This window comes from uncultured Boseongicola sp. (genome assembly GCF_937988555.1).
Classification (GTDB): domain Bacteria; phylum Pseudomonadota; class Alphaproteobacteria; order Rhodobacterales; family Rhodobacteraceae; genus Boseongicola.
Genome location: NZ_CALJXO010000200.1, coordinates 1 through 84,457, shown reverse-complemented (window position 1 = coordinate 84,457; position 84,457 = coordinate 1). Strand labels below are relative to the sequence as shown.

Genomic DNA, 84,457 nt, shown 5'->3' with positions numbered 1-84,457 from the left:
CCCTTGACTGTGCGGGGTCTTGCCAACTGCGGCGGCGGTGATGCGGGGGGCAATTAAGACGCGGCGTGATTTTGTTGTCGCGCGAGCGGACGGGTTGTGGCCTCTGCTGGAGCGGTTGACTGTTTCCATCCACCGGCGCCGGTGGGTGATCATTGTTGGTGGGGGATGTTGTCCACACACCCTGACCGTCGGCGAGAGAAAATTGCGTTGATCCTTGGTGCCGATGCGATGGTGCGGATGTCCGAGGATATTGGATTTTAGAAGTTTTACAGTGGTGTGCGGGACGACAATGCGCGCTCGACGGCCTTGTGCGCAGAGCATGCGGTGGTGCGCACTGATTATATGGCACTTGTCGGGATTGATCCGACTGTTGTGTCCGCAGGACGAATGAGCCAGTTGCGCTGCCTTGCGGCCCGGCAGGCAGCGTGCTTTTGTACCTTAGAGCATATCCGTGGCGTGAGAGGGCTTAATGGAACCGGACGAACGTGAAGCATCGCCGATCCCGGAGATTGGGCAGGTGACTTTTGCAGAGCTTTGGTCCTCGCTGAAGGCGGGACTTTGGGATTTCCGGCGGGCTCCGGGGTATGGATTGGCGTTTAGCGCGTTTTACGTTTTAGTGGGCGTCGGGCTTGTCTGGATTGGGGCGGGGACATTCCTGTGGACGCTGGCTTTTGCTTTGGGTTTCCCTTTGGTCGCGCCATTTGCTGCTGTCGGGCTTTACGAGGTGAGCCGCCGTATTGAAGCAGGCGAGCCGCTGGAACAATCGGAAATCGTGGGTGTGGTCTGGCGCGAACGCACGCGCCAGTTGCCCTGGATCGGGGTTATTCTGACGCTGATTTTCCTGTTTTGGAGCTTTTTCGCCCATATGACGTTCGCGATGTTCTTTGGGTTGTCGGCGCTGACGAATGTGAGCAGTTCTTATGAGATTTATTTCACCTCCAATGGCATCGCGATGATGGTCATGCAGGCTTTGGTGGGGGCTGGCGTGGCGTTCTTTGTCTACGGGATTGCGGTGATGTCCTTGCCGTTATTGGTGGACAAGGAAGTCGATTTTGTGACCGCGATGCTGATTAGCCTTAAGACAGTTGCCAGAAACAAGGCGGTGCTTGGCGCCTGGGCGGTGCTGATAGCGGTACTATTATTTGTGGCGATGTTGCCCGCGTTTTTGGGGTTGTTTGTGGCGTTGCCGGTCTTGGGTCATGCAACATGGCATCTGTATCGGCGGGCGCTATATCACCCGGTGTGATGGTGCATAGCGCACGAAAAAGGCCCGCACGATTAAAGCGCGGGCCTTTTGTTTGCCTGTAGAATCAGGAGATTAGCTTTTGGTGTCAGGCGAAGACGCAGAGGGCGTCGGAGCCGTTGCAGGCTTCGTCGACATGCCGGCCTTAGCACCGGCTAGCGGGTCTTCTTGACGCTGAACCGATCCCTCAAAATGAGCGCCGGATTCAATCGCGATGGTTTTGTGGATGATGTCGCCTTCGACACGTGCAGTAGAGGTCAGGCGCACCTTCAATCCGCGCACTTTCCCGACAACACGGCCGTTGACCACAACGTCATCCGCAATGCATTCGCCGTTTACCGTGGCGCCTTCGCCGACGGTTAAAAGGTGAGCGCGAATATCTCCTTCAACTTTACCTTCGATCTGGATGTCACCGGTGGTCTTAATGTCACCGGTGATGTTCAGATCAGCCGAAAGGACCGACGCAGGGGGCTTCGCCTTGGGGGTCGATGAGGTGAAGTCTGTTCCGGATTTTGGTTGATTCATATCGGAGGCCTTTTTCTCAGTATCCGCCGGCGCGTCCGTTTTGGGGCCCGGCTCGTTTATTTTGCTTTTAGAAAACATCTCTTGCTGCCTTGATGTATTTCAACGGGTTGGTGGCTTTACCGCCGACGCGCACTTCATAATGAAGATGGGTGCCCGTCGACCGTCCGGTATTTCCCATATCACCGATACGCTCGCCGCGCGAGACCCTTTGGCCAACTTGTACGCGGATTTTTGACAAATGGGCGTAGCGGGTCTCGAATCCGAAGTCGTGGCGGATTTTGATCAGATTGCCATATCCGCCCTGACGACCAGCATGCACGATCGTTCCATCCGCGGTTGCGTGTATTGGTGTGCCGCGCGATCCGGCCCAGTCGTGGCCTTCGTGCGTGCGGCCCCAACGCGGGCCAAAGCCGCTGGTGCTACGATAGCTGCCGCGCACAGGAAAGCCGAAAGGAAGCTTCTCGGCGGCGATGCGATAAAGGTTCAATTCGTCCAGGCGCCCAAGAACTTCGTTTGCGCGCGAGGTTATTGGATCAATCTCGGCGTCGCCTGACGTGGAGACGCGGATAGGCGTTAGCGGTCCGCCCTGGCCTGAATAGGTGCGACGAACTTGTTCGAGAATACTGTCGGTGGGCAGTCCGACGGCTGAGAACATATTGTCGATCGGGGTCAGCGATGTTTCAACGGCGTCTTCGATCTGGCTGAAGATGCGCTCATTGCGCTCGTCTCCGAGGCGCGCGTCCAGCGCGACGCGGTCAAGCGCGCTTTCGGCTTCTGCGACGTACAATTGCATTTCGTCACGCTCGACTGCGATATCGCCAAGAGCGACGGACAGAAAATCAAGCGTGGTCTCAAGATCGCTCATCCGGGTCACTTCCGGGCTTGCAGCCTCAGTTTCAGCGATACGTGCGATCAGCGTTTCGTTTTTGGAACGTTCGAAGTCTCTTTCGTTCATCGCGTCGCGTAACGTGGTTTGAATGACGTCGATGCCGGTGGCGAATTCCTTAGCGCGTTCTTCCGACCTTAAAAGCCGCGACTGCATCGCTGAAACCTCGGCAAGAGCGACGGCAAACCGTGCCTGCGCATCGGAGGCTTCGGTTGCGCGCGTGTCGCGTTCAGAGGCAAGAGTGTTCAGCCGGCCCTCGTAAACAGCCTGATCGCGCAGTGCCTGTTCGCGCAGGTCGCCAGCGCCAAGACTTTGCATCAAGAGAATGGCCGAGGAAATAATCGTCCAACCCACCAAAAGGGCCGAGCCTGTCAGGCCTACGAATTGGGTCGTAGGCGAAAGGCGAATGAAGCGGGTTTCTGTATCCGAACGCAGGAAAAGCCTTTGTTCGGGGAATGCGCGTTCGAGAGACGCATGAATTTTTTTCGCGAAGCTTTGGATCACTCTGCCTGTCCCGTCATCGTTGTCCCAATGCGGCATCATTCCCCCGAAGACTGCCAACTCCATGGTGTTAACGGCTGTGGAAAACTCTGGCAACCACGCTGACCCGTGTGGGCCTAAGAGGTCGTTTTAATTGATGAATTCGGCAGAATATCGCCGACTTTCAGGCTTCGTTGGTTAACGGCCAGTAAAAATCGGGAGGGATGCCAGCCTCGGCACGCTTTTCTTCGTTGAACGGTGGCTTAAGGGTTGAGTGGAAATAGCGCCGGACAAGGGCATGAAATTCGGGTTTGGGATCAAGGCCGTCTCGCCCGCATAGGAAGTGAAACCACTTCGAGCCGTAAGCCACATGCGCGACCTCTTCGCTATAGATCGTTTCAAGGGCGGCCACTGCGTCGTCTGCTTGGGCTTTGCGGAAAACCTCGATCATGCCGGGCGTCACATCAAGCCCGCGCGCCTCCAGCACCATGGGGACGACCGCAAGGCGTCCCATAAGATCGCCGGCGGTGTCCTCTGCTGCGCGCCACATGCCCGCGTGTGCCGGGAGTGCGCCGTAATGGCTGCCAAGTGCTTCAAGACAGTCAGACATTAGATTGAAATGTTTAGATTCTTCGTCTGCGGCTTTGACCCAATCGTCATAGAATCCGGGCGGCATGGAGACGTCCGTGAACCGTGCGATAAGATCCCAGTGCAAATCAACGGCGTTGAGTTCGATGTGCGCCACGGCGTGAAGAAGGGCAATCCGACCGTCAGGGGAGCCGGGTTTGCGTCGCGGTACATCGCGCGGCGACACCAGTTCGGGTCGTTCAGGGCGCGCGGGAAAGGCAGGGGGAGCTGCGTGCCCCACAGCGATATCGTCGCCCGCGCCACGCGCAGCAACCCATCGGGCTGCATTTGCGCGGCTGATCGCTGTTTTTTCGCGGCCATTGGCGGTGGTTAGGACCTCGACCGCCATTTCTGCAAGCGTTGCCATGCTGAATAGTCCCTTAAGGCCTGTCGCCCTTTGGCTATCCGCGAAGACAGTCAAGGGCGAGGGAGTTTAGCTTTCTTGTGCGGCCGCCAGAACGGTGTCGACATGTCCAGGGACTTTTACTTTGCGCCATTCACGCACCACCGTTCCCGCTCCGTCAATCAGATAGGTCGCGCGCTCGACCCCCATGTATTTCTTGCCGTACATCTGCTTTTCGACCCAGGTGCCATAGGTTTCGCAGACGTCACCATCGGCGTCCGAGGCAAGGATCACATCAAGGTCGTGCTTGGCAATGAATTTGTCATGCTTTGCGGCGGAGTCTTTGGAAATGCCGACCACAACGGCGCCGGCAGCTTTGAACGCGGCCTTTGCTTCGGTGAAGCCAATCGCTTCTTTGGTGCATCCGCTGGTGTCGTCCTTCGGATAAAAATACAGAACAACTTTTGAGGGGCGTAACGCAGACAGGGTAACGTCTCCGCCACCATTGCGTGGGAGCGTGAAATCAGGGGCGGTTTTTCCTTCAAGCGACATGGGGCAGTCCTTTTTCAGAAGTTTCACAAGATGCGTCACGAATGCCTGTTGGGTTTTAGCGCGGATCGGCAGAGAATACAGAGCGCGAGGCAGGAAAAAGATAGAAAAGACGTCTATGACCAGGGAACCAAAGTCGGAAGTTAAGTCTCAGCCCGAGGCAGACACCCCCAAGCCTGGGCGTCGCACTCGGACGCGGGCGGAGCGCCGTGTTGCGCGCGCCAAGCGGCATGGGCGGCTTGGCAGGGGGCTTATCTCGACGGTTGTTCTGGCAAGTTTTGTCTTGTTTCTGGGTGGGCTGATTTTGTCGGATCGCGCGGTACCTTTGCCGGATAGCATACGGGACCGGATTGCAGTATCGGTGTCGGAACGGCTGCCTGACGGAGCGGTAAAAATCGGCGCCGTGGCCGTCACTTTGGGGCGCGATCTGGCGCCAAGGGTGCGGCTGTCGAATGTGTCGATCGGCGATACGGGCGGGGGCGGTGTTGCGGTTTTGAACGGTGTGTCGGCGCGGTTGTCGCCAAGCGGGCTTTTGCGCGGACGATTTGCGGCAGAGCATGTGGTGCTGAACGGGGCGCAGGTCACGTTGCGGCGCGCAGCTGATGGAACCTTTGCTTTTGGTTCTGCAGGTGGCGTGCCGCGGGAAACGCAAAGCCTTCCGGATATTTTGAGCGCGCTTGATGCGGCTTTGACCGAAGGCCCGCTTGCGTCCATTCAGGATGTGTCTGCCGAGCGCGTGGTGTTCGCGCTTGAGGATGCGCGGACCGGGCGCATATGGCAGGCCACGAATGCGTCGTTGCAACTGCGGCGTTCGACCAGCGGGCTGACACTGTCGGTGTCGTCGGATGTCTTCAACGGGACGGATGACGTTGCTGAAGTGCAGTTGTCATTTTCCTTCGATGACGCCACGCGCGATATCGCGTTGGGAATGCGGTTGGTCGATGTGGCTGCGGCCGACATTGCGGTGCAGTCGCCGGCCCTGTCATGGCTTGGCGTGCTGGATGCGCCGATATCGGGCGCGGTACGGGCTGAATATGACGGGGGGGAAGGGCTGGCGCGGCTGTCGGGCACTCTGGACATCGCTGACGGGGCATTGAGCCCTGCGGGGGGGGCGGACCCAATCGGATTTGATGTCGCGCGTGCGTATTTCGAGTTTGATCCTGCCCTTCAACGTATTGATTTTACCGAAGTTGCGGTGAAATCCGAAACGTTTGAGGCAACGGCCACGGGGCATACCTACCTGACAGAAGTCACCGATGGCTGGCCGGACGCATTTATAGGGCAGTTTCTCATTTCAGAATTTGCCTTGGACCGGGCGGACGTTTTCGAAGCGCCGGTGGCGGTGCAGGACGTTAGGGCGGATTTACGGCTTCGGCTTGATCCGTTCACTGTCGAATTGGCGCAGATTGCGCTTTCTAACGACGATGCACCGATCCGTGGGCGTGGGGTCGTCTCGGCGGGGGCTGACGGGTGGTCGCTTTCGCTGGATGCCGCCACGCAGCGTATCGCGACCACAACAGTAATGGAGTTTTGGCCGCTAATCGAGGCTCCGGTGACGCGCGGATGGCTGAATTCCAACGTCAAAGCGGGGCTACTTGAGGACGTCAATGTCGCCCTGCGAAAGTCCCCCGGCGAGAAGCTTGATATGGGGCTGACCTTCGATTTTACACAAGGTGAGGTGCAGTTTCTGCGCGATATGCCCCGGATCATGGGGGCGACGGGCCGGGGCGTCATCCACGATGATGTCTTTAATTTGCTGATGACCGGTGGCGGAGTGATGGCTGGGACTGGCGATTTCGTTGATATCGCGGGCTCGACGTTTCGGGTGCCGGACACCGAACAAAGACCTGCAATGGGCGAGTTTGAGATACGCGCGCGCGGAACTATTCCGGCGCTGCTTTCGGTAACGAATAATCGACCTTTGCGCCTTATGGAAAGGGCTGAGCGCGGGATTGATCTGGCGCAAGGTATTGGTGAAGTGACGGCGCGGGTCACGCTTCCTTTGAAGGATGGAATTGACGCCGAGGACGTCACCTATCAGGTAACGGGGCAGCTCAGTGACGTCCGTTCGGAAGTTATCGTGCCAGGGCGCGTGCTGACGTCGCGCGGGATGGCGCTTTCGGCTTCTGTTGAGGAAGTGCGGATTGCCGGTCCGGCTGACCTTGACGGCGTTTCGCTGACCGCAGATTGGCGTCAGCCGCTGGGCGATGGTGCGCGTGCCGAAGGAAGCCGTATTACCGGGCGCGTCACGCTTGGACCGGATGCCATTCAGGCGTTTGGTTTGCCACTGCCCGGCGATCTGATCAGCGGCTCTACCCGTGCGGACTATGTGCTTGAGGTAAAACCAGATGTGGCACCGCTGTTATCGGTGGCATCTGACCTTAAAGGTTTAGGGATGCGAATCGCGGCGCTAAACTGGTCGAAGGAGCCGGGCAGTCCGGCAGGGTTGGAGTTGGTAGCGCGGCTTGGCGACGTTCCCGATGTGCAAAGCCTAGAGATTTCGGCGCCCGGTCTGGCGTTGGACGGGCGATTGTCTTTGACGGCGGACGGTGGGCTTGAGGCTGCGGTTTTTGATCAAGTGCGGGTTGGGGGATGGCTTGATGCGCGCGCGCGGATAACGCCACGAGGTGCGGGGCTGTCGCCTGCGATTTCAATTGAGGGCGGGACGCTTGATTTCCGCAAGTTCCCGCGCGCTGCCGTGTCAGAAAGCGGCGGGGACCGTACGCCGATTTCCGTATCCCTTGACAGCTTCGTTTTGTCCGACAGCATCACGTTCGCGCCTTTGACCGGTGAGGTTGATGCAGGGCAAGCCGGGCTTTCGGGCACGTTCGAAGCCCGGCTCAATGGCCAGACCACGGTGCGAGGCACGCTGGCGCCTGCCAATGGGGGGACGGCAATCCGGCTTCAGGCCAGTGATGCGGGCGGCGTCGTGCGGTCGACCGGGCTGACGAAAAACGCCATGGGCGGCACGCTTGATCTTGTGCTGACACCGGACACAACGGCTGCGCCCGGCACACTGCGTGGCGAGTTTCTGATCGAAGACATCCGTATTCAGAATGCACCGGTGATGGCTGCTTTGTTGGACACCATCAGCCTTGTGGGCTTGATAGATCAGCTTTCGGGGCAGGGTATTCGCTTTGCCACTGTGGACGGCCGTTTCAGGTTGACACCGGACGCGCTTGTTTTGGAAGAGGCGGCGGCGATTGGCGTGTCGCTTGGCATCTCGGCAGCAGGACTTTATGACCTCGATGCCAAGGAGATTGATTTGCAGGGCGTGGTGTCGCCGCTGTATTTTCTGAATGCGGTCGGATCGGTCGTTAGTCGTCGCGGTGAAGGTCTGTTTGGCTTCAATTACCGCGTGAGCGGCCCTGCAAATGCGCCAACCGTCGGGGTTAATCCATTGTCGATCCTGACGCCGGGTCTGTTTCGCGAAATTTTCCGCCGCCCGCCGCCAACGAATTGAGTACCATGAAACTTTCTGATTTTGATTTTGATCTTCCCGAGGGGTTGATTGCAACGCGCCCGGCGCGCCCGCGGTCGTCGTCACGTCTCTTGGTGGCGGGCCCGGTGGCGATCGACGAGGCGCAGGCACTTGATTTGCCGTCGTTTCTACGGCCTGGCGACCGGTTAATCGTGAACGACACAAAAGTGATCCCGGCGCGGCTTTCGGGCATGCGGGTGCGTGACGGCGAGGCGGGCGTGACGCAAGCACGGATTGAGGCGACGCTTCTGGATCCTCTTGCTGATGGGAACTGGATGGCCCTGCTGAAGCCTTTGCGGAAAGTCCGCGATGGCGAGGTGATCCGGTTTTCCGACATTTTGACAGCGGAAGTGATGGGGCGTGCCGAGGGGACAGCGGCGCTGCGTTTCAACCTTACCGGCGATGATTTTGATGCCGCTTTGAATGCGGCGGGTGCGATGCCTTTGCCGCCTTATATCGAGGCGCTGCGCAAGTCCGATGCGCAGGACAAAGAGGACTACCAGACGATCTGGGCGCGCGCGACAGGGGCGGTTGCTGCCCCGACCGCCTCGCTGCATTTTGATGACGCCTTAATGGCGGCGTTGACGGCGCACGGGGTCGAGATCACTTACATCACGCTGCATGTGGGGGCGGGCACGTTCTTGCCGGTGAAAGTCGACGACATCAGTGACCACAAGATGCATGCCGAGCGAGGCACGGTGACCGCGCAAGCTGCCGAAGCTATGAACGCAACACGCGCTGGCGGTGGGCGGATTATTCCGGTCGGCACAACGGCGCTGCGACTGATCGAAACCGCCGCGGCGCCGGACGGGACAATCTCGGCGTGGGAGGGGGCGACGGATATTTTCATCACGCCCGGATTCCGTTTCAAGATTACGGATGCTTTGATGACCAATTTTCATCTGCCAAAATCAACACTGATGATGCTTGTTTCGGCGTTCATGGGGTCTGAACGTATTCGCGAGATTTATACTCATGCGATTTTGCGTGAATTCCGCTTCTTTTCCTATGGTGATGCGTCACTTTTGCTGCCAAAGGGCTGAAAGCGACCGGGGTCAAGTCGTAGGCAAGCGTGTCCGCTATCAACGCGGGCGCTAAGGCGGTTGAAAGGGCAACGGAGACTAACCATGCTCAAGGTTCTCGGCAGTACATGGGCACTTCTTCTCGGAATTCTTCTTTTGATGGTCGGAAACGGTCTTCAGGGCTCCCTTATTGGTATTCGAGGGTCGATTGAGAATTTCTCGACGATAGAGCTGTCAGTCATAACCTCTGCGTACTTTGCGGGCTTCCTGATCGGATCACGGATGGCGCCCGAGATGATCCGTCGCGTGGGGCACGTCCGCGTTTTTGCCGCTTTGGCCTCGTTTATTTCTGCCGTTTTGATCCTTTACCCGACAATCACAGACCCCTGGGCCTGGATCGCATTGCGCGTGGTCTTTGGGTTCTCGTTTTCGGGCGTGTATGTGACAGCGGAAAGCTGGCTGAACAATTCGGCGACCAACGAGACGCGCGGTCAGTCTTTGTCACTATATGTCATGGCGCAGATGCTTGGGATTGTGGCCAGTCAGGCGCTGTTGAACGTGGCGGACCCGGCCGGGTTTATCCTGTTCGTGATCCCGTCGGTTCTTGTTTCTTTATCGTTCGCGCCGATCCTTTTGTCTGCTGCCAAATCACCAACTTTTGAAACAACAAAACCGATGACGCTGAGGCAGATCTATGAGTTCTCACCGCTTGGCTGCGTTGGCATGTTTTTGCTGGGCGCGATTTTTGCAGCCCAATTTGGCATGGCGTCAGTTTACGGCACGCGAGCAGGGTTTAGTGTTGCCGAGATCTCGATTTTCGTCTCGGCAATCTTTATCGGCGGCATGGTGTTTCAGTACCCGTTTGGCTGGCTATCGGATCGGATGGATCGGCGCGTGATGATTCTCGCGGCCGCACTGGGCGGCGGGTCGGCGGGCATATTGGGGCTGGTCTTTGGAAGCAGTTTTGAAGTCGTGCTGTTTGCAGCCTTCATTATGGGTGGGATGTCCAACCCGCTTTATGCCCTGCTGATCGCCTATACGAACGACTATCTTCAGGTGGAGGATATGGCCGCCGCAGCCGGTGGTCTGATTTTCATTAATGGCCTGGGCGCTATCATGGGCCCAATGATCACGGGTTGGATGCTGACCAGGTTTGGACCTGGCGGGTTCTGGGTCTACCTCAGCTTTTTCATGTTTGCGATGGCGGCGTTTGTGGCCTGGCGGATGACACAACGCGCGTCGGTCTACAGCGAGGAAGCCGAAGGCTATGATGCGGTAAGCTACGCGCCGATGATGCCGACAGGAACCATGGTAGCGGCTGAAGCGGCACAGGATTACTATGCTGAAAATGTCGAAAATGACGACGAAGAAGAACCAAATGAGGACGACCCCCTTGATCGATCATGATCTTTCGTTAACGATTCGATTACGGGGAAGTGAAACTTGGTGGAGTGAAGTGTGGCATTATGACGAACCCTGAGGACATTCTGGCCTTTTGGCTGGACGAACAAGGCCCGGAAGGCTGGTATGCTGGTGGGTCCGAGCTTGATCAAGAAATGCGAGACCGTTTCGAATGTGTGTACAATCGTGCTTGCGAGGGCGCATTGTCCTTGTGGCTTACACATGCGACCGGGACTTTGGCGTATATTATCCTTCTGGATCAATTTTCGCGGAACATGTTTCGCGACACGCCAAAGGCATTCGCTTCAGACGGTCTGGCGAGAGCAGCAGCAAAAGCGTCTATTTCGCGCGGATGGGACCTGAAGATTGACGAACCCGCGCGGCAGTTCTTTTATATGCCTCTGGTTCATGCCGAGTGCCTGAGCGATCAGGACCGCGCCGTGCGTCTTATCATGACGCGGATGCCAGAGACCGGCGGCATAAACCTTCTTCATGCCAAAGCACACCGCGAAGTTGTCCGCAAGTTCGGCCGTTTCCCCAACCGGAACGCGGCTTTGTCGCGTCTTACGCCGGAAGCCGAAGCGGTCTTCCTTGAGCAGGGCGGCTATGGGGCGACGGTTGAGGCAATGAAAGCGGCAGAGGCGGCCTGAACACTATTTTGGTTGCCTAGAGCATTGCGCCCAACGGGTAGCGGGGCTTCCCCCGAAGCATCGTCGTTAGGGTGACAAGGCATTCCGAATGTGGCAAATAGTTTAACGTAGAACAATATCGCCGCAGGAGGAAACCAATGGCTGCTAAAACTTTTGACGTGGTGGTGATCGGGGCAGGTCCCGGTGGATATGTCGCCGCGATCCGTGCCAGCCAACTGGGCCTGAAGGTGGCGATCGTTGAACGCGAGCACATGGGCGGGATTTGCCTGAACTGGGGCTGCATCCCAACCAAAGCGATGCTTCGGTCGTCCGAAGTTTTTCACCTGATGCATCGTGCCAAAGAATTCGGCCTGAAGGTCGAAGGGATTGAGTACGATCTGGATGCTGTGGTGAAGCGCTCACGCGGTGTGGCCAAGCAGTTGAACGGTGGCGTCGTGCATCTGATGAAGAAAAACAAGGTCGAGGTCTTTATGGGTGCGGCAACCCTGCCTTCCAAAGGCAAGGTTTCGGTCAAGACGGACAAAGGCGTCGAAGAGTTGCAGTCGAAAAGCATCATCCTTGCGACCGGCGCGCGTGCGCGCGAATTGCCTGGACTTGAGGCGGACGGTGATCTTGTCTGGACGTACAAGCATGCTTTGCAGCCACCACGGATGCCCAAAAAGCTTCTGGTCATCGGGTCGGGTGCCATCGGAATTGAATTCGCGAGTTTTTACAACACGCTTGGGGCGGACACAACTGTGGTTGAAGTCATGGATCGCGTTCTGCCGGTGGAAGATGCCGAAATATCCGCATTTGCGAAGAAGTCGTTCTTGAAGCAGGGCATGAAAATCATGGAGAAATCCATGGTCAAGCAGCTTGATCGCGACAAGGGCAAGGTCACAGCGCATATCGAAGCGAATGGCAAAATTGAGAAGATGGACTTTGACGCCGTGATTTCTGCGGTGGGCATCGTCGGCAATGTCGAAGGGCTCGGGCTGGAGGAACTGGGCGTCAAAATTGATCGCACCCATGTTGTGACAGATGAATTCTGTCGAACAGGCGTTGACGGGCTTTACGCGATTGGCGACATCGCGGGCGCGCCTTGGCTGGCGCACAAGGCGAGCCACGAAGGTACGATGGTTGCAGAGTTGATCGCGGGCAAAAACAAAGTCCATCCGGTTAAGCCAGAATCGATTGCAGGGTGTACTTATTGTCATCCGCAGGTGGCCTCGGTTGGGTACACCGAAGCGAAAGCGAAAGAGCTTGGGTATAAAATCAAAGTTGGTCGTTTCCCTTTCATCGGCAATGGCAAGGCGATCGCTTTGGGCGAAACCGAGGGCATGGTTAAGACTGTGTTTGACGAGAAAACCGGAGAGCTTCTTGGTGCACATATGATCGGCGCGGAAGTGACCGAATTGATCCAAGGTTATGTTGTGGGGCGTCAGTTGGAGACGACTGAAGAAGATTTGATGAATACAGTCTTCCCGCATCCAACATTGTCAGAGATGATGCATGAAAGTGTGCTTGATGCTTATGATCGCGTCATTCACATTTGATCGCCACGACACGTAACGCGTTGATATGCCGGCTCCTACTTGGGGCCGGCATTTTGCTTTATCTTGGCGCGTTTGCGATCACGATCATTGGGTCGCAAGGGTTGTTCAACGTTGCTCCTGACGGGATGGCAGTGGTTTGGCCATTATTTCTTGGTTTGCCGTGGAGCATTTACCTGTCGGTTCTGACGACCTTTGGGGGGCAGTTTTAATCGGTCAGATCGGAGCAGCACTGGTCCTACTTTTGGATCTAAATATCTTGTGGCGTTTGTGTCGGAGGCCGCGGGATAACGCTTGACGCTTCGGGCGAGTCTGCGACAAGCGTCTCCATGCGAACAGACTGGCGCTTGATCGGACTTCTCTTTCTTACGGGGCTGTTTGCCGCCGCGCAGTTCGCAAAAATTTCTTTGACATTGGTTGATTTGGGACGCATCTACCCGGGCGCGGCTTTGCCGTTTGCGGTGTCGGCGCTTTCCGTTGCGGGCATCCTTTTTGGTGTCGCTGCGGGCATGATCGTTGCACAATTTGGGGCGCGTCGCGTTTTGTTGGTCGCACTTGCAAGTGCATCGGTGATTTCGCTCTCTCAATCAGTTTTACCGTCTTTTCAAATATTTATGGGTTTGCGAATTGTCGAAGGGTTCAGCCATCTGGCCATTGTCGTCGCAGCTCCGACGTTGATGGCAGCGGTTTCGACGCCTCGTGATGTATCCGTGGCCATGGGGCTTTGGGGGACGTTCTTTGGCGTAGGCTTTGCAGGCGCCGCGGCCGTGATCCCGCTTTTAGCGGGCCCATCACAGTCATATATCGTACACGGAGCGTTCGGGCTGGTATTGATGGGTGCCCTTTGGCCGTTGTCACCGCGCGGTCTGGCGCGGGGCGTTTGGGAGGGAAACGTTCTGGCGCGCCACGTCGCGATTTACGGATCGCCAAGGATGGTTGCGCCCGCGCTTGGGTTCTTATGGCACACAATTATGTTCCTAGGATTGCTCACATTTTTACCTAAAGTTTTGGGGGCATGGACGGGGCCGGTCCTACCTTTGGTCGCGTTGATTGGCACCTTTGGAGCAGGATGGCTGGCACGTTGGTATGCACCGAAGTCGATCCTTCTGATGGGGTTTTCGCTGACATCTGTCGGGTTCTTAATGGTATTGATCGCCCCCGAACCTGCGCGGATTTGGATCGTCATGGCGCTTTTCGTGATCGTTGGTCTTGTTCCCGGGGCGTCGTTTGCCAACGTTCCGGCGCTGAATAAGGACCCGGCGGATCAAGCGCGCGCAAACGGCGCGATTGCCCAACTTGGCAACATCGGAACGGCCGCCTCTACGCCTCTTTTTGCCGCCGTATTGATGTTTGGATTTAATGGACTTGCGGTGGCGGCAATTGTCATTTCGGCCGTTGGATGCGGGTTGGTTTGGCTTATCCACAGAAAGATCGAGAAATCCGCGTGACGGACGGCTGATGTTCTTGTATTGTTCCGTTTACGCCATTGAGATTTGCGGACGGGCCGCTATCTCTCTGTTCAATGGCGAGAGGTGACGTGATGGCCGACTTGAAGAACATCGAAGTGCGCGGTGCGCGCGAGCACAATCTGAAAAATATCGATGTGGATATCCCACGCGATAAGCTTGTGGTGATCACAGGGCTATCGGGATCGGGAAAGTCTTCATTGGCTTTCGATACGATCTACGCTGAAGGGCAGCGCCGGTATGTCGAAAGCCTTTCGGCTTATGCGCGACAGTTCCTCGATATGATGCAAAAGCCCGACGTTGATCATATCTCAGGGCTTTCTCCGGCCATTTCGATTGAACAGAAGACGACATCGAAGAATCCCCGTTCCACGGTCGGTACCGTCACGGAGATCTATGACTATATGCGCCTTTTATTTGCGCGTGCGGGTACTCCTTTTTCGCCTGCAACCGGTTTGCCGATTGAGGCACAGCAGGTTCAGGACATGGTCGACCGCGTTATGACGATGGAGGAAGGGACGCGGGCGTTTTTGCTGGCCCCCATCGTACGCGATCGCAAGGGGGAGTATCGCAAAGAATTCTTAGAACTTCGTAAACACGGCTTTCAACGCGTAAAAGTTGACGGACAATTCTACGAACTGGACGAACCACCGACGCTTGATAAGAAGTTCCGCCACGATATTGATGTGGTTGTTGACCGTCTTGTTGTGCGCGAGGGGTTGGAAACACGGCTGGCCGATTCGTTCCGCACAGCACTTGATCTGGCAGATGGTATCGCAATTCTAGAGACGGCCGTCGGCGATGAAGAAGAGCCCGAGCGGTTTACCTTTTCTGAAAACTTTGCCTGCCCGGTCAGTGGCTTCACAATCCCCGAGATCGAACCGCGACTGTTTTCGTTCAATGCGCCATTTGGGGCCTGTCAATCATGTGACGGCCTTGGTGTAGAGCTGTTTTTCGACGAACGGCTAGTGGTCCCTGACCAGAATCTAAAAATCTATGATGGGGCGCTTGCGCCTTGGCGCAAAGGAAAGTCTCCGTACTTTTTGCAGACAATTGAATCAATTGCGAAGCATTTCGAATTCGACAAGAACACCAAATGGAAAGATTTGCCTGAGAAAGTGCAGCAGGTTTTCCTGTATGGCTCGGGCAAGGAGGAGATAAAGTTCCGTTACGACGAAGGCGGGCGGGTGTATCAGGTGTTGCGGCCGTTTGAAGGCGTCATTCCGAATATGGAAAGACGCTACCGAGAGACTGATTCGAATTGGATTCGTGAGGAGTTTGAGCGCTTTCAGAACAATCGCTCGTGCGGAGCCTGCGGTGGCTTTCGACTGCGCCCCGAGGCTTTGGCGGTCAAGATCGGCGGACTGCATGTGGGTGAGATCGTGCGGATGTCGATCCGCGAGGCGCTCGCCTGGATAGAGGCCGCGCCGGAAACGATGAGCGCGCAGAAAAACGAGATTGCGCGTGCGATTTTGAAGGAGATCAGGGAACGGCTTGGGTTCCTCAACAACGTCGGCTTGGAGTATCTGACATTGGCGCGAAATGCCGGGACTCTGTCGGGTGGCGAAAGTCAGCGGATACGCCTTGCCAGTCAGATCGGGTCGGGATTAACCGGCGTACTTTATGTGCTCGACGAGCCCTCGATTGGTCTGCATCAGCGAGACAACGACCGGTTGCTTTTGACGCTGAAAAACTTGCGTGACCAAGGCAATACAGTGATCGTAGTTGAGCATGATGAGGAAGCGATCCGCGAGGCGGATTACGTTTTTGATATCGGTCCGGGCGCCGGAGTGCATGGCGGTGAGGTGGTTGCGCACGGTACGCCCGCGAAGATCATCGCCAATAAGAAGAGTGTGACTGGCGACTACTTGTCAGGACGGCGGAAAATTCCAGTGCCAAATGAGCGGCGCAAAGGAAACAATAAAACGCTGAAAGTAGTGAAGGCGACCGGCAACAATCTTAAGGACATTACCGCGGAATTCCCGCTTGGAAAGTTCGTTTGTGTGACAGGGGTTTCGGGAGGCGGAAAGTCAACTTTGACGATTGAGACTTTGTTCAAGACGGCGTCGATGCGGCTGAATGGCGCGCGACAGACGCCGGCACCTTGCGAGACGATTAAGGGCTTGGAACATCTCGATAAAGTCATCGATATTGACCAGCGCCCCATTGGGCGCACACCGCGCTCGAACCCCGCGACATATACTGGTGCGTTCACACCAATTCGCGACTGGTTTGCTGGACTGCCGGAATCGAAGACGCGTGGATACAAGCCTGGGCGGTTCTCGTTCAACGTGAAGGGCGGACGCTGTGAGGCCTGTCAGGGCGACGGGGTGATCAAGATCGAGATGCACTTCTTGCCGGATGTGTATGTAACCTGTGAAACCTGCAAGGGCGCGAGGTACAATCGCGAGACCTTGGAAATCCGGTTTAAGGGCAAGTCGATTGCCGATGTTTTGGACATGACGGTTGAAGACGCGCAAACCTTTTTCAGGGCGGTGCCATCGATTCGAGAGAAAATGGACGCGCTTATGCGAGTTGGGCTTGGGTATATCAAGGTTGGACAGCAGGCAACGACCCTGTCGGGTGGTGAAGCGCAGAGGGTGAAGCTATCAAAGGAGCTGTCGAAGCGCTCGACCGGCCGAACGCTTTATATTTTGGATGAGCCGACGACGGGTCTGCATTTTGAAGACGTGCGTAAGCTCCTGGAAGTGCTTCATGAATTGGTGGATCAGGGAAATTCCGTCGTGGTGATTGAGCACAATCTGGATGTGATCAAGACGGCGGATTGGATCATTGATATTGGGCCGGAAGGCGGCGATGGCGGCGGTGAGATTGTCGCTGTTGGCACGCCTGAGACGGTAGCATTGGAAGCGCGATCGCATACCGGGCACTATCTGGCGGGGATGTTGGGTGTCGCGCGCGTGGCTGCGGAGTGATGGCGCGACGCATTGCGGCGTGTTTGGAAGTTCTCGCAGATTGACGGGAGGAAATTGACTAATGGGCTGGATTGCTTAGCCTAGAATTAGGTCCGCGATGCGGATGAGATCTATTACTTCTTTTGTATGGCGGTCGACTTTTATTAGACTTCCGCCAATCCGGACGTAGTCGGACGACGAACTGCGGGGCAGGCGATAGCGATCATCGCCACGGCGCAATACGGTTCCGTTATTCGTGTCGACGACAACGTATTCGCGGCCTTCGAAGATGACGCGGTCTCCTTCGCGCAGCACGATGTAGTCTGCGTCCTCAATCCGGTCGCCGATGTCGTAGCCGCGATCTTCGGCTGTGACGCCTTTTTTGGCGAGACCAGGTGGCACACAGGCGGGTGCTTTCTTTGCGAGGCCGGGTGGGCAGTTCTTCGCGCCTTTTCCGGCGGCAATCAGATCAGTTGGTGCTGCGAGAAGGGCCAGTGCGGTCAGGGCAAGGATGGCGATGTGCTTCATTGTGCGTCTCCGGGCTTTCCAAATAGCTATCAAGTGGTTTGGGCGGAAATATGGCAGAGGGTCAGGCGTCGAGTTCGAGCCAAACCGGTACGTGATCTGATGGTTTTTCACGGCCCCGGACGGCGTTTTCAATCCAGCATTCTTTAAGCAGATCAGCGGCTTGTGGCGTCAGGAGGTGGTGGTCGATGCGAATGCCATCGTTGCGGTTCCACGCGCCTGCCTGATAGTCCCAAAAGGAGTAGTGACCTGGGCCTTGGGTGCGCGTACGAAAGGCCTCGGTGAAGCCGAGATTGAGGATTTCACGGTAGGCCGCACGGGTTTCGGGGCGGGCCAGGGCGTCGGTTTGCCAGACTTGCGGGTTGGCGGCGTCTTCATCTTGCGGAATGACGTTGTAGTCGCCACACATAACGCCAGGTTCTTCTGTGTTTAGAAGGGCTTGCGCGCGGGTCTTCAGGCGCTTCATCCAGGCGAGTTTGTAGTCATATTTCGGGCCAGGATTTGGATTGCCGTTGGGTAGGTAGAGACCACAGACGCGAACTGGTTTCTTGTCGCCAACGACAGTTGCTTCGATCCAGCGGGCTTGTTCGTCTGTGTCGTCGCCAGGTAGGCCCCTTTGGACGTCTTCTAGGGGCAAGCGAGATAGAATTGCCACGCCATTGAATGATTTTTGCCCATGTGTTTCAACAGTATAGCCCATGTCTTCGAAATATTCGCAAGGGAAGTTCTCGTCGATGGATTTAATTTCCTGCAGGAAAACGACGTCTGGTTTCTGGTCGTTCAACCAGTCCGTCAAAGCGCTGATGCGGGCCTTGATGCCGTTGATATTGAAGGTCGCTATGCGCATGGAATGTCCCCCGGTTGAGTAGGTTTTGGGCCATGTTCGAGGGGCGTTCAAGGGACTATCGGTAATCCTTCGGTACAACGTCGGTGCGGGCGTTCGGGCGGTTTGATGTCTCTTAAGACATTCTGGACCTCCGGTGGAGGCATTTTTTAAAGGGTGAAGCTTTGAGGGAGTGGCGCGCCGGGCTCTGAGGGAAAACAAAGAGGTCCGGCGCGCCTGAGGGAAAAGGTTCAAGCTTTGGTTTCGCAAGGGCGGTGGTTCAGGCCGTTGATCCCAATTGAGAAACAATATGCATTATTACTGGCCATTAATCACGGCAAGAATGGGGCAGGTTTGAGGTGATTTCAGGTGCAGGCCCCGCCGACAGGTGAAGAACGGGCGGGCGGGGCTTGGCTGGAGTTCGAAAAGTTGAGGCTTATGCCCTGGGCGAGGCTTCAGCTTCTGCGGTCGCATCCGCGGGAAATGCCTCGATCCTGAGGCCGGGGATGAACATGCCTTCGATGTCGGCGGCTTTTCTGAGCCAAGCGTGATCGGCCACAAGCGCGACTTTGCCAATTTCAGAAATGCTTGCGAAGAGACGTGGCAGGTAGCCAAGCTCTACGGCGATGGCTTGCAGCGCCGGGAATTCAACTTGCCGATTTTGTAGAGGAAGTCGCTTTTGTCGGCAGCTTCAACAAGGGCGAGGGAGACCATCCTTCATTTCGATCTCGCCGACTTTGCGGCTGATATTGAGGCGAACAAAGCCGCCTGCGTGATGAGTTATCTTAAACATGGGCCTTTCTTTCTATCAGAAGTCAGGCTCCGGGAGTGGGCTTCACATCGAAAAGCTGACGCCACAGCCACAACTGGACGAGGCATTTGGGTTTTCGATGGTGAAGCGGGCGCCGATCAGTTCTTCGGAGAAATCAATCACAGCATTGGAGAGAAACGGCAGGGACACTTCGTCGACCACGACTTTTTGGCCGACGCCTTCGAGGATGAGGTCCCCGTCGGCGGGCTCGTCTAGGTCGATGTTGTATTGAAAGCCCGAGCAGCCGCCACCTTCGACGGCAATGCGCAAGGCTTTGGGAGCTTTGTCGTTGTTATTAATCTCGGCGAGGCGCTCAAAGGCACGGGGCGTCACGCGGGGCGGAATATTGAGGTCCATAGGTTTGTCTCGGTTTCTTCCTGAGTTCATATGTGAATATAAGGGGTTTAACAGAGGCGAACAAGACGCAGGCAGAATATGCGAGCGCCATATGCATCAAACCCCGAGGACAGTCGGGGTCGGCTCTTTGGTGAAGAAGAGAGTACTTTCCGGTCGTGTTTCCAGCGTGACCGGGACCGGATCATCCATGCCAGCGCGTTTCGGCGGCTTAAACACAAGACCCAGGTGTTCATCGAGCACGAGGGGGACTATTTCCGCACGCGCCTTACCCATTCGATCGAAGTGGCGCAAGTGGCGCGCACGATTGCCGGCGCTTTGGGGTTAAACGAAGAGCTTACCGAAGCGGTCGCTTTGGCCCATGATCTGGGCCACACGCCATTTGGGCATACCGGCGAGGATGCTTTGGGCGTGTTGATGGCGCCGTATGGTGGGTTTGATCACAACGCGCAGGCTATTCGGATCGTCACGCATCTTGAGCGGCATTATGCGGATTTTGACGGATTGAACCTTACGTGGGAGACGCTTGAGGGGATTGCCAAGCACAACGGGCCGGTTTTGGGCGATGTGCCTTGGGCTTTGGCGGCATGTCAGGCCGAGGTTGATCTTGAACTGGGCACCTATGCGAGTGCCGAGGCGCAGGTGGCGGCAATTTCGGATGATGTTGCGTATAACCATCATGATTTGCACGACGGTTTGCGCGCAGAGTTGTTTTCGACCGATGAGCTTGCAGAGTTACCGATTTTGGCTGGGTGCTTTGAGCGCGTGGATAGTTTGTATCCTAGTTTGAACTATTACCGGCGGCGACACGAGGCTTTGCGGAGGTTTTTCGGAGTTTTGGTCGAAGATGTGATTGCGGTAGCGCGTCAGTCTTTATTGGAAATTGGGCCGAGATCAGCGGATGACATTCGCCGGGCGGGATTTCAGATTATTCGGTTTTCGCCTGAGGTTTTCGCTGACCTGAAGGTGATCCGGCAGTTTCTTTTCGAGCGAATGTACCGCGCGCCGACCGTGGTCGAGATGCGGCGCGAGGTGACCAAGGTTGTGGAAGAGCTGTTTCCGTTCTTTATGGAGAATCCCGACCAGCTTCCAAAGCAGTGGAGGAAGGACGTTGAGCAGGCGTCGGGGGAAGTTGAGTTGGCGCGTCTTGTGTCCGACTATATCGCGGGCATGACGGACCGGTTTGCAATCCAATGTCATGAGAAGTTCGTTGACAGCGCTTAGCAACGGTTCCTTAAGGTTGCTTGGCTAGGCCGCGTGGCGTTATTTGAGGACGCGCTGACATGTGCAAGCCCGAACAAATTATTCCGACATGGGTTGAACATCACGGATTTCAAATCCCGCGCCATCTTGCGTGGCGCACCGGGCGGATTGACCGGTTTCGCGAGGTATCTGACGAGCACTTCGCAAACGGCGCCTCAGTTTCGGTTTGTGGATTTTGATGTGGCGGACAGGCAGCACAATCCGGGCGGAGGGTATCGATACGTATGAATTCCTCTTTGACGATCGCTTGCAGGACCTGACTTTCCTCTATTCGGTGTTTACCCACATGTTTTCGGGCGATGCAGCACGGTATTTGTCAGAGTTCTCGCCTGTGATGCGGCCCGGCGGCTGTGTCCTGGCGTCAACGTTCATCATGGATCGGGGGCTTATTTCGTATTTGCAATCCAATGGCGGCGAAGGGCGTCGTGCGCTGACATTCCCGCATGAGGTGGAAGAGGGGGTATTCCACAATGATGCCAATTTGGTTTCGGGGCCGACAGCATATTCGCTTGATCGGATTGGGGCCATGGTTAGGTCTGCGAGTCTGGTGCCGGAGCGGTTTGTGCGTGGCCGTTGGCGCAAAGACGGCGAGTTCGATGTAAACGTGCATGATCTCGTGATCTTGCGCAAACCTGCGTTTTAGCGCGCGTGGGTCACAGTTTGAGACGCAGGAAAACGAGGTACGGCGCAAATTCTTCGGGATTGGTATTTTCGGGGTAGCGGTCGATGTAGTCGAACCCATGCTTTTCGTAAATCGCAAGCATGGCGCGGTTGCCTTTGATTGTATCGGCATAAAGCCATTTTAGGCCCATGCGACGAGCCTCGGCGATGCGGTCTTCAAAAAGGGTGCGCCCAAGGCCGGTGCCACGAGCCGCGTCGCGCACGAACATGCGCTTCATTTCAGCCGCATCATCCCGAATGCGTTTGAGACTTCCGCAGCCCAGTAGGGTGTTGGAAACATCGTAGGCCAAAAGAAACCGGTGGTGCGGTGGCAAAAGAGTGCCTGGGTCGTTGAGCGTGTCGTCGGCCATATCACCGGCATCAAGTTCTGGGCCGCCAAGAGCCTCAAAACGGGGCAATATATCAGTATAATAGTCGAAAAGCAGTTTGCGAACGGCGGCGCGGTCGTGGATGGTTTCGACAAATTCTAATCTGTGTGTCATGGATGGAAGGTGTAGCCGTCGGATGTCGGTGTCAATCAGCGTGCTGGCGTTGACGCGGGTCCTGACGGTGGTAAACCGCTCGCAACTTCCCAAGGGCATTAACAATGAACATTTTCGCTGAAATTCGCACATCTTTGATCGAAACACTGGATGCTATGGTGGCCGACGGAGAGCTTCCTTCAGGGCTGTCGTGGGGCAATGTGGCGGTGGAGCCTCCGCGCGATGCAGCGCACGGCGATATGGCGACGAACGCGGCGATGGTTTTGGCCAAGGGCGCTGGAAAAACGCCGCGGGTGATCGCCGACAGCTTGGCGAAGCGACTAACGTCTGATCCGCGAATTGCGGTGGTCGAAATTGCCGGGCCGGGGTTCTTGAATCTGCGGCTGCATCCGGATGTCTGGCATGACGTGGTCGCAGAGGCGATTGATTCTGGAACGACCTTTGGGCATTCCGGCATGGGTGCGGGCGTTAAGATTAACGTGGAATATGTGTCGGCGAACCCCACGGGGCCTTTGCATGTGGGTCACACACGGGGCGCGGTGTTTGGGGATGCACTGGCGTCTTTGCTGGCGTTTGCAGGCTATGACGTGACGCGGGAATACTACATAAATGACGGCGGCGCACAGGTGGATGTGCTGGCACGATCGGCGTTTGAGCGGTACCGCGAAGCGCATGGGCTTTCGCCTGAAATTGCCGAAGGCTTGTATCCGGGCGATTATCTGGTGCCGGTCGGCGAGGCGTTGAAGGCCAAATTTGGGGATCAGTTTCTGGATAAATCGGAGGATGTTTGGCTGGCGCCAGTTCGGGAATTTGCCACTGAGGCGATGATGGAATTGATCCGAGCAGATTTGGCGTCGCTTGGTGTTAAGATGGATCACTTCTTTAGCGAAAAGTCGCTTTATGGCTCGGGGATGATTGAAAAGGCGATTGCTGATCTGGATGGTAAGGGGCTGATCTACAAAGGTACTTTGGAGCCGCCCAAGGGCAAAATGCCTGAGGACTGGGAGCCGCGCGAGCAGACGTTGTTCCGTTCAACGGCGCATGGCGATGACGTTGACCGCCCGATTATGAAGTCGGACGGTGCCTGGACCTATTTTGCACCAGACATTGCATATCACTGGGACAAGATTGATCGTGGCTTTGACGAGTTGATCGACGTCTTTGGCGCCGATCACGGTGGCTATGTGAAGCGGATGAATGCGGCTGTATCCGCGCTTTCGGATGGTCGCGTTCCGTTGGATGTGAAGCTGACGCAGCTTGTTAAGCTTTATAAAGACGGTGAGCCGTTCAAGATGTCTAAACGCGCCGGAACGTTCGTGACATTGCGCGATGTGGTCGAACAGGTCGGGCCGGATGTGGCGCGGTTTGTGATGCTCACTCGGAAGAATGACGCGCCGCTTGATTTTGATTTCGCCAAGGCCATTGAGCAGTCAAAAGACAACCCGGTTTTCTATGTGCAATACGCGCATGCGCGGATCCGGTCTGTAATGCGCAAGGCGGAAGAAATGGGGCTTGAGTTTTCTGACAACACCAAGTTGGAAGACGAGGCCGAATTTCGGGTGGCGCAGAAAATTGCAGAGTGGCCACGACTGGTCGAGATCGCCGCGCGCAATCACGAGCCGCATCGGGTGGCCTTTTACCTCTATGAACTCTCGCAGGAATTCCACGCTTTGTGGAACCGCGGCAATGACAAGCCTCAGCTACGGTTCCTTCATGAAGGCGATAGTGCTGCGACAGCGGCGAAAATCGCCCTACCTCGCGCCGTAGCCGTTGTTATTTCAACAGGATTGGGTATTCTGGGTGTGACTCCGGTCGAAGAGATGCGCTGACAAACGCGTTTCGGATCAGAAAAAAAGCGTGTGTCGCCTTCCAGCCAATGGCAAGAGGCACATCAACTGAACCGAAAACGTTAATAACAAAGCGTGCCACGGCCAAAGTCGAGAGCAGTTCAAGCACGTCGGACCAACCGGCGGCTATAGTGAGGCAAAGATAATGGCGGCTATCAATTTCAATGATATGGGCGACCGTGATGACGGTTCGCTGGCGACGGCAATAAATTGGGCGGGTGCTTTCCTGTCGGTTTTGTTGATTGCAGGTCTTGCGACCTGGGGCTGGAAGCTTTGGCAACGCGATGTCACTGGCATTCCGGTCGTGCGTGCCTTGGAGGGTCCGATGCGGATCACTCCGGCGGATCCCGGTGGTTTGGCGAACAACTATCAGGGGCTTGCGGTGAACCGCATTGCAGAAGAGCGCGCGACTGAACTGACGGATCGGGTCGTTTTGGCTCCGGCACCGGCAACGCTTAACGAAGATGAAGATTTGGCGATGGTCGATCTGGCGCCGATGGTGGAACTTGAGGCTTTATCTGTGATGGAAGACGCGCCTGCCTCAGAATTGAGCGAGACGGTTTCGAACGGAAATGGTGTTGCAATTGTTGCGCTTGAAAACACGCCGTCTGCAACGGATATGGCTGTGGCCGCTGCTTTGGCGGACGTCGGGGCATTGGTTGCAGCGCAGCCTGTAAGCCTTGTTTTAGCGGGGCCGGGTGTGCCGGCAGCGACGCCGCGACCTTTGGTGCGTCCAGAAGGACGACGGGTGGCGTCCCTTCCGGTTACCAACGATGTGACAGAGGCAATTGACCCAGGTTCGATCCCGCTGGGCACGCGGTTGGTGCAGCTTGGTGCCTATGGTAGCGAAGACGTGGCACGCGCCGAGTGGGCCAATGCGATTGCGAATTTCGGCGACTATATGGTTGGCAAGGAGCGCATCGTGCAGCAGGCGGAAACGGGGGGCCGGATATTCTGGCGGCTTCGCGCACTTGGGTTTGCGGACCTGTCTGAAGCGCGCCGGTTCTGTGCTGTGTTGGTTTCTGACGGGGCGAATTGTATCCCCGTCGTGCAGGAATAACGTGCGCCGGGGCGCGTTTACTTTCGCGCCCCTTGGGCCTGTTCTGACCCCCTATGAGGCAGCTCTTTTTCGCGAGGGTGACCCTTGGGGGTTCATCATTTTTCAACGCAACTGTGAGAACCCGGAGCAACTTCGTCGTCTCACGGGCGATTTGCGCATGGCTGTTGGCTGGCACGCGCCGGTTCTTATTGATCAGGAGGGCGGGCGTGTTCAGAGAATGCGTGCGCCACACTGGAGCGAGTGGATGCCTCCTCTGGATCAAGTTGAGGCGTTTGAGGATCGGGGTAAGGCCGCGCGCGCAATGTATCTGCGTGGTGTCTTGATTGGCGTCGAATTGGTCGCGCATGGGGTCGATGTGAATTGTGCGCCCTCGTGCGATATTGCCTATGCGGACACCCATCCGTTTTTACGCAACCGCTGTTACGGGACAGACGCCGAGACGGTAACTTCGATGGCGCGGGCTTGCGGCGAAGGGCACATGGATGCGGGGTGTCTGACGGTTTTGAAGCATGCGCCGGGGCATGGGCGCGCGGTCGTCGACAGCCACAAGAATTTACCTAGGATTGATGTGGATTTGGCCGAGCTTGAGGAGACGGATTTCGCGCCGTTTCGCGCATTGGCGGATTTCGGGATGGCGATGACGGCGCATATTGTCGTGCCCCAGATCGACCCGAACGTGCCGGTTACGCAGTCGCCGGCCGGGGTTGCGTATTTGCGCGACCGACTTGGGCTTACCGGGCTTTTGATGAGCGATGATATCTCGATGAACGCCTTGGCGGGCGATGTCGTAACCAGAGGCGAGGCGGCGCTGGCGGCCGGGTGTGATCTGGTGCTGCATTGCAATGGGGATGCGCGTGAGATGGGATCGATTGCGCAGAGCTTAGGCAAGATGAGCCTAGAGGCGGCAAAACGCGCAGATGTAGCGTTAGCGGCGCGCCGAACCACAAGGGATATTGACATTGTCGCCCTTGAGGCTGAGTTTGATGCCCTGATCCAAGGAGCTTGAGATGCCGGATGGCGACGCCGATTTTGATGATGTAGAAGCCCGCCTTGCTGCGGAAGCCCTGATCGTTGACGTCGACGGGTATGAGGGGCCTTTGGACCTTTTGTTGACGCTAAGTCGGACACAAAAAGTCGACCTTCGAAAAATCTCTGTGCTGGCGCTGGCTGAGCAATATCTGGCGTTCATTTATCAAGCCAAGTCGCTTCGGATTGAATTGGCGGCGGATTATCTGGTGATGGCGGCTTGGTTAGCGTTTCTGAAGTCACGGTTGTTGTTGCCACCTGATCCGACTGACGAGGGGCCTTCGGGCGAGGAATTAGCGGCGCATCTGGCGTTCCAATTGGAGCGATTGTCTGCAATGCGCGAGGCGGCTGCAAAGTTAATGGCGCGCGACCAGAAGGGCCGTGATTTTTTTGTGCGCGGCGTGCCCGAGGATGTGATGCGGGTGCGCAAAGTGCGCTATACCGCGACGCTTTTGGATCTGATGCAGGGCTATGCGCGGATCCGGACGAAGGATGAATTCCGCCCCTATTCGATGGACCGCAAGCATGTGATGACGCTTGAACAGGCGTTAGAGCGGATGCGCGGACTTATCGGGTTTGCGGGCGAATGGACGGATTTGCTTTCGTGGTTGCCGGAGGGCTGGGAAACCGACCCAGCGCGGCGAAGATCCGCGACCGCTTCGCATTTTGCTGCATCGCTTGAGCTGGCCAAGGCGGGGGCCATTCAGATCCGGCAGTCCGATACGTTTGCACCAATACAGATCAGGGCGATGGCGCGTGGCTGACGAAACCGACCGCGTGACCGCCGCGAGCCTTTTCGAAGCACCGCCGTTGGCCGAGCAAGAGCGGATGGTTGAAGCGATTTTGTTCGCGACGGCCGAGCCCGTCACTATTTCCGAACTGAACGCGCGGATGCCGCACGGCGCGGATGGGGAGCAAGCCATTGAAATGCTGTCGAAACGCTACGAAGGGCGTGGGGTTTCAGTGGTAAAGGTCGGCGAGGCATTTGCGATGCGCACTGCACCTGACCTTGGGTTTTTGATGCGCAAAGAATCGGTTGAGACGCGAAAACTTAGCCGTGCGGCGATCGAAACTTTAGCGATTATTTCTTATCATCAGCCTGTGACACGGGCCGAGATTGAAGAGATCAGGGGCGTGTCAGTGTCTCGTGGGACAGTGGATCAGCTTTTGGAATTGGAGTGGATTCGTTTTGGACGGCGGCGGATGACACCGGGGCGTCCTGTGACCTATGTGGTGACGCAGGGTTTTCTGGATCATTTCGGATTGGAAAGCGCGCGCGATCTGCCGGGTGTGAAGGAACTAAGGGCTGCAGGGCTCTTGGAGAGCCGACCGCCTCCGGGCGAGCCATTGGAGGGCGAAGACGAAGAGCATGATGAAAATCAGGCTGAGATGTTTGAGGACGAGGACTGAACGCCATTAATTTCGAACGGGTTTTGTGGATGGTGATGCGACGGGTCTTGCTTAAGGGAGCGAGCAAGGTAATGCGTTCCAGGGCTGCTAAACCGACGCCGGGCGCTTGATGAGAGTCGCGCGTTGTATCGGGTGATCTTTTGAATCCGCGCGTGTGGTTTTCAAATCTTTGTAAAAAGGTGACGCGTCATGGCGTGCGGAAGTGCTTCGAAAGTTTGAGGCCCTGTCCCTGATAATTTGATTTGATCTCGCGACCGTAGAGGGTTTGCGGGATTTCCGTCATTTTTTCGTAGACGAGGCGCCCGACGATCTGGCCGTGTTCGAGGACAAATGGGGCTTCATGGCAGCGGACCTCAAGCACGCCGCGTGAGCCTGCGCCGCCTGCTTCGGCCCAGCCAAATCCGGGGTCGAAAAAGCCTGCATAATGGACGCGAAATTCGCCAACCATCGCGATGTAGGGGGCCATTTCGGCAGCGTGGTCAGGGGGGATGACGATCGCTTCGCGGCTGACGAGAATGTAGAAGGCGCCTGGGTCAAGGATGATCCAGCCGGTGTCTGTGCGCACCTCTTCCCAGTAGTCCGCAGGGGCGTAGTGAGCGAGTTTTGATAGGTCTATGACGCCTGCGTGGGGTTTGGCGCGGTAGCCGACGAGGGTTCCTGTTTCGGGTTTGAGGTCGACCGAGAAACCCAACCCCCCAGAGATCACTGCGTCACCGGAGACGATGGGTGATTTTGCATGAAGGGCTCGTAAGTCGTTGTCATTTAATACGGTTTGCCCACGGCGGAAGATGATTTGGTTCAGCATCTGGCCGGTTTTCGCGATTACCGAGAAACTTTGCGGGCATACTTCGACATAGAGCGCGCCGTCGTAGCCATCTGGGATGCGGTCAAACTCATGACCGAAATCGGTGATGATACGGGTCAGAAGATCGAGACGGCCAATGGAAGATTTGGCACTTGCCGCACCGGTTGTGCCCTTCGGCAGACTGAGGCGTTCGAGGAGGGGGACGACGTAGACGCAGCCTTTTTCCAGTACGGCTCCGGCGGCGAGGTCAATTTCGTGCATGGTGAAATCGGTAAGGCGGTCGGCAACGGTGCGGTCTTTTCCGGTAAGGAAGGACGCACGAACGCGATAGGCGCGATGTCCGAGGCGCAAATCAAGCGAGGCGGGCTGAACTTGTCCGTCTTTGAAGGGGAGCGACGCGGCGATGGTACCGCTGTCGATCATCGCTCTGATTTCGCTGTCGGTGAGAACACCCTGTTTCATCGTGCCTCAGGTCTTTAAAACGCCCGCCTCAGATGGCGGGCGATTGAAATTTGGTCGGGCTAGCAGGACTCGAACCTGCGACCTTCCGTCCCCCAGACGGACGCGCTACCAGGCTGCGCCATAGCCCGACGGTTGAGGTTCTGACCGAAAAGCGCGATGGCTGCAAGGGTCGATCTGTCTGGATTTGGCACCCTCCGGCTGCATGGATCAGCTTTGGGCGTTGCGAAGTGCTATCAGGCGATCTCGGGCGGCTTTGAGCGTGGAATGGTGTGCAGCGAGGTGCGCTGTTGGCATGACCGCGAGGCGGGCCGCGATGCCGGGGGCGTCAGAGAAAGCGGGATCGTCGTCGCCCGGATCGGTTTCAGGCACGTTGGGCGTCGCCGGGATTTGCGGCGGTGAGGGGGCAGGTGGTTCGATGGCTGTGGGCTGTGTCGGAGCGGCTTCCGGCGCGGGCCTGCTGCGCGACGGCACGAAGGTTGGCATGAGAATTTCTTCGTCGGCGTCTTGTTTTTGTGCGCCTGAGAATATGTCGAGTTGTTCGACGTCCTCTTCATCATCCGCGGGCTCTGATTCCGCCTCGGTTTCCGGTTCTTCTTTGTAGGTTTGACGCACTGACAGGGCGGGACTTGTAGGCGTCGCGGCGTGTTCGACAACGGTGTCGTCTGACGTATCCTGAAGGTCTGTATCCAGCGATTGTGAGAATGAAGAGACATGCTTAACGCCATGTTCACGCAGCAGTTTCTGGACGCCACGGATCGTCATGCCCTGATCGTGCAGCAGCGCTTTCACGCCGCCGATCAGGCGCATGTCCGAGGGTCGATAGTACCGTCGTCCGCCTGCGCGCTTCACCGGTTTGATTTGCGCAAACCGGCTTTCCCAAAATCGCAGAACATGGGTCGGGATATCGAGCCACTCGGCCACTTCCGAGATTGTGCGGAAGGCGTCGGGCGATTTTTCCATGAAGTGGGGTTAGCTCTTGTTGCCGGCCGCGACACGATCTTTCATCAGGTGCGACGGACGGAATGTCAGAACGCGACGCGGATGGATCGGGACTTCTTGGCCAGTTTTTGGATTACGACCGACGCGAGCCGCTTTGTCGCGGACCGAGAACGTGCCGAAGGATGAAATCTTCACCTGGTCACCGGATGCCAGTGCATCGGACATGTGCGCGAGAACGCCTTCTACAAGCTGAGCAGATTCGTTGCGGCTGAGACCGACCTCGCGAAACACTGCTTCGCTGAGATCCATGCGTGTCAAAGTCTTTTCGCTCATCCTATCCCCCGTGAGATTTGTTCACGAGGAGAATGGGCGCGATGAATTTCCGAGTCAATATCAAGGCCTTGAGAAAAAGGCTTAAAGGACAATTACCAGCGGAGAACCACCGCTCCCCATGCCAATCCGCCACCAATTGCTTCGGTCACGATGAGGTTGCCGGGTTTGATCTGGCCGCGCTCGACGCCAACGGACAGGGCCAAGGGAATCGATGCAGCCGACGTATTGCCGTGATCTTGCACGGTGAGCACGACGCGATCGAGACCAACACCCATCTTCTGTGCAGTTGATTTGATGATCCGTAAATTGGCCTGGTGCGGGACGATCCAATCGATGTCGTCGCTGCCAAGATTTACTTTGGCCAAAGCAGTGTGTGCGGTTGAGGCGAGTTTCTCGACCGCGTGGCGGAATACCTCTTTTCCCTGCATTTTCAAGTGGCCGGTGGACTGGGTTGAAACCCCGCCGTCGACGTAGAGGATGTCTTTGTGGCGGCCGTCTGAGTTCAGGTCGGTGGCGAGAATGCCGCGGTCGGCATTGGTGCCGTCGCCTTCGACGGCCTCAAGAATGAGCGCGCCGGCGCCGTCGCCGAAAAGCACGCTGGTGGTGCGATCGGACCAGTCCATGATGCGACTGAAGGTTTCTGCGCCAATGACGATGACACGATTTACCTGGCCTGAGACGATCAGGGCATTGGCGGTGGCAAGCGCGAAAACGAAGCCCGCGCAAACGGCCTGAACGTCAAAGGCGAAGCCAGTGGTCATGCCAAGTTTGGCCTGAACCATGGTTGCCGCAGATGGGAATGTCAGGTCAGCGGTAGAAGTGGCCACGATGATTGCGTCGATGTCGGAGGCTTTGATGCCTGCCATGTGGAGAGCGTTTTGGGCCGCTTTTGTTGCCATGTCGGACGTGGTTTCGTCGTTGGCAGCGAAGTGGCGACGCTCGATGCCTGAGCGCGAGCGGATCCACTCGTCAGAAGTGTCGATTGTCGCTTCAAATTCGCTGTTTGGCACAACCCTCTTGGGGAGATAGTGCCCGACGCCTTGGACCTGAGCGCGTATTGTCATGCGTTTTGCTCGTTTTTTTCTGGCATCCCGTCGTCATCGTGACTCGGCTGTCCTGTGGATGCAACCCGCGCTGCAAGGCGGTCTGTAAAGCCGCTTTCGGCAAGGCGGAAGGCAAGTTTGATCGCAGAAGAGACCCCGGTCGCATCGGCCGAGCCGTGGGATTTGACCACGGTGCCGTTTAGGCCAAGGAACACGCCGCCGTTGACGCGACGCGGGTCGATGCGTTTTGTCAGGCGTTTCAGGGACCCAAGCGCGAGGAGGGCTGCAAATTTGCTGAGCAGGGTGGCGTTAAAGGCCTCGCGCAATAACTCGCGGATGAGACTTGCGGTGCCTTCGCCGGTTTTGAGGGCCACGTTACCTGTGAAGCCGTCCGTGACGATGACGTCCACGCGGTTTGACGGGATGTCGCCGCCTTCGACGAAGCCAACGAATTCAAGTTCCGCGGCGGGGGCCATTTCCGCAATCAGGTCGTGGGCAGATTTGATCTCGGCGCGGCCTTTGTGTTCTTCGGTGCCGACGTTCAAGAGGCCGATGCGGGGACGGTCGATGCCCAAACCGTTTCGCGCGTAAGAGCCACCCATAAGAGCATATTGCAAAAGGTCTCTTTCGTCTGCGCGGATGTCAGCGCCCACATCGAGCATGATGTTAAAGCCGCCTGTGTTGCGCGACGGCCAAAGGCAGGCGATGGCGGGTCGGTCTACACCCGGAATTTTACGCAGGCGTAGCATTGAGACGGCCATGAGCGCGCCAGTGTTGCCGCAAGATACGACGGCCTGCGCCTCGCCGTTTTTCACGGCGTCAACGGCGGACCACATAGAGGTGTTCTTGCCGTTGCGCATCACATGGGCCGGTTTGGCGTCCATGGTGACGACCTCTGCGGTGTCGCGGATTTCGCAGCGATCGGTGAGACCGGCTTTTTCGACCAGAGGGGCGATCTCGGCCGCGCGTCCATGCACGATAAACCCGATGTCAGGGTTTTTCTCGGCGCTTTTGGCAATGCCAGAAACGACGGCGGGCGGCCCTTGGTCTCCGCCCATCGCATCTACAGAGATGATTGTGCGCTTACGCGCCCCGTGAGTGCTTTGATCGAACGTTGTCGTCATCGCGTGGGGCGCACCCGCACGAGCGGCTTACGCCGCGTCGTCGTCGAGGTCGAGTTCGTCGGCCTGAGCAACAACTTCGCGTTCAGCGTAATGGCCACAAGCGCCACACACGTGGTGGGGACGCTTCAGCTCTCCGCAGTTTGCACACTCGGCCGGGTTACCGGGTACGAGAGAATCGTGTGCACGGCGCATGTTGCGGCGAGACTTGGTGATCTTACTCTTAGGGACAGCCATGTCACATCCTAAAGTTATTTGGGGCCACGCGCCCCCGGTGTTTCAGCGGTTGAAGCGGTCATACGCAACTGCGCGTCCGGTGTCCAACCCAATCATTTGAGCGAGGCCGAGAACATACTGCGATTCCGTTGAAACGCAAGGGTCATTTCACGCGTCATCGGCGCCATTGTTTTTGAGCTTTTCCTGCAACGATTTCAGGGCGGCGAAGGGTTTGACATCGTCGTCGGTCATTGGGGTCTGGCCGGGCTCTGTTACGACGATTTCAACGGCGTCGGCATCTTTCACACGGGGCCATGCGGGCATGGCGAGCGCTACGGATTCTTCCATGACCAAAGCGAGATCGAGATATTGGGGCAGAGGCTCGACTGTGTCGTCCACAAGCATTTCGGCTTCTGCTTCGTCCGTGTGCTCGGTCAAATCGGCGAGGTAGCGGCGGACAATTTCTTCGTCGATGCGGGTGGTGATAGGATCAAGGGTCACGACGCAAGACTGCACAACAGTTGCGCCAAGGAGTGCGTGAAGCTCCCAGTCGGCTTTACCGGTTGGGATGAGGTAGCCCTTGAACGTCAGCTTTTTGACGCCAGAGATGCCGAGGCGGTTGGCGATCCCTTTTCGCTCGGTGGCGTTGGGCACGAGGTCAAAATCGGTTTTTCGCTTCAGGTCGCTGAGGCGCGGGTGGTTGGTCTCCATCGGGTCACTCCTTGATCCGGTGCCGTTCTCTGGGTATGCCGACTAGGCGGCTGTAGGCCGGTTGACAAGAGGTGGGGCGCGGTGAGGCTTTTTTTAAGGATACTGTCTCGGGGTGTGGTTGCGGGCGCTTTGATTGTGCTTGCGGCGGCGTGCGCGCGACTTGACGACCGGCATGGCTATGTTCCGGAGCCGTCAACTTTGAGCGGCGTGGTTGTCGGGCGTGACACCAAGGAGACCATTGGGTCGACGCTTGGCCAGCCCGGAACGCGCGGTATCGTCGACGATCTTGGTTGGTACTATGTGCGTTCCGACTATGAGAGGTTCTTATGGCGCGCGCCGGTCGAGGTGGATCGTCAGGTGGTTGCCATTACGTTTGATGACGCAGGTGTGGTCCAGAATATCGAGCGCTTTGGCTTGGAGGAGGGACAGGTCGTTGCCCTGTCCCGGCGTGTTACGGACGCCAATACGCAAGGCATCAGCTTGCTAAGGCAGCTGTTTGGGAACTTGGGAGCCTTTGATGCCTCGACGTTCTTTGACGAGAATTAAGTCTCGTCGTCGTTTGACGGTTCAAAGTCGAGCGACACTCCGTTGATGCAATAGCGCAAGCCCGTTGGGGCCGGGCCGTCTGGGAAGACATGGCCGAGGTGACCTTCGCAGCGATTGCAGTGAACTTCCGTGCGGCGCATGAAGAAGCCGTTGTCGACGCTTTCGGCGACCACTTCGTCGTCTACCGGTTTGTAAAACGATGGCCACCCGGTGCCGCTGTCGAATTTGTGTGACTGATCGAACAAGGGCGCGCCGCAGCCCTTGCACATGAAGGTTCCGGGGGCTTTGGGGAAGGCGTCGTTTGAGAAGGCGCGTTCAGTGCCGTGCTTGCGCAGGACTTTGAATTCCAGATCGTCGAGTTGCCCGCGCCATTCAGCGTCTGTTTTCGTGACTTTCTCCATGTGTATCCCCTTCACGGATTGTGTGGCAGTGTTGTCTGGAACTTTATCTAGGGGCGATAGTCGGTTGAACCAACTGATGGCACAAAAAAGCGCACTTCGCGAGACTGCACAAGCGCGCTACCCGGCCCGGTTTCGCGCTCGGCTGGCAAGTTGTGCGGGCGAAATTGAAGCCGCACAGGCGTTACGTGCACGGGTCTTTCGAGCGGATCGCGGTGATGCGCCGGATGTGGACCGGTTTGATGATTTGTGTCGCCATATGTTGATTGAGCGCGCCTCGGACGGCGCTTTGGCGGCGACGTTTCGACTTTTTTCGTTGGCCTCAGGCGCGGAAATCGGCCGTAGTTATTCGGCGCAGTATTATGCGCTTGAGGCTTTAGAGGGTTACGCAGCGCCGATGGTCGAGCTGGGGCGGTTTTGCGTGGTTCCAGAATTGAGCGATCCTGACGTTTTGCGTGTGGCCTGGGGGGCCTTAGCGCGGGTTGTGGACGAGGACAGCGTTGAGATGTTGTTTGGTTGCTCGTCGTTTCAGGGCACCGAGGTTTGCAATTATTCGGATGCCTTTGCGATGTTGCGGGACCGGCATTTGGCGCCGCGACGGTGGCGGCCGCGTGTGAAAGCGCCGGATGTGTTTCGCTTTGCAGGCGCGTTACGAAGCGAGCCCGACCGGGCCAAGGCTTTGAAAACAATGCCGCCTTTGCTTCGCTCATATCTGACAATGGGGGGCTGGGTCAGTGATCACGCGGTGGTGGATCGCGATTTGAATACGCTGCATGTGTTCACGGGGCTCGAGATTTCAGCGATCCCTCCGGCGCGCGCCCGCGCTATTCGTGCGGCGGCGGGATAACACAGGGCGTTGACGGCGCTTTGAGGGCCGGGTAGCCCGCCTGCATGGCACGTAACCCTCTTTTACAATTGTCCGAGATTTCCCTGACCTTTGGTGGCGATCCGGTATTCGACAACATGTCTTTGACCGTTCAGCCGGGGGACCGTTTGGCTTTGGTTGGCCGCAACGGCTCGGGCAAATCCACCTTGATGAAGGTCATGGCCGGACTGGCAGAAACGGACCGCGGCACGCGCGTTGTGTCGCCCGGCAATTCGGTTGGCTACATGGCGCAGGAGCCGGAAATGCGCGGCTGTGCGACGCTTGGCGATTATGCGCTTCGCGATATGGATGCGTCTGAACTATGGCGGGTTGAGGCGGTGGCAGAGAAGCTGAAGTTTGACCCGGATACGGCTGTTGATGCGGCATCCGGCGGCGAGCGGCGGCGGGCGGCTTTGGCGAAATTGATCGCCGAAGCGCCGGATTTGATGTGTTTGGACGAGCCGACGAACCACCTCGATATCGAGGCGATCTCTTGGCTGGAGACGCATTTGTCCAGCACCAAGTCGGCGTTTATTGTGATCTCGCACGACCGGGCATTTTTACGCGCTTTGACGCGGGCCACGTTGTGGATTGATCGCGGTGAAGTGCGGCGTCAGGAACAAGGCTTTGCAGCCTTTGAGGCGTGGCGCGACAAGACCTGGGAAGAAGAAGATATCGCGCGCCATAAGCTGAACCGGAAGATCAAGTCTGAGGCGCGTTGGGCGGTTGAAGGCATTTCAGCGCGGCGTAAACGCAACCAAGGACGCGTGCGTGCGTTGCAGGAACTGCGTGCCGACCGGTCGTCTCAGATTATGCGGCAAGGCACGGCGGCGATGGAGCTTGAGGCGGGTCCGAAGTCGGGCAAACGTGTTATCGAGGCCAAGGGCATATCGCTTGAGCTTGGCGGCAAGCGGATCGTTGAGGATTTTTCGCTGCGGGTGGCGCGTGGGGATCGGATTGCGTTTGTGGGGCCGAACGGGGTCGGCAAGACCTCTTTAATTGAGGTTTTGACCGGACAGAAGGCGCCCGATGAGGGCACGGTAATTTTGGGGACCGGTATCGAGATGGCAGTGTTTGATCAGCGGCGCGAGGCGCTTGATCCCGATGCGACGCTTTGGGAGAACCTTATTGGGGACCGTGAGATGCGTGTTTCGGGGCGCGCCGATCAGGTCATGGTGCGCGGTACGCCAAAGCACGTGGTCGGATATCTGAAGGAATTTTTGTTCGATGAGGCGCAGGCGCGCGCACCGGTTCGGTCCTTGTCGGGTGGTGAGAAGGCGCGGCTGTTGCTTGCGCGGATAATGGCAAAGCCGTCGAATGTATTGGTGTTGGACGAGCCGACGAACGACCTTGATATTGAAACACTCGATTTGTTGCAGGAAATTCTTGGCGATTATGACGGGACTGTTCTTCTGGTGAGCCACGATCGGGATTTTCTGGACCGTGTCGCAACAACGACTGTTGCGATGGAGGGTGCAGGACGCGTTGTGGTGCATGCGGGCGGCTGGTCAGACTATGCGCCGAAACGCGCATTGATCGAGGCTTCGGTTGCCGCTGGTGCCGTAAGGGCGGGCAAAACTGGTGCTAAAGTGAAGCCTGCATCTGCCGGATTGAGCTTTACGCAAAAGCATCGATTGGAAGAATTGCCGGGCGAAATAGAGCGCCTTCAGGCAGAGATTGCAAAGCTTGAGGGTCTACTGTCGGACGCAGAATTGTTCACGCAGGACCCGGTGAAGTTTGCCAAAGCAAGCGACGCATTGATCGAGCGGCACGCCAAGTTGGGCGAGGCGGAAGACGAATGGATGATGCTTGAAGAAAAGGCGGGCGGATAGTTAGTCCGGGCTTTTTCCGCTTTTGGCTGGCGGGTCAGGTCAGGGCATAGGCACCAAGACACATGCCAAGTGCGACGGTAAACAGAAATATGGACTGGATCATCGGATACTCCGAAATACTGTTAAAACAATAAGCAACTTGAATTAAATGCTTGTTGAAAGTGGCCAAAGCAAGGAATGCGGCGCAAAGATTGCTGGACGGTGCGTTTCCGATTTGGAAACTTAGGGAGGTAATTTTATGGGGTACTATTATACCTAATTTATAGAGCGCTGTTTTTGTTGATTTTTATTGATTTTATGGGTGTTGACTGTGCGCAGGAAACCGTTAGAAACCGCTCATCCAATTCAACCCCTGAAGGGTAGACACGATGAAGACATTTTCCGCAACACCGGCGGAGATCGATAAAAAGTGGATCCTGATCGACGCTGAAGGCGTTGTTCTGGGTCGTCTTGCCTCGATCATCGCTATGCGCCTACGTGGTAAACACAAGGCGACGTTCACACCGCACATGGATATGGGCGACAATGTGATCGTAATAAACGCCGATAAAATTCAGCTGACGGGTAAAAAGCGCGACAAGCCGAATTACTGGCACACCGGTTATCCGGGCGGCATCAAATCCCGCACCACTGGTCAGATCCTTGAAGGCAAGCATCCTGAGCGCGTTGTCACACAGGCCGTTAAGCGGATGTTGCCTGGCAACAAACTGAGCCGCCAAGTGATGACCAACCTTCGCGTTTATGCAGGTACCGAGCACCCGCATGAAGCGCAGTCACCTGATGTTCTGGACGTTAAGTCCATGAACAGCAAGAATACGCGGAGCTAAGTCCATGGCAGAAGATATCAAAACGCTGGACGACCTGAAGGACGTTGTGGCTGAGGGCGCTGTTGAAGCACCTGAAGCTTTTGTCGAGACCCTCGTGAAATACGAGCAGGTACGCGACGAACTGGGCCGTTCCTATGCAACCGGCAAGCGGAAAGATGCGGTTGCCCGCGTCTGGATCAAGCCGGGTTCGGGTAAAGTGGTGGTGAACGGGCGCGAGATGGCTGTTTATTTTGCACGGCCTGTTTTGCAGATGATCCTGCGCCAGCCATTCACTGTGGCCGGTGTCGACGGTCAGTTCGACGTGATGGCGACCGTCAAGGGTGGTGGTCTTTCGGGTCAGGCTGGTGCAGTTAAGCACGGAATTTCAAAAGCGCTTCAGCTTTATGATCCGACGCTTAGAGCCGCTCTGAAAGCCGCTGGCTTCCTGACACGCGACAGCCGCGTTGTTGAGCGTAAGAAGTACGGTAAGGCGAAAGCCCGTAAGAGCTTCCAGTTCTCTAAGCGTTAAGCTTTGCGACATACGATTTGGAAAGGCCGTCTCAGTGAGGCGGCCTTTTTGTTGGTGGCAGTTTATGCGCGCCTGAGAACGATCAGGCCCGCGCCGACGATCATGAGTATCCCCACTAGAGTGATTGCGCCCCAAAACCCAAGGACACTCCAAAGGGGAAGCGTTGGTGACTGCCTGCTGCCTAGTATAAAGGGGAATTGGCTACAGAGCGCATCCGAGGGGGGAGGCAAACAATCAACAACAGTCCACTGGTCGCAAACGCGCTGAGTGTCATCGTCAAATTATAGGAAAACGCTAGAGACCGGGGTCGAGATGTCTTGGAATTTCACGCGTGTGAGCATGTGCCCGCAGGCGTAAAAGGCCGCGCCGACAATCGACAGAAGTCCCTAGGGCGAAAAGGAATTTGTGCCGGGGCGCAAAAGAACAAGGACGCCGACAAAACCTATGCTGACGCCGAGCCAGCCGCGCGGTCCGACAGGTTCGCCGAAAATCGCGCTGAAAGCAGAGTCATGAAAATTGGAGCAAGGTAGATTCCAGCCCCGCTGTTGCGGGGCTGATAAAGGGGAGGGCGGCATAATATCCAAAGAGCCAGGTCGTGGTGCACAGGCTGCGAAGCAATGCCCAGCGATCAAACGTTCCGGCCAAGGGCTGCGCCCTTTTGAGCGTGAACCACGTATAGAACGCGAGGAACGGAGCGGAAAATAGCCCGCGCAGAGCAAAGAGCTGCCGTAGCGGCATAACGCCGTCGAACCATTTGAAGATGACCTCCTGAACCGAGATCAGGAACGCCGCCGAGAGTATCAGAAAGACGCCTAGAGCGGTTTTCGTGGGTCGTGCCGATTTGAAGCGTCATTTTGCAATTCTGGTCTGGGTTCAAACCCGAGAGTGCGCCTGTTTACCCGTGCAGTATGGGTAATCGTCCGCGGGCAGGCCAACGTTTTGCGAGGCTTCGCGGCGCATTTCCCTTGATGATCATTTGTCTTGATCGATCAGCCCCAGTCCACGCAAATAGATACCGATGCCGCTTTCGAGGAGATCTTCGGGCGGGAAAGGCGATTTTGTGCCGGGGGAGCCGCGCGCGAACAGTTCGACGACGCCGTGGCTCATGGCCCAGATATGGGCGGACACCATTTGCTTGGGCGGGCGTTTGTCTTCAGGGATGTGCTCTGCCAGACGGTCGGCGGCTTTTTCAAGCACCGCGAAAGAGCGCGCGGCGATGGCGGCCAGTTCTGGGGTTCGATTGATCGAGATGCCGCTTTCAAACATCGACACGTAATGGACGGGGTGGCGGCGAGCGAAGGCGAGATAGGCGCGGCCCGTGGCCTCGAACGAGGCGAGGTCCGAGGGTTGTCCGGTCTCGTAGGCGTATTCCATGAGGTCGGCGAAGATCTCGTAGCCTTGCTGGGCGCACTCGGCGATGAGGTCTTCGCGCCCTTCAAAGTGGCGGTAGACGGCGGCAGGTGTCACGCCAGCCTGTTTGGCGGCCTCAGAAAGGGTGAAGCCGGTCGGCCCCTTCGCTTCGATCAATTCAAGCGCGGCATCGACCAAAGCCTGGCGCAGATTGCCGTGATGGTAGCCGCGTTTAGGCATTCCAGATGTCCGGACCGCCACAGATTTTGGCGTCTGGGGTCTTGATTTTGCCTTTGCCTGTGTAGCTTAGGTTGTGGAGGACGGCTTGGATCGCGGCCAGACGCGCACGTTTTTTGTCGTCCGAGCGCACGATGGTCCATGGCGCGTGGTCAGTGTGGGATCGGTCGAAAGTTTCTGAGATGGCCGAGGAATAGGCATCCCAACGCTTTAAGCCTTCGACGTCGATCCAGCTGAGCTTCCATTGTTTTAAAGGATCTTTTTCGCGTTTGAGGAAGCGGCGGAGTTGCTCGGCACGGCCGACGTTGAGCCAGATTTTCTTTAGAACAATGCCTTCCTCGACAAGCATTTTCTCAAAATCAGTGACTTGCGCGAAGAATTTTCCGCGCTGATCCGGAGTGCAGAAATCAAACACATGCTCGACGACGGCCCGGTTGTACCACGAGCGGTCAAAGAGGACGATTTCTCCTGCAGTGGGCAGGTGGTCGATATAGCGTTGAAAATACCACTCGCCGGCTTCGCGGTCCGAGGGTTTGGAGAGCGCCACGGTGCGCGCAACGCGAGGATTAAGGTTCTCTCGGAAGCGTTTGATTGTGCCGCCTTTTCCTGCAGCATCGCGGCCTTCGAAAACGATGACGACGCGTTTGCCGGTCTCTTTGACATCATTTTGAAAGCGCACCAGGTCGAGTTGTAGTTTCTCAACTGCATCTTCGTAGTCGGCTTTGTCCATCTCTTTTTCGTAGGGGAAACTGTTTGACAAGATGTCTTTTTTGCCCGCGTCCTGAATGGCCGCACGCACCCACTTCGGGGCTTCGTTTTCAAAGAATGCGCTGATTGCGCCATCAAAGGGTAGTGACATGTTATCCGCCTTTACTTTGGTTGTACGTAAGCAGGCGAAGCGCTTAGCGCAATCCGGCACGGCTTGCCGCGCGATCTATTGCGGCGGTGACGTCATCTGGCACCACGTGATGTGGCATGTGGCCGAGGCCCCGAAGGGGGGTGAAATGGACGTCTTCCAACGTGTTTTCCAGCGGTTCTGCGTGGATCGAGGCATAGACCGTGACGTCGGAGGTGCCGTGGACGATTTCAACAGGCGTGGTGATTTCGGCGTAGCGCTTTGATTGCTCCACGATAAAGGGTCGCAGCGTGTTCACTTGTTGGTTCGAAGCACGCAGGGAATTGGTGCGCATTGCAAGCGGGATCCCGGCGTTTTTGTAGTAGGTATCCGGGGCTTTTTGAGGTGTGAAGGTGTTGTTGGCCGCGTTCTGTGCGTAGGCGGTAGTGACAAATGCCGAGGCAAGCGGGGCAACGATAGCGCTGCCGAGTTTGGAGCCAAGCAAACGGTAGGTCACATTGACGTCGCCGGGCCAGGGGAGCGTCACGCCCGAGATAATGACAGTTGCTGCGTGAGGCTCATCAAGGGCCCACGCCATGGCGACGCCGCCGCCAAATGAGTGACCGGCGACGATGGGGTTTTCGGCGCCAAGCTGTTGCACAGCGGCCGAGAGCAATGCGGCTTGCTCAGCGGGGCTTTCGGCCCGGTTGTTGAAGGCGCCTTCGAATTCTTGCGCGCGTTCGGTCCAGCCGTGGCCGGGACGGTCGGGGATGAAGACGCGATAACGTTCCTCAAGCCGGTCGGCGAGAGCCAGCGCGATGTCGCGGGCGTTGGAGCCTGCGCCGTGGATCAGCACGAGATCGGGGCCAGCGCCGCGCACGATAACGTGCACGGTGCGGCCATTCACCTGAACCATCTCGCCTGTGGGCGGATAGAGCGCTTCGATAGCGGCTTCGCGTAGGTCGGCGCGCCTGTCCGTGAAGATGGCAAAAGCGATCACTGCCGCCGCGGCTATCAGGAGGCTGGTCAGCACGGGGCGGCGCATAGTCGGCTTTTAAGCGTGTTGCAGGGCATTCGGTGACATTTAGGTGACAAGGCGCGCGTGACCAGTGCGGTCATTTCCGCAAATCCGTCACGGTCTGGCCGATCTGATCCATGTCGTAAGGCGTGGTCAGATACATCTCGCTGATCCAGTTGCCGTAGAGCAAATGCGCATGGCTGCGCCAGCGGTTCTGCGGCTGTTGCGACGGGTCGTCGCCGGGATAGTAGTTCATTGGCACGTTGATCGGCGTGCCGCTTGAAATGTCGCGGTCGTATTCCTCTTTGAGGGTGCCGCTGTCGTATTCAAAGTGATTGAAGATGTAGAGCGCGCGATGCGCAGTGTCTTCGACAAGGCATGCGCCAGCCTCGTCAGAACCAAGCAGTGTGGTGAGGCCGACAGCGGTGTCAATCTCTGCTTGTTTCATCTCCGTCCAGCGGCTGACCGGGATCACAAACTCGTCCGAAAAGCCCCTTAGATAAGGGCTTTGTGGTGCGAGGTTCATGTGCCGAAAGCAGCCGAAAGCCTTAGCGTCGAGGATGTGTTTTCTGACGCTGTGGAAGTGATTGATCATCGCCATGCCACCCCAACAAACGCCGAAGGTCATGTGGACGTTGGTCTGGGTCCAGTCCATGACTTCTTTAAGTTCGTCCCAATAAGTGACGTCCTCGAAAGGCATGTGTTCGATGGGCGCGCCGGTGATGATCAGACCGTCGAATTTCTGATCTTTGATTTCCTGGAAGGGACGGTAAAATTCTTCCATGTGTTCCGCAGCCGTGTTTTTGGTCTGGTGCTCGGACATGCGGATTAGTTGCAGCTCGATCTGCAGCGGGGTCGCTCCGATCAGGCGGGCGAACTGGTTCTCGGTCTGGATCTTCTTTGGCATCAGGTTCAACAGGCCGATTTTCATCGGGCGGATGTCCTGCTTTTCGGCCGCATCTGCCGGCATCACCATCACACCCTCGCGCGTAAGCACGTCATAGGCGGGGAGGTTTGAGGGCAGTTTGATGGGCATTTTCGGGTCGTTTCCTTTTTGCGTTAGAGGCGGAAATAGTCTTGTGATGGGGAGAGGACAAGGGGCGCTGCACGTCGACCCCGGTCGGGGCCTCACAACGAGGTATTTTTGAAAGGGTGAAGCTTTAGGGAAGTGCCTTGGCGATGAGGTCGATCATGTCGGCTTCGGTTTCAACGCGGGCAATGTCATCGGCTTGCACCGTTATGCCCCAGTTGTCGGCCATGGCGCGGTAGCGTGGCTGGCGGTGGGCGAGCGCACGCGCGTATGTCCAGCGTACGAAGGCGTCGGGGTCGACTTTGTCTTCAGGTTGGCTGGTTTCAGCGGAGTAGTCGGCCCAGGCTTTGGTGAGAAAGTCTGCGTTGTAGCACATTGGCTTGGGCGCGCGGTCAAAGCGTTGGACGAGTTCCTGGGTGTGGGCGTCAGATCCTTCGATCCAGACCATCAACACATTGTCGGCAAGCGCCGACAAGACGGGATCGTTTTTGTCTGCGGGATCTACGATTTCGCAGATCGAGCCTGATGTGTCGCAGATGAAATTCTCATAGCCATAAAGGTTTTGCGCGCGTTCAACGAAGTGTGCGGTATCCAGCAAGGCGGCGGCTTCTGCTGCGCGATGGAGATCTTGGCGGTGCAGGTATTCTGCGAAGAGCAGGCCGCCTTTTGCGGGGTCTCCCGGTTTGCCAAGGTAGGTTGAAAGCGGCGCAAGGTTATCGAACGTGATGTTGGATTGGATGTAGACGCTGTCGGATTTCAGAAGCTCCGCCAAAAGCGGCACCTTCATCGCCTCACGTTTGAAGTTATCAGCGATGTGTTCGCCCATGTAGCGGGTGCCGATGCGATAATCGACCGAGTAATGGAACCAGCCTTTGCCCTCGCGTAAGAGGTTTGAGATATGGGTTTTGCCAAGGCCGGACATGCCGAAAAGCATGATGCGCTTTTCGGGGGCGTTTCGCCAATCGGCGGCACTTTTATAGAGCATGGCGTCCTCGTTCCTTGGCCTAGACACGTCGATAGGCGCGGGGGTGGGAGGGGTCAATCAGGGCTGGCGGGATTTTCTGAAGGCGTGGCTTGCTCGCCCAAGCCCCCCCGCACGAAGGCGGGGCTCTTTGAACGTGAGTGATTGGTGGTGTTAGAAATAATAGCCCACGCGGATGCCCCCAGCGATGGCCGAATTGTCTGTGAAGCTTGCGCCAGCCGTCGTGTCGGTGTCGCCGATTTCCACGTAGCGTAGGCCGCCTGTGACTTTGCAGCAGTCCCCCCCAGTCACTCACGTTGGTCGTGAAGGCGACGTTTAGGAAGTCGCCTCTTAGGGGTCAATTAGGACGCCACGTCACAAAGTCTCGTGGGGCACGTGCGTCACAAAACCGTTACACAGCGCGGGGTTTTCGCGATTCGACCCAGATGTTGAGGTAATTGCCGCCGAATATCAGGGCCGCTCCGACAAAAACGAGCGGGTCGAGTACTTCGCCGTAAAACGCCATGCCGACAATTGCGATGACGGGCAGGCGGATGAAATCCATCGGTGTGACGACTGTGGCCGGTGCAATGGCGAGCGCATTGGTCAGGCACGTGTGGGCTAGAAGCCCCGCGACCGCAATCATGACGACCCAAGGCCAGCTAGACGCTGAGGGCCAGGCGATGTCGGCGTCATACCCGGCGGCGATGATGCCGAAAACGGCTTGCATTGCGGTTAGCCAGAAAAGGATGCCAAGGATCGTTTCGGTGCGCGTCAGCAGCTTAGTGCAGACGATTGAGCCGGCAAATCCGACAGCAGCGAGTGCGGCTATCGTTAGGCCCGCGGGGTCGCCGCCTGTGCCGGGGCGTGCCACAAGAAGCGCGCCTGCAAATCCAAGCGCGACCGCGATGAGGCGGGGTTTGGTGAGACGCTCACCCAGAAGGAAGGTCGCAAGGATCATGATCCAGATCGGCGATGTGAATTCGAGCGCGAACAACTGCGCCAGCGAGATCATCCCGAGTGCGTAGAGCCATAAGTTCTGGCCGGCGAAGTGAGAGAGGTTGCGGATCAGGTGCAGGCCAAGACGGTCACGACGCACTTCGCGGATTTTGCCAGTGGAAAAGCCGATGGCAAGCACGATGGCGAGCCCGATCAGCGACCGGTACATCATCATCTCGAAGGTATCGAGCTCGTGGTTAAGGGCGCGCCCGGCGACGGCCATGGACGAAAAGCTAACGATTGCCCCCGTCATCCAGGCCGCGGCCAGTAAAGGCCGCGACCCTTCGCTCATTCGAGGTATTGGATGTAGTCTTCGCGCGGCACGTTACCGGCTTGCGCAGCACTTGCAGCGCCAGCGCGCAGGACGTTAAGAGGCCACTTTACGCTTTCCCACAATAGGCCCGGTGTGATTTGAAATCCCCCGTCGGGGTCAGCGGCGACGTTTGTAATATCGCTGAACCCGGCCCAGCGGAACGAGGCGTTCGCGCGCGGCAGGTGGTAGCGATGCGTGACCAGAAGGATAGGTGCCGCTTTGCTGAGGTCTTCGATGTCGGCGGCGAAGATAGCGTTCTGCAGGGTTGAATGCGAGGCACCTTCGACGGTGATCGCGTTTTCCGGCACGCCGCCTGCGATTGCGGCGGCTTTCATGGCGTCGGCCACGGTTTCGGCGTCCGACTTTGAGCCGCCCGATAGGATCAAGCGGGGTGCGAGGCCTTCGTTGTAAAGAGCGACGGCACGGTTCAGGCGGGCTTCGGTCTCACCAAGCATGCCACCATTCTTGCCAGCGTTTCCAGAGACGACCACGATGGCCTCGGCCTCGGGAAGATCGATTTTAGCTTCGTACATCGCGACGTAAAGTCCGGTGCCGATGAGTGCGATCCAACCCGAAAGAATGGTGATCGCGAATATCCAGCGAATGAATTTCATAGAAATACCTGTTTGTTTTCACCCAAATAATGGCCGCTCCCGCGCCATTTGGGAAGTGTTAACTCATTGAGACCTTATCGCCCAACCTTCGGGCAGAATTCAGGTCAAAGTGGCTCAATATCGTGGCGAAAAGGCTCTTAATATGGAGATTATCTAGGAATTGTTGCCCACAACCAGAGTTTTGATTGTGTTTTATTCCATCTCGATCGTGCCTGGGGGCTTGGAAGTTACGTCATAAAATACCCGGTTGATGCCCTGCACTTCGTTGATGATCCGGGTGACGGTTTCACCAATGAAGTCGTGGGTGAAGGGGTAATAATCGGCCGTCATCCCGTCGACAGATGTGACGGCGCGCAGGGCGCAGGCGTAGTCATAGGTGCGTCCGTCGCCCATGACACCGACGGTGCGAACCGGCAGAATTGCCGCGAAGGCCTGCCAGATTTCATCATACAGCCCGTGTTTGCGGATCTGGTCGATGTAGACGACATCAGCTTGGCGCAGGATCTTGAGTTTTTCGCGGGTGATCTCTCCAGGGCAGCGGATAGCAAGGCCGGGGCCAGGAAAGGGGTGGCGGCCAATGAAGCTTGGGGGCAATCCCAGTTCACGGCCAAGGGCGCGCACTTCGTCTTTGAACAACTCGCGCAAAGGCTCGACAAGTTTCAGGCCCATTTTCTCAGGGAGACCGCCGACGTTGTGGTGGCTTTTGATCGTGACCGAGGGGCCGCCGGAGAAGCTGACGCTTTCGATCACATCCGGATAAAGCGTGCCCTGGGCGAGGAATTCAGCGCCGTCGATGTCGTTGGCGTATTTCTGGAAGACCTCGATGAAAAGCCGGCCGATGATTTTGCGCTTGGTTTCAGGGTCGGACTGGCCATCAAGCTCGCCAAGGAACAATTCGCTTTCGTCTGCGTGGATCAGCGGGATGTTGTAGTTGTCTCGGAACATCTTGACGACTTCGTCGGCTTCATTTTCGCGCAACAGGCCGTGGTCAACGAATACGCACGTCAGCTGGTCGCCGATGGCTTCATGGATGAGGACCGCGGCGACGGACGAATCGACGCCGCCCGACAGACCGCAGATCACCTTTTTGTCGCCGACTTGCTCGCGGATTTTTCGGATTGCTTCTTCACGGTAAGCACCCATGGTCCAGTCGCCGCCGAAGCCTGCAAGCCGCACGAAGTTTTCGTAGAGTTTAGCGCCCTTAGGTGTGTGGTGTACCTCGGGGTGGAATTGCACCGCGAAAAAGTTGCGATTGGGGTCTGCCGTGATGGCGAATGGGGCGTTTGGGGAGGTGCCGAAGACCTCAAAACCCGGCGCAATTTCGGCCACGTGGTCGCCGTGGCTCATCCAGACTTGCTCGCGTCCATCGTCAAACCAGCCCTCAAGAAGCGGGGATTGGTTTTCCGGCGTCACGTAGGCGCGGCCGAATTCTGCGGTGCCGCCGCCGCCGGAGATTTTGCCACCTTCAACGCGACCGCCGAGCATTTGCATCATGACTTGCTGGCCGTAGCAGATGCCGAGCACCGGCACGCCGCGTTCGAAAACGCTTGCAGGTGGACGCGGAGAGCCATCGTGCACGACGCTTGCCGGGCCACCCGAAAGTATCACGGCCTTGGGCTCGAAGCCTGCAAGGAATTCATCAGTCACAGTCTGAAATGGGTGGATTTCGCAATAGACGTTAAGTTCGCGCAGGCGGCGGGCAATAAGCTGCGTCACCTGGCTGCCGAAGTCGATGATGAGAAGGCGGTCGTGGGCTTGATCTGTCATGATCGCTGATTAGGCGCGGGGCGCGTTATGTGCAAGGTGGTTTGGGGGTTTGGACCGGGTGGCGTGAGTGCGCGAGCACGTTTTTCTTCAAGATCAGGGGCTCATGTCGTTTTCGCTTGGCAGAAGCCGCTATTTGGCCGTAGCGCGGGGGGCGCTGGTGTATCGTCTGGAAAATCACTTTTTCTCGGAGCGTGGATTATGGCTGAAGTTGGTGAGCGGCGGCGGGCACGGGGTGGCGGTGGTGCGGCTAGGCGGGCTGAACGAACAGCGGTGCGCATTGAGGTTGCGAAGTATATCGAGCGCAATATTCCGAACTATGAAGTTCTGAACGAAGAAGCCCTGGCGATTATTGAGGCGAATGCAGAAACCGTTCTGGAAGAGATCGGTGTTGCTTTTGTTGATAATCCGGCCGCTCTGAAGCGCTGGAAGGATGCGGGCGCAGATGTTGAGGGCGAGCGGGTTCGACTGCCCAAAGGCTTGGCGCGCAAGCTGTGCAAGACGGCGCCGTCTTCATACATCCAGCACGCCCGCAATCCTGAGCGAAGCGTTGAAATCGGTGGCGGCAGTATGGTTCTGGCGCCGGTTTATGGTCCGCCGTTTGTCCGCGATGCCATGGGTGGGCGGCGCTATGCGACGATGGAAGATTTCGAGAAATTCGTGAAGCTGGCCTATATGTCGAAGTGGATGCACCATTCCGGTGGCACAGTGTGTGAACCGACTGATGTTGCGGTGAACAAGCGGCATCTGGATATGTTGCTGGCGCATATGACGTTGTCTGACAAGCCGTTCATGGGGTCAGTGACCGAGCCGTCACGAGCGCAAGATTCGGTAGAGATGTGTCAGATCCTGTTTGGCAAAGACTTCGTGGCCGAGAACACGGTGATGACGTCACTGATCAATATCAACTCTCCGCTGACATTTGATTCGACCATGATGGGCGCGTTGGAGATTTATGCGGAGAATAATCAGGCGACGATCATTTCGCCGTTTATCGTGGGCGGCGCGATGGCACCCGTCAGTGTGGCGGGAACGTTGACGCAAGTGACGGCCGAGATTTTGGCGGGCGTTGCCTATAGCCAATTGGTGCGCCCCGGCGCTCCGGTGATTGCAGGGGCGTTTGTGACGTCGATTGATATGAACTCGGGCGCTCCGACTTTTGGTACTCCTGAAGCGGCGCATATCACGTATGGTGTGGGGCAGATCGTGCGGCGCCTTGGGCTTCCCTATCGCTCGGCCGGTTCGTTTTGTGGATCGAAACTGCCGGATGCGCAGGCAGGATATGAAACTGCAAATTCGCTGAATGTCGGGCTTTTGGCCGGTGTGAACTTCATGCTGCACGCGGCCGGTTGGCTTGAGGGCGGGCTTGTCGCCAGCTTGGAGAAGTTTGTCATGGACGCTGACCAGCTTGGCACTCTGCATCATCTGGCGCGTGGCATTGACGTGTCGGAGAACGGGCAGGCGATGGATGCGATCCGCGAAGTCGGGCCGGGGGGGCATTACCTAGGTTGTGCGCACACGCAAGCGAACTTTAAGGACGCTTTCTGGCGGACGGATTTGCTGGACTACAAACCTTATGAGACCTGGGCCGAAGAGGGCGAGCGTGACACGGTTACATTGGCCGGGGCGCGGGTTGAGAAGCTTTTGCGCGATTATCAGGCGCCGCCGCTGGATCCGGTGACGCGTGAGGCGCTTGTGGCCTATGTGGCCAACAAGAAAGCGTCCGAGCCCGATGCCTTTGGTTAAAGAAAGGCATACGCGCCTTCCGGATTTCGGGGGCGCGCTTTCATAAGGCGTGCCTCGCCGATCAGCGCGATCAACACTTCAAGATGACGTGCGACCGAATAGGCCACGTCGCCGTTCGTGTGTGGCCTCAATTTCGGCTTCGGTGTGCATCAGATCAGTCAATACTCCATCCGGTCCTTTTTCTGGCTTTCGAAGGACGTGTGCCAGCCTACGCTCTCGGCTGTAGTTGGCAAGTCCGTGGCGGCCGGCGCGGATCAGCATGCAGGGGGCGGCGAAGCGTTACAATATGCGCCAGAGGATCGGCCATTTTATGATTCCTTTGATTAATAATCTTATGGCCTTAGCGCAACTTTAGCATGTATCGTTTGGCGACTAAAATATGCGTTCGCGCGAATTTACAGTTGCTTAGAATTGCCGGATCAATCTGCTGACTGTCGGAGTTGTTCGCTGCTCGGAAATTTTCGCAACCAAAGGTTGCTTACAGTTAAGGTAAATGAGTGCCATTGAATTGGCGGCTCATAGTATCGAGTCCGACGTAAAGGAGATTGCCAGTTGCAAAGTATGACAGCGAAAGCATCGACCCCTCGCGTTCCCGAATGGGTGCCGCAAGAGGTCTGCCGATATCTCGCGCATACTGAGCAAGGGCAGCCGGCGCGGTCGCTTGCGCGGGAGGCGGGGTGTTATGCGTCGACTATTCTGCGGCAGTTACGCCGTTATGACTTTCTTATGCACCTTGCCTTGAGCCGTTTGGGCCTGGCGCAAGGAGATGAAAATGCAGCCCATAATGATGTCGAGTACGAAGAAACGATGGCCCTTGCTCTGAATACTCAAGATGTGGTGATGCCTGATCACGCCGGGATTCGCGCCGAGGCGCCTCGGGTTTTACGGCGGATGAATTAGCCGGGGGCTTGTCTGGTATTAACCGAGGATATGGAGGAAGCATTGGTCTTGCGCGAGAGCGCCGGTGGCGAGACGCTGCACACTGCGGTGATCGAGCCCCTTTAGCTGAGGCATTGGCGTTGAAAGACTGGGTCACACTGCACAGCGACGGGAGGATCAAGCGATACCGTATCAGTACCACCGGCCGCCACGCGTTGAAGCGTTTTCTGGCCGAAGAGGAGGCTTTGCGCGCCGGTATGAGCGAAGAGGCCAACCCCTTTGCCGCGCAGCACGGTGAGCTTGCGACGCGTACCGACTGGGATGGTCACGGAACCCGGCGGCGCGTGCGGTATAACGCGACTGAAAGCTCGTTTTATCTTTGGCGCGGCGGCGCTACAAAACAAGGGAGCCATTTTTGTCCAGCGATCTTGAGGCCGCAGGCGAACGGTCGCGGGAGGACTTTCAGCTGGCTCAGTTGGGGCCGCGGGTGGCGCAGAATTGGGACAGGTCTCTGACGGCGGGCGGACACAGCGATTGCGTGTCGTCCGGTAGAGGCGGTGGGTCTGAAGCGGCGCGAAAACGTATTGCAGAGGCGCTAAGCGATCTTGCTCCCGGCCTTGGTGATGTGGTTTTGCGGCTTTGCTGTTTCCACGAGGGGATCGAGTCCACAGAAAGGCGAATGGGATTGTCGGCGCGGTCGGGCAAGATCGTGCTGCGTACCGCTTTGTTCAGGCTGAAAAAGCATTATGACTCGGGGTCGGGAAATTGGTATCCGCTAATTGACAAAGTACGCGATTCTGAACGGACGCCCAACAGATTGGTTGCATCTGGTGCATAGCCGCCATGTGCGACCTTTCGATTGTTGGACTTCGCGGCGTGAGAGGTTTACTTCGGGGGGCAAGAGGAACTGTGATGACCAAAAAAGACCTTAAAATTCCCGCGCTGCGCCATCCTGAGAAACAGCGCCGTCCGGACAATGCTCAGCCCAAAAAGCCTGATTGGATCCGTGTGAAGGCTCCGGTCAGCGAGGGTTATAAGAAGACCCGCGATATTATGCGCGAGCATAAGCTGGTGACGGTGTGCGAAGAAGCTGGTTGCCCGAACGTGGGTGAGTGCTGGAGCCAAGGTCACGCGACGATGATGATCATGGGCGATGTTTGCACGCGGGCTTGCACGTTCTGCAACATCGCGACGGGCAAGCCGCCTGAGGATTTGGACGTCTTCGAGCCGGGGCGCGTGGCGGACGCAGTGAAGAAGTTGGGGCTGAACCACGTGGTGGTGACGTCCGTCGACCGCGATGACGTGGAAGACGGTGGTGCGGAACATTTCGCGCAGACCATCCGAGCGATCCGTCGCCAAAGCCCCTCTACGACGATTGAGATTTTGACGCCTGATTTTATCCGTTGTGATCCGTCGGTTTTGGAAGTGGTCGTGGCCGCCAAGCCGGATGTGTTCAACCATAACCTTGAGACAGTACCGGGACTTTACACCGAGGTGCGTCCGGGCGCGCGGTATTTCCATTCCTTGCGGCTTTTGCAGCGGGTGAAGGAGATCGATCCGACGATGTTCACCAAATCGGGGATCATGCTTGGTTTAGGCGAGGACAAGAAGGCGGTTCATGCCGTGATGGATGATATGCGCGCCGCAGACATCGATTTTCTGACGATAGGCCAGTACTTGCAGCCGACACCAAAGCACCATGCGGTTGATCGCTTTGTGACCCCAGAAGAGTTCGCGGCCTTTGAGACGGCAGCGTACGGCAAGGGCTTCTTGATGGTTTCAGCGACACCTTTGACGCGGTCTTCCTATCATGCGGGCGACGATTTTGCGCGGCTGCGCGAAGCGCGCCTTAGGAAACTTGGGGCTGTCTGAGCCTGCCGAACTGCCGATTATTCGGTGGCAGGTAAGGCTTTGATGTAGGCGGCAATTGCGGCGCGGTCTTCCGGCGGCAGTTTTGATGTGCCTTCGATCACGGCAGCCATACCACCGCCTGCGCTGTCAAAATCTGGGGTGAGTCCGGTTTCCAGATAATAGGCGATGTCATCCGCTGACCATTTCAGTTGTGCGGGCGAAAGTCCCGGGGTTTTACCTTTGCCGCTTGGGTCCGGGGCGCCTGCCATCCAGCGGTTGTTTTGCAGTCCGCCCAGCGCTGTGCGCGGTGTATGGCATTCGGCGCAATGGCCGATCGCTTCGGCGAGGTAGCGGCCGCGTTCGGTGTCTCTGGCGGGTTGAACAAAGGCTGTGCGGAAATAGAGTGCTTTCCAGACACCAACTCCGGCACGCATGTTGAAGGGGAAAGTCAGGCGATGCGATTGGCTCGGCTGATCCGAGCTGGGCAATGTGGCGATGTAGGCCCATAGGTTTGCGACATCAGTGTCGGTCATCCGCGCATAGGATGCGTAAGGAAACGCCGGGAAATAGTGTTTTCCGTCTGGCGACGTGCCTTGGCGCAAAGCGTTGAAGAAATCGACCTGTGACCAATTGCCGATGCCATTTAGCATATCTGGCGAGATGTTCGGGGCGACAAAGGTTCCAAAATCTGTGGTGAATTCACGCCCCCCAGCCAGAACAGCTTTGTCGCCATCTGGTGAGGTGTGGCACGAGGCACATGAGCCAAGTGCAAACACCATTTCACCAGCGGCTGCGTTGCCTTCTATGGCCGAAACCGTGTCCGCTTCCACAGTAAGAGGCCGCGTGACCCATAGGCCGCCCGCCAGCGTCGCAATTGCGCCAAAGGCGGTGATGATCAAAAGACGTCTCATGGTCGTCACCCTAACTGGCTGTGAGGCCCGCGCGAACACGCACCCCAGACGTTATCACGTCTTTAGTTGCGTGAGATGCGGTAGGGTCGATGACATGCCGTACAGCTTGCGCCGACAGGTCCAAGTGCCGGGCCGATGGCCTCAACGCCGTCGCTTGCAACGGCTGCAAGTGCGACCGTCGCAGCAGCAAGCTGCCCCCCGATTTCGCGGGCGGTCGAGCCAGATTCGAAAATTGCAGGCAGAGTGCGGGTCTCGTCGCCAAGTTCGGCATTGGTGGTGCCGGGAATCCAATATGTGGATTGGTTCAACGTGGTAAGAATAACCATATTGTCGGCGGCTGCCTGCGCTGCTGCGGCGTCATAGTCGGCATTGCCACGGACCATGTTGCCAAGGATTGTCAGGTTGTGTTGGTAAATCTGCATATGGGCTTTGCGCGCCGTCACAGCAGGGTTGCCGTCGTGTCCACCTGCAAATGCAGTGCATGCGGTTGCGGCGATTGTTGCTGAAAGCGCCAGAGTAAGAAGAAATTTCATTTGGACATGTCTCCGAAAAACGGTTTGTTGGCTAAAAGGTAGTGTGGTGCGATAAAAAGGAAACTCGCGAATTGTGCGGATTGTCTGCGCTTTGGCGCACAATGATTTGATGTTGCGGGCAAGGGGCGGGCAATTGACTTAGAACTCGAAGCCGACAGACAGGCCGAACGCCGGATCCTCGCTTGTTACGCCATCCACGCCGCCCTGGAAAAAAGCGCCGCCTTCGGTGGCCACAGAGGCACCAAGTCCAAATCGGGTGACGGTGGCGTCCAGCGTATCGCGCAGGCCGGAAATGCCGAGCGATACGCTTGGCGTGACCGCAAGACCAAGATAGACTTGGCTGAGGGTACGGCCCTCGTCTTCACTCGTGCGAAAAAGATCGACGCCGGCTGTGGCGATGCCGCGGGTCATTTCCGTGCCAAGGCGAAAGCGCTGTTCGTCGCCATCAGATTCTGCGCCGCCATACACGGCCGCGTTGTCGACGGCAGTAATTTGCCGCAAATCGTAACGACCGGCAACGCCAAGGATTGAAAGGCTGGATTGTTCAATGCTGTGGAAAGACGTGCCAAAGCTGACCGGACCTTGCGTGGCAGCAATTCGGAGCCCGGCGCCAAGCGTCTCATTGAGCGCCGCTTCGGCAGCGAGGGGGCGCAGGGTCTGTGGGACACCCGGCGCGCCTGTCGGCAGCGGACCAGCATCAAGAATTGAGCGGGGACGCCCGACGTCAACTTCGCCGAACGGCAGGTCGAACCCGGCGCTTGCGTAGGCTGCGCGGCGATCGTCATAAGTGGAGATGCCAAGGCGCAAGTGCGGTTCGATGATCGCGCCGCCAAACCGATAGTTTGTCTTTAGCGTTGCATCGGGGACGGAAGCATTCGCTTTGAAATCGAGACGGATCGCCGGATCTTCGATCGTCACGTCAACGCTTTCGGCAAAGCCGGGCGTCGAGAGACAAATCAAAATGGCGACAGCGAGGGGGTGGCGCAAAAACGCGATCCTTAAACGATACCCCTCCCCGTAGAAGACACTAAGGTGAGTCGCCTGATGAGGTCAGGCATATCGGTGAAGTTTCGGCTGACGTAGTTAAGAATGTGTTAAATGCGTCGCAGACACAGTCTGAGTGTTGCTTATGTGAACCGAACTTTCCCTATATAGGGCAGGTTTCGGTTCCGTTGCGCGTAGTCGATGCCGTAGCCGACGACGAACTCGTCAGGAATTTCGAATCCTGTCCAGGTCGCGCGGATATTGGTTTCGCGCCGTGATGGCTTGTCGAGAAGGGCGATGGTTTCAAGTCGTTTCGGCTCGCGCGTGGCCAGAAGTTGGGTCACGTGGCTTAGCGTGAAACCGGTATCGACGATATCTTCGACAACGAGCACATCGCGACCACCTATCTCGCCGCGCAAGTCTTTCAGAATGCGAACTTCACGGCTGCTTTCAGTGCTGTCGCCGTAGGACGAGGCTTCGAGAAAGTCGACCTCGACGTTCAAGTCCAATTCGCGCACGAGATCGGCAATAAAGACGAACGAGCCCCGCAAAAGGCCGACCACAACCAGCTTATCGGTATCAGCGAAGGCGGTTTTGATCTCGCTGGCAAGGACCTCGATCCGGGCGGCGATAGACTTAGCGGAAATCATTTCGTCGATTACATATTGCTGCGTCACGTTCGCATCCCCTCTTGACTGTCCCCGGTGTCTCTACACTTAAGGAGCGAGCTCTGGCCAGTCCGAAGCCAAATCAAGACCCCAAATAAAAGACCGAAGCGATGCCGACACACGAAGAAACCCGCCGCCTGCCGTATTCGGCTCAACAAATGTATGACCTTGTCGCGGATGTTGCGCGGTACCCGGAGTTTTTGCCGTGGACGGCCGCTGCGCGGATCCGGTCCATACAGAAAGTCGGCGAAAGCGAAGTGATGCTGGCCGATCTTGTGATCTCGTTCAAAGTATTTCGCGAACGATTTGGCAGTCGTGTCGTGCTGTGGCCGCAGGACCGTTGGATTGACACGGAATACCTGGACGGGCCATTTGAACATATGATCTCGAACTGGAAGTTCACCGAGGCTGACGATGGGTGCGAGGTGTTTTTTCACGTGGATTTCGCGTTCCGCAACAGATTTTTGCAATCAACGGCGACGTTGTTTTTTGACGATGCCATGCAGCGGATTGTACGTGCGTTCGAGCGTCGCGCGAAGGATCTGTACGGGGAATAAACTTTTGAACGGCCGGGACCAGAGGCCCCGGCCTTGGCGTGTTTACGACGACATATCGTAGGCGCGCTCGCCGTGTTGGGCGAGATCCAGGCCTGTGGTTTCGGTTTCTTCGTCAACGCGCAGAGCGAAGATCGCTTTGACTATGACGACCAAGGTCGACGTCACAACAACAGTGTAGATGCCGACAATTGTGATGCCGCCAAGCTGTGCGGCCCATGTGCCTTGGCCGAGAACGGCGATCATGATCGTGCCGAAGATGCCGCCGACGCCGTGGACTGCGAATACATCGAGCGTGTCGTCGATTTTCAACTTGTTGCGGATGAGTTTGACAGCCTCTTGGCACAATATGCCCGCAATTGCGCCTATTATCAGGGCCTCGATCGGGCCCACAAAGCCGCTGGCGGGGGTGATCGAGGCGAGGCCTGCGATGGTGCCGGTCACAAGGCCGACCATGGAGGATTTTCCGTATTTGATCCGCTCCCAAAGCGCCCAGGTCAAGGAGGCTGTTGCGGCAGAGATATGGGTCACTGTCAGCGCCATTGCAGCGCCTCCGTCAGCAGCAAGTTGCGAGCCTCCGTTAAAGCCAAACCATCCGACCCAAAGCATGGCCGCGCCGATCATGACGAAGCCAGGATTATGGGGCGGTGTTGTCTGGTTGGCGCGCGCGCCGAGGAACACGGCGATCACAAGCGCGGCGAGGCCTGCAGTTTCATGGACCACGATGCCGCCTGCAAAGTCGCGCACCCCGGTTTCGCCGAAAATGCCGCCGTCGGACAGTATTCCGCCACCCCATATCCAGTGAACGACCGGCGCATAGCACAGGAGCATCCAGAGCGTGGAAAAGGTGACGACAAAGGCGAAGTTCGCGCGTTCGACGTAGGCGCCGACGATGAGGGCAGGGGTTATAATGGCGAAGGTCATCTGGAAGGCAAAGAAGAGCACTTCGGGCAAGGTGCCGGCGAGGCTGTCGGCCGTGACGCCATTCAGGAACATCTTGTCGAGGCCGCCCCAAAGTCCAGAGCCGCCAGGACCAAAGGCGATGGTGTAGCCGAAAGCGAGCCATGCCACCGACATCGCACAGGCGATGGTGTAACAATGCATGAAGACGCTGAGTACGTTTCGCGCCCGCACAAGGCCGCCGTAAAAGAGGGCGAGGCCCGGCAATGTCATGAACAGCACAAGTGCTGTGGCTACGATTATCCAGGCGGTGTCGGCTCCGACCATGATCTGTCCCTCCGATATGCGTTTTGGGTGAGGAACAGTGATGGGCGTGCAAATAAAAGCGGCAAATGGGTTAAGTTGCGTTCATTTCTTATGCGAGACGTCAAGCGATGGCAGATTGGGCGGTTTTTGGGTGGCTATGCACAAAAAGCAGGCGCTTTAGGAAAGTGCGGCTGAGAGGAGGTTCAGGGCGTGGCTCACCGTTGACTGTCGCACTTTGGCGCGTCCGAGCGGACCGAAGTCAATGGTTTCCACGTGAGGCGCTGTGCCGTTTTGCGCAATAGCAAAACACACGCGTCCTTCGGGTTTGTAGTCTGATCCGCCGGGCCCCGCGAGGCCGGTTACAGAGACCGTGAGTGTCGCATCAGAGTGGCGTAGCGCGCCGGATGCCATCGCTTGGGCGACTTCTTCGCTGACGGCTCCGAATGTTTTGATGGTATCGGGGTCAACGCCCAGCATTTCGATTTTTGCGGCATTGGAATAGGTGACGAAACCGCGATCAAACACATCCGATGAGCCGGGGATTTCGGTGATGGCTCCCGAGATCAGACCGCCGGTGCAGCTTTCTGCAGTGGCGATCACTGCGCCCTTGCGGCGAGCGAGGTCTATGAGGTTTGCCGGTTTCATTCTTGATCCGGAATATCGCCGAGAATGCCTGTGTGGATGAGGGCTGCGAGCCCTATAACCACAATTGCAGCGAAGATGCCTGCCAACACGTCGTCAAGCATTACGCCTATAGCGTCGCCGCGCGCGTCGATTTTGCCGATAATCCATGGCTTCCAGATATCGAAGAGACGAAACAGCAAAAAAGCGGAAACAATCCCGGGCCAAAGCAAGAGGGGGCTGATGCCTGTGCGATATGCGCCGAACGCGACCGGCAAAAGCGCGATCCACTGGCCGACGACTTCGTCGATAACGACCCACGATGGATCATGGTCGTCCTGGCCTTTAAGTTCGGCGTTTATAACGTAGATTCCCAAAGCATAGAGAAGGACTGCTCCGACCACCAAGCCGACGGGGCCGACGGCCATATAGATAAGCCACGCCGCCGGGAGGGCTGCGAGCGAGCCCCATGTGCCGGGTGCGGGACGGATGTAGCCGGCGCCAAAGAAGCTGAGTGCGAGCCGGTTCATGGCGCGATCAGGGTGACGGTCGCCATGCAAGCGATCCCTTCACCACGGCCAGGGAAGCCAAGTTTTTCTGACGTTGTCGCTTTTACGCTGATGCGACTGGGTTCGGTATTTGTGATGCGAGCAACTTCTTTTTGCATATCGGCTGCGTGTGGGGCGATTTTAGGAAATTCGCAGATCAGCGTACAGTCGATGTTTGAAATTCGGAAACCTCGGGACGCTGCAAGGTCTGCGGCGTGGGTGAGGAAAGTCCCGGAAGCGGCCCCTTTCCATTGCGGATCGGTTGGCGGGAAGTGGCGGCCAATGTCGCCTTCGCTGAGCGCGCCGTAAATGGCGTCGGTGATCGTGTGGAGGCCGACGTCCGCGTCGGAGTGACCTTGCAGGCCGCGAGAATGGGGAATGGTGACGCCACAAAGGATCACGTGATCTCCGGAACCGAAGCGGTGGACGTCAAAGCCGTTGCCGACGCGAATATCCATGGGAGTTTCGGACCTTTCTTGCAGGAGGCGTTCCGCGCGGTTGAAGTCTTCCGGGCCCGTGATTTTAACGTTGGCAGGGTCACCCTCGACGATTGTCACTGTGATGCCGGCGAGGCGTGCAATCTCAACGTCGTCCGCTGCGTCGGCGTTTGCGGTTTCGTGGGCTGCGATGATCTTTGCAAGATCAAAGCCTTGCGGGGTTTGTGCGCGGTAAACTCCGGTGCGGTCCTGAGTACCCACGACGGTGTTGTCCTTGCCGTGCCAAAGCGCATCGGTGACGGCTATGGCGGGCGCAGCTGCATCACTACTTTTAAGCGCAGCAATCACTCGGTCGATGACAGCATGCGAAATGAGAGGGCGCGCAACGTCGTGGATCAGGACGTGATCGACGCGACCCGCAAGAGCCGCGAGGCCTGCGCGCACGGAGGCCGTGCGCGTTTCGCCTCCGGCCACGATGGCACCGCCGGTGTCTGCGGGCCAGAGGTCGGTTGCGATGTCGTCTGGGTGCACCACAATCACGATGCTGTCGATGAGCGGGTGTGAGGTGAAGGCGGCAAGCGTGTGGCTCGCCACCGTTGCGCCTGCTAAAGGACGCCATTGTTTGGGAAGTCCCCCGCCTGCGCGGGTCCCCCGACCGGCGGCAACGATGACGGCTCCAACGCTCAATTTTGGGTCTCTCGTGTCATTCCATTCGTCTAGGCAATGGCGATGCCAGTGACAATGGTCGCATTCGCCCGGATAGATGCCCAAAAAATAGGCATATGCCGATTAGCGAGGCTTTTCGCCTTCGAAAAATTGGATCTACCTTTGAATTGGCCTATCTAACAACTCATTGCTCAAGGAATAAGCATGACAATTGCCGTTGGCTCCCTATCACTCGACCCGCCTGTGTTTTTAGCCCCTATGGCTGGTATCACCGACTTGCCGTTTCGCCGGCTGGTTGCGTCTTTTGGCGCGGGCCTTGTTGTGAGCGAGATGGTGGCCAGTCAAGAGATGGTTCAGGCAAAGCCTGGCGTTCGGGAGAAAGCCGAGCTTGGGTTTGGCGAGCAGGCGACCTCGGTGCAGCTCGCAGGGCGCGATGTGTATTGGATCGCAGAGGCCGCAAGGATGGTTGAGGCAAACGGCGCGAAGATCATCGATATCAATATGGGCTGCCCCGCGAAGAAGGTGACGGGCGGTTTGTCGGGATCGGCTTTGATGAAGACCCCGGACCATGCGTTGTCTCTGATCGAAGCAGTCGTAGGCGCGGTCGCAGTGCCGGTGACACTTAAAATGCGGCTTGGCTGGGACGACGATTGTCTGAATGCACCCTTCATTGCCCGTCGTGCCGAGGCGGCGGGCGTGCAGATGCTGACGATCCACGGGCGTACACGCTGTCAGTTTTACAAAGGCCGCGCCGATTGGGCAGCGATCCGGGCGGTGAAGGATGCTGTGTCGATCCCGGTGATTGCCAATGGCGACATCGTGGATTTGACATCCGCCAAAACAGCCCTTGCGGCGTCGGGTGCGGACGGCGTGATGGTAGGCCGAGGGGCGCAAGGAACGCCATGGCGGCTTGCCGAAATTGCGCACGCGCTTGGACGCGGGATTGCACCTGATATTCCGCGGGGCCGCGATTTGGTAGAGATGGTTCTTCGCCATTTTGAGGACACGGTTGAATTTTACGGGCCCCAGCTTGGCGGGCGTGTCGTGCGTAAACACTTGGGTTGGTACATGGATCATGTGGGCACTGACCCCGGCTTGCGAAAAGCACTTTTGACGTCGGACGTGGAACGTGCGCGCGAGTTGATTCCCGACGCGATGGACGCGCGGGTGGCGGCATGAACACGTTTCACGACATGCTGTGGCTATCGCTTCCGATCCCGGCGTTCCTGATCGATCCGGGCGATGTGATTGCGGAAGTGAACCCGGCAGCTGAAAGTTTTTTGAACGCGAGTGTGCGGTCGGTGCGCGGCGCACCTTTGTTCGACATTTTGGCGATTGATTCCCCGATTGATGATGCGTTCCGGCGCGTGCGGCAGGATCAGTCGTCGCTTTTTATGAACAACGTGGATGTCGGGACAGGGAACACGAGGCCTGTGCGCTCTAACGTGCAGATTGCTCCGATGACGGGGATGCCCGGCTTCGTGCTGGTGCTTATGGAGCCGCGCGGCCTGGCGGATCGCCTAGGGCGGTCATTTTCGGTCAAATCGTCGGCAAATTCGGCGATTGGCATGGCAGAGATGCTTGCCCACGAGATTAAAAACCCGCTGGCCGGCATTACAGGTGCTGCGCAGCTTTTGAGCATGGGCCTTGCGGGGGATGATCTTGAGCTGACCGATCTGATCGTCAGTGAGAGCCGCCGCATCGTGAAGCTGCTGGAGCAAGTTGAGCAGTTTGGAAACCTAAGACCGCCCGAACGCCGGGCAGTGAATGTGCACGATCTTCTGGACCGCGCCCGCAAGTCGGCGATGATTGGGTTTGCCGCACATATGTCGATTGTCGAGGATTATGATCCGTCGCTGCCGTCGACCCATGTTGATGGCGACCAGATGCTTCAGGTCTTTCTGAACCTTTTGAAGAACGCGGCTGAGGCAGCGGGAGACACCAAAGGCACCATCCGTATCCGCACATTCTACGAAATGTCGCTGCGGCTGCGGCGCAAGGACGGCACGGGGTCCCTGCCACTTCAGGTGGAGATCATTGATGACGGGCCTGGCCTGCCACCAGAGATTGCGCAGGATGTGTTCGATCCGTTCATTTCGAGTCGTGAGAACGGTACGGGGCTTGGCCTTGCGTTGGTGAGCAAAATCATCTCGGACCACGATGGCTGGATCAGTGTCGACAGCGTTCCGGGACGTACAGTTTTTAGAATATCTCTCCCTGTTGCGCCGAAAGAAGACTGAAGGGTAACAGGGTTTAATACGTAGGAGGCACTATCCAATGGACGGCACAATTCTGGTCGCGGATGACGACAGAACGATACGAACCGTTCTAACGCAAGCTTTGACGCGCGCTGGCTGCAAAGTACACGCGACATCGTCTTTGGTGACGCTGATGCGCTGGGTCGAAGAGGGCAAAGGCGATCTGGTAATCTCGGATGTGATGATGCCGGATGGCAATGGGCTTGATCAGTTGCCGCTGATTGCTGAGCAGCGCCCTGGTTTGCCGGTCATTGTGATTTCTGCTCAAAACACGATTATGACGGCCATTCAGGCGACGGAAGCCGATGCCTATGACTATTTGCCGAAACCGTTTGATCTGCCGGATCTGATGAAGCGTGCGGCCCGCGCGCTGGAAGTAAAGCGGCGCGCACCAGCGCCGCGCACCGAGGCCAGCCGCGATACGGGCGAGGATTTGCCTTTGGTTGGGCGCACGCCTGGGATGCAGGCAATCTATCGCTTGGTCGCGCGGGTTATGAATGCTGATTTGCCGATTTTGATCACCGGTGAAAGCGGCACTGGCAAGTCTTTGATCGCGCGGGCGATCCATGATTTATCTGACCGGCGTACGTTGCCGTTTGTTGTCGCCAGTGGCAGCGACCTAGCGCAGATGGAGGGGCCTGCGGCTTTGATTTCGCGGGTTCGCAATGGCACTCTTTTGTTCGACGAGGTTGGCGATCTGAATGAGGATGCGCAGGCGCGCATTGTCCGGATGCTGGACAGCTTCACCGACAATGCCCCCCGGATCATGGCGACCAGTCAGGCGGACCTAGCGTTAAAGCTGGATCAGGGAATGTTTCGGTCGGACCTTTATTACCGGCTTGGTGGTGTTTCACTTGCGGTGCCGTCATTGCGCGAACGGGTTGAAGATATTCCGCTTCTTGCAGGTCACTTCTTTGCCCGCGCCGAACGGGATGGTCTGCCATCGCGAAAGTTTACACCGCAAGGTTTGGAGCTTGTGCGCGCCTACTCCTGGCCGGGCAACGTGCGGCAGTTAGAGAATACGATCCGCCGTCTGTCGATCACCGGTGGCGAAGAGGAGATCGGACGGGCAGAAGTCGAAGTTGTTCTTGGAAATCAGCCGGCGATTGAGCCGCTGACCGGAGGTGGCAACAGCGAAAAGCTTTCAGCGTCGATCGAAAAGCATCTGCGGCGGTATTTTGATCTTCACGGCGGGCAATTGCCGCCACCAGGTCTTTACCAGCGGATTCTGCGGGAAGTTGAACTTCCGTTGCTCGCGATTGCATTAGACGCGACGGGCGGAAATCAGGCGAAATGTGCCGATTTACTTGGCATCAACCGCAATACTCTCCGAAAGAAGATCACAGACCTCGATATTCGCGTGACACGGAGGCGCAAATTGATGTAAAACCGCAACAGAGAGTGGCCAATCCGTAACTGTGGATAAAGCGTCGCCAATATAGAGCGGTCGCCACTCAGCGTGGCACATTATATGGAGGGTCCGGGTGGCGGGGCGCGCACGGGCATTAACTTGGCAAAAACTGATCCGTCTCAGACGGATGCGACGTGTTCAAAATGCGGCGACCCTTGGCGTTGTGGTTTTGGGCCCGGTCCTGGCGCTGGCGACTTTCATGGTTTTGGGGCCGCTAGACCGCACGTCTTCGGCCCTTTCATTGCGGCTCGTTTTGCTAGTCGACCTTGTCTATGTGCTGCTTGTCGCGGCGTTGGTCTTTTCGCGGATCGCTACGATGATAGCAGCGCGGCGCGCAAAATCGGCTGGTTCTCGCCTGCACCTGCGCCTGACCGGCGTGTTCGCGATCATCGCGCTTATTCCAACCGTAACAGTCGCTGTGTTCGCCGGTTTAACGATCAACATCGGCCTTGAGGGCTGGTTTTCGGATCGGGTTAGGGGCGTAGTGGGGGCATCCTTGGCGGCGGCGGAGGCCTATCAGGAAGATCAGAGGCGCGATCTTGGTGAAGACGCAAATGTTTTGGCGCGCTTCCTGAACGCGGCGCGGACACGCTCGGTCTTTGTGTCTGATGCAGAGTTGCGCCAGCTTCTTGGGCAAGGGCAGGGGCAAATCCAGAGAGGCTTGCGGGAGGCCTTTGTCATTGATGGTACAGGCGATATCCGCACCCGCGGCGAGCGATCGTATCTTTTTGACTTTGAGGAGCCAACAAGCCTGGACATAGTATCGGCACGGGATGGGCAGACGGTCATTATCGAGGATTTGGCGACGAACGAGTTCCGCGCCCTTTTGCGTCTTACTGCGTTCCCGGACCGCTATCTTTACGTCAGCCGGGATGTGGATGGCCGCATTCTTGGGCTTTTGGATGAAGCCGAGGAAACAGCGCAACTTTATACGCAGCTTGAGGCCGAGCGCGGGCGTGTCGTCTTTGAGTTTGGCCTTTTGTATCTTGGATTTGCGGTGATTCTGATTCTGGCGGCAATCTGGCTGGGGTTGTGGTTTGCAGAACGATTATCGCGACCCGTCGGGCGGCTTGCAGGGGCGGCGCAGCGCGTCGGTGCGGGTGATTTGGATGTTCAGATTCCCGAGGAACAGGGCGAAGATGAGATCGCCATGGTGGGGCGCTTATTCAACCAGATGACACGTCAACTGAAGGGACAACGCGACGCTTTGCTAAACACGAACCGTCAGATTGAGGAGCGACGCCGCCTGTTTGACTCCGTGCTTTCGTCAGTGACTGCAGGCGTGATCGGGCTGGATGCGGAAGGGCGCGTTAGCTTCATTAACCGTTCAGCGGAACGCATCCTGCGCACGGACGCACCCACCGAAATTGAGGCGCCTTTGCATGTGATTGTGCCAGAGTTTGTGTCTTTGCTGGAAGAGCTGCGCGCCAGTGGCCGCGAAACCGCACAGGAAGAAGTACGCATATCACGGAGGGGCGTCGCTGAAACGCTGCTTGTCCGCATCGCCGAACGACGTACCACCGAGAGCGAAGACGCCGGATACGTGATCGCCTTTGACGATGTCACCGATCTTGTTACCGCGCAGCGCATGGCGGCTTGGGGGGATGTGGCGCGTCGGATTGCGCATGAGATCAAGAACCCGTTGACGCCAATACAACTGTCGGCCGAACGTATTCGTCGAAAGTTCGTCCCAAGCGCCGGTGAAGACGCGGCGCTGCTTGAGAATTTGACCGACGTGATTGTGCGTCAGACGAATGATCTGCGCCGGATTGTGGATGAGTTCTCGAAATTTGCGCGGATGCCGGAGCCTGAAAAGTCGATCCATGACCTGAGGAAACTCGTCGCGGACGCCATGTTGCTGCAGGAGGACGCAATTGAAGGCGTGTCTTTGACGTCTGATCTTCCTGACGCGCCGGTCCTTGCCGATTTGGATTCGACAATGATCGGGCAGGCATTGACAAACATTATTAAGAATGCCGGTGAAGCAATTGAAACGCTTGGAGAAAAGAAGGGTTTCCCTGATGGATTTCAAGGGCGGGTTCATCTGGAGATGGAGGTCAGGGATGGAGCTGCTCATATCACGATCAGCGACAACGGTATCGGACTTCCCGACGATCGCTCCTTTTTGTTTGAGCCTTATGCGACGACGCGCGAGAAAGGCACCGGGCTTGGGTTGCCGATTGTGAAGAAGATTATCGAAGAACATGGAGGCACGTTGGCATTGGTTGACGCGGCTTCGTTGGACCAGTCGGGCCAGATCGGCGCGGCTGCAAAAATCGTGTTGCCGCTTTCGGCAGCGCAGGAAAAAGCCGGCGACCTGGCGGTCGCTGAATGATAAAATCAAGGAGGCATTGATGGGCGATATTCTCATAGTGGATGACGAGCGTGATATTCGCGAGTTGATTTCCGATATCCTGAAAGACGAAGGCTTTACGACGCGGCTTGCGGGGACATCGGAGGAGGCGATGTCAGAAATGAACAAGGAAGCACCGTCGTTGATGGTGCTCGATATCTGGCTGAAGGACAGCGAGATGGACGGGATTGATATCCTGAAAGCGGTGCGGCGCGACAACCCGGATGTGCCGGTGATCATCATTTCGGGTCATGGAAACATCGAGATTGCCGTCGCGGCGATCAAGCAGGGGGCATACGACTTCATCGAAAAGCCCTTTAATATCGATCAGTTGATGGTGGTCGTAACGCGCGCAATGGAGACATCACGTCTGAGACGTGAAAATACTGACCTGCGCCGCAAGGACGTCACAACCACAGATATGGTCGGCTCAAGTCAGTCTTATCGCACTTTGAAAGCGCAGTTGGACAAGGTCACTAAGTCCAACGGACGAGTGATGCTGACGGGGCCTGCGGGGGCTGGCAAAGAGATTGCAGCGCGGTTCATTCATGCCAATTCCAACCGCGCCGAGGGGCCGTTTGTGACGGTCAATTCGGCTTCGATCGAACCCGACCGGATGGAAGAAGTTCTGTTTGGCCGTGAAGGCACCGGCCGTGGAATTGAGCCCGGTCTTTTGGAGCAAGCGCACGGCGGTATCATCTTCTTTGATGAGATTGCGGATATGCCGCTTGGGACGCAGTCGAAGATCCTGCGAGTCCTGACCGAGCAAAAATTTCAGCGCGTCGGTGGCGGTGACTTGGTGCGGGTTGATTTGCGGGTGATTTCGTCGACAACGCGCAGCCTTGAGGGTGAGGTCGAAAACGGCACGTTCCGTCAAGAGTTGTTCCATCGTCTGAACGTCGTGCCGATTGATGTGCCATCGCTTGCTGAGCGCCGTGAGGATATCCCGGAATTGGCGAATTTCTTCATCGCGAGTTTCAACAAGTCGCAAGGGATGCCACTGCGTGCGCTGTCTGACGATGCGATTGCAATGCTTCAGACGATTTCGTGGCCTGGAAATGTTCGGCAGTTGAAGAATGTTATCGAGCGCGTGCTGATCCTTGGGTCTGACAAGGGCGATATTTCTGCGTCCGAAATTCCCGGAACCAGCAATGAAGTTGAAGAAACCGACGAGAACCGCGTTGTGCTTTCGGGCAGTCTAGCGACCTTGCCTCTGCGGGAAGCGCGCGAGATGTTCGAGCGGGAGTATCTTCTTACGCAGATCAACCGGTTCGGCGGCAACATCAGCCGTACTGCAGGTTTCGTCGGCATGGAGCGTTCGGCGTTACACCGTAAATTGAAGTCCTTGAATGTGGTCACGTCGAACCGCGCAGGGGCTCGGTTTGCGACTGTCGTCGAAGACGCGGAAGAGGACGCGTGATCCATTCAGGCAGCGCGCGCTGAAATGAGCGGTTTCATTGTACAAGGCGATCTCTTGATTGCGGGGCAACACCGTGTCACCAAGATCGCCACAACGTCGGCCGAGGGGCAGATATGAAGGTTATCATCTGCGGAGCGGGTCAGGTTGGCTGGCAAATTGCACGCCATCTGTCTGGTGAGCGCAATGACGTGACGGTCGTCGACTACAATGCTGATCTTGTGCGCCGCGTCACGGATGCACTGGATGTGCAGGGTATTGCCGGACACGCGAGTTATCCGGATATTCTTGAGCGGGCGGGGGCGCGCGATGCGGATATGATCATTGCTGCGACGCACTCTGATGAGGTCAATATGGTGACCTGCCAGGTAGCTCATTCAGTGTTTGATGTGCCGCGCAAAATCGCGCGGCTGCGGGCTCAAAGCTATCTGACAGCGATTTACTCTGATCTGTACCGGCGCGATCACATGCCGATTGATGTGGTTATAAGTCCCGAGCGTGAGGTTGCTGAGGCGGCATTGCGGCGGCTTTCGGCGCCTGCTGCGTTTGACACCGAGTTGTTTCTCGACGGCAAGGCGCAGCTTCTTGGGATTTTGCTGGACGAAGATTGTCCGGTGCTGGACACGCCCTTGCGACAATTGACGGATTTGTTTTCAACGCTGCGGGCGATTGTCGTAGGTGTGCGCCGCAACGGCCGCTTGTTTGCCCCTGAACCCGGCGATCAGCTTTTTGCTCATGACCAGATATACGTAATCAGTCATGTCCAGGACGTGAAGCGGACGTTCGAGATATTTGGCAAGGTCGTGCGCCGGCAGGAACGGATCGTGATCATCGGGGGCGGGAATGTTGGGCTTGCTGTTGCCAGCGCGCTTGAAGGCCGGGCCGAGCGGCTTCGTGTCAAGATCATTGAGCGCGACCGCGACTGCGCGGAACGGGCCGCAGACGCTTTGGAGCGGACGATTGTTCTAAACGGCGACGGTCTAAGCACCGAGCTGTTGGAAGAGGCTGGCGTAGGGCGGGCGGACGCTGTGCTGGCAGTTACGGACGACGATAAGACCAATCTTCTGGCATCGGTGCGTGCCAAGCAAGCTGGGTGCCCTTTGACGATTGCGCTGGTCAACGATCCGACGCTTTTGCCTTTGATGGATCCCTTGCATATTGATGCCTACATCAACCCGCGCGGCACGACCGTATCCTCGATCCTGCGTCACATCCGGCATGGCCGGGTGCGCGGCGTATATTCCATCGGAGACGCTGAAGCCGAAGTGATCGAAGCTCAAATTTTGACGACATCCCCTTTGTCGGGAAAACTAATTCGCGAGATCGACTTTCCCGAAGGTGTATTGGTTGGGGCCGTAATGAAAGGCGAAAAGGTCGTGAAGCCCACCGGAACCACGCGGATCGAAGAAGGCGATGTGATTGTGGTCTTTACGATGGCGTCTGACGTTCCGGAGGTCGAGCGGCTGTTTCAGGTCTCGATCGACTTCTTCTGATGCTTTGGGCAACGCGATTGCCGCTGATCGTCCTGTTGGTTGGCTTGGGCGCTTTGGCGATGTTGGTGCCCGCGGTTCATGCCTATGTGACCCGTGATCTGGTGACGGCGCGGGCATTTTTATATTCCTGCGTCATGTTTTTGTTCCTGTTTACGATGATTGCCTTGGGCACATCGAACTACAATATTCGACGGCAAGGACGCAGCCATCTGATCTCGCTATTCGCACTTTTCGCGGCGTTGCCTGCGATGTTGGCGGTGCCGTTCAGCGAGGTTGTGACGGATACGACTTTTGGCAATGCTTACATCGAAATGGTGTCGAGCTTGACCACGACGGGTTTGACGCTGTTTGAGGCTGATCGCTTGCCGCCAAGTGTCCACCTTTGGCGTGCATTGGTCGGCTGGCTTGGTGGATTTTTCATGTGGGTCGCAGCAATTGCAGTTTTCGCACCACTGAACCTGGCCGGTTTCGAAGTTGTTGCGGCGACTGAATCTAGTCGGGATCAGAAGGGCGGAGTGGTTCGCCTTGATCATATCGGAGGATCCTCGGAGCGTCTGGCGCGGTTTGCCGCGCGCCTTGCGCCGATCTATGGCGGGCTGACGGCCGTTCTTTGGGTGGCTTTGATGCTTGCCGGAGATACGCCGCTCGTGGCGATCTGCCACGCGATGGCGACGCTGTCGACGTCCGGTATTTCACCCATTGAGGGGGGCGTCGCGGGGGCAACTTCGGGATATGGCGGTGAATTTCTGATTTTAATATTTCTGGTGTTCGCCCTGTCGCGCCTGACATTTACCTCGGATGGCAGGCAGGATGGCTGGCCCGCGTTGATCCGGGATCCTGAACTGCGGCTGGGGATTTCACTGATTGCTATTTTGCCCGCACTTTTATTTTTGCGTCATTGGCTGGCGACGATCGAAGACGGCTCGGACGTGACGGTAATTGAAGGGATCGTCGGGATTTGGGGCGCGGTGTTCACCGTGGCGTCATTCCTGACGACCACGGGATTTGAAAGCTCGGCTTGGGGTGAGGCCCGCGCCTGGTCGGGGCTGGACGCGGCTGGACTTGTGCTTATGGGGCTGGCGGTTTTCGGCGGCGGCGTTGCGACGACTGCGGGCGGCGTAAAGCTTCTTCGGGTTTATGCCCTTGTGAAGCACGGCCAACGCGAGATGGATAAGCTGGTCTCACCGTCTTCGGTTGGCGGTTCGGGGCAGGTCGCACGTCGTTTTCGACGGGAGGGCGCCTATGTGGCTTGGGTGTTTTTCATGCTATTCGCGTTGTCGATCGCCACGATATCGACGGCCCTGGCGTTTTTCGGTCTCACGTTTGAAGAAGCTCTTGTGTTGACGATCGCAGGTCTGTCCACAACCGGACCATTGGTCGATGTTGCCGCCGACAAGCCGATTGATCTGATCGCATTAGCCCCTGGCGCCAAGGCCATTATAGCGGCAGCCATGGTGCTTGGCCGCTTGGAGACCCTGGCAATTATCGCCCTGTTGAACCCGGAATTCTGGCGTTAACCCTGCTTAGAATTTAGGCGGTTCGAAATATTCTTTTGGGCTAGCAAGTCTTTTGGATGCGATCCATAGTGGGTTCTCTAACTTGGCGTCTCGATGGCGCTCGAACGTTTGCAAGAAAAAAGGCAATAAATCTCATGGCTTCGGATAGACAGAATTTGCAGGATGCATTTCTGAACCATGTCAGAAAGACCAAGGTTCCGGTTACCATCTTTCTTATCAATGGCGTCAAACTTCAGGGCGTGATTACATGGTTTGATAACTTTTGTGTTTTACTGCGCCGGGATGGTCAGTCCCAGCTTGTATATAAACACGCAATCTCCACGATTATGCCCGCACAGCCAATTAGCCTGTATGACGGCGAAGAATAAGCGTGGGTGAGACAGAAGCGAGGGCGACACGCGCCCTTGTTCTGCACCCCGACATAACGAGCGACAGGAATCGGCGCGACGCGACGTTTGCGCTTAATGAGGCTGTTTCGCTTGCAGTTGCTTTGCCCGGAATTGAGGTTGTCGGCGCGGACTCCATCAGATTGCCGAAACCAACACCTGGAACTTTGTTTGGCTCGGGCAAGGTGGAAGAGCTGGGTCAAAGGATCAAAGCCGATGACATCGGCTTGGTTCTTATCGATGGTCAGCTCACACCGGTGCAGCAACGCAATCTTGAGCGCGAGTGGAAAACCAAGCTTTTGGACCGCACCGGACTGATCCTAGAAATTTTCTCGGATCGTGCCGCAACGCGGGAAGGCGTTTTGCAGGTCGAAATGGCGGCGCTCACGTATCAGCGGACCCGTCTTGTGCGAGCGTGGACTCACCTTGAACGGCAGCGCGGAGGTTTGGGCTTTGTGGGTGGGCCCGGTGAAACTCAGATTGAGGCGGACCGGCGCGCCATTGACGAACAGCTGTCGCGGTTGAAGCGTCAGTTGGAAAAAGTTGTGAAAACGCGCACCTTACACCGTGCGGCGCGCGCGAAAGTGCCGTTTCCCGTGGTGGCGTTGGTTGGCTACACAAACTCTGGGAAATCGACGCTGTTCAATCGTTTGACGGGCGCGGACGTGGTGGCCAAGGACATGTTATTTGCCACTCTTGATCCGACGATGCGGGCGATCAAATTGTCCACCGGGCGAGAAGTGATCTTGTCGGACACGGTTGGCTTCATTTCGGATCTGCCGACACAGTTGGTCGCCGCCTTTCGCGCGACCTTAGAAGAGGTGCTTGAGGCCGATCTGATTTTGCACGTGCGCGATATTTCACATCCCGAGACGGATGATCAATCGGCGAATGTCTTGGGTATTCTGAATGATCTCGGTGTCCAGGAGGCGACCCCTCAGATCGAGATTTGGAACAAGATTGACGTGTTGGACGACGAAGCCCGCGCGGCGCGCGAGGCGGAAGCGTTGCGCAAGGACGACATCCAGGCGATCTCGGCGCTGACTGGAGCGGGTGTTGAGGAGTTTGTTCTGGCCGTCACCGAAAAGCTTGATCTGGATCGTCAGGTCGCGACGGTTGAGATTGATCACGCGGACGGCAAGAAACGTGCCTGGGCCTATGAGCAGGGGATCGTTTTGTCCGAAACTCGTTCGGAAGACGGCGTCGAACTTACCGTGAATTGGACGTCAGTTCAGGCAGCCCGCTTTTCCCGGCTTTGAATGGCTGAACGGCAAACCGCTGCTTCTTGCGCTGTAAGGCAAGGATATGCGGTTTTCTGGGTTAAGCCGGCGTCTAGGGCCGCGCGAATATCGCGGCGATCATCCAGTGACATTGATAAAAGCGCGGTATCGCCGGGAAATAGGGTCTCGCTTTCGCATCCATTCGCACGGATGCATGTATGGGGCGCGCATACCAAGTTGACATAGGTGGTTTCGGTGGCGGAGCCTGGACGGGCGTAGGGCATGTCGCGGGCGGCGACGAAGGCCGCGTCAAACCCGCAGAGCGTTTGCAGTTCGGGGGCTCGGACCGGAATGTGATGTTGGGGAGAAGCGTGCAGATCGTGCAACGGTGTGGACGTGGCAGTGGTGCCCTTGGCGATTGTGACGGGGCACAATTGGGTAAAAGCCCTGATCGATTGGGCATTGAAGGTTTGGCATCCGATAAAAAGGACCGGCTTTGCGGCCCCGTCCTCCGATACGATCAGGTCTCCGACTTTCAGGGTTTCCACTGGGACGCCGCGGTTAGGGGGTAGTTCTGCGTTCCTGAGACGTGGCAGACGAAGAGGTTACCCAAATTGTGTGCGCCATTCGGGAAGTCGTCCATTATGTCGAATGTGTCTTGTGACTTGGTTGCGGCATTCGGGCCATCGGGATCAAAGAAAAAACCTCGCAGGAAGAAAAGCCGCGTTCCGTCAACCAGGGTGAGGATCACGACCTCTTCGCCGCGAATGTCGGTATTATTCGGGGCCAAACCATTGAGTTTATTTGTGGAAGGAAGCGTTCCACCAAAGTCCATCATGAAACTGATCGGCCCGGAATCCAAAGCGCCGTCGCCGTTGGTGTCGAAATAAATCACAGTGTCCGGATCATTGCTGCCATCCAGCGTGAAATCAAGCTTCAGGCCGCCGTCATCGGTGCCATCATTGTTAGTATCGGCGCTGAACGTAAGCAGTGAGGTTGGCTGCTTATTTGTATTGGACGCGTTAAGTGACGCGTTTCCTGCACTGCTGCTGCTATCGCCTCGCGGCCAGAGCAAAAGCGGCATGGTGTGCTCCTTTTGCTTATAGTAATCTTAACGCGTTTTTTTGTCGGGCAAGAAGCAAAAAGACGGCGTTAATTGGCCGGAGTAAGCCGGGTGATGCCGACGGCACCGGCGCGGGCGAGGTCTTGGTTCAGGGTCATCGGAATGTATTCACCGCGCCGCCAAAGCTCGCCTAAATCGTCATAGTGGCGGCTAAGCGGGTGGCCCGATTGCCCGGTGGAAATAATGAAAACTGAGCTGTCGGGGTCGGCGAAATCGTAAACGCCGCGATAACCCGCGCCGTGAATGTTCTGAAACGGATCGGGGCCACTGCCGCGGGTCTGCCCCCGATGAAGCGTTTGATCGCCGCCGCTGGTGGACTGGCGAATGTTTACCAGCCACGCAATCCACCCGACATCCCCAAGCACCGTATGGTTATGGGTCGCCTCGTGGGCATCCCCCCAACGCAGGCTTTCCAAAGCCGGGCCATAGCGTTCTTCGATCCACAAGATTGCATCATCGAGAGCAAGCCGGGAAAGATTTGAGCAGGACTCAATTGGCGCGCTTTGGATGACGTCACACCATGCGGAAGCACCGTCGATATCGCGGTAGACCCGTTCCAAGAAGATCGGTTCGGGGCGCTGGAACTGCTCCGTCAGAGGACCAAGCTCATCGCGGATCAGGCGATCTTGCAAGGCACGCATCCAGGCCGCGTAGATCAGAGGCTCGGGAAGATGCTCGTTCATCTCGCCGTTCCATTCCGCCAAAAGATCAAGGGCGCGGCGCCTTTGGCGTTCGGGTGTGCCGTCGACGGCGGCTTCTCCGGTGAACCACAAATCGCGTGCAACAAGCGGCAGCAGGGTGCGTGCAGTGACCGAAACCGTATCAAGTTGCGCCTCGATAAAGCTTTCGCGGGTGTGGACTTCGCGGGTTTGCATCAGGCGCTGCCATCGTTGAACGCGCTGCGTGTCGCCCCAGTCAAAACTAACATGAAGCGGGAAGGGCCGATCGATGGATTTGTTGTTCGTATTGCCAACAATACCGCCATCGGGCGTGCGAAACTCTGGATTTGCGGCATAAGACATCGTGCCTTGCCAGCGGTTCTCGGCCAGCCAGCCGGGGGCCGGCATACGGCCTTGGGTCTGGTGGCGTGCGGCGCGGCGTGGAAGTTTCCCGATCACTTTCATCGCCGCACTTTCGCGGTCGACGACGGTCAGGTTTTGGGACGTCGCAACGAAGTCTTCGCCTGCGGAAATGGCTGCATCAAGGTCTTGAGCGCGCATTATTTTCAAGAGCGCCTGAATAGAGGTGTCTTCCCCGCTGAGCGCTGTCCATGCCACTGATGCGACGTGACCCGCCGGCGTGATGGCGGCCAATCCGTACTGGCTTCCCTCAAGGATGGGTCCGTTTTGGGACCATCGAAGGGTAAGCCTGATGGGTTCCGCGTCGTTGATGTTGACGATCGACTGGCGTGATTGAAGCGTTTTCCAGCCCTCCGGTGTCAGGACTTGTTCCGGATTGTCGGGGTTCACTTTTTCGATGAAGACGTCCTGGTCGTCTGCGTAAGAATTGGTTAGCCCCCACCCAAGCGCATCTGAGCGCCCGACAACAACCGCCGGGCTTCCCGGAAATGTGCCGCCGATGACGCCTCCGGTTTCCAGCTCCATGCGCGCAAGATACCAGATCGTGGGTGCTGTGAGTTCCATGTGGGGGTCGTTTGCCAGAAGGGTGCTGCCAGCGGCCGAACGCGCGGGAGTTGCGGCCCATGCGTTTGACGCCCCTGCCAATCCTCTGGCTTTCACGGGTGACATTGGGTCGTGTGGCTGATTTTTCAGGTGGGCAAAACTTGGAAGAGGCGCGTCAAAAAGGGAGGCGTATTCGGGCAGAGACGCGAGGGCCTGTCCCGGCGTGTCGGGCAGAATATCTGAAAGCCTCTCATCGGACAGGATACGGGAAATGCGCGCGCGCAACACTTCGCGCTGGACATGGTCGGTCAGCGAGAGAGCCATCAGCTTGCCAATCGCAAGGCTGTCGGCGGGCTGCCATAAGGCGATGCTTGGCTCGAACAGCCAGAATTCCGGGGCACCTCGACCAAGTGCGCCCTCATTGACCTGGCGCAGCCAGGCGTTGACGCCCGATGCATAAGATTGAAGGGCCGCGGTTGTATATGCGTCTTGTGCCGCGACGGACTTCACGGCCAAAGGATAAAGATCAAGCCTGCGCAAAAGCCGATCTGTTCTGACGGTTTTTTGCCCGAACAACTCGCTTAGGCGCCCCTGTGCGGTGCGTCTTAAGAGCAGCATTTGCCACAAGCGATCTTGTGCGTGGGCTAACCCAAGTCCGAAGTAGACGTCTGTGTCTGATTGGCCGAAAATATGCGGCACATTTGCGTTATCGCGCACAATTTCGACTGGCGCACTTATACCGGCGACCCTGAAATTGTGGGTGTAGTCGGGAATTGATCTCGAAAAAAACCAGTACAGCAGAATGGAGGCCGCAAGCGCGAACATGACCAGTCCTGTGGTTATTCGGGTGAGCCAGCGGAAAAGACTGAGCATGAATACCTTGTTGACTGCGGTTGCCTGTCCACTAGGTAAAGCCCGCAGAACAATGGATGACAAGGGAGGATGCTATGGCGAAGTGTGCATTTTTGGGGCTGGGCGTTATGGGCTATCCCATGGCTGGCCATTTGGCGGCCGAGGGCCACGATGTAACGGTTTTTAATCGCACCGCAGCGAAAGCTGAAGACTGGGTGGCGCAGCATGGAGGCGCAAAAGCGCTCACGCCTCGCGCGGCTGCAGATGGCGCCGAGTTTGTCATGTCCTGCGTGGGCAATGATGACGATCTTCGCTCGGTTTGCCTTGGCGACGATGGTGCGTTTTTAGGGATGAAGCCCGGCGCCGTCTTTGTCGACCACACGACGGTGTCTGCCGCTGTGACGCGTGAGTTATATGCGGCTGCCGACGGCATAGCAGTGTCATTCGTCGACGCGCCTATTTCGGGCGGTCAAGCGGGCGCGGAGAACGGTCAGCTTTCGGTCATGTGTGGGGGGGATCAGGGGGCGTTTGATCGCTCGGAACCTATTCTGCAGGCCTATTCTAAGATCTGCCGCCGCATCGGCGAAAGCGGCGCAGGTCAGATGACCAAAATGTGCAACCAGATTGCAATTGCCGGTCTGGTACAGGGGCTGAGCGAAGCGCTTCATTTCGCCGATAAGGCCGGCCTTGACGGGCGCGCGGTTGTAGAGGTGATTTCACAAGGGGCTGCGGGATCCTGGCAAATGGCAAATCGTTACGAGACGATGCTTAATGATCATTTCGAGCATGGGTTTGCGGTCGACTGGATGCGCAAGGATTTGGGGATTTGCCTGCAATCGGCCAACGAGATTGAAGCAAGCCTGCCGGTCACGGCTTTGGTAGATCAGTTCTACAAAGACGTCCAAAAAATGGGCGGCGGTCGCTGGGATACATCGAGCTTGTTTAAACGTCTTCAGGCAATGTGATTTACACAAGAGCGGAGATGGTTGAGGTGTGTCCCTCAACCATCTGATAGTCGGCGCTTTTTATGGTATGATCCGCGAGTATTTGGTGCCCTCGACCGACGCACCTGCCAGCAAGCCTGCCTGTCCGAAGACAACAGCGATAACCGGCGAAAGTGCGGTCGTCGTTTCGGCGGAAATATTCGCACCGCGATCATTCACCGCATATTCTACGTCGGCGCCAGCCGCCCAACCTGATGAGGCGCGGAATTCAGCCAGCGCTTCTTCGGTCATGAAATACAGAACATGTGCGTATTGCTGCGCGCCAATCTGCAGGCCAAAGCTTGCTTGTGTCGCCGAGTAATAATCAACAGAGATGCCGTTCACACGTAGCGCACCACGCCCGTAAGAAGCGCCGAACCCGAAGCCTGCTTCCGTGATCAGCGGCATGACGAGCATGCCCACAGATTTTTGCTGAAGGTCGCGCGTTCCGGGGAAGTTACTGTCAAGATAGTTCAGTGATGAATCAATGCGCGCATCAAGTTTTGCGGCACCCTCGCTGCCAATGCCATTGCCGCAAGCGGCAAGCGCCAGTGTTGTGGCCGCAGCTGCACCCAAGAGGGCGCGACGGGACATACGTTTCATTGGGAAGACCCTCTCATGCTCGATATTTGCCAAATAAAATGACGACCTTATCTGGCCGTTCGACCCAATGTATAGGGGACGCAGGGACGAGAGTCACCCTCTATAGTAGTAGACGGTCCGCCTGGACGCGATTTTTCGCTGGCCTAATGGTCCTTAAAAGCGCGCGCGACGTCCATGGCGAAATACGTCAGAATCCCATCGCAACCTGCTCGTTTGAAGGCCATGAGGCTTTCAAGCATCGTGCGATCGCCATCAAGCCAGCCGTTTTGCGCAGCGGCCTTGATCATCGCGTACTCGCCGGACACCTGGTAGGCGAAAGTTGGCGCGCCGAAGGTGTCTTTTACACGGCGACAAATATCGAGATACGGCATGCCGGGTTTTATCATTACCATGTCGGCGCCTTCGCTCAGATCTCGCTCGACCATGCGCAAGGCTTCGTCAGAATTTCCAGGGTCCATCTGATAGGTTTTTTTGTCACCGACCAGAAGGTCCGAGGCACCGACCGCATCGCGGAACGGGCCATAAAATGCGGAGGCATACTTAGCGGCGTAGCTTAGAATGGACGTGTCCGTGTATCCGTCAGCCTCAAGCGCGCGACGCATTGCGCCAATGCGGCCGTCCATCATGTCAGAGGGGCCGAGAATGTCGGCGCCAGCATCTGCCTGTGCAACGGCCATTTTCACCAGCGCCTCGACGCTTTCGTCGTTCAGGATGATCCCGTCGCGTACGAGACCGTCGTGTCCGTTGATATTGTAGGGATCAAGGGCGACGTCTGTCATGACCGCGACCTCGGGGACTGCGGCCTTGATCGCGCGAGTGGCACGGTTCGAAAGGTTGTCGGGATTCCAGGCTTCGTCGCAAGTCTCGTTTTTGAACTCGGTCTCGATGTAGGGAAAAAGACATATCGCGGGAATGCCAAGGGACGCCGCCTGTTCAGCCGAGCGGACGACGCGGTCGATCGTTTGACGAGCAACGCCGGGCATGGATGGCACCGGTGTTTCGTCGTCTTCCCCTTCGCGCACGAACACCGGCCAGATCAGATCATCAACGGTAAGCGTTGATTGGCGCACCAGTCTGCGAAGGGCATCAGAGGATTTGGTCCGGCGAAACCGTGTTGCGGGATGTGAAGCAATGGTCATGAGTGCGGTCTTTCGTGCACGGTTTTGGTTCCTTTTGCGGTAGCGAGCGGTTGAACACTGGTCAACCCTCGTAGCATTTCCTAGTGTCCGGCAAAACAAGAGCTCCGAGGCAGAATGTGAACTGGTACGACACTGTTTTTGAAGTCATCGATACGCGGTCCTTCTCCAATCTATGGTATTGGATTGCGTTGGCGGTTTTGTGGTCTTCCGTCAGCCATTGGGTTCTTGGTGTTCCTTTTGATATGATCATACGTGCGCGGCGCGAAGATGAAGGCGAGGCGATGACGGATTTGCAGGACCTGGTGCGGATCAACGTAAACCGAATTCTTTATGTGGCCGAAGTGTCGGGAACATGGGCCATTTTATTTGGGTCTGCGGCCGTTACGGCGCTTGGATTGATGGCGGTGTTTTACAACGTTGAGATCGCTCAGGCGGTGTTGTTGTTGGCGGGCCCACTTGCCCTATTGGGCGCGCTGTCGCATCGAACATCGCGCATAATTCGCACTAGCGGGGTACAGGGCAGTGCTTTGATACAGCAATTGATGCGCCATCGGTTCGCGACACAGATGATTGGCGTTGTGGCAATCTTCATTACTGCAATGTTCGGAATGTACCAAAACTTGCACGTCGGAACGTTAAGTTTCTAGGGGTCGCTGGTTGACAGCACGGCCTCACAGGGTACGTCCCATTAATATGTTTGACCCCCGTCATATCACTGTTAGCGGCGCGCCTGAGGGTTTTGATGCAACGCTAATCCTTACAGAGCTTGAGAAGGCTTCTGGCGGTGTGGTGTGCCATGTTGCACGCGACGACAAACGGCTTGTTGCCATGCGCGAAGCGCTGGCATTTTTTGCGCCAGACGTTCCGATCTTCATGTTCCCCGGATGGGATTGTTTGCCGTATGACCGGGTGTCGCCGAACGCCGATATCTCGGCGATGCGGATGGCGACCTTGGCCGCGCTTGTTCACGATATGCCCAAGCGCTTTGTGCTTCTGACGACGCTAAATGCCGCGACCCAACGTGTCCCGGCCCGCTCGATTTTGAAGGAGGCCGCGTTTAGCGCAACCGTCGGCAACCGGATCAATGAAGCATCGCTGAGGGAGTTTTTGGTTCGGATGGGGTTTGTTCAGGCGCCGACGGTCACAGAACCCGGCGACTATGCCATTCGTGGTGGGATCATCGACATCTTCCCGCCCGGTGATGGAGGGCCTGTCCGTCTTGATTTCTTCGGCGATGTGTTGGACGGAGCGCGTCGGTTTGATCCGGGCACGCAGCGCACGACTGAAAAGCTCGATTTTGTGGAGCTTGCTCCGGTCAGCGAGATCATCCTCGACGAGGCGGCGATCACGCGGTTCCGGCAGAACTATCGCTTGGAGTTCGGCGCAGCAGGGACGGACGATCCACTTTACGAGGCGGTGAGTGCCGGGCGAAAGCACGCAGGCGTCGAACATTGGTTGCCATTTTTTCACGAGCGCCTCGAGACACTGTTTGACTACATACCCGACGCAACAATCGCTTTGGACGATCAATCCACACCGATGCGTCTGGCGCGGTGGGATGCCATTGACGATCAATACGACACCCGCCGCGAGGCGATGACCGCAAAAGGGCGGATCGACAGCGTCTATAAGCCAGCGCCTCCGGGTGGATTGTATCTGGACGATGCTGCGTGGACTGATGCTGTTAAAACGCACCGGCTTTTGCAGTTTTCAGTCTTACCGCAGCCAACTGGTCCGGGTGTTACGGATGCGGCCGGCCGGATTGGCCGTGATTTTGCGCCCGAGCGGCAACAGGAATCAGTAAGCCTTTTCTCGGCTTTGGCAGCACATATTCAGGAGAAACGGAAAACCGCTCAGGTCGTGATTGCATCCTATTCTGACGGCGCGCGCGAGCGTCTTCAGGGTCTGATGGAAGATCAGGACATCACGGGGTCCGTTCTAATCAAGGACTGGCGCGATGTGCCAGAGGGCAACGGCGGTGTATTCCTTGTGGTTTGGGCGCTTGACCATGGCTTCGAGCAGCGTGACAGGCTTTGTGTTGTCTCCGAGCAGGACGTTTTGGGCGATCGACTTGTGCGAGCCCCGAAGAAAAAGCGTCGCGCCGAGAACTTCCTGACCGAGCATCAGACGCTTAGCCCCGGCGACCTGATCGTGCATGTCGATCACGGTGTCGGCCGCTACATGGGGCTTGAGGTGGTCAACGCACTGGGCGCCCGGCACGAGTGTATTCACCTAGAGTACGCCGGTGGTGATCGCCTTTTCCTGCCTGTTGAAAACATTGAACTTCTAAGCCGCTATGGAAATGACGAGGGTTTTCTCGATAAACTTGGCGGTGGCGCGTGGCAGGCGAAAAAAGCCAAACTGAAAGAGCGTATTCGCGAAGTTGCAGACAAATTGATACGCGTGGCGGCCGAGCGTTTGTTGCGCAAAGCGCCTGTGCTGGTGCCCCCCGATGGCATTTGGGACGCGTTTTCGGCACGGTTCCCTTATCAGGAGACGGATGATCAGCTGAAAGCCATTCACGACGCGATGGATGATCTTGCGAGCGGCAGGCCGATGGATCGGCTGATCTGTGGAGACGTTGGATTTGGCAAAACGGAAGTTGCGATGCGTGCGGCTTTTGCGGCCGCAATGTCAGGTGTTCAGGTTGCGATCATCGCCCCCACAACCTTGCTTGCACGCCAGCACGCCAAGGGCTTTAAAGAGCGGTTCCGTGGTTTTCCAATTGAAGTGCGCCAGTTGTCGCGCTTCGTGCCGATCAAGCGCGCCAATGAGACGCGCGACGGCCTGTCGCGTGGAACGGTTGATATCGTTATTGGCACGCATGCTGTTCTGGCGAAAAGTATTCGATTCCAAAACCTTGGGTTGCTCATTATTGATGAGGAGCAGCATTTCGGTGTCAGCCATAAAGAGAGGTTGAAGCAAATGCGCTCGGATATTCATGTGTTGACCCTTACAGCCACTCCGATCCCCCGGACGCTTCAGCTTTCGCTGGCCGGAGTGCGAGATTTGTCGATTATCGGGACGCCGCCGGTCGACCGGCTTGCGATCCGCACCTATGTGAGTGAATTCGATACAATCACTATTCGCGAGGCTTTGCTGCGCGAGCATTATCGTGGGGGGCAGTCGTTCTTTGTGGTGCCGCGGATTTCTGACCTGCCTGAGATAGAGGATTGGTTGAAGACCCAAGTCCCCGAGGTGTCTTATGTCGTGGCGCACGGACAGATGGCCGCGGGCCAGCTGGATGACCGAATGAACGCTTTTTACGACGGCAAGTACGACGTTCTTTTGGCCACGACGATCGTGGAATCTGGCCTGGATATTCCGACAGCGAACACGATGATCGTGCATCGCGCGGATATGTTCGGACTGGCACAACTTTATCAAATCCGTGGCCGTGTTGGCCGCTCGAAGACGCGGGCCTATGCCTATCTGACAACGAAGACACGCCAGCGACTGACGGTTCAGGCCGAGAAGCGGTTGCGAGTTCTGGGCTCGCTGGACAGCCTGGGAGCAGGGTTCACGCTTGCCAGTCAGGATCTGGATATTCGCGGGGCAGGCAACCTTCTGGGCGAGGAGCAATCGGGACACGTGCGTGAGGTGGGTTACGAGCTTTACCAGTCCATGCTGGAAGAGGCGATTGCCAAGATCAAAGCCGGTAAATTGGAAGGCCTGAGCGACACAGACGACCAATGGGCGCCGCAGATCAATCTGGGCGTGCCAGTTCTGATCCCCGAAGCCTATGTGCCGGATTTGGATGTGCGACTTGGGCTTTACCGACGCCTTTCGGGCCTTCAGACAAAGGTTGAATTGGAAGGCTTTGCCGCTGAACTTATTGATCGATTTGGGAAATTGCCGAAAGAGGTCAACACCTTGCTGCTGGTCGTGCGGATCAAGGCAGAGTGTAAAAAGGCAGGAATTGCGCGTTTGGATACGGGGCCGAAGGGGGCCACGATCCAGTTCCATCGTGACAAGTTTGCGGATCCTGCGGGGTTGGTGGATTTCATCAAGGATCAGCGCGGACAGGCGAAAGTCAAAGACAACAAGATCATCGTGCGCCGGGATTGGGCAAAATCAGGCGACAAGATCAAAGGCGCGTTTTCCATCGCGCAAGACCTTGCCGCAAAATTGCGGGCGGCCAAGGCAAAGTAGCGCGATGCCGCCGTGTCGGGGTTCGTCCGAAAGCTTGGTATTGTTGATGCGGCTGACTAAATAAGAACCTGAATGGCAAGCGACCAAGCCAACACCATCTGCATTCCGATCCGAACAACGATGGTCGCATTCAGCATGCTTGCAGTGGCGGAGATGGCGGCACACAGACCGAATCAAGGTGGAAAGTTTGCGTCTTGATCGAAGTTTTGATCGAAAATCTGTTGCGTGGACTTCAAAGCATTAAAGAGCATCGCGTAGATGAGGGTTTGCGCCCCAATCGCGAGGACAACCTCACGGTTTGCGAAAACCTCTTTGATACCGCACCAGATTTCCTTCGCGCGAAACGGACGCCGGGCTTTGGGTAGCAGTGTTTCTGGTTGCCGCAAGATAAGCCAGAAAATCGAGATGAGTGAAAAGATCACAAAAGTGAGGTAAATAGTTCTCCACCCGAAGGCCCAGGAGATCGCAGCGCCCATGGTTGGTGTGATTACGGGGACCAAGGAAAATACAATCATCAGGAAGCAGACGACCTCTGCCATTTGCCGGCCTGAAAACAGGTCGCGGGTGATGGCAAGTGCAACCACGCGGGGGCCTGCGGCTCCGACACCTTGCAAGGTCCGGGCGACCAGAATCGTTTCAAGGCGCGGGGCACGCGCGCTGAGGAGAGCGCCCAGAATAAAGAGAACGGAGCTCCCGATCGCAATTTTGTGGCGTCCGAACGTGTCACTGAGTGGACCTGCGAAGAGAGTTCCACACCCCATTCCCACCACGAATGTCGCGATGCCCAGTTGTACTTGATTGGGCGAGCCTTGCGAAAGCGAGGCGGCAATTTCCCGTGGGACCTGCAGCATGGCGTCGATGGAGAACGCAACAGTTGCTGCAAGCATTGCCGAAAGGGCCGCCAATTCGCAGCGCGAGATTGGTGTTGTCGCTGTTTTTGCTAAATTTTACTCGGCGGAATTCACTTGTTCGGTCAGCTCGTCAATGACCTGTAGCCAAAGCTCCGATTGTTGCGAGCCGGGCAAAACGTGCTGATTGGCGATCACAAACGTCGGGACACCGGTCACCCCACGCGCGCGCGCATGGGCATCTCGGGTGCGCACGTCTTCAAGGTCAGCTTCGGAGGAGAGAAGGCGTTCGGTCAGGGCCTTGTCGAGCCCGATGCCGTCCGCGATTTCAACGAGTATGCCGTGGTCTCCGATGTCTTGACCCTCTTCAAAGTAGGCCTTGAACAAGCGCGAGACAGCGGCGGTTTGACGCCCTTCAAGTCCTGCCCAATGGATCAATCTATGAGCATCAATCGTGTTGGGCGTGCGTTTTATCCCACTGAAATTAATCTTCAGGCCCGCGGCAATGGCGGCGTCTTCTATCTGGCCATAGACCTGCACGGCTTGGGCGCGACCGCCGAATTTTGTCTCAAGGTATTCGCGCCGATCCATGCCGCCTTCTGGCATATCAGGGTTCAGCTGGAATGGATGCCATTCGATCGAAAAGCGATGATCTGGCCGGGCAGAAAGCGCGCGGTCAAGATGGGCTTTACCGATGTAACACCAGGGGCAAATCGGATCGGAAAGGATGTCGAGCTTTATCATAACGCGCAGTCTTTCGCAGCCTCGTGCGTTGCGTGCAAGCTTTTTTGCGGGTGGGAGTTGCGATTCCAAGGTGTGCCTGAGGGCGCTATATTTGGTGCGTGTTGAACAACGATATCCCTGTTATTCTAGCGCTTGCACGTAGTTCAGGCACTGATCCAAGTGCAGATTCCATGCCCTTGGATCTTGGGCAGGGTCTGCGCGATTTGCACACTTCACGCGGTTGGGCACTTGAGCAGGCGGCAAGGCAGGCGGGCGTTGCGCGTTCGGCGTTGTCGAAGATTTAAGACAGCCAGATATCTGCGATCTATGATGTCCAGAAGAAACTAGCGGTGGGATTTGAGGTTTCGATACCCCAGCTTTTCACACCGCCCGAGCGTGATCAGGTTATGGGACGCATCGCGGTCACCAAGTCGGGCGAGCGGCAGGGACACGCGACCGTCAGCTATAAACACGAAATGCTGGCAGGAGCGCTGACCAAAAAGGCGAGGCTTCCGTATCGTGCGCGTCTCCATGCCCGTTTAATGGAGGAATTTGATGGCTGGGTGCGCCACGACCGTGTGGAGTTCCTTTTTGTGCTAACCGGAACAATCCGGCTTTATACCGAATTTGATGAACCAACCGAGATGCGACGTGGCGACAGCGCTTATTACAACGCGGCGATGGGACATAACGTGGTTTCGACCAGCCAGAAGGACGCCATGATGTTGTGGGTCACCGCGATCGGAAACGCAGGTTAAGCGACCTTAGAGTGGGGTTCGTTCGACATGGTGAAATCAAAGAATGCCTCGATAGCTTCGCTTGTCTCGTCCAGGGTCAATTCGTGAATTTGCGCAAGATAGCGCTTTAGGGCCGTTGTTTGCGCCGAAAGCGCAGGAACAATCTGCGGGTCTGCGTTGGGAAGGACCATTGAACGGTTTTCCAGATCGTCTGTGGATGATGTGTGATGTGCTGTGGTTGGCATGTGGCCTCCTGTTTCGTTGTTCGTCGAGCCTAGGGGGCAAAACCCTAGGACTAACTAACGCGGCTTACGGGAGGGATTTCTGGGCCGTTACAAGGGACTGTGTGGCCAGCCACGCGGCTATAGCCAGTGCTGCGGCAGATGCAAGACAGGCCGGCAACCATCCAATCTGATAGCTGGCCCCTGACATAACTGTCCCCAGAAGTCGTCCAGAGGCATTGGCCATTTAGTAAAAGCCTATATCCAACGTGACGCGCTTGTCGCTGGTGAAGGCAAGGATCAGATAAGAATGCACTGCAGAATTCAAAGCAAACACAAAGCCGAAGACAAGAAGCCCCACAACGATGATGGCAACGAGACCCGTTGGATCAAACCATGGCGCAAGGGCGAGGGTAGCGGGGATCAAGGATAGCAAGCCGATCCAAAGCGACGCCGTTGCTACTGTTGCTTCGAGAGTCTGCGTCCGTTGTTTAAGGAGCTTCGGCGCAAGCGCCTGGATCACTCCGTAAGCGATGATCCAAAGCGCCATGAAGCTGCCGATGAGGAAGAATGCCTGACGGCTTCTGTCGTCTGTGCCGTCCGACAGCACGGAATAGAAGAAGATCGGGATGCCGACGACGAACCATTTATCGCGTGCGCCGTAGA

General features: G+C 57.0%; 82 protein-coding genes, 1 tRNA gene and 3 pseudogenes. 40 read left to right on the top strand and 46 right to left on the bottom strand.

Going from position 1 to position 84,457, the window contains the following annotated elements; all coding sequences use genetic code 11:
* Positions 1-469 precede the first annotated feature (469 nt).
* On the top strand, positions 470-1,246 hold the full coding sequence (locus Q1B15_RS11745) for a DUF2189 domain-containing protein (protein WP_299753922.1): 777 nt from the start codon (positions 470-472) through the stop codon (positions 1,244-1,246).
* Positions 1,247-1,318: 72 nt separating this feature from the next.
* Here the strand turns inward: Q1B15_RS11745 and Q1B15_RS11740 are convergent, their stop codons facing one another.
* From Q1B15_RS11740 to Q1B15_RS11725, 4 genes are all read right to left on the bottom strand, one after another.
* Positions 1,319-1,846 (bottom strand): polymer-forming cytoskeletal protein, encoded by a 528-nt coding sequence (locus Q1B15_RS11740; protein WP_299753921.1) that lies wholly within the window; start codon positions 1,844-1,846, stop codon positions 1,319-1,321.
* Complete coding sequence (locus Q1B15_RS11735; protein ID WP_299753920.1) at positions 1,836-3,251, bottom strand: M23 family metallopeptidase; 1,416 nt, start codon at positions 3,249-3,251, stop codon at positions 1,836-1,838. The genes Q1B15_RS11740 and Q1B15_RS11735 overlap by 11 nt, the downstream gene beginning before the upstream one ends.
* 67 nt (positions 3,252-3,318) lie before the next feature.
* On the bottom strand, positions 3,319-4,128 hold the full coding sequence (locus Q1B15_RS11730; RefSeq protein ID WP_299753919.1) for a ferritin-like domain-containing protein: 810 nt from the start codon (positions 4,126-4,128) through the stop codon (positions 3,319-3,321).
* A gap of 66 nt (positions 4,129-4,194) precedes the next feature.
* Entirely contained in the window at positions 4,195-4,656 is a 462-nt protein-coding gene (locus tag Q1B15_RS11725) for a peroxiredoxin (protein ID WP_299753918.1), read from the bottom strand.
* 115 nt (positions 4,657-4,771) lie between these two features.
* Between Q1B15_RS11725 and Q1B15_RS11720 the strand changes: the two genes are divergently transcribed.
* The 8 genes from Q1B15_RS11720 (at position 4,772) to uvrA (ending at position 17,141) form a co-directional block, all read left to right on the top strand.
* A complete protein-coding gene (locus tag Q1B15_RS11720) occupies positions 4,772-8,116 on the top strand; it encodes an AsmA-like C-terminal region-containing protein (RefSeq protein WP_299753917.1) in 3,345 nt (1,114 codons plus the stop codon).
* A 5-nt stretch (positions 8,117-8,121) separates the two neighbouring features.
* Positions 8,122-9,177, top strand: a complete 1,056-nt coding sequence (gene queA / locus Q1B15_RS11715) for a tRNA preQ1(34) S-adenosylmethionine ribosyltransferase-isomerase QueA (RefSeq protein WP_299753916.1) — start codon at positions 8,122-8,124, stop codon at positions 9,175-9,177.
* 84 nt (positions 9,178-9,261) lie between these two features.
* The gene (locus tag Q1B15_RS11710; RefSeq protein WP_299753915.1) at positions 9,262-10,563 is read left to right on the top strand and encodes an MFS transporter; all 1,302 of its coding nucleotides are present in this window, start codon (positions 9,262-9,264) and stop codon (positions 10,561-10,563) included.
* A gap of 59 nt (positions 10,564-10,622) precedes the next feature.
* Positions 10,623-11,207, top strand: coding sequence for a DUF924 family protein (locus tag Q1B15_RS11705; RefSeq protein ID WP_299753914.1), 585 nt, complete (start codon positions 10,623-10,625; stop codon positions 11,205-11,207).
* A 137-nt stretch (positions 11,208-11,344) separates the two neighbouring features.
* Positions 11,345-12,742: a dihydrolipoyl dehydrogenase gene (lpdA, locus tag Q1B15_RS11700; RefSeq protein WP_299753913.1), complete on the top strand. Its 1,398-nt coding sequence runs from the start codon at positions 11,345-11,347 to the stop codon at positions 12,740-12,742.
* 53 nt (positions 12,743-12,795) lie between these two features.
* Complete coding sequence (locus Q1B15_RS11695; protein WP_299753912.1) at positions 12,796-12,951, top strand: hypothetical protein; 156 nt, start codon at positions 12,796-12,798, stop codon at positions 12,949-12,951.
* 117 nt (positions 12,952-13,068) lie between these two features.
* Positions 13,069-14,187, top strand: a complete 1,119-nt coding sequence (locus tag Q1B15_RS11690) for an MFS transporter (RefSeq protein ID WP_299753911.1) — start codon at positions 13,069-13,071, stop codon at positions 14,185-14,187.
* Between the two features lie 92 nt (positions 14,188-14,279).
* Positions 14,280-17,141, top strand: coding sequence for an excinuclease ABC subunit UvrA (gene uvrA / locus Q1B15_RS11685; protein ID WP_299753910.1), 2,862 nt, complete (start codon positions 14,280-14,282; stop codon positions 17,139-17,141).
* Positions 17,142-17,216: 75 nt separating this feature from the next.
* On the opposite strand, the gene Q1B15_RS11680 is transcribed toward uvrA, so the two are convergent.
* The 4 genes from Q1B15_RS11680 to Q1B15_RS11665 all read right to left on the bottom strand — a co-directional run bounded on the left by Q1B15_RS11680 (position 17,217) and on the right by Q1B15_RS11665 (position 19,636).
* Entirely contained in the window at positions 17,217-17,648 is a 432-nt protein-coding gene (locus tag Q1B15_RS11680; RefSeq protein ID WP_299753909.1) for a hypothetical protein, read from the bottom strand.
* A gap of 61 nt (positions 17,649-17,709) precedes the next feature.
* The gene (xth, locus tag Q1B15_RS11675) at positions 17,710-18,492 is read right to left on the bottom strand and encodes an exodeoxyribonuclease III (RefSeq protein ID WP_299753908.1); all 783 of its coding nucleotides are present in this window, start codon (positions 18,490-18,492) and stop codon (positions 17,710-17,712) included.
* A gap of 412 nt (positions 18,493-18,904) precedes the next feature.
* Positions 18,905-19,054, bottom strand: a complete 150-nt coding sequence (locus Q1B15_RS11670; RefSeq protein WP_366141717.1) for an STAS/SEC14 domain-containing protein — start codon at positions 19,052-19,054, stop codon at positions 18,905-18,907.
* A gap of 249 nt (positions 19,055-19,303) precedes the next feature.
* Positions 19,304-19,636: an iron-sulfur cluster assembly accessory protein gene (locus tag Q1B15_RS11665; protein ID WP_299753906.1), complete on the bottom strand. Its 333-nt coding sequence runs from the start codon at positions 19,634-19,636 to the stop codon at positions 19,304-19,306.
* 78 nt (positions 19,637-19,714) lie between these two features.
* Here Q1B15_RS11665 and Q1B15_RS11660 point away from each other — a divergent pair, with 78 nt between their 5' ends.
* From Q1B15_RS11660 to Q1B15_RS11650, 3 genes are read left to right on the top strand one after another with little or no spacing between them, the layout of a single operon-like run.
* Positions 19,715-20,857, top strand: coding sequence for a deoxyguanosinetriphosphate triphosphohydrolase (locus Q1B15_RS11660; RefSeq protein ID WP_299753905.1), 1,143 nt, complete (start codon positions 19,715-19,717; stop codon positions 20,855-20,857).
* Between the two features lie 59 nt (positions 20,858-20,916).
* Positions 20,917-21,075, top strand: coding sequence for a hypothetical protein (locus Q1B15_RS11655; protein WP_299753904.1), 159 nt, complete (start codon positions 20,917-20,919; stop codon positions 21,073-21,075).
* The gene (locus tag Q1B15_RS11650) at positions 21,075-21,539 is read left to right on the top strand and encodes a hypothetical protein (protein WP_299753903.1); all 465 of its coding nucleotides are present in this window, start codon (positions 21,075-21,077) and stop codon (positions 21,537-21,539) included. The genes Q1B15_RS11655 and Q1B15_RS11650 overlap by 1 nt, the downstream gene beginning before the upstream one ends.
* Before the next feature lie 10 nt (positions 21,540-21,549).
* Here the strand turns inward: Q1B15_RS11650 and Q1B15_RS11645 are convergent, their stop codons facing one another.
* The gene (locus Q1B15_RS11645) at positions 21,550-22,059 is read right to left on the bottom strand and encodes a GNAT family N-acetyltransferase (RefSeq protein WP_299753902.1); all 510 of its coding nucleotides are present in this window, start codon (positions 22,057-22,059) and stop codon (positions 21,550-21,552) included.
* Between the two features lie 104 nt (positions 22,060-22,163).
* Here Q1B15_RS11645 and argS point away from each other — a divergent pair, with 104 nt between their 5' ends.
* The 5 genes from argS (at position 22,164) to scpB (ending at position 27,402) form a co-directional block, all read left to right on the top strand.
* Positions 22,164-23,888 carry an arginine--tRNA ligase gene (gene argS / locus Q1B15_RS11640; RefSeq protein WP_299753901.1) on the top strand — a complete coding sequence of 575 codons (1,725 nt, stop codon included), beginning with the start codon at positions 22,164-22,166 and terminating at the stop codon, positions 23,886-23,888.
* 163 nt (positions 23,889-24,051) lie between these two features.
* Entirely contained in the window at positions 24,052-24,966 is a 915-nt protein-coding gene (locus tag Q1B15_RS11635) for an SPOR domain-containing protein (protein ID WP_299753900.1), read from the top strand.
* Between the two features lies 1 nt (position 24,967).
* Positions 24,968-25,972 (top strand): glycoside hydrolase family 3 N-terminal domain-containing protein, encoded by a 1,005-nt coding sequence (locus Q1B15_RS11630; protein WP_299753899.1) that lies wholly within the window; start codon positions 24,968-24,970, stop codon positions 25,970-25,972.
* Position 25,973: 1 nt separating this feature from the next.
* Positions 25,974-26,756 (top strand): ScpA family protein, encoded by a 783-nt coding sequence (locus Q1B15_RS11625; protein WP_299753898.1) that lies wholly within the window; start codon positions 25,974-25,976, stop codon positions 26,754-26,756.
* Entirely contained in the window at positions 26,749-27,402 is a 654-nt protein-coding gene (gene scpB, locus Q1B15_RS11620) for an SMC-Scp complex subunit ScpB (RefSeq protein ID WP_299753897.1), read from the top strand. The genes Q1B15_RS11625 and scpB overlap by 8 nt, the downstream gene beginning before the upstream one ends.
* Positions 27,403-27,589: 187 nt before the next feature.
* Here the strand turns inward: scpB and Q1B15_RS11615 are convergent, their stop codons facing one another.
* From Q1B15_RS11615 to Q1B15_RS11580, 8 genes are all read right to left on the bottom strand, one after another.
* On the bottom strand, positions 27,590-28,669 hold the full coding sequence (locus tag Q1B15_RS11615) for a 2'-deoxycytidine 5'-triphosphate deaminase (protein WP_299753896.1): 1,080 nt from the start codon (positions 28,667-28,669) through the stop codon (positions 27,590-27,592).
* A 51-nt stretch (positions 28,670-28,720) separates the two neighbouring features.
* Positions 28,721-28,797: transfer RNA gene (locus Q1B15_RS11610), tRNA-Pro, on the bottom strand.
* Positions 28,798-28,876: 79 nt separating this feature from the next.
* Entirely contained in the window at positions 28,877-29,629 is a 753-nt protein-coding gene (locus Q1B15_RS11605; protein ID WP_299753895.1) for a MerR family transcriptional regulator, read from the bottom strand.
* Between the two features lie 9 nt (positions 29,630-29,638).
* The gene (gene ihfA, locus Q1B15_RS11600) at positions 29,639-29,941 is read right to left on the bottom strand and encodes an integration host factor subunit alpha (RefSeq protein ID WP_299753894.1); all 303 of its coding nucleotides are present in this window, start codon (positions 29,939-29,941) and stop codon (positions 29,639-29,641) included.
* A gap of 92 nt (positions 29,942-30,033) precedes the next feature.
* A complete protein-coding gene (locus Q1B15_RS11595) occupies positions 30,034-31,005 on the bottom strand; it encodes a beta-ketoacyl-ACP synthase III (protein ID WP_299753893.1) in 972 nt (323 codons plus the stop codon).
* Positions 31,002-32,108 (bottom strand): phosphate acyltransferase PlsX, encoded by a 1,107-nt coding sequence (gene plsX / locus Q1B15_RS11590; RefSeq protein WP_299753892.1) that lies wholly within the window; start codon positions 32,106-32,108, stop codon positions 31,002-31,004. The genes Q1B15_RS11595 and plsX overlap by 4 nt, the downstream gene beginning before the upstream one ends.
* 27 nt (positions 32,109-32,135) lie before the next feature.
* Entirely contained in the window at positions 32,136-32,342 is a 207-nt protein-coding gene (gene rpmF / locus Q1B15_RS11585) for a 50S ribosomal protein L32 (protein WP_299753891.1), read from the bottom strand.
* A 147-nt stretch (positions 32,343-32,489) separates the two neighbouring features.
* Positions 32,490-33,032, bottom strand: coding sequence for a DUF177 domain-containing protein (locus Q1B15_RS11580; protein ID WP_299753890.1), 543 nt, complete (start codon positions 33,030-33,032; stop codon positions 32,490-32,492).
* Between the two features lie 81 nt (positions 33,033-33,113).
* Between Q1B15_RS11580 and bamE the strand changes: the two genes are divergently transcribed.
* Positions 33,114-33,578 carry an outer membrane protein assembly factor BamE gene (gene bamE, locus Q1B15_RS11575; RefSeq protein WP_299753889.1) on the top strand — a complete coding sequence of 155 codons (465 nt, stop codon included), beginning with the start codon at positions 33,114-33,116 and terminating at the stop codon, positions 33,576-33,578.
* On the opposite strand, the gene msrB is transcribed toward bamE, so the two are convergent.
* Positions 33,575-33,979 (bottom strand): peptide-methionine (R)-S-oxide reductase MsrB, encoded by a 405-nt coding sequence (gene msrB / locus Q1B15_RS11570; RefSeq protein WP_299753888.1) that lies wholly within the window; start codon positions 33,977-33,979, stop codon positions 33,575-33,577. The genes bamE and msrB overlap by 4 nt on opposite strands.
* A 76-nt stretch (positions 33,980-34,055) precedes the next feature.
* Here msrB and Q1B15_RS11565 point away from each other — a divergent pair, with 76 nt between their 5' ends.
* From Q1B15_RS11565 to rpsI, 4 genes are all read left to right on the top strand, one after another.
* The gene (locus Q1B15_RS11565) at positions 34,056-34,823 is read left to right on the top strand and encodes a GNAT family N-acyltransferase (RefSeq protein WP_299753887.1); all 768 of its coding nucleotides are present in this window, start codon (positions 34,056-34,058) and stop codon (positions 34,821-34,823) included.
* A gap of 44 nt (positions 34,824-34,867) precedes the next feature.
* On the top strand, positions 34,868-36,673 hold the full coding sequence (locus Q1B15_RS11560; protein ID WP_299753886.1) for an ATP-binding cassette domain-containing protein: 1,806 nt from the start codon (positions 34,868-34,870) through the stop codon (positions 36,671-36,673).
* 368 nt (positions 36,674-37,041) lie between these two features.
* Positions 37,042-37,500, top strand: coding sequence for a 50S ribosomal protein L13 (gene rplM / locus Q1B15_RS11555; protein ID WP_299753885.1), 459 nt, complete (start codon positions 37,042-37,044; stop codon positions 37,498-37,500).
* A 4-nt stretch (positions 37,501-37,504) separates the two neighbouring features.
* Positions 37,505-38,008: a 30S ribosomal protein S9 gene (gene rpsI / locus Q1B15_RS11550; RefSeq protein WP_299753884.1), complete on the top strand. Its 504-nt coding sequence runs from the start codon at positions 37,505-37,507 to the stop codon at positions 38,006-38,008.
* Between the two features lie 972 nt (positions 38,009-38,980).
* On the opposite strand, the gene Q1B15_RS11545 is transcribed toward rpsI, so the two are convergent.
* From Q1B15_RS11545 to guaA, 9 genes are all read right to left on the bottom strand, one after another.
* Positions 38,981-39,598: a TetR/AcrR family transcriptional regulator gene (locus Q1B15_RS11545; protein ID WP_299753883.1), complete on the bottom strand. Its 618-nt coding sequence runs from the start codon at positions 39,596-39,598 to the stop codon at positions 38,981-38,983.
* A complete protein-coding gene (gene ppk2 / locus Q1B15_RS11540) occupies positions 39,591-40,454 on the bottom strand; it encodes a polyphosphate kinase 2 (protein WP_299753882.1) in 864 nt (287 codons plus the stop codon). Before ppk2 ends, Q1B15_RS11545 begins: the two co-directional genes overlap by 8 nt.
* A 43-nt stretch (positions 40,455-40,497) precedes the next feature.
* Positions 40,498-41,475 (bottom strand): alpha/beta hydrolase, encoded by a 978-nt coding sequence (locus tag Q1B15_RS11535; protein ID WP_299753881.1) that lies wholly within the window; start codon positions 41,473-41,475, stop codon positions 40,498-40,500.
* A 70-nt stretch (positions 41,476-41,545) separates the two neighbouring features.
* Complete coding sequence (gene metA / locus Q1B15_RS11530; protein ID WP_299753880.1) at positions 41,546-42,484, bottom strand: homoserine O-succinyltransferase; 939 nt, start codon at positions 42,482-42,484, stop codon at positions 41,546-41,548.
* A gap of 124 nt (positions 42,485-42,608) precedes the next feature.
* Positions 42,609-43,463: an ATPase gene (locus Q1B15_RS11525; protein WP_299753879.1), complete on the bottom strand. Its 855-nt coding sequence runs from the start codon at positions 43,461-43,463 to the stop codon at positions 42,609-42,611.
* Positions 43,464-43,613: 150 nt separating this feature from the next.
* Positions 43,614-43,751 (bottom strand): hypothetical protein, encoded by a 138-nt coding sequence (locus Q1B15_RS11520; RefSeq protein ID WP_299753878.1) that lies wholly within the window; start codon positions 43,749-43,751, stop codon positions 43,614-43,616.
* A gap of 100 nt (positions 43,752-43,851) precedes the next feature.
* Positions 43,852-44,730: a DMT family transporter gene (locus Q1B15_RS11515; RefSeq protein WP_299753877.1), complete on the bottom strand. Its 879-nt coding sequence runs from the start codon at positions 44,728-44,730 to the stop codon at positions 43,852-43,854.
* On the bottom strand, positions 44,727-45,365 hold the full coding sequence (locus Q1B15_RS11510; RefSeq protein WP_299753876.1) for a YdcF family protein: 639 nt from the start codon (positions 45,363-45,365) through the stop codon (positions 44,727-44,729). Before Q1B15_RS11510 ends, Q1B15_RS11515 begins: the two co-directional genes overlap by 4 nt.
* A gap of 192 nt (positions 45,366-45,557) precedes the next feature.
* Positions 45,558-47,132, bottom strand: coding sequence for a glutamine-hydrolyzing GMP synthase (gene guaA, locus Q1B15_RS11505; protein WP_299753875.1), 1,575 nt, complete (start codon positions 47,130-47,132; stop codon positions 45,558-45,560).
* 198 nt (positions 47,133-47,330) lie between these two features.
* On the opposite strand from guaA, the gene Q1B15_RS11500 reads away from it, so the two are divergent.
* Positions 47,331-48,875, top strand: a complete 1,545-nt coding sequence (locus Q1B15_RS11500) for a trimethylamine methyltransferase family protein (protein WP_299753874.1) — start codon at positions 47,331-47,333, stop codon at positions 48,873-48,875.
* Here Q1B15_RS11500 and Q1B15_RS11495 read toward each other — a convergent pair.
* A pseudogene (locus tag Q1B15_RS11495) lies at positions 48,872-49,136 on the bottom strand (DUF6477 family protein). The gene Q1B15_RS11500 and the pseudogene Q1B15_RS11495 overlap by 4 nt on opposite strands.
* A 291-nt stretch (positions 49,137-49,427) precedes the next feature.
* Here Q1B15_RS11495 and Q1B15_RS23485 point away from each other — a divergent pair.
* The gene (locus Q1B15_RS23485; protein WP_366141715.1) at positions 49,428-49,775 is read left to right on the top strand and encodes a hypothetical protein; all 348 of its coding nucleotides are present in this window, start codon (positions 49,428-49,430) and stop codon (positions 49,773-49,775) included.
* Between the two features lie 101 nt (positions 49,776-49,876).
* On the opposite strand, the gene Q1B15_RS23480 is transcribed toward Q1B15_RS23485, so the two are convergent.
* Positions 49,877-50,083 carry a hypothetical protein gene (locus Q1B15_RS23480; RefSeq protein ID WP_366141714.1) on the bottom strand — a complete coding sequence of 69 codons (207 nt, stop codon included), beginning with the start codon at positions 50,081-50,083 and terminating at the stop codon, positions 49,877-49,879.
* 86 nt (positions 50,084-50,169) lie between these two features.
* On the opposite strand from Q1B15_RS23480, the gene Q1B15_RS23475 reads away from it, so the two are divergent.
* Together Q1B15_RS23475 and lipA are read left to right on the top strand one after the other, a co-directional pair.
* Entirely contained in the window at positions 50,170-50,592 is a 423-nt protein-coding gene (locus Q1B15_RS23475) for a DUF6456 domain-containing protein (RefSeq protein ID WP_366141713.1), read from the top strand.
* Positions 50,593-50,666: 74 nt separating this feature from the next.
* Positions 50,667-51,626 (top strand): lipoyl synthase, encoded by a 960-nt coding sequence (gene lipA / locus Q1B15_RS11485; RefSeq protein WP_299753873.1) that lies wholly within the window; start codon positions 50,667-50,669, stop codon positions 51,624-51,626.
* A gap of 17 nt (positions 51,627-51,643) precedes the next feature.
* Here the strand turns inward: lipA and Q1B15_RS11480 are convergent, their stop codons facing one another.
* From Q1B15_RS11480 to hpt, 4 genes are all read right to left on the bottom strand, one after another.
* Positions 51,644-52,516, bottom strand: a complete 873-nt coding sequence (locus Q1B15_RS11480; RefSeq protein WP_299753872.1) for a cytochrome c — start codon at positions 52,514-52,516, stop codon at positions 51,644-51,646.
* A gap of 62 nt (positions 52,517-52,578) precedes the next feature.
* Positions 52,579-53,049 carry a cytochrome c gene (locus tag Q1B15_RS11475; RefSeq protein WP_299753871.1) on the bottom strand — a complete coding sequence of 157 codons (471 nt, stop codon included), beginning with the start codon at positions 53,047-53,049 and terminating at the stop codon, positions 52,579-52,581.
* Positions 53,050-53,187: 138 nt separating this feature from the next.
* The gene (locus Q1B15_RS11470) at positions 53,188-54,036 is read right to left on the bottom strand and encodes a hypothetical protein (protein ID WP_299753870.1); all 849 of its coding nucleotides are present in this window, start codon (positions 54,034-54,036) and stop codon (positions 53,188-53,190) included.
* A gap of 140 nt (positions 54,037-54,176) precedes the next feature.
* Positions 54,177-54,683 (bottom strand): hypoxanthine phosphoribosyltransferase, encoded by a 507-nt coding sequence (gene hpt, locus Q1B15_RS11465; RefSeq protein ID WP_299753924.1) that lies wholly within the window; start codon positions 54,681-54,683, stop codon positions 54,177-54,179.
* Between the two features lie 128 nt (positions 54,684-54,811).
* Here hpt and Q1B15_RS11460 point away from each other — a divergent pair, with 128 nt between their 5' ends.
* On the top strand, positions 54,812-55,258 hold the full coding sequence (locus Q1B15_RS11460; protein WP_299753869.1) for a type II toxin-antitoxin system RatA family toxin: 447 nt from the start codon (positions 54,812-54,814) through the stop codon (positions 55,256-55,258).
* A gap of 42 nt (positions 55,259-55,300) precedes the next feature.
* Here Q1B15_RS11460 and Q1B15_RS11455 read toward each other — a convergent pair whose 3' ends face one another.
* From Q1B15_RS11455 to Q1B15_RS11440, 4 genes are all read right to left on the bottom strand, one after another.
* Positions 55,301-56,482: an ammonium transporter gene (locus Q1B15_RS11455; RefSeq protein WP_299753868.1), complete on the bottom strand. Its 1,182-nt coding sequence runs from the start codon at positions 56,480-56,482 to the stop codon at positions 55,301-55,303.
* A 156-nt stretch (positions 56,483-56,638) separates the two neighbouring features.
* Entirely contained in the window at positions 56,639-57,106 is a 468-nt protein-coding gene (locus Q1B15_RS11450; RefSeq protein WP_299753867.1) for a CinA family protein, read from the bottom strand.
* Positions 57,103-57,612 (bottom strand): phosphatidylglycerophosphatase A, encoded by a 510-nt coding sequence (locus Q1B15_RS11445; protein ID WP_299753866.1) that lies wholly within the window; start codon positions 57,610-57,612, stop codon positions 57,103-57,105. Before Q1B15_RS11445 ends, Q1B15_RS11450 begins: the two co-directional genes overlap by 4 nt.
* Positions 57,609-58,754, bottom strand: coding sequence for a bifunctional 2-C-methyl-D-erythritol 4-phosphate cytidylyltransferase/2-C-methyl-D-erythritol 2,4-cyclodiphosphate synthase (locus Q1B15_RS11440; RefSeq protein ID WP_299753865.1), 1,146 nt, complete (start codon positions 58,752-58,754; stop codon positions 57,609-57,611). Before Q1B15_RS11440 ends, Q1B15_RS11445 begins: the two co-directional genes overlap by 4 nt.
* 183 nt (positions 58,755-58,937) lie before the next feature.
* Here Q1B15_RS11440 and dusB point away from each other — a divergent pair, with 183 nt between their 5' ends.
* The 9 genes from dusB (at position 58,938) to hflX (ending at position 70,827) form a co-directional block, all read left to right on the top strand.
* The gene (gene dusB, locus Q1B15_RS11435) at positions 58,938-59,912 is read left to right on the top strand and encodes a tRNA dihydrouridine synthase DusB (protein ID WP_299753864.1); all 975 of its coding nucleotides are present in this window, start codon (positions 58,938-58,940) and stop codon (positions 59,910-59,912) included.
* On the top strand, positions 59,909-60,973 hold the full coding sequence (locus Q1B15_RS11430; RefSeq protein ID WP_299753863.1) for an ATP-binding protein: 1,065 nt from the start codon (positions 59,909-59,911) through the stop codon (positions 60,971-60,973). Before dusB ends, Q1B15_RS11430 begins: the two co-directional genes overlap by 4 nt.
* A gap of 37 nt (positions 60,974-61,010) precedes the next feature.
* The gene (locus Q1B15_RS11425; RefSeq protein WP_299753862.1) at positions 61,011-62,378 is read left to right on the top strand and encodes a response regulator; all 1,368 of its coding nucleotides are present in this window, start codon (positions 61,011-61,013) and stop codon (positions 62,376-62,378) included.
* A 151-nt stretch (positions 62,379-62,529) separates the two neighbouring features.
* Positions 62,530-64,737 carry a PAS domain-containing sensor histidine kinase gene (locus Q1B15_RS11420; RefSeq protein WP_299753923.1) on the top strand — a complete coding sequence of 736 codons (2,208 nt, stop codon included), beginning with the start codon at positions 62,530-62,532 and terminating at the stop codon, positions 64,735-64,737.
* A gap of 19 nt (positions 64,738-64,756) precedes the next feature.
* Positions 64,757-66,175 (top strand): sigma-54 dependent transcriptional regulator, encoded by a 1,419-nt coding sequence (locus tag Q1B15_RS11415; RefSeq protein WP_299753861.1) that lies wholly within the window; start codon positions 64,757-64,759, stop codon positions 66,173-66,175.
* A 113-nt stretch (positions 66,176-66,288) separates the two neighbouring features.
* Positions 66,289-67,665, top strand: coding sequence for a Trk system potassium transporter TrkA (trkA, locus tag Q1B15_RS11410; RefSeq protein WP_299753860.1), 1,377 nt, complete (start codon positions 66,289-66,291; stop codon positions 67,663-67,665).
* A 17-nt stretch (positions 67,666-67,682) separates the two neighbouring features.
* The gene (locus Q1B15_RS11405) at positions 67,683-69,182 is read left to right on the top strand and encodes a potassium transporter TrkG (protein WP_366141712.1); all 1,500 of its coding nucleotides are present in this window, start codon (positions 67,683-67,685) and stop codon (positions 69,180-69,182) included.
* A 134-nt stretch (positions 69,183-69,316) separates the two neighbouring features.
* Positions 69,317-69,550: an RNA chaperone Hfq gene (gene hfq / locus Q1B15_RS11400; protein WP_299753858.1), complete on the top strand. Its 234-nt coding sequence runs from the start codon at positions 69,317-69,319 to the stop codon at positions 69,548-69,550.
* Positions 69,551-69,552: 2 nt separating this feature from the next.
* Complete coding sequence (hflX, locus tag Q1B15_RS11395) at positions 69,553-70,827, top strand: GTPase HflX (RefSeq protein ID WP_299753857.1); 1,275 nt, start codon at positions 69,553-69,555, stop codon at positions 70,825-70,827.
* On the opposite strand, the gene Q1B15_RS11390 is transcribed toward hflX, so the two are convergent.
* The 3 genes from Q1B15_RS11390 to Q1B15_RS11380 form a co-directional block, all read right to left on the bottom strand.
* Entirely contained in the window at positions 70,800-71,336 is a 537-nt protein-coding gene (locus tag Q1B15_RS11390) for a Hint domain-containing protein (protein WP_299753856.1), read from the bottom strand. The two genes, hflX and Q1B15_RS11390, sit on opposite strands and share 28 nt — an antisense overlap.
* Complete coding sequence (locus tag Q1B15_RS11385) at positions 71,324-71,872, bottom strand: hypothetical protein (protein ID WP_299753855.1); 549 nt, start codon at positions 71,870-71,872, stop codon at positions 71,324-71,326. The genes Q1B15_RS11390 and Q1B15_RS11385 overlap by 13 nt, the downstream gene beginning before the upstream one ends.
* Before the next feature lie 68 nt (positions 71,873-71,940).
* Positions 71,941-74,406, bottom strand: coding sequence for a penicillin acylase family protein (locus Q1B15_RS11380; RefSeq protein WP_299753854.1), 2,466 nt, complete (start codon positions 74,404-74,406; stop codon positions 71,941-71,943).
* Positions 74,407-74,480: 74 nt separating this feature from the next.
* On the opposite strand from Q1B15_RS11380, the gene Q1B15_RS11375 reads away from it, so the two are divergent.
* Entirely contained in the window at positions 74,481-75,350 is an 870-nt protein-coding gene (locus tag Q1B15_RS11375; RefSeq protein WP_299753853.1) for an NAD(P)-dependent oxidoreductase, read from the top strand.
* Between the two features lie 60 nt (positions 75,351-75,410).
* Here Q1B15_RS11375 and Q1B15_RS11370 read toward each other — a convergent pair whose 3' ends face one another.
* Together Q1B15_RS11370 and hemB are read right to left on the bottom strand one after the other, a co-directional pair.
* Entirely contained in the window at positions 75,411-75,971 is a 561-nt protein-coding gene (locus Q1B15_RS11370; protein ID WP_299753852.1) for a YSC84-related protein, read from the bottom strand.
* Positions 75,972-76,114: 143 nt separating this feature from the next.
* Positions 76,115-77,110, bottom strand: a complete 996-nt coding sequence (hemB, locus tag Q1B15_RS11365; protein ID WP_299753851.1) for a porphobilinogen synthase — start codon at positions 77,108-77,110, stop codon at positions 76,115-76,117.
* A 116-nt stretch (positions 77,111-77,226) separates the two neighbouring features.
* Here hemB and Q1B15_RS11360 point away from each other — a divergent pair, with 116 nt between their 5' ends.
* Both Q1B15_RS11360 and mfd read left to right on the top strand, forming a co-directional pair.
* Positions 77,227-77,757, top strand: coding sequence for a component of SufBCD complex (locus Q1B15_RS11360; protein WP_299753850.1), 531 nt, complete (start codon positions 77,227-77,229; stop codon positions 77,755-77,757).
* Positions 77,758-77,803: 46 nt separating this feature from the next.
* Positions 77,804-81,262 carry a transcription-repair coupling factor gene (mfd, locus tag Q1B15_RS11355; RefSeq protein WP_299753849.1) on the top strand — a complete coding sequence of 1,153 codons (3,459 nt, stop codon included), beginning with the start codon at positions 77,804-77,806 and terminating at the stop codon, positions 81,260-81,262.
* 173 nt (positions 81,263-81,435) lie between these two features.
* Here mfd and Q1B15_RS11350 read toward each other — a convergent pair whose 3' ends face one another.
* Both Q1B15_RS11350 and Q1B15_RS11345 read right to left on the bottom strand, forming a co-directional pair.
* Complete coding sequence (locus Q1B15_RS11350; RefSeq protein ID WP_299753848.1) at positions 81,436-82,167, bottom strand: MFS transporter; 732 nt, start codon at positions 82,165-82,167, stop codon at positions 81,436-81,438.
* A gap of 42 nt (positions 82,168-82,209) precedes the next feature.
* Positions 82,210-82,854 (bottom strand): DsbA family oxidoreductase, encoded by a 645-nt coding sequence (locus Q1B15_RS11345; RefSeq protein ID WP_299753847.1) that lies wholly within the window; start codon positions 82,852-82,854, stop codon positions 82,210-82,212.
* Between the two features lie 98 nt (positions 82,855-82,952).
* Between Q1B15_RS11345 and Q1B15_RS11340 the strand changes: the two are divergent.
* Positions 82,953-83,591, top strand: a pseudogene (locus Q1B15_RS11340) (cupin domain-containing protein).
* Here the strand turns inward: Q1B15_RS11340 and Q1B15_RS11335 are convergent.
* The gene (locus tag Q1B15_RS11335) at positions 83,588-83,815 is read right to left on the bottom strand and encodes a hypothetical protein (RefSeq protein WP_299753846.1); all 228 of its coding nucleotides are present in this window, start codon (positions 83,813-83,815) and stop codon (positions 83,588-83,590) included. The pseudogene Q1B15_RS11340 and the gene Q1B15_RS11335 overlap by 4 nt on opposite strands.
* Positions 83,816-84,038: 223 nt before the next feature.
* A pseudogene (locus Q1B15_RS11330) lies at positions 84,039-84,457 on the bottom strand (MFS transporter); the annotation flags it as partial.

Excerpts from the sequence above, each read along its gene's own strand:
- Q1B15_RS11745 (WP_299753922.1), top strand. The coding sequence starts at position 470 with ATGGAACCGGACGAACGTGAAGCATCGCCGATCCCGGAGATTGGGCAG.
- Q1B15_RS11740 (WP_299753921.1), bottom strand. The coding sequence starts at position 1,846 with ATGTTTTCTAAAAGCAAAATAAACGAGCCGGGCCCCAAAACGGACGCG.
- Q1B15_RS11730 (WP_299753919.1), bottom strand. The coding sequence starts at position 4,128 with ATGGCAACGCTTGCAGAAATGGCGGTCGAGGTCCTAACCACCGCCAAT.
- Q1B15_RS11725 (WP_299753918.1), bottom strand. The coding sequence starts at position 4,656 with ATGTCGCTTGAAGGAAAAACCGCCCCTGATTTCACGCTCCCACGCAAT.
- Q1B15_RS11720 (WP_299753917.1), top strand. The coding sequence starts at position 4,772 with ATGACCAGGGAACCAAAGTCGGAAGTTAAGTCTCAGCCCGAGGCAGAC.
- queA (WP_299753916.1), top strand. The coding sequence starts at position 8,122 with ATGAAACTTTCTGATTTTGATTTTGATCTTCCCGAGGGGTTGATTGCA.
- Q1B15_RS11710 (WP_299753915.1), top strand. The coding sequence starts at position 9,262 with ATGCTCAAGGTTCTCGGCAGTACATGGGCACTTCTTCTCGGAATTCTT.
- Q1B15_RS11705 (WP_299753914.1), top strand. The coding sequence starts at position 10,623 with ATGACGAACCCTGAGGACATTCTGGCCTTTTGGCTGGACGAACAAGGC.
- lpdA (WP_299753913.1), top strand. The coding sequence starts at position 11,345 with ATGGCTGCTAAAACTTTTGACGTGGTGGTGATCGGGGCAGGTCCCGGT.
- Q1B15_RS11690 (WP_299753911.1), top strand. The coding sequence starts at position 13,069 with ATGCGAACAGACTGGCGCTTGATCGGACTTCTCTTTCTTACGGGGCTG.
- uvrA (WP_299753910.1), top strand. The coding sequence starts at position 14,280 with ATGGCCGACTTGAAGAACATCGAAGTGCGCGGTGCGCGCGAGCACAAT.
- Q1B15_RS11680 (WP_299753909.1), bottom strand. The coding sequence starts at position 17,648 with ATGAAGCACATCGCCATCCTTGCCCTGACCGCACTGGCCCTTCTCGCA.
- xth (WP_299753908.1), bottom strand. The coding sequence starts at position 18,492 with ATGCGCATAGCGACCTTCAATATCAACGGCATCAAGGCCCGCATCAGC.
- Q1B15_RS11665 (WP_299753906.1), bottom strand. The coding sequence starts at position 19,636 with ATGGACCTCAATATTCCGCCCCGCGTGACGCCCCGTGCCTTTGAGCGC.
- Q1B15_RS11660 (WP_299753905.1), top strand. The coding sequence starts at position 19,715 with ATGCGAGCGCCATATGCATCAAACCCCGAGGACAGTCGGGGTCGGCTC.
- Q1B15_RS11655 (WP_299753904.1), top strand. The coding sequence starts at position 20,917 with ATGTGCAAGCCCGAACAAATTATTCCGACATGGGTTGAACATCACGGA.
- Q1B15_RS11650 (WP_299753903.1), top strand. The coding sequence starts at position 21,075 with ATGTGGCGGACAGGCAGCACAATCCGGGCGGAGGGTATCGATACGTAT.
- Q1B15_RS11645 (WP_299753902.1), bottom strand. The coding sequence starts at position 22,059 with ATGACACACAGATTAGAATTTGTCGAAACCATCCACGACCGCGCCGCC.
- argS (WP_299753901.1), top strand. The coding sequence starts at position 22,164 with ATGAACATTTTCGCTGAAATTCGCACATCTTTGATCGAAACACTGGAT.
- Q1B15_RS11635 (WP_299753900.1), top strand. The coding sequence starts at position 24,052 with ATGGCGGCTATCAATTTCAATGATATGGGCGACCGTGATGACGGTTCG.
- Q1B15_RS11625 (WP_299753898.1), top strand. The coding sequence starts at position 25,974 with ATGCCGGATGGCGACGCCGATTTTGATGATGTAGAAGCCCGCCTTGCT.
- Q1B15_RS11615 (WP_299753896.1), bottom strand. The coding sequence starts at position 28,669 with ATGAAACAGGGTGTTCTCACCGACAGCGAAATCAGAGCGATGATCGAC.
- Q1B15_RS11605 (WP_299753895.1), bottom strand. The coding sequence starts at position 29,629 with ATGGAAAAATCGCCCGACGCCTTCCGCACAATCTCGGAAGTGGCCGAG.
- ihfA (WP_299753894.1), bottom strand. The coding sequence starts at position 29,941 with ATGAGCGAAAAGACTTTGACACGCATGGATCTCAGCGAAGCAGTGTTT.
- Q1B15_RS11595 (WP_299753893.1), bottom strand. The coding sequence starts at position 31,005 with ATGACAATACGCGCTCAGGTCCAAGGCGTCGGGCACTATCTCCCCAAG.
- plsX (WP_299753892.1), bottom strand. The coding sequence starts at position 32,108 with ATGACGACAACGTTCGATCAAAGCACTCACGGGGCGCGTAAGCGCACA.
- rpmF (WP_299753891.1), bottom strand. The coding sequence starts at position 32,342 with ATGGCTGTCCCTAAGAGTAAGATCACCAAGTCTCGCCGCAACATGCGC.
- Q1B15_RS11580 (WP_299753890.1), bottom strand. The coding sequence starts at position 33,032 with ATGGAGACCAACCACCCGCGCCTCAGCGACCTGAAGCGAAAAACCGAT.
- msrB (WP_299753888.1), bottom strand. The coding sequence starts at position 33,979 with ATGGAGAAAGTCACGAAAACAGACGCTGAATGGCGCGGGCAACTCGAC.
- Q1B15_RS11565 (WP_299753887.1), top strand. The coding sequence starts at position 34,056 with ATGGCACAAAAAAGCGCACTTCGCGAGACTGCACAAGCGCGCTACCCG.
- Q1B15_RS11560 (WP_299753886.1), top strand. The coding sequence starts at position 34,868 with ATGGCACGTAACCCTCTTTTACAATTGTCCGAGATTTCCCTGACCTTT.
- rplM (WP_299753885.1), top strand. The coding sequence starts at position 37,042 with ATGAAGACATTTTCCGCAACACCGGCGGAGATCGATAAAAAGTGGATC.
- rpsI (WP_299753884.1), top strand. The coding sequence starts at position 37,505 with ATGGCAGAAGATATCAAAACGCTGGACGACCTGAAGGACGTTGTGGCT.
- Q1B15_RS11545 (WP_299753883.1), bottom strand. The coding sequence starts at position 39,598 with ATGCCTAAACGCGGCTACCATCACGGCAATCTGCGCCAGGCTTTGGTC.
- ppk2 (WP_299753882.1), bottom strand. The coding sequence starts at position 40,454 with ATGTCACTACCCTTTGATGGCGCAATCAGCGCATTCTTTGAAAACGAA.
- Q1B15_RS11535 (WP_299753881.1), bottom strand. The coding sequence starts at position 41,475 with ATGCGCCGCCCCGTGCTGACCAGCCTCCTGATAGCCGCGGCGGCAGTG.
- metA (WP_299753880.1), bottom strand. The coding sequence starts at position 42,484 with ATGCCCATCAAACTGCCCTCAAACCTCCCCGCCTATGACGTGCTTACG.
- Q1B15_RS11525 (WP_299753879.1), bottom strand. The coding sequence starts at position 43,463 with ATGCTCTATAAAAGTGCCGCCGATTGGCGAAACGCCCCCGAAAAGCGC.
- Q1B15_RS11515 (WP_299753877.1), bottom strand. The coding sequence starts at position 44,730 with ATGAGCGAAGGGTCGCGGCCTTTACTGGCCGCGGCCTGGATGACGGGG.
- Q1B15_RS11510 (WP_299753876.1), bottom strand. The coding sequence starts at position 45,365 with ATGAAATTCATTCGCTGGATATTCGCGATCACCATTCTTTCGGGTTGG.
- guaA (WP_299753875.1), bottom strand. The coding sequence starts at position 47,132 with ATGACAGATCAAGCCCACGACCGCCTTCTCATCATCGACTTCGGCAGC.
- Q1B15_RS11500 (WP_299753874.1), top strand. The coding sequence starts at position 47,331 with ATGGCTGAAGTTGGTGAGCGGCGGCGGGCACGGGGTGGCGGTGGTGCG.
- lipA (WP_299753873.1), top strand. The coding sequence starts at position 50,667 with ATGACCAAAAAAGACCTTAAAATTCCCGCGCTGCGCCATCCTGAGAAA.
- Q1B15_RS11480 (WP_299753872.1), bottom strand. The coding sequence starts at position 52,516 with ATGAGACGTCTTTTGATCATCACCGCCTTTGGCGCAATTGCGACGCTG.
- Q1B15_RS11475 (WP_299753871.1), bottom strand. The coding sequence starts at position 53,049 with ATGAAATTTCTTCTTACTCTGGCGCTTTCAGCAACAATCGCCGCAACC.
- hpt (WP_299753924.1), bottom strand. The coding sequence starts at position 54,683 with ATGATTTCCGCTAAGTCTATCGCCGCCCGGATCGAGGTCCTTGCCAGC.
- Q1B15_RS11460 (WP_299753869.1), top strand. The coding sequence starts at position 54,812 with ATGCCGACACACGAAGAAACCCGCCGCCTGCCGTATTCGGCTCAACAA.
- Q1B15_RS11455 (WP_299753868.1), bottom strand. The coding sequence starts at position 56,482 with ATGGTCGGAGCCGACACCGCCTGGATAATCGTAGCCACAGCACTTGTG.
- Q1B15_RS11450 (WP_299753867.1), bottom strand. The coding sequence starts at position 57,106 with ATGAAACCGGCAAACCTCATAGACCTCGCTCGCCGCAAGGGCGCAGTG.
- Q1B15_RS11445 (WP_299753866.1), bottom strand. The coding sequence starts at position 57,612 with ATGAACCGGCTCGCACTCAGCTTCTTTGGCGCCGGCTACATCCGTCCC.
- dusB (WP_299753864.1), top strand. The coding sequence starts at position 58,938 with ATGACAATTGCCGTTGGCTCCCTATCACTCGACCCGCCTGTGTTTTTA.
- Q1B15_RS11430 (WP_299753863.1), top strand. The coding sequence starts at position 59,909 with ATGAACACGTTTCACGACATGCTGTGGCTATCGCTTCCGATCCCGGCG.
- Q1B15_RS11425 (WP_299753862.1), top strand. The coding sequence starts at position 61,011 with ATGGACGGCACAATTCTGGTCGCGGATGACGACAGAACGATACGAACC.
- Q1B15_RS11420 (WP_299753923.1), top strand. The coding sequence starts at position 62,530 with ATGCGACGTGTTCAAAATGCGGCGACCCTTGGCGTTGTGGTTTTGGGC.
- Q1B15_RS11415 (WP_299753861.1), top strand. The coding sequence starts at position 64,757 with ATGGGCGATATTCTCATAGTGGATGACGAGCGTGATATTCGCGAGTTG.
- trkA (WP_299753860.1), top strand. The coding sequence starts at position 66,289 with ATGAAGGTTATCATCTGCGGAGCGGGTCAGGTTGGCTGGCAAATTGCA.
- hfq (WP_299753858.1), top strand. The coding sequence starts at position 69,317 with ATGGCTTCGGATAGACAGAATTTGCAGGATGCATTTCTGAACCATGTC.
- Q1B15_RS11385 (WP_299753855.1), bottom strand. The coding sequence starts at position 71,872 with ATGCCGCTTTTGCTCTGGCCGCGAGGCGATAGCAGCAGCAGTGCAGGA.
- Q1B15_RS11380 (WP_299753854.1), bottom strand. The coding sequence starts at position 74,406 with ATGCTCAGTCTTTTCCGCTGGCTCACCCGAATAACCACAGGACTGGTC.
- Q1B15_RS11375 (WP_299753853.1), top strand. The coding sequence starts at position 74,481 with ATGGCGAAGTGTGCATTTTTGGGGCTGGGCGTTATGGGCTATCCCATG.
- Q1B15_RS11370 (WP_299753852.1), bottom strand. The coding sequence starts at position 75,971 with ATGAAACGTATGTCCCGTCGCGCCCTCTTGGGTGCAGCTGCGGCCACA.
- hemB (WP_299753851.1), bottom strand. The coding sequence starts at position 77,110 with ATGACCATTGCTTCACATCCCGCAACACGGTTTCGCCGGACCAAATCC.
- mfd (WP_299753849.1), top strand. The coding sequence starts at position 77,804 with ATGTTTGACCCCCGTCATATCACTGTTAGCGGCGCGCCTGAGGGTTTT.
- Q1B15_RS11345 (WP_299753847.1), bottom strand. The coding sequence starts at position 82,854 with ATGATAAAGCTCGACATCCTTTCCGATCCGATTTGCCCCTGGTGTTAC.
- Q1B15_RS11335 (WP_299753846.1), bottom strand. The coding sequence starts at position 83,815 with ATGCCAACCACAGCACATCACACATCATCCACAGACGATCTGGAAAAC.